The organism is Bradyrhizobium sp. HKCCYLRH3061, assembly GCF_051168015.1.
Lineage (GTDB): Bacteria > Pseudomonadota > Alphaproteobacteria > Rhizobiales > Xanthobacteraceae > Bradyrhizobium.
Genome location: NZ_JBNPUE010000001.1, coordinates 561804 through 674111, shown reverse-complemented (window position 1 = coordinate 674111; position 112308 = coordinate 561804). Strand labels below are relative to the sequence as shown.

106 protein-coding genes (2 of these 106 running past the window's edge) are annotated in these 112308 nt (G+C 66.6%); 43 read left to right on the top strand and 63 right to left on the bottom strand.

All coding sequences use genetic code 11. The features are described from left to right. The 5 genes from ACQR2C_RS03215 to ACQR2C_RS03195 form a co-directional block, all read left to right on the top strand. On the top strand, positions 1 to 2845 hold the 3' portion of the coding sequence (locus tag ACQR2C_RS03215) for an adenylate/guanylate cyclase domain-containing protein (RefSeq protein ID WP_434880412.1). Its footprint begins 377 nt before the window's first position; only the last 2845 of its 3222 coding nucleotides appear in the window; its start codon lies beyond the left edge, outside the window; it ends in the stop codon at positions 2843 to 2845. A 95-nt stretch (positions 2846 to 2940) separates the two neighbouring features. Beyond that, positions 2941 to 3390 carry a hypothetical protein gene (locus tag ACQR2C_RS03210; protein ID WP_315801927.1) on the top strand — a complete coding sequence of 150 codons (450 nt, stop codon included), beginning with the start codon at positions 2941 to 2943 and terminating at the stop codon, positions 3388 to 3390. A 336-nt stretch (positions 3391 to 3726) separates the two neighbouring features. Further along, positions 3727 to 4137 carry a hypothetical protein gene (locus ACQR2C_RS03205; protein WP_315801928.1) on the top strand — a complete coding sequence of 137 codons (411 nt, stop codon included), beginning with the start codon at positions 3727 to 3729 and terminating at the stop codon, positions 4135 to 4137. A 47-nt stretch (positions 4138 to 4184) separates the two neighbouring features. Beyond that, the gene (locus ACQR2C_RS03200; RefSeq protein WP_434880411.1) at positions 4185 to 4850 is read left to right on the top strand and encodes a class I SAM-dependent methyltransferase; all 666 of its coding nucleotides are present in this window, start codon (positions 4185 to 4187) and stop codon (positions 4848 to 4850) included. Further along, on the top strand, positions 4850 to 6163 hold the full coding sequence (locus tag ACQR2C_RS03195) for a cytochrome P450 (RefSeq protein ID WP_434880410.1): 1314 nt from the start codon (positions 4850 to 4852) through the stop codon (positions 6161 to 6163). Before ACQR2C_RS03200 ends, ACQR2C_RS03195 begins: the two co-directional genes overlap by 1 nt. 3 nt (positions 6164 to 6166) lie before the next feature. Here the strand turns inward: ACQR2C_RS03195 and ACQR2C_RS03190 are convergent, their stop codons facing one another. Then, positions 6167 to 6613, bottom strand: a complete 447-nt coding sequence (locus tag ACQR2C_RS03190; RefSeq protein ID WP_434880409.1) for a nucleoside deaminase — start codon at positions 6611 to 6613, stop codon at positions 6167 to 6169. 134 nt (positions 6614 to 6747) lie between these two features. Between ACQR2C_RS03190 and ACQR2C_RS03185 the strand changes: the two genes are divergently transcribed. Both ACQR2C_RS03185 and rsmD read left to right on the top strand, forming a co-directional pair. Next, positions 6748 to 8859, top strand: a complete 2112-nt coding sequence (locus ACQR2C_RS03185) for a pseudouridine synthase (RefSeq protein WP_434880408.1) — start codon at positions 6748 to 6750, stop codon at positions 8857 to 8859. A 9-nt stretch (positions 8860 to 8868) separates the two neighbouring features. Then, positions 8869 to 9423 (top strand): 16S rRNA (guanine(966)-N(2))-methyltransferase RsmD, encoded by a 555-nt coding sequence (gene rsmD, locus ACQR2C_RS03180; RefSeq protein ID WP_434880407.1) that lies wholly within the window; start codon positions 8869 to 8871, stop codon positions 9421 to 9423. Between the two features lie 122 nt (positions 9424 to 9545). On the opposite strand, the gene mutL is transcribed toward rsmD, so the two are convergent. After that, entirely contained in the window at positions 9546 to 11399 is a 1854-nt protein-coding gene (mutL, locus tag ACQR2C_RS03175) for a DNA mismatch repair endonuclease MutL (protein WP_434880406.1), read from the bottom strand. A 198-nt stretch (positions 11400 to 11597) separates the two neighbouring features. Here mutL and ACQR2C_RS03170 point away from each other — a divergent pair, with 198 nt between their 5' ends. Next, positions 11598 to 11912 (top strand): ribbon-helix-helix domain-containing protein, encoded by a 315-nt coding sequence (locus ACQR2C_RS03170; RefSeq protein WP_315802167.1) that lies wholly within the window; start codon positions 11598 to 11600, stop codon positions 11910 to 11912. Positions 11913 to 12133: 221 nt separating this feature from the next. Here the strand turns inward: ACQR2C_RS03170 and ACQR2C_RS03165 are convergent, their stop codons facing one another. The 11 genes from ACQR2C_RS03165 to ACQR2C_RS03115 form a co-directional block, all read right to left on the bottom strand. Next, a complete protein-coding gene (locus ACQR2C_RS03165) occupies positions 12134 to 13702 on the bottom strand; it encodes a GMC family oxidoreductase (RefSeq protein ID WP_316236853.1) in 1569 nt (522 codons plus the stop codon). Positions 13703 to 13738: 36 nt separating this feature from the next. Next, positions 13739 to 14287, bottom strand: a complete 549-nt coding sequence (locus ACQR2C_RS03160; RefSeq protein WP_434848809.1) for a gluconate 2-dehydrogenase subunit 3 family protein — start codon at positions 14285 to 14287, stop codon at positions 13739 to 13741. 48 nt (positions 14288 to 14335) lie between these two features. After that, complete coding sequence (locus ACQR2C_RS03155) at positions 14336 to 14731, bottom strand: VOC family protein (protein WP_316179443.1); 396 nt, start codon at positions 14729 to 14731, stop codon at positions 14336 to 14338. Between the two features lies 1 nt (position 14732). Further along, positions 14733 to 15050 carry a c-type cytochrome gene (locus tag ACQR2C_RS03150; protein ID WP_434848813.1) on the bottom strand — a complete coding sequence of 106 codons (318 nt, stop codon included), beginning with the start codon at positions 15048 to 15050 and terminating at the stop codon, positions 14733 to 14735. A 218-nt stretch (positions 15051 to 15268) separates the two neighbouring features. Further along, positions 15269 to 15688, bottom strand: a complete 420-nt coding sequence (gene arfB, locus ACQR2C_RS03145; protein ID WP_006610408.1) for an alternative ribosome rescue aminoacyl-tRNA hydrolase ArfB — start codon at positions 15686 to 15688, stop codon at positions 15269 to 15271. 1179 nt (positions 15689 to 16867) lie between these two features. Next, positions 16868 to 18247 (bottom strand): M16 family metallopeptidase, encoded by a 1380-nt coding sequence (locus ACQR2C_RS03140; protein ID WP_434880405.1) that lies wholly within the window; start codon positions 18245 to 18247, stop codon positions 16868 to 16870. Further along, the gene (locus ACQR2C_RS03135) at positions 18247 to 19632 is read right to left on the bottom strand and encodes a M16 family metallopeptidase (protein ID WP_316217117.1); all 1386 of its coding nucleotides are present in this window, start codon (positions 19630 to 19632) and stop codon (positions 18247 to 18249) included. The genes ACQR2C_RS03140 and ACQR2C_RS03135 overlap by 1 nt, the downstream gene beginning before the upstream one ends. A gap of 171 nt (positions 19633 to 19803) precedes the next feature. Beyond that, complete coding sequence (locus ACQR2C_RS03130) at positions 19804 to 20499, bottom strand: hypothetical protein (RefSeq protein ID WP_315801940.1); 696 nt, start codon at positions 20497 to 20499, stop codon at positions 19804 to 19806. A 171-nt stretch (positions 20500 to 20670) separates the two neighbouring features. Beyond that, the gene (lspA, locus tag ACQR2C_RS03125) at positions 20671 to 21168 is read right to left on the bottom strand and encodes a signal peptidase II (protein WP_434880404.1); all 498 of its coding nucleotides are present in this window, start codon (positions 21166 to 21168) and stop codon (positions 20671 to 20673) included. A 194-nt stretch (positions 21169 to 21362) separates the two neighbouring features. Continuing rightward, positions 21363 to 24377 (bottom strand): isoleucine--tRNA ligase, encoded by a 3015-nt coding sequence (ileS, locus tag ACQR2C_RS03120; RefSeq protein ID WP_434880403.1) that lies wholly within the window; start codon positions 24375 to 24377, stop codon positions 21363 to 21365. A 209-nt stretch (positions 24378 to 24586) separates the two neighbouring features. Continuing rightward, positions 24587 to 25567, bottom strand: coding sequence for a bifunctional riboflavin kinase/FAD synthetase (locus ACQR2C_RS03115; RefSeq protein WP_434880402.1), 981 nt, complete (start codon positions 25565 to 25567; stop codon positions 24587 to 24589). Positions 25568 to 25834: 267 nt separating this feature from the next. Here ACQR2C_RS03115 and ACQR2C_RS03110 point away from each other — a divergent pair, with 267 nt between their 5' ends. Next, a complete protein-coding gene (locus ACQR2C_RS03110) occupies positions 25835 to 26230 on the top strand; it encodes a response regulator (RefSeq protein ID WP_006613531.1) in 396 nt (131 codons plus the stop codon). Between the two features lie 72 nt (positions 26231 to 26302). On the opposite strand, the gene ACQR2C_RS03105 is transcribed toward ACQR2C_RS03110, so the two are convergent. From ACQR2C_RS03105 to ACQR2C_RS03065, 9 genes are all read right to left on the bottom strand, one after another. Further along, positions 26303 to 27157 (bottom strand): TIGR01459 family HAD-type hydrolase, encoded by an 855-nt coding sequence (locus ACQR2C_RS03105; RefSeq protein WP_315801944.1) that lies wholly within the window; start codon positions 27155 to 27157, stop codon positions 26303 to 26305. A 15-nt stretch (positions 27158 to 27172) separates the two neighbouring features. Further along, complete coding sequence (locus tag ACQR2C_RS03100; RefSeq protein ID WP_434880401.1) at positions 27173 to 28768, bottom strand: EAL domain-containing protein; 1596 nt, start codon at positions 28766 to 28768, stop codon at positions 27173 to 27175. Positions 28769 to 29084: 316 nt separating this feature from the next. Further along, on the bottom strand, positions 29085 to 29645 hold the full coding sequence (locus ACQR2C_RS03095; protein WP_315801946.1) for a phage holin family protein: 561 nt from the start codon (positions 29643 to 29645) through the stop codon (positions 29085 to 29087). 226 nt (positions 29646 to 29871) lie between these two features. Further along, positions 29872 to 31215, bottom strand: a complete 1344-nt coding sequence (locus ACQR2C_RS03090) for an aspartate aminotransferase family protein (RefSeq protein ID WP_315801947.1) — start codon at positions 31213 to 31215, stop codon at positions 29872 to 29874. A gap of 319 nt (positions 31216 to 31534) precedes the next feature. After that, complete coding sequence (gene prmB, locus ACQR2C_RS03085) at positions 31535 to 32500, bottom strand: 50S ribosomal protein L3 N(5)-glutamine methyltransferase (protein ID WP_434880400.1); 966 nt, start codon at positions 32498 to 32500, stop codon at positions 31535 to 31537. Further along, positions 32500 to 32964 carry a molybdenum cofactor biosynthesis protein MoaE gene (locus tag ACQR2C_RS03080; protein WP_434880399.1) on the bottom strand — a complete coding sequence of 155 codons (465 nt, stop codon included), beginning with the start codon at positions 32962 to 32964 and terminating at the stop codon, positions 32500 to 32502. The genes prmB and ACQR2C_RS03080 overlap by 1 nt, the downstream gene beginning before the upstream one ends. A 19-nt stretch (positions 32965 to 32983) precedes the next feature. Next, complete coding sequence (gene moaD / locus ACQR2C_RS03075) at positions 32984 to 33235, bottom strand: molybdopterin converting factor subunit 1 (protein ID WP_434880398.1); 252 nt, start codon at positions 33233 to 33235, stop codon at positions 32984 to 32986. Then, complete coding sequence (pgsA, locus tag ACQR2C_RS03070) at positions 33232 to 33873, bottom strand: CDP-diacylglycerol--glycerol-3-phosphate 3-phosphatidyltransferase (RefSeq protein ID WP_434839406.1); 642 nt, start codon at positions 33871 to 33873, stop codon at positions 33232 to 33234. The genes moaD and pgsA overlap by 4 nt, the downstream gene beginning before the upstream one ends. Positions 33874 to 34127: 254 nt before the next feature. Then, the gene (locus ACQR2C_RS03065) at positions 34128 to 34463 is read right to left on the bottom strand and encodes a GIY-YIG nuclease family protein (RefSeq protein ID WP_434880397.1); all 336 of its coding nucleotides are present in this window, start codon (positions 34461 to 34463) and stop codon (positions 34128 to 34130) included. A 161-nt stretch (positions 34464 to 34624) separates the two neighbouring features. Between ACQR2C_RS03065 and ACQR2C_RS03060 the strand changes: the two genes are divergently transcribed. The 4 genes from ACQR2C_RS03060 to ACQR2C_RS03045 are packed head-to-tail and all read left to right on the top strand — an operon-like array spanning position 34625 to position 35970. Then, positions 34625 to 34969, top strand: coding sequence for an ArsR/SmtB family transcription factor (locus tag ACQR2C_RS03060; protein ID WP_434880396.1), 345 nt, complete (start codon positions 34625 to 34627; stop codon positions 34967 to 34969). After that, positions 34962 to 35225 carry a hypothetical protein gene (locus ACQR2C_RS03055; protein ID WP_315801953.1) on the top strand — a complete coding sequence of 88 codons (264 nt, stop codon included), beginning with the start codon at positions 34962 to 34964 and terminating at the stop codon, positions 35223 to 35225. The genes ACQR2C_RS03060 and ACQR2C_RS03055 overlap by 8 nt, the downstream gene beginning before the upstream one ends. Continuing rightward, positions 35222 to 35554 carry a DUF3817 domain-containing protein gene (locus tag ACQR2C_RS03050; protein ID WP_315801954.1) on the top strand — a complete coding sequence of 111 codons (333 nt, stop codon included), beginning with the start codon at positions 35222 to 35224 and terminating at the stop codon, positions 35552 to 35554. The genes ACQR2C_RS03055 and ACQR2C_RS03050 overlap by 4 nt, the downstream gene beginning before the upstream one ends. After that, complete coding sequence (locus ACQR2C_RS03045; RefSeq protein ID WP_316183206.1) at positions 35551 to 35970, top strand: CopD family protein; 420 nt, start codon at positions 35551 to 35553, stop codon at positions 35968 to 35970. The genes ACQR2C_RS03050 and ACQR2C_RS03045 overlap by 4 nt, the downstream gene beginning before the upstream one ends. A gap of 46 nt (positions 35971 to 36016) precedes the next feature. Here ACQR2C_RS03045 and ACQR2C_RS03040 read toward each other — a convergent pair whose 3' ends face one another. Both ACQR2C_RS03040 and uvrC read right to left on the bottom strand, forming a co-directional pair. Further along, complete coding sequence (locus ACQR2C_RS03040; protein WP_316183205.1) at positions 36017 to 36244, bottom strand: hypothetical protein; 228 nt, start codon at positions 36242 to 36244, stop codon at positions 36017 to 36019. A gap of 44 nt (positions 36245 to 36288) precedes the next feature. Continuing rightward, positions 36289 to 38355 (bottom strand): excinuclease ABC subunit UvrC, encoded by a 2067-nt coding sequence (gene uvrC, locus ACQR2C_RS03035; RefSeq protein WP_434880395.1) that lies wholly within the window; start codon positions 38353 to 38355, stop codon positions 36289 to 36291. A gap of 243 nt (positions 38356 to 38598) precedes the next feature. Between uvrC and ACQR2C_RS03030 the strand changes: the two genes are divergently transcribed. Beyond that, complete coding sequence (locus ACQR2C_RS03030) at positions 38599 to 39234, top strand: outer membrane protein (protein WP_434880394.1); 636 nt, start codon at positions 38599 to 38601, stop codon at positions 39232 to 39234. A gap of 248 nt (positions 39235 to 39482) precedes the next feature. On the opposite strand, the gene ACQR2C_RS03025 is transcribed toward ACQR2C_RS03030, so the two are convergent. The 4 genes from ACQR2C_RS03025 to ACQR2C_RS03010 form a co-directional block, all read right to left on the bottom strand. Then, positions 39483 to 39698 (bottom strand): cold-shock protein, encoded by a 216-nt coding sequence (locus ACQR2C_RS03025; RefSeq protein WP_006612991.1) that lies wholly within the window; start codon positions 39696 to 39698, stop codon positions 39483 to 39485. A 252-nt stretch (positions 39699 to 39950) separates the two neighbouring features. Then, positions 39951 to 40811, bottom strand: coding sequence for a 23S rRNA (adenine(2030)-N(6))-methyltransferase RlmJ (locus tag ACQR2C_RS03020; RefSeq protein ID WP_316183203.1), 861 nt, complete (start codon positions 40809 to 40811; stop codon positions 39951 to 39953). 135 nt (positions 40812 to 40946) lie between these two features. Beyond that, the gene (locus ACQR2C_RS03015; RefSeq protein ID WP_434880393.1) at positions 40947 to 41651 is read right to left on the bottom strand and encodes a ribonuclease T2 family protein; all 705 of its coding nucleotides are present in this window, start codon (positions 41649 to 41651) and stop codon (positions 40947 to 40949) included. A gap of 132 nt (positions 41652 to 41783) precedes the next feature. Then, positions 41784 to 42242: a hypothetical protein gene (locus ACQR2C_RS03010; RefSeq protein ID WP_315801959.1), complete on the bottom strand. Its 459-nt coding sequence runs from the start codon at positions 42240 to 42242 to the stop codon at positions 41784 to 41786. A gap of 168 nt (positions 42243 to 42410) precedes the next feature. Between ACQR2C_RS03010 and ACQR2C_RS03005 the strand changes: the two genes are divergently transcribed. Both ACQR2C_RS03005 and ACQR2C_RS03000 read left to right on the top strand, forming a co-directional pair. Beyond that, positions 42411 to 42716, top strand: a complete 306-nt coding sequence (locus tag ACQR2C_RS03005) for a hypothetical protein (protein ID WP_316236974.1) — start codon at positions 42411 to 42413, stop codon at positions 42714 to 42716. Between the two features lie 84 nt (positions 42717 to 42800). Next, entirely contained in the window at positions 42801 to 43349 is a 549-nt protein-coding gene (locus ACQR2C_RS03000; RefSeq protein ID WP_316183201.1) for a DUF3617 domain-containing protein, read from the top strand. 45 nt (positions 43350 to 43394) lie between these two features. Here ACQR2C_RS03000 and ACQR2C_RS02995 read toward each other — a convergent pair whose 3' ends face one another. The 5 genes from ACQR2C_RS02995 to ACQR2C_RS02975 form a co-directional block, all read right to left on the bottom strand. Then, the gene (locus ACQR2C_RS02995) at positions 43395 to 44387 is read right to left on the bottom strand and encodes an NAD(P)H-quinone oxidoreductase (protein WP_434880392.1); all 993 of its coding nucleotides are present in this window, start codon (positions 44385 to 44387) and stop codon (positions 43395 to 43397) included. An 18-nt stretch (positions 44388 to 44405) separates the two neighbouring features. Then, positions 44406 to 45611: an ABC transporter substrate-binding protein gene (locus tag ACQR2C_RS02990; protein WP_434880391.1), complete on the bottom strand. Its 1206-nt coding sequence runs from the start codon at positions 45609 to 45611 to the stop codon at positions 44406 to 44408. Between the two features lie 82 nt (positions 45612 to 45693). Then, positions 45694 to 46545 carry a fumarylacetoacetate hydrolase family protein gene (locus ACQR2C_RS02985; protein ID WP_316236865.1) on the bottom strand — a complete coding sequence of 284 codons (852 nt, stop codon included), beginning with the start codon at positions 46543 to 46545 and terminating at the stop codon, positions 45694 to 45696. Between the two features lie 31 nt (positions 46546 to 46576). Continuing rightward, entirely contained in the window at positions 46577 to 48100 is a 1524-nt protein-coding gene (locus tag ACQR2C_RS02980; RefSeq protein WP_434880390.1) for a bifunctional 3-(3-hydroxy-phenyl)propionate/3-hydroxycinnamic acid hydroxylase, read from the bottom strand. Between the two features lie 69 nt (positions 48101 to 48169). Beyond that, a complete protein-coding gene (locus ACQR2C_RS02975) occupies positions 48170 to 48961 on the bottom strand; it encodes a DNA-binding transcriptional regulator (protein WP_316183197.1) in 792 nt (263 codons plus the stop codon). A gap of 140 nt (positions 48962 to 49101) precedes the next feature. On the opposite strand from ACQR2C_RS02975, the gene ACQR2C_RS02970 reads away from it, so the two are divergent. Then, positions 49102 to 50085 carry a VOC family protein gene (locus ACQR2C_RS02970; RefSeq protein WP_434880389.1) on the top strand — a complete coding sequence of 328 codons (984 nt, stop codon included), beginning with the start codon at positions 49102 to 49104 and terminating at the stop codon, positions 50083 to 50085. Between the two features lie 14 nt (positions 50086 to 50099). Here the strand turns inward: ACQR2C_RS02970 and ACQR2C_RS02965 are convergent, their stop codons facing one another. The 3 genes from ACQR2C_RS02965 to ACQR2C_RS02955 all read right to left on the bottom strand — a co-directional run bounded on the left by ACQR2C_RS02965 (position 50100) and on the right by ACQR2C_RS02955 (position 53221). Continuing rightward, positions 50100 to 51488 (bottom strand): ATP-binding protein, encoded by a 1389-nt coding sequence (locus ACQR2C_RS02965; RefSeq protein WP_316183195.1) that lies wholly within the window; start codon positions 51486 to 51488, stop codon positions 50100 to 50102. Positions 51489 to 51944: 456 nt separating this feature from the next. Continuing rightward, positions 51945 to 52676, bottom strand: coding sequence for a response regulator transcription factor (locus ACQR2C_RS02960; RefSeq protein ID WP_315801968.1), 732 nt, complete (start codon positions 52674 to 52676; stop codon positions 51945 to 51947). Beyond that, the gene (locus tag ACQR2C_RS02955) at positions 52673 to 53221 is read right to left on the bottom strand and encodes a MarR family winged helix-turn-helix transcriptional regulator (protein WP_315801969.1); all 549 of its coding nucleotides are present in this window, start codon (positions 53219 to 53221) and stop codon (positions 52673 to 52675) included. The genes ACQR2C_RS02960 and ACQR2C_RS02955 overlap by 4 nt, the downstream gene beginning before the upstream one ends. Before the next feature lie 346 nt (positions 53222 to 53567). Between ACQR2C_RS02955 and ACQR2C_RS02950 the strand changes: the two genes are divergently transcribed. From ACQR2C_RS02950 to ACQR2C_RS02935, 4 genes are all read left to right on the top strand, one after another. Then, the gene (locus ACQR2C_RS02950; RefSeq protein WP_434880388.1) at positions 53568 to 54647 is read left to right on the top strand and encodes a branched-chain amino acid aminotransferase; all 1080 of its coding nucleotides are present in this window, start codon (positions 53568 to 53570) and stop codon (positions 54645 to 54647) included. Positions 54648 to 54706: 59 nt separating this feature from the next. Continuing rightward, positions 54707 to 56485 (top strand): histidine--tRNA ligase, encoded by a 1779-nt coding sequence (hisS, locus tag ACQR2C_RS02945; RefSeq protein ID WP_410051431.1) that lies wholly within the window; start codon positions 54707 to 54709, stop codon positions 56483 to 56485. Continuing rightward, positions 56386 to 56823, top strand: coding sequence for a tautomerase family protein (locus ACQR2C_RS02940; protein WP_316183192.1), 438 nt, complete (start codon positions 56386 to 56388; stop codon positions 56821 to 56823). Before hisS ends, ACQR2C_RS02940 begins: the two co-directional genes overlap by 100 nt. Before the next feature lie 196 nt (positions 56824 to 57019). Then, the gene (locus tag ACQR2C_RS02935; protein ID WP_315801972.1) at positions 57020 to 57415 is read left to right on the top strand and encodes a thioesterase family protein; all 396 of its coding nucleotides are present in this window, start codon (positions 57020 to 57022) and stop codon (positions 57413 to 57415) included. A 12-nt stretch (positions 57416 to 57427) separates the two neighbouring features. On the opposite strand, the gene ACQR2C_RS02930 is transcribed toward ACQR2C_RS02935, so the two are convergent. Continuing rightward, on the bottom strand, positions 57428 to 57832 hold the full coding sequence (locus ACQR2C_RS02930) for a DUF4864 domain-containing protein (RefSeq protein WP_434880387.1): 405 nt from the start codon (positions 57830 to 57832) through the stop codon (positions 57428 to 57430). A gap of 240 nt (positions 57833 to 58072) precedes the next feature. Between ACQR2C_RS02930 and kynU the strand changes: the two genes are divergently transcribed. The 4 genes from kynU (at position 58073) to ACQR2C_RS02910 (ending at position 62651) form a co-directional block, all read left to right on the top strand. Further along, entirely contained in the window at positions 58073 to 59266 is a 1194-nt protein-coding gene (kynU, locus tag ACQR2C_RS02925; protein WP_434880386.1) for a kynureninase, read from the top strand. Then, positions 59263 to 60102, top strand: a complete 840-nt coding sequence (gene kynA, locus ACQR2C_RS02920; protein WP_316183188.1) for a tryptophan 2,3-dioxygenase — start codon at positions 59263 to 59265, stop codon at positions 60100 to 60102. The genes kynU and kynA overlap by 4 nt, the downstream gene beginning before the upstream one ends. 33 nt (positions 60103 to 60135) lie before the next feature. After that, positions 60136 to 60963 carry an alpha/beta hydrolase gene (locus ACQR2C_RS02915; RefSeq protein WP_434880385.1) on the top strand — a complete coding sequence of 276 codons (828 nt, stop codon included), beginning with the start codon at positions 60136 to 60138 and terminating at the stop codon, positions 60961 to 60963. 182 nt (positions 60964 to 61145) lie between these two features. Next, entirely contained in the window at positions 61146 to 62651 is a 1506-nt protein-coding gene (locus ACQR2C_RS02910) for an amidase (RefSeq protein ID WP_315801977.1), read from the top strand. A 59-nt stretch (positions 62652 to 62710) separates the two neighbouring features. Here the strand turns inward: ACQR2C_RS02910 and ACQR2C_RS02905 are convergent, their stop codons facing one another. Beyond that, entirely contained in the window at positions 62711 to 63460 is a 750-nt protein-coding gene (locus ACQR2C_RS02905) for a haloacid dehalogenase type II (RefSeq protein ID WP_315801978.1), read from the bottom strand. A gap of 158 nt (positions 63461 to 63618) precedes the next feature. On the opposite strand from ACQR2C_RS02905, the gene ACQR2C_RS02900 reads away from it, so the two are divergent. Continuing rightward, complete coding sequence (locus ACQR2C_RS02900; protein ID WP_316183184.1) at positions 63619 to 64521, top strand: LysR substrate-binding domain-containing protein; 903 nt, start codon at positions 63619 to 63621, stop codon at positions 64519 to 64521. Between the two features lie 294 nt (positions 64522 to 64815). Here the strand turns inward: ACQR2C_RS02900 and ACQR2C_RS02895 are convergent, their stop codons facing one another. Then, a complete protein-coding gene (locus ACQR2C_RS02895) occupies positions 64816 to 65118 on the bottom strand; it encodes an ArsR/SmtB family transcription factor (RefSeq protein WP_434845695.1) in 303 nt (100 codons plus the stop codon). A 61-nt stretch (positions 65119 to 65179) separates the two neighbouring features. Here ACQR2C_RS02895 and ACQR2C_RS02890 point away from each other — a divergent pair, with 61 nt between their 5' ends. Beyond that, positions 65180 to 66136: a threonine/serine dehydratase gene (locus ACQR2C_RS02890; protein WP_315801981.1), complete on the top strand. Its 957-nt coding sequence runs from the start codon at positions 65180 to 65182 to the stop codon at positions 66134 to 66136. Positions 66137 to 66268: 132 nt separating this feature from the next. Here ACQR2C_RS02890 and ACQR2C_RS02885 read toward each other — a convergent pair whose 3' ends face one another. From ACQR2C_RS02885 to ACQR2C_RS02860, 6 genes are all read right to left on the bottom strand, one after another. Continuing rightward, entirely contained in the window at positions 66269 to 67864 is a 1596-nt protein-coding gene (locus tag ACQR2C_RS02885; RefSeq protein WP_315801982.1) for a gamma-glutamyltransferase family protein, read from the bottom strand. 139 nt (positions 67865 to 68003) lie between these two features. After that, positions 68004 to 68387, bottom strand: coding sequence for a RidA family protein (locus tag ACQR2C_RS02880; RefSeq protein WP_315801983.1), 384 nt, complete (start codon positions 68385 to 68387; stop codon positions 68004 to 68006). A 162-nt stretch (positions 68388 to 68549) separates the two neighbouring features. Next, positions 68550 to 70883 carry an acetamidase/formamidase family protein gene (locus ACQR2C_RS02875; protein WP_434880384.1) on the bottom strand — a complete coding sequence of 778 codons (2334 nt, stop codon included), beginning with the start codon at positions 70881 to 70883 and terminating at the stop codon, positions 68550 to 68552. Positions 70884 to 71164: 281 nt separating this feature from the next. Continuing rightward, entirely contained in the window at positions 71165 to 72406 is a 1242-nt protein-coding gene (locus tag ACQR2C_RS02870; protein ID WP_316183181.1) for an acetamidase/formamidase family protein, read from the bottom strand. Positions 72407 to 72644: 238 nt separating this feature from the next. After that, complete coding sequence (locus ACQR2C_RS02865; RefSeq protein WP_434880383.1) at positions 72645 to 74285, bottom strand: amino acid ABC transporter permease/ATP-binding protein; 1641 nt, start codon at positions 74283 to 74285, stop codon at positions 72645 to 72647. A 410-nt stretch (positions 74286 to 74695) separates the two neighbouring features. Next, positions 74696 to 75586 carry an ABC transporter substrate-binding protein gene (locus ACQR2C_RS02860; protein WP_315801986.1) on the bottom strand — a complete coding sequence of 297 codons (891 nt, stop codon included), beginning with the start codon at positions 75584 to 75586 and terminating at the stop codon, positions 74696 to 74698. 441 nt (positions 75587 to 76027) lie between these two features. On the opposite strand from ACQR2C_RS02860, the gene ACQR2C_RS02855 reads away from it, so the two are divergent. From ACQR2C_RS02855 to ACQR2C_RS02830, 6 genes are all read left to right on the top strand, one after another. Then, positions 76028 to 76852: an ABC transporter permease gene (locus tag ACQR2C_RS02855; protein WP_434880382.1), complete on the top strand. Its 825-nt coding sequence runs from the start codon at positions 76028 to 76030 to the stop codon at positions 76850 to 76852. Further along, positions 76852 to 77916, top strand: coding sequence for an ABC transporter ATP-binding protein (locus ACQR2C_RS02850; RefSeq protein WP_434845700.1), 1065 nt, complete (start codon positions 76852 to 76854; stop codon positions 77914 to 77916). Before ACQR2C_RS02855 ends, ACQR2C_RS02850 begins: the two co-directional genes overlap by 1 nt. A gap of 30 nt (positions 77917 to 77946) precedes the next feature. Beyond that, positions 77947 to 78978 carry an ABC transporter substrate-binding protein gene (locus ACQR2C_RS02845; protein ID WP_315801989.1) on the top strand — a complete coding sequence of 344 codons (1032 nt, stop codon included), beginning with the start codon at positions 77947 to 77949 and terminating at the stop codon, positions 78976 to 78978. 82 nt (positions 78979 to 79060) lie between these two features. Beyond that, positions 79061 to 79891 (top strand): ABC transporter permease, encoded by an 831-nt coding sequence (locus tag ACQR2C_RS02840; RefSeq protein ID WP_316217090.1) that lies wholly within the window; start codon positions 79061 to 79063, stop codon positions 79889 to 79891. 230 nt (positions 79892 to 80121) lie between these two features. Further along, the gene (locus ACQR2C_RS02835; protein ID WP_434880381.1) at positions 80122 to 81732 is read left to right on the top strand and encodes an amidohydrolase family protein; all 1611 of its coding nucleotides are present in this window, start codon (positions 80122 to 80124) and stop codon (positions 81730 to 81732) included. Further along, positions 81729 to 82739 carry a CobW family GTP-binding protein gene (locus tag ACQR2C_RS02830; protein ID WP_434880380.1) on the top strand — a complete coding sequence of 337 codons (1011 nt, stop codon included), beginning with the start codon at positions 81729 to 81731 and terminating at the stop codon, positions 82737 to 82739. Before ACQR2C_RS02835 ends, ACQR2C_RS02830 begins: the two co-directional genes overlap by 4 nt. Before the next feature lie 188 nt (positions 82740 to 82927). Here ACQR2C_RS02830 and ACQR2C_RS02825 read toward each other — a convergent pair whose 3' ends face one another. Beyond that, positions 82928 to 83749, bottom strand: a complete 822-nt coding sequence (locus tag ACQR2C_RS02825; protein WP_434873241.1) for an IclR family transcriptional regulator — start codon at positions 83747 to 83749, stop codon at positions 82928 to 82930. 179 nt (positions 83750 to 83928) lie between these two features. On the opposite strand from ACQR2C_RS02825, the gene ACQR2C_RS02820 reads away from it, so the two are divergent. The 7 genes from ACQR2C_RS02820 to ACQR2C_RS02790 are packed head-to-tail and all read left to right on the top strand — an operon-like array spanning position 83929 to position 90519. Further along, complete coding sequence (locus ACQR2C_RS02820) at positions 83929 to 84984, top strand: ABC transporter ATP-binding protein (RefSeq protein ID WP_434880379.1); 1056 nt, start codon at positions 83929 to 83931, stop codon at positions 84982 to 84984. Continuing rightward, positions 84981 to 85835 carry an ABC transporter permease gene (locus ACQR2C_RS02815; protein WP_434880378.1) on the top strand — a complete coding sequence of 285 codons (855 nt, stop codon included), beginning with the start codon at positions 84981 to 84983 and terminating at the stop codon, positions 85833 to 85835. Before ACQR2C_RS02820 ends, ACQR2C_RS02815 begins: the two co-directional genes overlap by 4 nt. A gap of 5 nt (positions 85836 to 85840) precedes the next feature. Beyond that, positions 85841 to 86635 (top strand): ABC transporter permease, encoded by a 795-nt coding sequence (locus ACQR2C_RS02810; protein ID WP_434880377.1) that lies wholly within the window; start codon positions 85841 to 85843, stop codon positions 86633 to 86635. Positions 86636 to 86639: 4 nt separating this feature from the next. Further along, complete coding sequence (locus ACQR2C_RS02805) at positions 86640 to 86933, top strand: (2Fe-2S)-binding protein (protein ID WP_434873237.1); 294 nt, start codon at positions 86640 to 86642, stop codon at positions 86931 to 86933. Then, on the top strand, positions 86926 to 88320 hold the full coding sequence (locus ACQR2C_RS02800) for an FAD-dependent oxidoreductase (protein ID WP_434873236.1): 1395 nt from the start codon (positions 86926 to 86928) through the stop codon (positions 88318 to 88320). The genes ACQR2C_RS02805 and ACQR2C_RS02800 overlap by 8 nt, the downstream gene beginning before the upstream one ends. After that, positions 88304 to 89476: an NAD(P)/FAD-dependent oxidoreductase gene (locus ACQR2C_RS02795; protein WP_434873235.1), complete on the top strand. Its 1173-nt coding sequence runs from the start codon at positions 88304 to 88306 to the stop codon at positions 89474 to 89476. The genes ACQR2C_RS02800 and ACQR2C_RS02795 overlap by 17 nt, the downstream gene beginning before the upstream one ends. After that, positions 89473 to 90519, top strand: coding sequence for an ABC transporter substrate-binding protein (locus ACQR2C_RS02790; RefSeq protein ID WP_434873234.1), 1047 nt, complete (start codon positions 89473 to 89475; stop codon positions 90517 to 90519). The genes ACQR2C_RS02795 and ACQR2C_RS02790 overlap by 4 nt, the downstream gene beginning before the upstream one ends. Positions 90520 to 90849: 330 nt before the next feature. Here the strand turns inward: ACQR2C_RS02790 and ACQR2C_RS02785 are convergent, their stop codons facing one another. Then, the gene (locus ACQR2C_RS02785; RefSeq protein ID WP_434873233.1) at positions 90850 to 91575 is read right to left on the bottom strand and encodes a pyridoxamine 5'-phosphate oxidase family protein; all 726 of its coding nucleotides are present in this window, start codon (positions 91573 to 91575) and stop codon (positions 90850 to 90852) included. Between the two features lie 64 nt (positions 91576 to 91639). Here ACQR2C_RS02785 and ACQR2C_RS02780 point away from each other — a divergent pair, with 64 nt between their 5' ends. Continuing rightward, entirely contained in the window at positions 91640 to 93088 is a 1449-nt protein-coding gene (locus ACQR2C_RS02780; protein ID WP_434873232.1) for a PLP-dependent aminotransferase family protein, read from the top strand. A 737-nt stretch (positions 93089 to 93825) separates the two neighbouring features. On the opposite strand, the gene ACQR2C_RS02775 is transcribed toward ACQR2C_RS02780, so the two are convergent. From ACQR2C_RS02775 to dinB, 16 genes are all read right to left on the bottom strand, one after another. Next, positions 93826 to 94404, bottom strand: a complete 579-nt coding sequence (locus ACQR2C_RS02775) for a hypothetical protein (RefSeq protein ID WP_315802003.1) — start codon at positions 94402 to 94404, stop codon at positions 93826 to 93828. A gap of 323 nt (positions 94405 to 94727) precedes the next feature. Further along, complete coding sequence (locus tag ACQR2C_RS02770) at positions 94728 to 95522, bottom strand: class II aldolase/adducin family protein (RefSeq protein ID WP_316183165.1); 795 nt, start codon at positions 95520 to 95522, stop codon at positions 94728 to 94730. A gap of 180 nt (positions 95523 to 95702) precedes the next feature. Beyond that, positions 95703 to 97241, bottom strand: coding sequence for a galactarate dehydratase (gene garD, locus ACQR2C_RS02765; protein ID WP_434873231.1), 1539 nt, complete (start codon positions 97239 to 97241; stop codon positions 95703 to 95705). Between the two features lie 294 nt (positions 97242 to 97535). Continuing rightward, positions 97536 to 98984: an aldehyde dehydrogenase family protein gene (locus ACQR2C_RS02760; RefSeq protein WP_434873230.1), complete on the bottom strand. Its 1449-nt coding sequence runs from the start codon at positions 98982 to 98984 to the stop codon at positions 97536 to 97538. A 53-nt stretch (positions 98985 to 99037) separates the two neighbouring features. Continuing rightward, complete coding sequence (gene gudD, locus ACQR2C_RS02755; protein WP_434873229.1) at positions 99038 to 100393, bottom strand: glucarate dehydratase; 1356 nt, start codon at positions 100391 to 100393, stop codon at positions 99038 to 99040. A gap of 162 nt (positions 100394 to 100555) precedes the next feature. Further along, positions 100556 to 101497, bottom strand: coding sequence for a 5-dehydro-4-deoxyglucarate dehydratase (gene kdgD / locus ACQR2C_RS02750; protein ID WP_434873228.1), 942 nt, complete (start codon positions 101495 to 101497; stop codon positions 100556 to 100558). A 135-nt stretch (positions 101498 to 101632) separates the two neighbouring features. After that, complete coding sequence (locus ACQR2C_RS02745) at positions 101633 to 102535, bottom strand: LysR substrate-binding domain-containing protein (protein ID WP_316236888.1); 903 nt, start codon at positions 102533 to 102535, stop codon at positions 101633 to 101635. A gap of 284 nt (positions 102536 to 102819) precedes the next feature. After that, positions 102820 to 103458, bottom strand: coding sequence for a DsbA family protein (locus ACQR2C_RS02740; protein WP_315802010.1), 639 nt, complete (start codon positions 103456 to 103458; stop codon positions 102820 to 102822). Further along, positions 103455 to 105569 (bottom strand): protein-disulfide reductase DsbD family protein, encoded by a 2115-nt coding sequence (locus ACQR2C_RS02735; RefSeq protein ID WP_434880376.1) that lies wholly within the window; start codon positions 105567 to 105569, stop codon positions 103455 to 103457. The genes ACQR2C_RS02740 and ACQR2C_RS02735 overlap by 4 nt, the downstream gene beginning before the upstream one ends. A gap of 178 nt (positions 105570 to 105747) precedes the next feature. Beyond that, positions 105748 to 106119, bottom strand: coding sequence for a hypothetical protein (locus ACQR2C_RS02730; RefSeq protein WP_434880375.1), 372 nt, complete (start codon positions 106117 to 106119; stop codon positions 105748 to 105750). Positions 106120 to 106240: 121 nt separating this feature from the next. Beyond that, the gene (locus ACQR2C_RS02725) at positions 106241 to 107143 is read right to left on the bottom strand and encodes an MBL fold metallo-hydrolase (RefSeq protein WP_434845719.1); all 903 of its coding nucleotides are present in this window, start codon (positions 107141 to 107143) and stop codon (positions 106241 to 106243) included. A gap of 69 nt (positions 107144 to 107212) precedes the next feature. Further along, the gene (locus ACQR2C_RS02720; protein ID WP_315802014.1) at positions 107213 to 107416 is read right to left on the bottom strand and encodes a YgaP family membrane protein; all 204 of its coding nucleotides are present in this window, start codon (positions 107414 to 107416) and stop codon (positions 107213 to 107215) included. Between the two features lie 89 nt (positions 107417 to 107505). Further along, positions 107506 to 108174, bottom strand: coding sequence for a Crp/Fnr family transcriptional regulator (locus ACQR2C_RS02715; RefSeq protein WP_434880474.1), 669 nt, complete (start codon positions 108172 to 108174; stop codon positions 107506 to 107508). A 116-nt stretch (positions 108175 to 108290) separates the two neighbouring features. Next, positions 108291 to 109682, bottom strand: a complete 1392-nt coding sequence (gene chrA, locus ACQR2C_RS02710) for a chromate efflux transporter (protein WP_315802015.1) — start codon at positions 109680 to 109682, stop codon at positions 108291 to 108293. Then, entirely contained in the window at positions 109679 to 110500 is an 822-nt protein-coding gene (locus ACQR2C_RS02705; protein ID WP_434880374.1) for a chromate resistance protein ChrB domain-containing protein, read from the bottom strand. Before ACQR2C_RS02705 ends, chrA begins: the two co-directional genes overlap by 4 nt. A 163-nt stretch (positions 110501 to 110663) precedes the next feature. Continuing rightward, positions 110664 to 111770: a DNA polymerase IV gene (gene dinB, locus ACQR2C_RS02700; protein ID WP_434880373.1), complete on the bottom strand. Its 1107-nt coding sequence runs from the start codon at positions 111768 to 111770 to the stop codon at positions 110664 to 110666. Between dinB and ACQR2C_RS02695 the strand changes: the two genes are divergently transcribed. Together ACQR2C_RS02695 and ACQR2C_RS02690 are read left to right on the top strand one after the other, a co-directional pair. Beyond that, positions 111769 to 112005 carry a hypothetical protein gene (locus ACQR2C_RS02695; protein ID WP_434880372.1) on the top strand — a complete coding sequence of 79 codons (237 nt, stop codon included), beginning with the start codon at positions 111769 to 111771 and terminating at the stop codon, positions 112003 to 112005. The genes dinB and ACQR2C_RS02695 overlap by 2 nt on opposite strands. Next, a protein-coding gene (locus ACQR2C_RS02690) for a ribonuclease Z (protein ID WP_434880371.1) crosses the window boundary here: on the top strand, positions 112005 to 112308 show its beginning. It continues 602 nt past the right edge of the window; 304 of the gene's 906 nt are visible here — the first part of the coding sequence; it begins with the start codon at positions 112005 to 112007; its stop codon lies off the right edge, out of view. The genes ACQR2C_RS02695 and ACQR2C_RS02690 overlap by 1 nt, the downstream gene beginning before the upstream one ends.

The following is a 112308-nucleotide window of genomic DNA, read 5'->3' as shown; positions in this document are numbered from 1 at the left end:
GGGTGACGGCGTCATGGCCCTGTTCGGAGCGCCGGTGCCGCATGAGGATCATGCGGTTCGCGGCTGCCTCGGCGCGCTGGCGATGCAGGACTCCATCGCGCGCCTCGCCGACCCGCATTTGCAGGTCCGGGTCGGGCTGCACACCGGCGAGGTGATCGTCCAGGTCGTCGAGAACAGCATGTACCAGACCTACGACGCGGCCGGCGCCAACGTCCATCTCGCCAATCGTCTGGAGCACATGGCCGAGGCCGGCACCATCCTGATCAGCAAGGAGACCTACACCGGCGCCAGGCAGTTCGTCGAAGCCGAGCCGCTCGGCACCCACGCGCTGCGCGGCATCGCCTCGCCGGTGTCGATCTACAAGCTGATCGGCCGCCTCAGTGCGCCGGCGAGCGACGTCTTCCGCAGCGGCCAGCGCCTGTTGCCGCTGATCGGGCGCAATGCCCAGCTTGCGGTGCTCGAGCGCGAGCTCGACGACGTCCTGGCGGCGCGCGGCGCTGTCGTCGGCATTGTGGGTGAGGCCGGCATCGGCAAGAGCCGGCTGTGCTTCGAGTTCGCCGAGCACTGTCGCCGCCAGGGCATTCGCGTCTACGAGGCGCGCGTGCTGGCACATGGCCGCGCCACCCCGTTCCAGCCGGTGCTCGAATTGCTGCGCGACTTCTTCGGTATCCGGCCGAAGGAGCCGGTGGAGGTATCGCGTCAGCGCGTGGTCGACCGGCTCGAAGCCATTGCCATGCCCGACACGGCCCTGGTCCTGCTCCTGGACTTCATGAATCTCGCCGATCCGGCACGGCCGGCGCTCCGGCTCGATCCCGGCGTGTTCAAGACCCGTCTGCTGAACGTGTTCAAGACGCTGTTCCGTGCGGCGCCCGCCGACGGCGCCATGGTGATCATGATCGAGGACCTGCATTGGGTCGACGAGGCCAGCGAGGAATTCGTCGAGGCGCTCGCGGAGGCCACGGTCGGGACCAAGACACTGCTGGTCGTGAACTACAGGCCGGGTTTCGCCGCCTCCTTCATGCAGCAGGCCCCATTTCACGAACTGCACATCGTCCCGCTTGCCTCCGAGGAGGCAAGCGAGCTGCTACGCGGGGTGTTCGGTGACGATCCTTCGCTCGAGGTGCTGGCGCGCGACATCGTCGAGCGCGCGCAGGGCAATCCGTTCTTCCTCGAGGAGCTTGCCAGCGCCGTTTCCGAAAGCGGCGGCTTCGAGGGTGAGCGCGGCGCCTACCGTCTCAAGGGTGGCATCGGACCGATTCCACTGCCGCCGACCGTGCATGCGGTCGTGGCCGCGCGCATCGATCGTCTCGGCGAATCTGCCAAGAACGTGCTGGAAGCAGCGGCCGTGATCGGCCGATCGGTCGCGCTGGCGGTGCTCAAGCCCGTAACCGGCATCGATGACGCAGAGCTGTTCGATGCGCTCGCTCAGCTCAGGCAGGCCGATCTTCTCTACGATCTGCCGCCGTTCGACATGGGCGTGCTCGCCTTTCGCCATCCGCTGATCCAGGAGGTCGCCTATGCGATGCAGCTGCGGTCCCGGCTGAGCACGGTCCACGCTGCCGTGGCCAAGGCGATCGAGGCGCTCGATTGGGGGACGCAGGACGAATTCGCCGCCCTGATCGCCTCGCACTATGAGTTCGCCGGCCAGACCATGCAGGCGGTCGAGCATCTGCAGCGCGCGGCGCGCTGGATCGGCCGCACCAACACGGCGGAGGCGCTGCGGCTGTGGAAGAAGATCCGCTCCCTGCTGCAGGCGCTGCCGCAATCGGAGCGCGTCGACCGCCTGCGTGCGCTGGCCAGCGGCCAGATCCTGAACTTCGGCTGGCGCGAAGGCATCTCGGCCGAAGAGGTCAAGCCTTTTGCTGAAGAAGCGTTGAGATTTGCCCGCTCCTCCGACAAGGCGCATGAGCCGTTGTTGATCGGCGCTTATGGCCGCGTGCTCGCTTCGACGGGAGCGGCCGATGACTACGTCGACCTGGCGCAGAACGCCATCAAGCTGACCTCGGGCGAGGGGGATGTTGGCCGCTACGCGACCGTCAACGCCATGCTGGCGCAGGCATACACACATTCGGGACGGATGAACGAGGCGCTCTCGGCGGCCAATACAGCTATCGCTGCAATGGCAAGCCAGGCCGGCTTCGACAGTCACGTCACGCTTGGTTTGAACCCGAACCAGATTCTCGGCTTTGACGTCAGCTATTGGGTGAGATGCATCAGGGCGCGCGCAATGGCTCATCTCGGCCAGATCGAGGATGCTCGCAGCGAGCTTCTCGAATTGGTGCAGCAGCCCTCATCCGAGGTCGCACCGGTGCTCCAGTTCGTCCCGCACTTCAACCTCGTGGAGCTGGCATGGATGGTCGAAGACCAGAGCCTTGCGCGCGAGCACGCAAGGCGAGTTTCCGATCTCGCTGAAACATCCGGCATTCCCTACATCCGCGTGCTCACCTTGCTCTGCGCAAGCCTCGAACAGGGGTTGACCGGTCGATTCGCCGACGCGACGAATGAGATGGTTGGCGCGATCGAAGCCGCTCGGGCCGCAAGGACGGGGCTCGAGCTCGAGGCGCGCATGGCCGCCATAAATGCCGATCTGCTTTACCGGAGTGACGACTTCGATGCCGCCATCGAGGCCAGCAAACAGGCGATCCTTGTAGCCAAGCGAAAGACGGATCGAGTGGCGGAGTGTTACGCGACGACCGTTCTGGGCCTTGCTCTTGCCGGAGCCGGCAGGAACGAGCAGGCTGCGGGACTTCTTGAGCAGATAGGACATCTCATGAATGTCTCCGGTGCGTTCTGTCTGCGTTCATTAGTTCAGAAACTGCAATTGCATCTTGAAGCAATGCAATGATGCATGCATTGTCGATTCGTTGAATTCCGGCTTTTTCAGATTTGGGGGTTACAATGGGGGTAATGATTAAAGACAGTACTACCCTTGATATTATCGTGCAGCTCAACAAACGGTTCGATGCAGATGCCTTGCCCGAAATGGTCGAGCTGCAACGGGAGTTCGGGGTCTTCTCGCTGAGGCATAGTCTACAGCAGTCCTTTGCTTTGCTCGGAATCGTGCCTGCCGACTGGTCCGAGCGGCGGCGCTGGTACAAGTTTCTCGAGTTTCTGAAGACGTATCCATCGGACATCGCCAGCGTGAACGGCCATGATCGTGTGATCCAGGCGTTCAAGGATGATCTGGAGTGCGAAAAGCCGCTGCCGGTCTCGATCGTCTGTCACTCTGCGGCAGAGGATCCCCGTGTCACCGTGTCGGAAGGACGTCCGATCGTTTTCTCCCTCGACAAGCACGTCATCATCTCGATCCCGACGACGCCCGGTCGTGAGGCACGCAAGCAGGCCGCTGAGACCGCACGGGCGAGGCGGGTCGAAAAACGCAAGAAGTGAGGCGACCACGAGGGTCGTCTTCGGAGACGAGGCTCTTTGCTCGATTCCCCTGTTCTGACGTCGATGTCTATCGCGCCGCGCCGTCTCGAGCGATCACCGACCCGGTTCGGTGCTGGTGTGCGTGCGAAGCTGAGCGCTGCCTTGCGCCGTTCAGCTTCGCTGTCCCCTTTGGCGGCAGATCGTCCTTGATGGTCCGGAGAAAAGAAGGCACCATGACACCGGTGCATTCTGCGCTATCGGGAGGAAGCCGTTATGGGAGCGATGATGAAGGACAGCACGACGCTCGACGTCGTGGTTCAGTTCAACAAGCGGTTCGAGGCTGACGCGGTGCCGGAGATGGCCGAGTTGCAGCGCGAGTTCGGGATCTTTTCTGCCGAGCATGGCCTGCAGCGCTCGTTCACCTTGCTTGGCATCGTGCCTGCCGACTGGAATGAGCGCCGTCGCTGGTACAAATTCCTGGATCATCTCAAGACCTATCCTTCGGACCGCGACGGCGTGAATGGTCACGATCGAGTCGTCGAGGCTTTCAAGGAGGATCTGGAATCGGGCGCGCCGTTGCCGATCTCGCTCGTCTGTCATTCGGCCGCCGATGATCCGCGCGTCACTGTCTCTCGTGGACGGCCTGTCGTCTTCGCGTCCGACGTGCACGTCATCGTGTCGATTCCGACGACGCCCGGCCGCGTCGTGCGACAGCAGATTGCAAAGACGGTGCGGGAGCGGCGCGCTCGAGAGCTCAGCATGCAGTGAGCGCCAGATCTGCCACACGCACGGCGAAGGACGTTCCGAGCCTCGGCTTGATCCAGGCGGACGTCGATGCCTATTACTCTGCCTGCGTTGCGCGTCACGGCGCAACGCCGCGCGGCGTTGACTGGTCGTGCGAGGCGACGCAGGGCCTGCGCTTCGTGCAACTGATGAAGCTGTGCAACGTGTCGGCGCCGTTCAGCCTCAATGACATCGGTTGCGGCTATGGCGCGCTGGTGCCGTTTCTTGAATCGCGTTTTGCGTCCTGTGAGATTGACTATCTCGGCATCGACCTGTCCCGCGCCATGATCAGCCGGGCGCGGCGCCGCTTTGCCGCCCCCTTGCGGCGCTTCGTCGTCGCGTCGGAGAGCCCGCGCATCGCCGACTATTCGGTCGCCTCGGGCATCATGAACGTCAACGTCGGCTATTCGCGCGACGCCTGGGAAGGCTACATCAAAGCCATGTTGCAGCGCATGTTCGCGACCAGCCGGCGCGGCTTTGCCGTCAATTTCATGCGAGCGGCCGCTGATGAGGAGCAGGACGGCGATCCCGCCAAGGCGCGCCTGTATCGCACTACGCCGGACGTTTGGGCTACCCACTGCGAGCAGGAGTTTGCGGCGGCCGTCGAGGTCATCGGCAACTACGGGATGAAGGAGTTCACGCTCCTGGTGCGCCGCCTGACTCATGCCGCCCCGTCGCAAGCAGGGCCCTCGCACTGATGTCGGCTGTTCCGTCGCTATCCTCGCAGACAGATCGCCGCAGCGCCGCCGTCGAGCGTGCTGTGGACGTGCTGATCTCCTCGCGAGGTCACGCCGATCCAACGCGGCTGGAACGCGCCTGTGCGCTGCTGCGCCAGCGCGCGCCGCTGCATTGGGTTGAACGCTCGGGCGTTCGTCCGTTCCGGGCGGTCACGAGCTATGCCGACATTGTCTCGATCGAGACACGGAGCAATGAGTTTGCCGCGGGCCCGCGCACCTATCTCGCTAGCGAGACCTCCGAGGCCGTGCTGCAGCGTGTCACCGGCAAGCCGCAACTCGTGCGCAGCCTGACCGAGATGGATCCGCCGGATCACGGCGTTTATCGCGGCATCATCCAAGGCGCCTTTGCGCCGCCGGTCTTGCGCGAGATGGAGACATGGCTGTCGCAATGGGCCGCCGAGATCATCGACCGGGTTTCCGCGCGCGGCGCCAGTTGCGACTTCGCAGGCGACGTGGCGCTGCCCTTCACCTTCCGGGTGATCGGCCGCATGCTGGGCACGCCGGAGGCCGACGATGCCCGGCTTGCGCGGCTCGCCCAGGCCTTCGTGGGCGCCGAGGATCCGCGGCGCCGTCTCGCCGAGGCGCCGGGCGATACGATGCGGATGGCCATGCTGGCGCTGCGCGATTATTTCGAAGCCGTCGTGGCCGACCGGCGCGCCCGACCGCGCGACGATCTCGCCAGCCTGATTGCGCATGCCGCGCCGCATGGCGCGGCAATGCCGCATTACGAGCTGATCTCCTACTTCATCCTGCTGGTCACGGCGGGCCACGATACGACGGCGCTCGCATTGGCGGGCGGCCTGGCGGCGCTGCTCGCGGCGCCCGAGCAGATGGTGCGGCTGCGGGCCGAGCCCGAGCTGCTCGATCCGGCGATCGAGGAAATGCTGCGCTGGACCTCGCCGGTGCGGCACTTCATGCGCACCGCGGTCTGCGACACCGAGGTCGGGGGGCAACGCATTCGCGAAGGCGATGCGCTGGCCTTGTTCTTCCATTCCGCCAATCGCGACGAGGCCGTGTTCGAGGACGCCGGCGCGTTCCGGATCGATCGCAGTCCGAACCCGCACATCGCCTTCGGCCGTGGTCCGCACATCTGCATGGGACTGCAGCTGGCGCGGATGCAGATGCGGGCGCTATTTGCGGAGTTGCTGCGCCGGACCGAACGGATCGAACTCGCCGGGCGGGTGCGCCGGGTGCGGTCGCCCTTCATGAGCGGCGTCTCCAGCCTCCCGGTTCGCATGAGCTTTCGCGCGCTGCGCAAGGAGGCGGCTGCATAGGCCTCACCGCCGCGCCTTGAAGAACTCCTTCAGCATCTGCGCCGCCTGCTGCTCGCCCACCGCCGAATAGACCTCCGGGGCGTGATGGCAGGTCGGCGCCGTGAAGAAGCGCACACCCGACTCGACCGCACCGCCCTTCGGATCGGCGGCCCCGTAATACAGCCGTCGGATGCGCGCGAAGGAGATGGCGCCAGCGCACATCGTGCACGGCTCGAGCGTGACGTAGAGGTCGCACTCGACCAGCCGCTCGCTGCCGACGACCTGGGCCGCCTGCCGCAGTGCCAGGATCTCGGCATGCGCGGTCGGGTCGCGGTCGGTCAGCGTGCGGTTGGCAGCGGTGGCGATCACTTCGCCGTCCCGCACGACGACGCAGCCGATCGGCACCTCGCCGGAAATTGCGGCCGATTCGGCCGCTTTCAGCGCCAAATCCATGAAAGAAGGGCCGTTCATGGCTCGTCACGCCCGCCCAAGTCTGCTACTGGATCGCCCTTCAGCACAACCGGACCCCGATTTCCTGCGTGACATGCGCTGCTTTTCGAAGCGCGCGGTTCACGCCTCGTCCTGCACCTCGAAGTGAGACCTTCATGCCCCGCACCACCGACAAAGACAACGATTCCCGCGGCCGCCGCGGCGGCGCCCCGCGGGGGCGGTCCGAGGGCGGCAAGGGTCGCTCGGGCGCAGCGCGCGGGCCGGAGAAGAAGTTCGCCAAGCGCGGCTTCGGCGACAAGGAAGCGGGTGGCCGGGGCAAGCGCTCCTTCGACGAGGGCCGCGCCCCGCGCCGCCGCGACGACGGCGATGCGCCGCGCAAATCCTTTGGCGACAAGCCGCGCTTCAACCGCGATGAGCGGCCGCGCGGCGATCGGCCCTATGCCGCTCGCCCGGCGCGGTCGGGCGATGGCGAGAAGCGCGCCTTCAAGCCGCGTGGCGACCGGCCGAAATTCGATCGCGACGAGCGGGGCGGCGAGAAGCGTCCCTATACGCCCCGTGCCGGTCGCGACGAGGCTCGTCCGGCCGGGCGATCGTCCGAGCGCAAGTTCGGCGAGCGCAAGCCCTACGCTCCGCGGGAGCGCGATGGTGAGAAACGTCCCTATACGCCACGCGGCGAGGGCGCGCGCGATCGCGGCGACCGGCCGCGCACCGAGCGCAGCTTCGGCGACCGTCCGCCGCGGACCGGCGATCGCCCTGAGCGCAAGTTTGGCGGAGAGCGCAAGTTCTCTCGCGGCGCTGAAGGCGATCGGGGCGAGCGCAAGTTCGGTGCCGGCGCGCGCGGGCCGCGCAAGGAGTTTGGCGACCGTCCCTCGCGCGGCGAGAGCAAGCCGTGGCAGAAGCGCGGCGCGGATGGCGATCGCCCGGAACGCAGCCCGCGTCCGCCGCGCGAAGGCGGCCGCAGCTTCGATCGCCCGCGCACCCAGCGCAGCAGCGAGGATCGTCCGAAATTCGACAGGCCCAAATTCGACAAGCCGAAGTTCGACCGCCCGCGGGATCGGGGCGAGGAGCGCAGCTTCGAGCGGCCGCGCCGTCCCGAGGGGCGCACCGACTGGCAGGAGCATCCGCGCAGCGAACGCCGTGGCCGCGACGGCTTCTCCGAGCGGCCGCGCCGCGACAATGAAGACGACAGCAAGGTCTTCGCCAAGCGTCCGGCGTTCGGCGGCCGCGGCGCCTATCGCGAGCGCAAGCCCGAGACCGACAAGCGCAGCGCCCGCGTTGCCGCCGAGCCGGCCGCACCGAAGAAGGCCGGCGAGCGCATCGCCAAAGTGCTGGCCCGCGCCGGCCTCGCCTCGCGCCGCGACGCCGAGGAGATGGTCACGCAGGGCCGCGTGACGGTGAACGGCCGCGTCATCAACTCCCCCGCGCTCGATGTCACCGAGAATGACGTGATCCAGGTCGACGGCGCGCCGCTGCCGGAGCGCGAGCGCACGCGGCTGTTTCTGTATCACAAGCCGCGCGGGCTGATGACGACGCACAGCGACCCCGAGGGGCGGCCGACGGTGTTCGACAATCTGCCCGAGGGCCTGCCACGGCTGATCTCGATCGGCCGACTCGACTTCAACACCGAAGGGCTCTTGCTGCTCACCAATGACGGCGGCCTCGCGCGCGTGCTGGAATTGCCGGACACCGGCTGGACGCGGCGCTATCGCGTCCGCGCCCATGGCGAGATCACACAGGCGCAGCTCGATCAGCTCGCCGCGGGCGTCGAGGTTGACGGCGTCAAATACGGCCCGATCGAAGCGACCTTGGAGCGCGATCAGGGCGCCAATGTCTGGCTCGTCGTCGCGATCCGCGAGGGCAAGAACCGCGAGGTGCGCAACGTGCTCGCGCATCTCGGCCTCGAGGTTAATCGCCTGATCCGCGTCTCCTACGGTCCGTTCCAGCTGCTGGAGCTGCCCGAGGGCGAGGTGCAGGAAGTCAAGACGCGGGTGCTGCGCGAGCAGCTCGGCGAGAAGGTGATTGCGCAGTCGGGTGCCGATCTCGGTCCTGCGGGCAAGGGCAATCGCGAGCCGTTGCCGGACCCGAAGCCCAAGCCGAAGCGCGAGGTCGTCGCCGACCGCAAGGGCCGCCGCGTGCTCGTCCAGCGTACCGGCAGCGAGGAAGCGCGCGAGCGCCACGAAGCCGAGGCGCGTTTCCCCGGTCCGCCGCGGCGGCCGAAGCGCGGCTATCACGGCAAGCGCGATATCACGCCGCAGGATGACGAGTAGGGTGTTGCGATGCGTGTCGTCGGTGGACGGCTGAAGGGCCGCAACATCGCTTCGCCTGCGTCGCGTGACATCCGGCCGACGCAGGACCGGCTGCGCGAGGCGCTGTTCAACATCCTCGTCCACGCCTACGAGGATCCGATCGAGGGCGCACGCGTGCTCGATTTGTTTGCCGGCACCGGCGCGCTCGGCATCGAGGCGACCTCGCGCGGCGCGGCGTTCACGCTGTTCGTCGACAACGGCGCCGAGGCAAGGGCGCTGCTGCGCAACAATGTCGAATCGCTCGGGCTCGGCGGCGTCACCAAGGTCTACCGCCGCGACGCCACCGATCTCGGACCGGCGCATCCGGTCGAGCCGTTCTCGCTGGTGTTCCTCGATCCGCCCTATGGCAAGGGCTTGGCCGAGAAGGCGCTGGCCTCGCTGCGCGACGGCGGCTGGCTCGTGCCATCGGCGCTGCTCGTGGTCGAGGAGTCCAAGGCTGCCGCGTTCAAGGCGCCCGAGGGGTTCGAAGAGCTCGAGCGCCGCGCTTACGACGAAACGGAGTTCGTGTTCCTGCGCCGGTCCTGATTCTCGCTCGCGGTCGCCCCTGCGAACGCAGCGGGCCATAGCCACAGGATCGCGTTGGGACGCACGTGGCTTGCAACAACGGGCTGGCAGATCACTATTTGTCGATACGGATCGCGTCGTCGCTACCTCCTTCCAAACAGCTTCTCCACATCCGCGAGCTTCAGCTCGACATAGGTCGGGCGGCCGTGATTGCACTGGCCCGAGTTCGGCGTGTCCTCCATCTCGCGGAGCAGCGCATTCATCTCTTCCGGCTTGAGGCGGCGGCCGGCGCGGACCGAGCCGTGGCAGGCCATGGTGGCTGCGACGTGCATCAGGCGGCGCTCCAGCGGCAGCGCCTCGCCCCATTCCTCCATGTGCTCGGCGAGGTCGCGCAGCAAGCCTGCGGCATTGATCTTGCCGAGCAGCGATGGCGTCTCGCGCACGGCGACGGCGCCGGGGCCGAAGGATTCGATGGCGAGGCCGAACGAGGCCAGCTCATCGGTGCGCGCGAGCAGTGACTCGACGGTGGCTTCGTCGAGCTCGACGATGTCCGGGATCAGCAGGATCTGCCGCTGCACGCCATGCGCCGCCAGCGAGGCCTTGAGCCGCTCATAGACGATGCGCTCATGCGCGGCGTGCTGGTCGACGATGACGAGGCCGTCGCGGGTCTGTGCAACGATGTAGGTGTCATGGATCTGGGTGCGCGCGGCGCCGAGCGGACGGTCGAGCAGGTCAGGCGTCGCCGGCTGCTCGTGCAGCCGAACGTCGGCGCGCGGGCCGCCGACGTCGAACGCCGCTTGAGAGGATTCCGCAAGCCCGAACGACCCGAGATCTGGTGAGGGCGCCGCCGCAGGGAAGGAGCCGCCGAAATGCGGCATCACCGGCGCCGACGGCGAGCGCTGCCAGTCCCAGTTCATCGGACCGACGTTGGGTCGCGGCGGCGCGAACGCCGGGCGGAATGCGGCGATGGTCGCGCCGCCGTCATTGGCTGCGGTGCGGCGGCCTTCGCGGGCGAGACCTTCCTTCAGCGCGTGGATGATCAGCGCGCGCACCAGGCCGGCATTGCGGAAGCGCACCTCGGTCTTGGCCGGATGCACGTTGGCGTCGACCTCGCGCGGATCGAGCGTCACAAACAGCGCCACCAACGGATGCCGGTCACGCGGCAGATAGTCGGCATAGGCGGCGCGCACCGCGCCGAGGATCAGCTTGTCGCGCACCGGGCGGCCATTGACGAACAGATACTGGCCGAGCGCATTGGCGCGCGTCAGCGCCGGCGCCGCGGCGAAGCCTTCGACGACAACGTGATCGCGCTCGCTGCGCACCGCGATCGCATGGCTGCGGAAGTCGGCGCCGAGGATGTCGCCGAGCCGCGTCAATTGGCCCGGCGCGCCGGGCAGCGCGGCGGCCCAGGTCACCGGCGCGCGCTCCTCGCCGGCGAGGGTGAAGGCGATGTCGGGCCGCGCCATCGCCAGCCGCCGCACCACCTCGCGGATCGCCTCGGCCTCGGTGCGGTCGGTTTTGAGGAACTTCAGCCGCGCCGGCGTGGCGTGGAAGAGATCGGCGACCTCGACGCGGGTGCCTTGGTTCAGCGCGGCCGGCACGATCGGGGACTTGTCGCCGCAATCGACTTGAAGCGCCCAGGCGTGCGGCTCGCTTTTGTGTCGCGTCGTGATCGACAGCCGCGCCACCGAGCCGATCGAGGGCAGCGCTTCGCCGCGGAACCCGAGCGTGCGGATCTGCAGCAGGTCCTCGTCGTCGAGCTTGGAGGTCGCGTGGCGCTCGACCGCGAGCGCGAGATCGGCCGCGGTCATGCCGCCACCATCGTCTGATATGGCGATCTTCCGCCGCCCGCCGCCGTCGGTGAAGATGTCGATGCGGCTGGCGCCGGCATCGATGGCGTTCTCGACCAGCTCCTTGACCACGCTCGCCGGCCGCTCGACCACCTCGCCGGCGGCGATGCGGTTGACGATCTGTTCGGGGAGCTGGCGGACGGGCATGGTGCGAACGAACTTGAAAGCTGGCTGGCTTGGATCTTGAAGGCGCGCGGCGCTGCGGCGGCCACGCTGCAAATGTGGGGCGAGAATAGCTTTTTTCATGCGCTGCGGCAGAGAAAAGCAACCTTCTCCAACGGGATTGTGAGGCGGGCGGGGCCAGTATATCGTTTCGCAAAAATAACGATCAGCCGGAGGAAGACCATGTGCCATCTGTTCGCACACCAGCCTCAGCGCGATTATGCGTCGCAGACCCGTAGTTTGCGGATCGGCGGCCATAGCACGTCGATCCGGCTCGAAATGGCGTTCTGGGACACGCTCGAGGAGATCGCCGCCAAGGAAGGCATGAGCCTCGCGAAGTTCGTGACCACGCTGTACGCCGAGGTGCTCGACCACCACGGCGAGGTGAGGAATTTTGCGTCGCTGCTGCGGTGCTCCTGCCTGATCTATCGGGCGAAGGCGACCGCCGCGGTGCCGGATTTTCGCGCGCCGGCGGCGATCATGGACGCGGCGGAGTAGCCACGCGTCTGCTGTCTCGTCTCCCTCCCCCGCCTGCGGGGGAGGGCGGGGGTGGGGGCGCCACACGGGCAGTCTTTCCTGCGCGCGCTTCATGGGCAGTCTTTGTGGAGCGTTCCCCCACCCGCATCGCATCTTCGATGCGATGCGACCTCCCCCGCAAGCGGGGGAGGCGCTGACTGCATTCGCGGCGGGTGAGGTGCGCACCCATCACGCGTTGCTAATCAGATCTCCTTCTTCTGCATCGCTCCGGCGATGTAGTCGGCCTGGCGGATCGCCAGCGCCACGATGGTCAGCGTCGGATTGCACGCCGCGCCGGTGGTGAACTGGCTGCCGTCGGAGACGAACAGGTTCTTGATGTCGTGGGTCTGGCCGAACTTGTTGACGACGCCGTCCTTGGCCTTCTCGCTCATCCGGTTGGTGCCGAGATTGTGCGTCGAGGGATAGGGCGTGGTCGGGTAGGTCACGGTGGCGCCGACCGCTTCGTAGATCGCCGAGCCCTGCTTGTAGGCGTGGGCGCGCATCGCGACGTCGTTGGGGTGGTCGTCGAAATGCACCGAGGCCACGGGCATGCCGAACTTGTCCTTGGCGACCGGATCGAGCGTGATGCGGTTGGTCTCCTGCGGCATGTCCTCGCCGACCAGCCACATGCCGGCCATGCGCGGATAGGTCTCCATCGCCGCGGTGAAGCTGCGGCCCCAGGCGCCGGGGTTGAGGAACGCCGCCATGAACGGCAGGCCGAGCGACAGCGTCTCCATCTCATAGCCGCCGACGAAGCCGCGCTTCGGATTGAACGCCGCCTCGTCGCGCACGATGCCGGCCATCGTGGTGCCGCGATACATGTGCACCGGGTTTTCGAACGTCGCATAGACGCTGCCGGTCATGTGCCGCATGTAGTTGCGCCCGACCTGGCCGGAGGAGTTGGCGAGGCCATCCGGGAACATGTTCGAGGCGCTGTTGAGCAGGAGGCGCGGGCTCTCGATCGAGTTGCCGGCGACCGCGACGATGCGGGCCTTCTGCAGCTGCATCTTGCCCTGGCTGTCGGCATAGACCACGCCGGTCACCTTGCCGGAGGCGTCATGCTCGATCTTGATCGCCATGCTGCCGGATCGCACTTCGAGATTGCCGGTGGCCTCGCCCTTCGGAATCTCCGTGTAGAGCGTCGACCATTTCGCACCGGACTTGCAGCCCTGGAAGCAGAAGCCGATCTGCTGGCACGAGCCGCGGCCGTCGCGCGGCTGCGAATTGATCGCCATGTTGCCGGTGTGCACGGTCTTGTAGCCGAGCTTGCGGGCGCCGGCTTCGAGGACCTTGAAGTTGTTGTTGCCGGGCAGGCCGGGGATGTCGTTGGTGCGGGTGACGCCCATCTTGAACTCGGCCTTGGCGTACCACGGCTCCATCTCGGCGAGCGTCACCGGCCAGTCCATGAGGCTCGAGCCGGGCACGCCGCCATAGGTGGTGCGGGCCTTGAACTCGTGCTCGTCGAAGCGCAGCGAGGCGCCGGCCCAGTGCACGGTGGAGCCGCCGACCGCCTTGACGATCCAGGCCGGCAGGTTGGCGAAGTCCTTCGCCACGCGCCAGGTCCCGGATGTCGTTCGCATGTCGGTCCAGGCGAGCTGGGTGAAGCTCTCCCATTCGTCGTTGATGAAGTCGGGAATCTCGTAGCGATTGCCCGCCTCGAGAATGACGACCTTGATGCCCTTCTGCGCGAGCTCGTTGCCGAGCGTGCCGCCACCGGCTCCCGAGCCGATGATGACGACGACGCTCGAATCGTTCTGGTCGAATTTTGCCATGGTGGTTTCCTCCGTGTTTTCTGTTGTTCGCCGGCGTCAGGCTTTCGGCAGCCAGTCGATGTCGGAGAAGCCACGGTTGATGTAGCCGCCATGCTCGGCGGAGGAGCCCTCGTAGCCGAACTTCGGCCAGAGCTCCTTCTGATTGTAGAGCGACACCACGAGGTCGCCGCGCAGCGTCTTGAAGAAGGTCGTCTGCTCGATGCCCTGGAGCAGCGCGACGCGGTCGGCCTCCCACGGCACCTGGGTGTAAGCCACCTTGTGGCGGTCCCGCGCGTCCTGGTCGAGCCGGGCGACGCCGTCATTGATCATCGCCTTCACGGCGGCATCCTCGGCGGCCTTGCCGTCCCACGGCTTGACCGCGGTGATGTAGTAGCGGTCGGCGAGGAAGTCGTGCGGGTAGATGTCGCGCGCGACCTTCACCAGCGTCTTCAGCGTCGCCGGCGTCAGCGCCTTGGCATCCTCGGCCCAGGCATCGGTGATCCCCAGCCCGGTGGCGGAGGCGACAGCGGCGGCCGGCACGGTCGAGGCCGCGCCCTTGAGAAAAACGCGGCGGTCGTATTTGTTGCGGCGATCGACTTCTCTCATGGGTATCCTCCGTGGGTTTTTTGCTTATGTATTTGCGTCGTTCTGCGGCTAGCCGAAGCGGCCGCCGCGCTGGATGACCTCGATCTTGTAGCCGTCGGGGTCGCTGACGAAGAAGAACCGCGCCAGCGTCGCCCCATTGTGCTTGAAATCGCGCAACGGGCCCGGCGCCAGGTTCTCGCGCTCGAAGCGGGCATGCTCGGCATCGAGATCGTCGACGACGACGGCGAGATGGCCGTAGCCGTCGCCGAGCGTGTACGGCTCCTTGCGATCGTAGTTCACGGTCAGCTCGACCTCGAAGGGCGACGACGGATGGCGCAGATAGATCAGCGCGAAGCCGTCGAAGCGGAGGTTGTCGGCGATCTCCAGGCCGAAGGCGCGCTTGTAGAAGTCGAGCGCTTTCGCTTCGTCGAAGACGCGGATCATGGAGTGTACGGGCTTGGCCATCTCAATTGTCCTTCAAATAGTTGATGATCGTGGCGCGCACGTCGGGCTTGGCCTGGCGATAGGCCATCACGGCGCCGGGGATCAGCCCTTGCGGATTGGTCAGCCAGGCGTCGAGCTTGGCCTCGTCCCAGGTGAAATCGGCCTTGGCGAAGCCGGCCGAATAGCGGAAACCTTCGATCGAGCCGGCGCGGCGGCCGACGATCTTCGACAGCGGCGGCCCCTGCCGCATCGGCTCGGCGCTGCTCAGCGTATGGCAGACGCCGCATTGCTGCTTGAACAGGGTGGCGCCGTCGACGGGCTTCGGCGCGGGCAGCGTCATCTGCGCCGACGCGATCGTGGTGCTCAGCACCGCGCCAATGAATGCCCCGCACAGAAGAAGCGCATCTTGCGCCGCACGCCGTCCCGCCATCGTTCCTCGCTCGCAATTTTTCCGGAGCGTAGGTCGCAGGTGGAGCGCCGTGGTAGTAGCCGGCTGTTTCAGCGGGAACAAAGCGTGCGCAGCAGTCGTGCGCGCCGCAGGAATGTCAGCGTTACGGACTAATCGTCGAAACGGCGCGCCCCGCGCCCCGCCTTGACGTCGCTGCGGAGCTTCTTGCCCTCGAGCCGGCGCTGCTTGGAGCCGAAGGTCGGCTTGGTCGGGCGCCGCACCTTCGGCCGCACCATCGCTTCGCGGAGCAGCGTGACCAGCCGCTCGATCGCATCGGCCTTGTTGCGCTCCTGGGTGCGGAAGCGCTCGGCCTGGATCACGATGACGCCGTTCTTGGTCATGCGCTGGCCGGCGAGCCGCGCCAGCCGTGCCGCGGCATCCTCCGGCAACGTGATGCGGCTGGTGTCGAAGCGCAGTTGCGCCGACGTCGACAGCTTGTTGACGTTCTGGCCGCCAGGGCCGGAGGCGCGGACGAACGAGATCTCGATGTCGTTCTCGTCGATGGCAAGGTCGCGGGAAATCCGCAGCATGGAGCACCAGGGGGAATCGAGGCTTTCGCGTGCACCATAGCGGTTTTAGGGGCGGCGTGCGCGGGTTCGCGTCGACGGCACCGTTGACCCGGGACAGTCATCACAATCTCCGCTGTCATCCCGGCGAACGCCGGGATCCATACCCCAGGGAGCAGTTTGGGGCAGGCGGGTCATTGACATCTCGTCCCCATCATTTCGGCTGCGGCGTATGGGTCCCGGATCTGCGCGCGCCTTGCGCGCTTGTCCGGGACGACAGCGGTTGGTGTGGCGGACTTCACGGTTCAAACAGCGGGGACGATCAGCTAGGACACGGCTTCGCGCTCTCGCGGCATGCCTGCCCGAGGCTTGCATCGTCGTGGCCCTCGCTGAGAATGCAGAGGGCGCGGGGAATGCCGGGCGCTGGCCGCACCCATGGCCCGCCTGCGAAAAAAATGCAGGCGGCAGGTACCACAGGTTCAGCCGAGGCATCCCGGCATTCCCCGCGCGACGGTCTTCACGCTTATACGCGCTCTCCTCGGTGCACCGGGCTTGTTGGCCACCGTCGCCCGCCGGATCATCATCACCGGCGAGCTTGGCATCAGCGTCGGGATGCCAGGACCACGCGACTTCACGTCCGCGACAGATCGTTCGTCCGCGCCTTCGCTCAGAAGACGCTGCGATCTCTCGCGGCCATCGCATCCCCGCCTCGCGTGTCGTGACGATCGCGATGCGCCCCTCTGCGGTGAGGCGGGATAAGGAGAGTTGATCATGAATTCGGAAAAATAGCAAGATAATTATTCGTATGTGACGTCGGTGTGTTGGCCCCGCTGTCGTCCCGGGCAAGCCGTCGGCGCCGCGAAGCGGCGTCGATGGCGCCGACCCGGGACCCATACGCCGCAGCAGATGTGAGGCGCGAGATGCCCAACACCAGCCTGCCCCAAAACACCTCCCTGGGGGTATGGGTCCCGGCTCAAGGCCGGGACGACACCATTTTTGTCGATGCCGCGGTGGGAAGCCACGAGCAGCCGTCATGGCCGGGCTTGTGCAGCCTGCGCGGCTGAAGTCGCTTTGGAGTGGCGAAGGCTCGGCCATCCACCTGCGTCAATTGCCCCAAAACGTGGATGCCCGGGACAAGCCCGGGCATGACGTCGCCATTGATAGTTATTCTGCGTCGTTGCAGGCGAGCGCGCCTTCGCAAGCTCAGTTCGTCTTCGTCACCGGAGCCGTGACTGGGGCTTGCGCCGGTTCGGCGGCCGCCTGCGGCGTGCGGCCGACGACGGCGGTCAGCAGGCCCTGGCTCCAGAGCTGCTTGGCCGCCTTCTTGGCGTCGTCCAGCGTCACCGCGTTGACGATCTCGCTGCGCTTCTCGATGTAGTCGATCGGCATCTTGTCGAGCTGATATTGCAGCATCGCCTGCGCCAGCTTGGAGGAGGTGTCGAGCGCGAGCATCTGCGAGCCGTTGATGTAGGACTTGGCCTCGTCGAGCTCCTGCTGGGTCGGGCCTTCCTCCGCCATGCGGCGGATCTCCTGCTCGACGGCTGCGATGGTCTCGCCGGCGCGGTCGAAGCGGGTGGCGGTGTTGCCGATGAACAGCGCCGAATGATCCATCCACAGCAGCGCGTCATAGACGGAGTAGGCGAGGCCGCGCTTCTCGCGCACCTCCTTGTAAAGCCGCGACGACAGGCCGCCGCCGCCGAGGATGTGGTTGACCACATAGGCCGCCATGAAGTTCGGGTCGTGGCGGCGGATGCCGGGACCGCCGAAGGTAATCACCGTCTGCGGCACGTCGAGCGGCACCAGCGCACGCTGCGGCGGCCTAGTGGCGACGACGTCGGGCACTGGCGTCAAAGTGGCCTTGGCGGGCAGGCTGCCAAACGTCTGGTCGAGCAGCTTGCCGAGCGTGGCCGGGTCGACGTCGCCGACAACCGCGACCTTGAGCGTGTCCTTGGCGAGCACGCGGCCGACATAGGCCTTGAGATCGTCGACGGTGATGGTCGGCACGCTGTCCAGCGTGCCGTTGGCCGGACGGCCGTAGGGGTGGTTGGGGAAGGCAAGCTTGAGGAACTTGCGGCCCGCCAGCGAGCTCGGATTGGTGGTCTCGCGGCGCAGGCCGGAGATCACCTGCGAGCGGATGCGCTCGACGTCGGCGCTGTCGAAATGCGGCGACGTCAGCGCTGTCCGCAGCAGCTCGAACGCCTCGTCCTTGTTGTCGCGCAGCATGCGCAGCGAGCCGCGGAATTGATCGCGCGAGATCTGGAAGGAGAGCTCGATGGCGCGGCGGTCGAGCCGCTCGTGGAAGGTCTTGGAGTCGAGATCGCCGGAGCCTTCGTCGAGCAGGTCGGCCACGAGATTGCCGACGCCGGGCTTGCCGACCGGGTCCTGCGAGGCGCCGCCCTGGAACGCATATTCCATCGCGATCAGCGGCACGGTGGCGTCCTGCACGAACCAGGCTTCGATGCCGCCGGGCGACACCAGGTGCTGGATCTTGGTCGCCGCATGGGCGGCAGGAGCGATCGTGAGCGCGGCGGCGCCGACGGCGAGCGCGCAGGCGAAGCGGCGGGCGAAGGTCATTGTGTTCATCACGACCGCTTCTCCTCGCGCTTGGCCGCATTGTCCTTGATCAGATAGCCGGTGACCGAGCGCTTCTTCTGCAGCCAGGTCTGCGCGGCGGCGCGGACCTGCTCGGCGGTCACGGCCCGGATGCGGTCGGGCCAGCTCCTGATGTCCTCGATGCTGAGACCTGTGGTGAGGCCGCCGCCATACCAGCGCGCCATGGTCGCCTGGTTGTCATTGGCGTAGATCGCCTCGGCGATGAGCTGCGTCTTGACGCGTTCGAGGTCCTCGGCGCGCACCGGGTTCTGTGCGATCTCGGCGATGACGCTGTCGACGACAGCCTCGACCTGGGCGAAATCGACGCCCGGACGCGGCGCGACCGCGATCGAGAACTGGCTCGGATCGAGCGACGTGCCCTGATAGGACGCGCTGGCATTGACCGCGAGCGGCTTGTCGACGACGAGCGCACGGTAGAGATAGGAGTTGCTGCCGCTGCCCATCAGTTGCGCCAGCACGTCCAGTGCGGCCGACTGGCCGGGGGCAGCCGTGGTGGCCGAGGGCACCAGATAGAAGCGGCGCATCGACGGCTGCTCGACATGCGGGTCGGCCAGCGTGACCGTGCGCGGCGCCACCGGCTCGGGCTCCTGCGGCCGCAACCGGCGCGCGGGGATGTCGGGTTGCGCGGGAATCTTGGCGAAGGTCTGCTCCACGAGCGGGCGCACTTCCTTGGCGTCGGTGTCGCCGGCGATCACCAGGATGGCGTTGTTGGGCGCGTAGAAGCGGCGATAGAACGCCAGCGCATCCTCGCGGCCGAGCTTCTCGATCTCCGGCCGCCAGCCGATCACCGGCCGGCCATAGGGGTGGTTGACGTACAGCGCCGCCATGATCTGCTCGTTGAGGCGCGCTTCCGGCGAGTTGGCGACGCGCATGTTGTACTCTTCGAGCACCACGTCGCGCTCGGGCAGCACGTTCTCGTCCTTCAGCACGAGGCCGGTCATGCGGTCGGCCTCGAACTCCATCATCTTCGGCAATTGATCGCGCGGCACGCGCTGGAAGTAGCCGGTGTAGTCGACCGAGGTGAAGGCGTTCTCATTGCCGCCGATCTTCAGGACCGTCTTGGAGAACTCGCCGGCGGGATGCTTCTCGGTGCCCTTGAACATCAGATGTTCGAGGAAGTGCGCCAGGCCCGACTTGCCGGGCGTCTCGTCGGCGGAGCCGACCTTGTACCAGATCATCTGCGTCACGACCGGCGTGCGGTGATCCTGGATGACGACGACCTGCAGGCCGTTGGGGAGGGTGAAGCTGGTGGGGGGCTCGGAGGCGAACGTCGTTTGCGCCGAAGCGCCGGCCGTGAACGCGATGAGGGAGACGAGCGCGGCGGCGACGGATTTGAACCGGTGCGAGGACATCATGATCCTTCTGGAGGCCCGCAGGGAGGGGCGATCGGGTTTGAGCGCAGCATGCTACATCGCGCCGGACGGCGCCCGACGTCACAAAACGGCGACATCGTGCCGCCGCGAGACATTAAATTTCGCTAACGCCAGCGAAGCCGGCATCTCCGGGCGAACGGGGCGGTGCCGCCGTCACCGTTCCTTGCCGGTCATGATGTCCATCTGCTTGCCGCCGATCGGCTCCTGCTTGCCGGTGCCGTAGGCATAGCTCGGCGACGGCGTCTGGTAGCCGGGCGGCGGCTGGGTCAGGCTTTCACGCTGCGGCTCGCTGGTGAACGGCTTGGTCTCGCTGTCGCTGCCCTTGAACATGCCGAACAGGCCGCCTTTGAAGCCCAACTGTGACGGGCTCATCATCGGGTTGTTGGCGACGCCGGGCTGAATCGGCTCAGTCGACTTGGCGGCGGCCGTCCGCCCCATCTTCATCTCGGCCGGGGTCAGCGGGCGGGCCGCATTGACCGGATCCTTGTTTTCCTTCTTGCGCGCGGCGGCCGCGGCACGGCGTTGCTGTTCGTCGGGGTCCTTCGGCCAGTTCGGCGCGGTCGCCTGCGCCGCGGCGGCGGGCGGCGGCAGATCGAGCTTGGGCGGAACCACCAGCGGCGACCGCTCGCGGTATTCGATGGAGGGCGTCTCCATGTTGGTGCCGCCGAGGCCGCGCATCAGATTATCGATGATCTTCTCTTCGAAGGTCTTGTCGTCTTCCTCGTCGTCCTGGGCACGGGCGGCGCCGGCGGCCATGACGAGGCCGATGCCGAGCGCGACGGCGGACAGCCGCAGGGCGCGAATGGCCGCGTGGGTCACGATCCGGCCGCTGACTTCGGTCTTGCGCATGGCTTTTCCCGTCCTCGCTTGTGCAGTGCTCGGGCTCCGACGAACCGGCCGCGAATCCACCGATTTGGACGCTCGCCGCAGGCGGCTGGTCCGGTCACCGCGCCAGTCCCGAAAACGTGAAGAACCTCAGGCTCTTGGCTCCGGGACAGCACCCGCCGGTATCGACCCCGATCAGGGCGCTTTTGCGGCATGAGCCCCGAAGAAGGAGTCATACAGCAGGCCCGCCACCCCGGCAACGATGGCCACGTCGGCCATGTTGAAGATGTACCAGTTGTAGACCGTGCCGCCGATCTGGATGTGGAACAGCGCGAAATCGACCACCGCGCCATAGGCCAGCCGGTCGATGCCGTTGCCGATGGCGCCGCCGATGATCAGGCCGAGCGCCGCCGTCGCCAGCTTGCTTTCCGCACGCGCCATCCAGATGCCGAGGGCGACCACCGCGACGGCCTTCACCGCCATCAGCCCATATTGCGCCAGCGCGCTCTCGCTCTGCAGCCAGCCGAAGCTGATGCCGATGTTCCAGGCGAGGTAGAGGTCGAAGAACGGGGTGATCCTGACGGTGCCGCTGTTGGGCAGGTCGAACACGTACAGCAGCCACAGCTTGGAGGCCTGGTCGATGACCAGGGTGGCGAAGCCGGCGATGAGGCCGAGACGGAGGCGAGGGGTCATTGCAAGCCGGTGAGTTGACCACCAAGCCGGCCGCAAACACAGCTGTCGTCCCGGCGAACGCCGGGACCCATATCGCGGACGGCCGATTGGTGAAAAGGACTCGGAGTCATCAGTCTTTGCCTACCAAGACGGCCGGTGGTTATGGGTCCCCGCGTGCGCGGGGACGACGGCGGAGTGTGACGCGCGATCGCGCCTCACACGCCCACCCCCAGCGCCTTCCATTCGCGCAGCGCCTGCGCGTCGCGCGGGGACACGTCGGGATAGTCCTTGTCGTCGCCGACGCTCTCCAGGATCTTCCAGGAGCGGGCGCACTTCTTGCCCACGGCCTTCTCGACGACCACCGCCACACCCGGCACCGCATCGAGCCGGAACGCATCGGCCGGCGCGTCGCCCTCGCGGACCTCGTAGTTCGAGGTGATGCAGACCTCGGCCAGATCCGTATCGAACAAGGTGCCGAGCAGCGCGCGGTCGGCGACGTAGATGATCGGCGAGGCCTCGAGCGAGGAGCCGATGGTCTTGGCGGCGCGGGCGAGCTCCAGCGCGCCGGTGACGACGCGCCTGACGTTGCGGATGGTCTCCCACTTCGTCGCGAGCGCGTCGTCGCGATAGCCGTCCATCGCCTCCGGGAACAGGGTCAGATGCACCGACGGCTCGGCGTCCGGCCTGTACATCCGCCACGCCTCGTCGGTGGTGAAGGACAGCACCGGCGCCAGCCATTTCAGGATGGCGTCGCAGATCAGGTCGATCGCGGTCAGCGCCGCCTTGCGCGCCACCGACGACGGCGGATCGCAATACAGCGTGTCCTTGCGGATGTCGAAATAGAACGCCGACAGCTCGGTGTTCATGAACGCTGCCAAGCTCGCGATCACGGTCTTGTAGTCGAACGCGGCATAGGCGCGGGTGATGGTCTCGGCCTGCTGCGAGAGCTGATGCAGCATCAGCCGCTCCAGCTCCGGCATATCCGCGAACGCGACCGCATCGCCGCGCTTGTAGTGGTGCAGGGTGCCGAGCATCCAGCGGATGCTGTTGCGCAGCTTGCGGTAGGTCTCGATGGTGTTCTTGAGGATCTCCGGGCCGATGCGCTGGTCGTCGGCATAGTCTGTGGCGCAGACCCAGAGGCGCAGGATGTCGGCGCCGGAGTCCTTGATCACCTTCTGCGGCTCGACGGTGTTGCCGAGCGACTTCGACATCTTGCGGCCGTTCTCGTCGAGCGTGAAGCCGTGCGTCAGCACCACGTCATACGGCGCGCGGCCGCGGGTGCCGCAGCTTTCCAGGAGCGACGAGTGGAACCAGCCGCGATGCTGGTCGGAGCCTTCCAGGTACATCACGGTGTCCCGGCCGCCGTCGACTTTGCGCTTGATGCCGGCGAGGCCGGGGAAGTGCACGGGGTCTTCGAGCACGAAGGCATGGGTCGAGCCGGAGTCGAACCAGACGTCGCAGATGTCGTCGACCTTCTTCCAGTCCTCGTTGGCGCGGGACCCGAGGAAGCGCTCGCGCGCGCCGTCGGCGTACCAGGCATCGGCGCCCTCCTTGGCGAAGGCGTCCGTGATGCGGGTGTTGACGGTCTCGTCCTGTAGGATCTCGGCGGATCCGTCGCCGGTCTCGCGCACGAACACCGCGATCGGCACGCCCCAGGCGCGCTGGCGCGAGATCACCCAGTCCGGGCGGTTGGCGATCATGCCGTTGATGCGGTTCTGGCCGGCGGCCGGCACCCATTGCGTGACCGAGATCGCGCGCAGCGCGCGGGCGCGCAGCGTGTCGCCGGATTTCGCGTGGCCATGGTCCGCGATGTCCTTGTCCATCGCGATGAACCATTGCGGCGTGTTGCGGAAGATCACCGGCTTCTTGGAGCGCCAGGAATGCGGGTACTGATGCTTCAGCCGGCCTCGCGCGAGCAGCATGCCGGCCTCGGTCAGCGCCTTGATGACGGCCTCGTTGGCGTCGCCCTTCTCGCCCTTGTCGTTGATGACGCGTTTTCCCGTGAAGCCCGGCGCATGGTCGGTCAGCGCGCCGTTCTCGTCGACGGTGTAGGGGATGGTGGTCGCAATGCCCCTGCCGTCGAGCTCGCGCCCATGCGCCATCCAGACGTCAAAATCCTCGCGGCCATGGCCGGGCGCAGTGTGCACGAAGCCGGTGCCGGTGTCGTCGGTGACGTGGTCGCCGGGCAGCAGCGGCACGGTGAAGCCGTAGCCGCCGGCGAGGCCCTTCAGCGGATGGGCGCATTCGACGGCATCGAGCGTGTCGCCGGGGACGTCGCGCAGCCTGTTGTAGCTCGTGACGCGCGCCTGCTTGAACACGCCGTCGGCCAGCGCATCCGCCAGGATCAGCTTGTCGCCGGTCTTGGCCCAGTTGTCAGCCGGCGCGTCGGTGACCTCATAGAGGCCGTAGGCGATCTTGGGCGAGAACGAGATGGCGCGGTTGCCGGGCAGGGTCCAGGGCGTGGTGGTCCAGATCACCACGGAAGCGCCGGCGAGCGCGCCATGCGCCGGCGAGGTCACCGGAAACTTCACCCACACCGTGTCGGACTGATAGTCCTCGTACTCGACCTCGGCCTCGGCGAGCGCGGTCTTCTCGACCACGCTCCACATCACGGGCTTGGAGCCGCGATACAGCGTGCCGTTGGCGGCGAACTTCATCAGCTCGCGGGCGATCTGCGCCTCCGCCGGATAGGTCATGGTGGCGTAGGGATGATCCCAGTCGCCGATCACGCCGAGACGCTTGAACTCCTCGCGCTGCACGTTGAGCCAGTGATCGGCGTAGGCGCGGCACTCCCGGCGGAATGCAACCATGGCGGCGGAGTCGCGGAAGTCGGGCTTGGTCTTGCCCTTCTTGCGGTAGTTCTCCTCCTCGATCTTCCACTCGATCGGCAGGCCGTGGCAGTCCCAGCCGGGCACGTAGTTGGAGTCGTGGCCGAGCATCTGCTGGCTCTTGGTCACGACGTCCTTGAGGATCTTGTTCAGCGCGTGCCCGATGTGGATGTTGCCGTTGGCATAGGGCGGGCCGTCGTGCAGGACGAATTTCGGCCTGTTCTTGGCGGTCTCGCGCAGCTTGCCGTAGAGGTCGATGTCGCTCCAATATTTCAGGATCTCCGGCTCGCGCTGCGGCAGGCCGGCGCGCATCGGGAATTCCGTCTGCGGCAGGTACAGGGTCTTGGAATAGTCCTTGGCGTCGGATTTCTGGGCGTCGGGCTTTTGCGGCTTTTCGGACATCGTGATCTGGCTGGCTGAGCTTCAAGAGGGCGCTGAGACGCGATTTCGATCGCGGGCGGCGGAACGAGCAGAGACATCCCGGTCTTGCGCCGAGCTCGAAGCTCAGGCGGAAGCCGGGCCGCTAATGCCGATGATGCGCCGTATCAACATGGGGCTCCCTCATAGCAGGGGGGCTGCGAAATCGCAAAGCGCAGTTCGCGGGGAGGCGGTCAGCCGATCTCGCCGAGCCGGGGGAAGAGGCCGGGGGCGGCCGCCAGCAAGGCGCGGGCCCGGGCGCTGTCGTCGTCCATCTGCCGGACCAGGGCCTCGATCGAGGTGAATTTGGCCTCCTCGCGGATGAAGCCGATGAAGGCGACATCCAGCACCTCGCCGTAGAGGCTGTCCTTGAAATCGAACAGGAAGGTCTCGAGCAGCGGTGCGCCGTTGTCGAAGGTCGGGCGGCGGCCGAAATTGGCGACGCCGTCGATCAGCACCCGGTTCGCGCCGCGGCCGCGGCCGACCCGGACGGCATAGATGCCGTGGCGCAGCCCGCAATCGCGATCGAGCCGCATGTTGGCGGTGGGGTAGCCGAGGTCGCGGCCGCGCTTCTCGCCGTGGATGACCTCGGAGCTCACGAACCAGGGGCCGCCGAGCATCGCGGTCGCCTCGCTGACCTGGCCCTCCGCCAGCGCTTCGCGGATCGCGGTGGAGGACACCGGCCGCTCGTCGATGTCGACATGGGCCTGGATGTCGACCTCGATGCCGAGCTTGGGCGCCTCGTTGGCGAGCAGGCTGGGCGAGCCGACGCGGCCCTTGCCGAAATGAAAGTCGTAGCCGACCGCGATCCCGGCGACTCCGAGCCGCCCGATCAGGTCATGGTGAATGAAGTCCTGCGCCGAGGTCTGGGCGCGGCCCTTGTCGAAGGTCATGACCACGGCGCCGGCAAGCCCGGTTCCGGCCAGCAGCCGCAGCTTGGCGGTCTCGTCTGTCAGGCGGAACTGCGGGGTGTTGGGGCTGAAGAAGCGCCGCGGATGCGGCTCGAAGGTCAGTGCCAGCGCCGGGCGCCCCTTCGCCTTGCCCATCTCGATGGCCGCCTCGATCACGGCCCGGTGACCGAGATGGACGCCGTCGAAATTGCCCATCGCCACCACCGCGCCCTTGAGGATGTCCGATGGCGGGGTGGAATCGCGGATGACCTTGAAATCGGGCATGTGACGGAAATATCTCGCGGATTTCGGTGGGCCGCCGGCGGGCGGGGATTGCCCTGACGGTGGGCGGCCGGCCCCGCGAAGTCAAGCCGAAGGGGTTCCTCCGCTCATGCGGCGCAGCAATAGCGACATGCAGCCGCAGCGCAGTTAACGCGCTGTTTAACGGCTGATGCTACTGCTCAGAGCGGATGGCGGGGTCGGTTACGACCCGTGCCGCAAGAGCGTTTTTGTAACAGTCTGCGCGTTGTGTTCGCGTCTGGGGGAGTCAAGATGGCGGTTGATTTGACGATGCCGGTGCTCGTCGTCGACGATTACAGCACCATGATCCGTATCATCAGGAATCTTCTCAAGCAGATCGGGTTCGAGGACATCGACGATGCCAGCGACGGCTCGATGGCCCTCAACAAGATGCGCGCCAAGAAATACGGCCTCGTGATCTCCGACTGGAACATGGAGCCGATGACCGGCTACGACCTGCTCCGCGAGGTCCGCGCCGATCCGAACCTGGCGACCACGCCGTTCATCATGATCACGGCGGAATCCAAGACCGAGAACGTGATCGCGGCCAAGAAGGCCGGCGTGAACAACTACATCGTCAAGCCGTTCAACGCCGCGACCCTGAAGACCAAGATCGACGCGGTATTCCCGGACATGGCGACGGCCTGAGGCCGGCCTGATCCACATCCCATGCGAAAGACGCCCGGCACCCGGCCGGGCGTTTTTCGTTTCAGGATCCGCTCACCACTTCAATTCGCGCATCAGGGCGCGCGGCGGGTGGCCGAACAGCTCCTTGACCGAGGCCGGGTCGAGCTGCTCGACGCCGGCGAACTCCTCGGAATGGATGCCGCGGGTGACGAACAGGCAGTCGATGCCGAAGCCGTGCGCGCCGGCGAGATCGGTGCGGACGGAATCGCCGATCGCCAGCACCTCCTCGCGCGCGACCTTCCGGCCGGCGTGCTGCTCGGCGAGCATCATGGCGCGCTCGTAGATCGGCCGGTGCGGCTTGCCGTAGAAGATCACCTCGCCGCCGAGCTCGCGGTAGAGCTCGGCGATGGCGCCGGCGCAATAGATCAGCCGGTCGCCGCGCTCGACCACGATGTCCGGATTGGCGCAGATCAGCGGCAGCTTGCGCTCGCGCGCGCGCAGCAGCATCGGCCGGTAGTCCTCGGCGGTCTCGGTCTCGTCGTCGTAGAGGCCGGTGCAGATGATGTAGGACGCTTCTTCGAGCGGCGACAGCGCCAGGTCGAGACCGCGATGAATGGAATTGTCGCGCTCGGGGCCGAGCCAGAACACCTTGCCGCCGGGATGATCGGCCACGTAGTGGCGGGTCAGGTCGCCGGAGGAGACGATGGCGCTGTAGACCTCGTCGGCGACGCCGAGCTTGCGCAACTGGCGCTGGACCGAATCGGCCGGCCGGGGCGCGTTGGTGATCAGGATCACCGTACCGCCCTGGCGGCGAAAGTGGTGCAGCGCGTCGCAGGCGTCGGGGAAGGACTCCAGCCCGTTATGGACCACGCCCCAGATGTCGCTCAGCAGCACCTGCTTGCGGCCGACCAGATCGCGCAGCCGCTCTTCGAAGCGGAGAACGGTCATGGCAGCCGGCTGATTTCAGAGGGTCCCGGCGGCACGGCGGGCGAGGGCGGCATTGCCGCTGCGCGTCGGAGCATTGGTCTGTGACGCGTCCAGAGAGGTGGTGCCGGCGGCATTGGGGTCCTGAATCTTGATATCCTGCCCGCCCGATGGGCCGGCGGCGGCCTCGCCGGTAGCAGATGCGCCCTCGGGTCGCAATGGGCGGGGCGGCGCGAACAGGAAGCCCTGGCCGAAGCGGACGTCGTAGTCGAGCAGGTCGACGACGCTGTTCTCGCCTTCGATCCGCTCGGCGATCAGGTCGATGCCGAAACGGCCCAGCAGATCGGAGAGATCGGTCGGGTGAATGTCGGAGGCCGAGCTCTGCTTGGGGTCGAGCAGCAGCGCGGCCGGGACCTTGATGAAGCGGACACCGCGATCGGCAAGCTCGCGCGGCTCGAACCGGAGGTCGGTGACATGGTCGATCGAGAAGCGGTAGCCGCGCTGGGCCAGGGCCGCGAGATGCTCGGCCCCGGTCGGGCCGAGGCTGCGCAAGGTCGACTGCTTGAATTCGAGCACGAAGGACGGCGCCAGGGCGCGATTCGCTTCGAGGAAATCGAGGCATTGTGAAAAGTTGGCGGGGCTGCTGAGGGTCGCCGCGGAGATGTTGCAGAAGATGCCGACGTCCTTGTTGCGAACCATCAGGCGGCGCAGCACCTGGACGCAGCGAAGCAGAACCATGTGGTCGATGCGCCCGACCAGGCCGGCGGCTTCCGCGATGCCGATGAAGTCCTCGGCCGCGACCACCTGGTCGCGCTCGTCGCGAAGCCTCGTCACCGCCTCGTAGAAGCGCACCTTGCGCTGCGGCAGCGTCACCAGCGGCTGCAGGTAGATGTCGAGGCGGTTGTCCTCGATCGCGCCTTTGACCGCGGCGAGGATCTGCGGCTGGCTGCGCGGCACGGCGGGGGCAACCGGCGTCGACGGAGCCGGCGTCGTGATCTTGGAGGCTGCTGGTACGGCAGTGACCGCCGGGGCCTGCGGTTTGGGCGGCAGGGGGGCGGCACCCGATGCCGCGCTGAACGTCCCGGGGGTCTCGGGCATCCTCTGCTCGATGTCGCTCGGCGGCAGCGCGGTCATCTCGCGCGCGCCGCTGGAGGAAGCGGCCGCCGGGAGCGGATGATCGGCCTCGCGAACCATGCCGGCAGCAGCTCCCGGCGGTGGTGCCGGCGGGATCGCCGCGATCAGGTCTTCATGCTGGGCCACGGTGACGGCGAGCTGCTTCATCAGTCCGCCGAGCTCGTTGATCTCGCCGATCACGCCCTGCAGGCGATCGGCGCTGACCGAACTCGACGACACGATGCGTCCCTCGACCGCCGACAGGCGTCGGCCGAACTCGGCGACCTGGCGCGCGAGGTCGGCGGTGCCGCGCGACAGATCGGCGATCTGGCTGCCGATATCGGTGCGGTCGCGCAGCCGCATCGACACGGCGTTGTAGAGAATCAGGAACGTCAGTGCGGCGAGCGCGACGATCGCGGATTCCGAGCCACTGATGCCGGCCACCGAATACAGGATCAGGCCGAGCGAGGCTGCGACCAGAACCATACAAATGGCAATGAAAATCGTGGAGATACGGATCATGCTGCGCGACGCTCCCAACCGAATGCAACCTTAGCACTTCTGTTGATTCGCGAGGATAGTCGGCGGGATTCAAATACCGGGAGAGGCCGATGATTTCCCGTCTGCGTGTCATTTACGCAAGTTCACCGGGGAAAGCGGAGTGTCATCGTAGTGTCGCCGACCCGTAGAACACCGGGGAAAGCGCCACGCGGACTCCAGACACATTGAGACATGCGCGCGATGCCATGAGCTGATCAACGGGTGTTGCTGATCAACTCAACCGAGCCGGTGATTCTTCGATGTCCGTCGAACCGCGCCTGTCGCTGTCGGGGCAGGCTTACGCGCTGCGGTGACGCCGGCGCAGGGCGGCCACGCCGAGCAGCAGTGCCGCAACGGCGACACCGACGGGCACGTTGACCCGGCCGAGTGCACCCGCAGCTCCGCTCCCGTGATTCGTGGAGGTCGATGACGGTGCCAGGGGGATGGTGTCGGGATCGATCTCGTCCGCGTCGGGTTCCCGGGCCACGGGCGCTGCGATCGCCACGCGCAGCCGGCTGGAGAGTGAAGGATAGTGCGGCGTCGGACTGCGCAACTTCACCGCCGCGATGATCGCGCAGATCACCGCCAGCGCGACCAGGATGCCGCCGACCACAGCGAATGCGGTGAACAGGCCGTAGGTCATTTCCACCCAGCGGAACAGCGCGGTCAATCCGACGATGCAGGCGGCGATCAGGAAGATGCCCGCGGTGGCGAACAGCCCGGCGGCGACGGCGTAGGACGTCACCGTTCCGGTGGCCTGCCGGGCGCGATCGCGCATGTAGGCCTGGGTGGCGCGCCTGACGCGGTTGAGTCTCTGCTCGAGCCCCAATCGCAGCAGCTCTCCTGGCGGTGCAAGCATGCGCGTCCTCCGATGATCCATCGCCGCGCGCGAACCGCCGGCTCGCGACATGAACGTGGAGGATTTGCGAAGGTTCCCTGCGCACGCGCGAGGCTATTGTCGGCCGGCATGCGACATGTGGAAAGCCGCAATGACCGTTCTTGGGGATCGTAGAAACAAAAATGGCGGCCACGCGGGCCGCCAATTCTGCTCCTGGCCGATCATGGCCGATTGGTCGCCGAATGGCTTACGCCACGGCCTTGATGACCTTGCCGACCTTCTCGATGATCTCGCCGACCTGATCCTCGCTGATGATCAGCGGCGGGGTCAGCGCCAGCGTGTCACCGGCGATGCGCAGCATCAGGTCGTTGTTGTGGAAGGCGGTCTCCATCGCGGAGTAGCCGCGCTTGCCAGCCGCGTCGGGTAGCGGCGCGAGGTCGATGCCGGCGGTGAGACCCACGGTGCGGATGTCGAGCACGTTGGGCAGGCCCTTCAGCGACATCACGGCGTCGGCGAATTTCGGCTCTATGGCGCGGGCGTGCTCGAACAGCTTGTCGTCGCGGTAGATGTCGAGCGTGGCGAGGCCGGCGGCGCAGGCGATCGGATGCGCCGAGTAGGTGTAGCCGTGGGTGAACTCCACCATGTGCTCGGGGCCGCTCATGAAGGCGTCGTGGATGGTGTCGCGCACCAGCACGCCGCCCATCGGGGCCGCGCCATTGGTGACGCCCTTGGCGAAGGTCAGAAGGTCAGGCGTCACGCCGTAGCGCTCGGCGGCGAAGGCGTAGCCGAGGCGGCCGAAGCCGGTGATGACCTCGTCGAAGATCAGCAGGATGCCGTGCTTCTGGGTGATCTCGCGCAGCCGCTTGAGGTAGCCCTTCGGTGCCGGGATCACGCCGGTCGAGCCGGCCATCGGCTCGACGATGACGGCGGCGATGGTGTTGGCGCCGTGCAGGTTGACGAGGTTTTCCAGCTCATCGGCGAAGTGCGCGCCGTATTCCGGCTCGCCCTTGGTAAAGGCCTGCTTCTCGCGGTCATAGGTCGCGGGGATGTGGTCGACGCCGGTCAGCAGGGTGCCGAACAGCTTGCGGTTGTTGACGATGCCGCCGACCGAAGTGCCGCCGAAGCCAACGCCGTGATAGCCGCGGACGCGGCCGATCAGGCGGGTGCGGCTGCCCTGGCCGTTGATCTGGTGATAGGCGAGCGCCATCTTCAGCGCGGTGTCGGCCGCCTCCGAGCCGGAGTTGCAGAAGAACACGTGGTCGAGGCCGGCGGGCGCGAGATCGGCGATGCGGTTGGCCAGCTCGAACGCCTGGGGAATGCCGAATTGGAACGGCGGTGCGTAGTCGAGCGCCGCGGCCTGCTGGCCGATCGCCTCGGCGATCTGGCTGCGGCCGTGGCCGGCGTTGCAGCACCACATGCCGGCGGCGGCGTCGATGATCTTGCGGCCATCGACGGTGATGTAGTGCATGTCCTTGGCACCGGCGAGCAGGCGCGGGTTCTTCTTGAAGGCGCGGTTCGCGGTGAACGGCATCCAATGCGCGGCAAGATCATTCGGAACGGTGACGGCGGGGCGGGGGCTCTTGTCCAGCATGGGGACCTCTCGGACGTTCAAGGCAGGTTGTGCGACGGCGGCAGCATGATCCGGAAAGGTGGCGAACCGGTGCCAGGACAGCTTGCCGAAACGGATCGTGCTGATGGGCCTGAATGCGCGCGCCGACGTGGTCAGCCGATGATCCGGGCCGGCGCCAAGCTATCAGTTTCGCGAGCCGACGGAAACGTCAAAGGTCCAGCGTTCCCTGCTGCCCTGGTGAGCGGTTTCTGCACAGCGGCAGCAGATTGTGCCGGATATTGGAAGTCGCTGCGTCAATTCGCGCCAACCGGGCGCTGTGCCCTGGGGCAGCCGCGTCTCATCACACGAGATCGCGCGCGGTGATCCAGAACACCTCGCCCTCGGAGTCCTCGGTGTCGAGCCAGAGCAGCGGCAGGTCGGGATAGGCCGCCTCGATCTGCGGACGGTCGCGCCCGACCTCGCACAACAATCCGCCCTCCGCAGTCAGATGGTCGCGGGCCTGGCTGAGAATGCGATGGATGATGTCGAGCCCGTCGGTGCCGCCGTCGAAGGCCAGCGCCGGCTCGGCGCGGCATTCCCGGGGCAGGCCGGCCATGCCCTCGGCGTCGACATAGGGCGGGTTGGTGATGATCAAATCGTAGCGGCGCTGGCTGAGCGGTGCGAACAGGTCACCGCGGTGCAGCGAGATGCGCTCGCCGAGGTCGTAGTCGGCGACGTTCTTCGTGGCGACCGCGAGCGCGTCCTTGGAGATGTCGACGGCGTCGATCACCGCATTGGGGAAGTGGCGGCTGGCCAGGATCGCCAGACAGCCAGAGCCGGTGCAGAGGTCCAGCACGCTGTCCACGGCCAGCGGATCATCGATCAGCGAGGTGCCATCGGCCTCGGCGCCGCCGAAATGCGTCTCCAGCAGCTCGCCGATGAACGAGCGCGGCACGATGACGCGCTCGTCGACGTAGAACGGCAGGCCGCGCATGTAGACCTTGTTGACCAGATAGGCCGCCGGCTTTCGCGTGGTGATTCGGGCCGTGATCAGGTCGAGGATCATCTTGCCTTCGGCCGCGGTGACCCGGGCCGTGACGAAGCTCTCGAACTGATCGGGGCGCAGATGCAGCGCCTCGCCGATCAGGAAGGCGGCCTCCGACACCGGATCGGTGGTGCCGTGCGCAAACACCAGACCGGCGTCCTGGAAGCAGCTCACCGCGTAGCGCAGATAGTCGAGCAGGCTGACCAGCTCGCCCGCATTGACCTTCGGCAGCTTCGGCGCCGCCGCCTTGCGCGGCGCTGCCGTCTTGACCTTCTTCGCCATCACGACTTCCAGCGCGCCGCGGCGGCATCGTCGTGGCTCTTGGCCTCGACCCAGCTGCCGCCATCATTGGTTTCCTCGCGCTTCCAGAACGGCGCGTTGGTCTTGAGATAATCCATCAGGAACTCAGCCGCCTCGAACGCCGCCTGACGGTGGCTGGAGGCGGTCACCACCAGCACGATGTTCTCGCCCGGCCGTATCCGGCCGAAGCGGTGGATCACGGTCAGGCCCTGCAGCGGCCAGCGCGCCATCGCCTGCTCGGCGTGCCGCATGATCTCGGCCTCCGCCATGCCCGGGTAATGCTCGAGCGTCAGCGCGGTGATCGGCGTGTCATGGTCGTTGCCGCGGCACAGGCCGGAGAAGCTGACGACGGCGCCGATGTCGGTGCGGCCATGGCTGAGGGCTGCGATCTCGGCGGCGGTGTCGAAATCCTCGTGCTGCACGCGGACGGTGACGATCGCGGTCATGGACGGATCTTCCGTTGCGTCAGCCGCCGGTCATCGGCGGGAAGAACGCGATCTCGCGGGCGCCGGCGATGGCCGTATCCGGCTGCACATGGGTCTGGTCGATCGCGGTGCGGATCACCTTCGGCTTCTCGAACGCATAGGCGTAGCCCTCGCCGCGCGTGGTGAGCCAGGCGATCAGCTCGCTGACCGTGCGCACGTCCGCCGGCGGATCGATCGTCTCCTCGGCCTTGCCGACGCGCTCGCGCACCCAGGCGAAATACTTCACCTTCATCGCGAGTCTGCCTCGATGAGGTGGTGGATGCCGGCGCGGAAATAGTCGTAGCCGGTGTAGATGGTGAAGACCGCCGACAAGCCGAGCAGCCAGATTCCGATCCCGCTCACGATCGGACCCACGGACGTCGAGATCTGGGCGACCGCCGCATCGCCGGCCTCGCCTGCAAGCAGGAAGCCGATCGCCACCAGCTGCATCGTGGTCTTCCATTTGGCGACCTTGGTCACCGGCACCGAGACGCGCAGCGCGGCGAGATATTCGCGCAGGCCCGACACCAGGATCTCGCGGCACAGGATCACAATGGCCGCCCACAGCGACCAGTTCTGGATGGTGCTGTCGGCGGCCAGCATCAGCAGGCAGGAGGCGACCAGAAGCTTGTCCGCGATCGGGTCGAGCATACGGCCGAATGCCGATTGCTGGTTCCAGATCCGTGCGAAATGACCGTCGAGATAGTCGGTGATCCCAGCCGCAATGAACACCGCGACGGCGACCCAGCGGAGCCACAAAGGATACATCCAGACCGACTGCGCGTAGATGCAGCCGACCACGACCGGTATCGCGGCGATGCGCGTATAGGTCAGGATGTTCGGCAGGGACGTCGACGTCTTGCTGGGCACGCGTGTGGTCGCAATATTCATCCGGTGTACCAATACTGCCGCCGTTCGGACGTCAACCTCCGAGCCGAGCCGCTTCGGCAGGATGACGCAGATATGACGCTGTTCGCAACGAAGTCTTGCGGAGATAGGAACTCTCCCGCTCCGATACAAAGAGCGGTAACGCTTCCTTAAGCAACCGCACGCGGTCGCGCCAGTGTGGAGATCGGCGTGCCGCGGTGGGCGCGCCGATCGCTCTTATTGCGGTGCAATGACAGCGGCGCGAATGCCGCCGGTGATCAGATCGCCTCGGCCCCATGAACCGCGCACCAATGCGCCTGCCGTTCCGCGAACACGCGATCGCGTACATAGGCCAGCGTTTCGTCGTCGAAGGTCTCGATCACCTCCAGGCTGAACGACCCTTCGCCATGGGCGGCCCAGGCCGCCTGCAGCCCGCCGCGGCGATGGCCGCCCTGGCGCAGGGTGAACCACAGACGGTTCTGGATCTTGTCGAGGTCCGGCGCATAGCCGATCCAGCGCGCGCCGGTGGCGGCGCAGGTGACGGCAAAGATGCCGGCAGGGCTCTTGCGCTCCTTGTAGGCGGCGACCGCCGCCTTGCGCTGATCGGGGGTCATGAGGTGTCGCTCCAAAGTGAGGTGGGCTCAGCTCATGTAGAGCTTATTTTTGTCCGGGTAAATATATGGAAATCGAAATTTTTTCCTGACAGGTGTATCATAAAGTTGACGGGGCGGACCTCACCTGTAATAATATCCTTACAGGTGGAGAGCCGCGACGTATGCCCACTGAAGGCGATCAACTGCTGGACAGGCTGGCAGCGTTGGCCAATCCGCATCGGTTGCGGGTGGTGGCTGCTTTGCAGGCCCGGGGGCGCACCTATGTCAGCCAGTTGGCCCGCGAGCTCGGCATCAGCCGGCCATTGCTGCACCTTCATTTGCGCAAGCTCGAAGAGGCGGGGCTGGTCACCAGCCGGTTGGAGCTCTCCGCCGACGGCAAGGCGCTGAACTACTTCGAGGTTGCTCCCTTCGAGATCGCCCTGACGCCGTCCTCGATCGCCAAAGCAGCGGAGAGGCTGTCCGTCGTTCCATCCTCCATCAAACCGGAAGGAGACCAACATGGCTGACAAAGCCGCCATCTTCCTGCTCGTCACGATCCTCGTCCTTGTCACCATCATCCTGGTGTTTGCGATGAAGTATTTTGCGGCGGTCCGGCAGGCCGGACGGCAGGTCGCGACGGAGGAGGGCTTCCGCGCGCTGACCGAGCGAGCCGTTCGAGCGCAGGAGACGAGTGCAGAGCTGCTCGCCGCCCTCAAGGGCAGTCTGGGGCAGATCGAGCTGCGGCTCACCCAGGTCGAGAAGGTGCTGAAGGAGGTCGAATGATGACCACTCAACATCAGGCCGAGGAGCTGTCGCTGTTGAAGCGGATGCGCGCAGTCTCGCTCGTCGAAGGCAGCACATTGCTGCTGCTGGTGCTGGTGGCGGTGCCGCTGAAGCACTTTGCCGGCTTCGCCGTCGCCACCAGGATCATGGGTCCTGTCCACGGCCTCGCTTTCATGGGCTACATCTGGATGCTCATCCAGCTCGCAGCCGGCGGCGGCTGGTCGAGAACGGAGATCGTCCGGATGACAATGGCTGCGTTCGTGCCGTTCGGCGGCTTCGTCAATGCCCGCGTCCTGGCGCGACGCGAGATGCTGCTGGCGGCGCCATGATGGTCGAGTGGCTCAAGGCGCTGCACGTCGCCGCCGTACTGTGCTGGAGCGGCGGGTTGCTGGCCGCAGCGATCACCATCGCGGCGGCTGCGACCAAGGCAGAAGCGGCTGGTGCCGCCACCATGGTCGAGATCGTCAGCCGCTGGGACCGGCGTGTCACGACGCCGGCCATGCTCGTCGTGTGGGGCGCGGGCCTCGCACTCGCCATGCAGGGCCAATGGTTCGGCTCGCTTTGGCTGACGATCAAGCTCGGCATCGTGGTCGCGCTGTCCGCGCTGCACGGCGTGCTCGCGGGAACGCTGCGACGGCTTGCACGGTCCGAGTCGCCGGCGCCGCGCTGGTTCTCTCATGCGCCGCCGCTGATCGTCGGCAGCGCTGCTGCGATCGCCGTGCTCGTGGTCGTCAAGCCGTTCTGAGCTCCACAGGAACAGCGACGATGTCGTCGGCCCCTGTAGCACGAGGTTAAACCTTGATGGGCGGCTCGATCTGCGCGAGCTCGTCCTTCAGAGGCGGCCAGCTGTGGGCCATCACAACAGTGCTTAGGATGCCGCGCAGCGAGAAGCTGGCCTCGAAGATCTCGCCCGTTTCGGCCTCAAGTTCAAACGTGACCTTGGAGTCATCATCCATCGATGGGCCGCCCCACATGGAGCGGCCCATTACGATCGTAGGCAGCTTCGTTCGCTTCGCCATGAAGCCTCCCCATCTACACAAAGAACGTCTGACGGCGCGATTAACTAGCTCGCGTTGCTGTGAAAATACTCAAAGATCTTCCGTGCGCTTTCCGCCGAAACCCCCGGCACCTTGCCGAGGTCGGCGATCGAGGCGCGCTCGATCTCCTTGAGCGTGCCGAAGTGGTGCAGCAGCGCGCGCTTGCGCGACGGGCCGATGCCCGGGATCTCCTGCAGGCCGGCCTCGCGGATGTCCTTCTTTCGCAGCTTGCGGTGCGAGCCGATGACGAAGCGGTGCGCCTCGTCACGCAGGCGCTGGATGAAGTACAGCACGGGGTCGCGCGGCTCGAGCTTGATCGCCTCGCGCTCCGGGATGAACAGCGTCTCGCGTCCGGCGTCGCGGTCCGGCCCCTTGGCAACCGACATCAGCGCGACATTGGTGACGCCGAGCTCGGTGAAGATCTCGCGGACGGCGTTGAGCTGGCCGCGGCCGCCATCGATGATGACGAGATCGGGCCATTGCGGCACGTCGTCCTCCTTGGCCGCACGGGCGACATCCTTCTCCGACGGTGACACCAGCCGCTTGAAGCGGCGCTGCAGCACCTCCTTCATCATCGCGTAGTCGTCGCCGGGCGTCAGCCCTTCCGACCTGATGTTGAACTTGCGGTACTGGTTCTTCATGAAGCCGTCGGGGCCGGCGACGATCATCGCGCCGACCGCATTGGTGCCCTGGATGTGGCTGTTGTCGTAGACCTCGATGCGCCGGGGCACCTGCGGCAGGCCGAGCGTCGTCGTCATCGCATCCAGCAGCCGGCTCTGCGTCGCGGTGTCGGCGAGCTTGCGGCCCAGCGCCTCGCGCGCATTGGTCAGCGCGTGAGTGACCAGGTCCTTCTTCTCGCCGCGCTTCGGGCAGGACACCTCGACCTTGTGGCCGGCCTTGACGCACAGCGCCTCGGCGAGCAGCTCGGCCTCCTCGATCTCGTGCGACAGCAGAATCAGCTTCGGCGGCGGCTTGTCATCGTAGAACTGCGACAGGAAGGCGGACAGCACCTCCTCTTGTGTGAACGTCTTCTCGGCCCGCGGGAAGTAGGCGCGGTTGCCCCAGTTCTGGCCGGTGCGGAAGAAGAACACCTCGACGCAGGAATAGCCGCCCTCCTGGTGGATGGCGAACACATCGGCTTCCTCGACCGTGCGCGGGTTGATGCCCTGCTGGGAGGAGATCGCCGACAGTGCGGCGAGACGGTCGCGATAGACGGCCGCGGTCTCGAATTCGAGCTCGCTCGACGCCTTCTCCATCTCGCTCGCCAGCAGCGCCTTCACCGCCTGGCTGCGGCCGGACAGGAAGTCGGTCGCCTCGCGCACCAGCTCGGTATAGCCGGGGAAATCGATCTCCTGGGTGCAGGGACCGGCGCAGCGGCGGATCTGGTGCAACAGGCAGGGGCGGGTACGGCTCTCGAAGAACGAATCGGTGCAGGAGCGGATCAGGAAGGCGCGCTGCAGCGCCGTGATGGTGCGGTTGACGGCACCGGCCGAGGCGAACGGACCGAAATAGCGCCCCGGACGCGACTGCGCGCCGCGGTGCTTGAGGATTTGCGGCGCCCAATGGTCGCCGGTGATGAGGATGTAAGGGAACGATTTGTCATCGCGCAGCTGCACGTTGAAGCGCGGCTTGAGCTGCTTGATGAGGTTCGCTTCGAGCAGCAGCGCCTCGGTCTCCGTGGTGGTGGAGACGATCTCGACGGTCACGGTGGCTGCGATCATGCGCAGGATGCGCGCCGGCAGCGGCGCGTTGGCACGCGCATAGGACGACAGGCGCTTTTTGACGTTCTTGGCCTTGCCGACATAGAGCACGTCGTGGGCCGCGTTGAGCATGCGGTAGACGCCGGGCGAGGTCGGCGCCAGCCGCACCGCGTTCTCGATCGCCGCGTGGCCGATCGCGAGCGGGCCCTCGCCGACGGCCTCCAGGCTCTCCTCGGCCAGCTCCGGCAGCCGGCCGTCATCGTCCTCGTCTGCAGCCGAGGCGGCGGGGTCGAGATCGGGCGTGTCGATGGCCTCGGGCGGCAGGTCGGCCGTGGCGCCACGCCGGCTCGGGGGCGTCGGCGCCTTGGGTGGATCGGAGCTGTGGGTGGTCATGTCCGCAAATTAAGCGCTGCCGCGCCGTCTCGCCAGCTTGCGATCGCGCCATGCACAGGGCAGGGCGGTAACGCTCCGTTAAGCACGTTAATGGCCGGGTAACCCGGCTTAACAACGGCTTAACCTAAAACTCTCGATAAATGCTCACGAAAGAAGCGAGAGTTCCGTAACCACGCCGGCCCGCGCAGCACAGTCGCGCGGCGCATGCTCCGGCGGGTGACGGCGAGTGGCGTGGAGTGAGCGATGAACAGGTTCTTGGTCGGTGCTGCCGCCGCGGCGGGCTTGGGCGCGGCGGCTCTCGGATCGGTCTCGGCGCAGGCGGCGGACCTCGGCTACGGGCGCGGCGCGCCCTACACCGTCAACCAGCCCCTCAACGCCTACAGCTGGGCCGGCCCCTATCTCGGCGGCACGCTGGGCTATGAGTGGGGCACCGTCGGCAACAACCCGACCAAGCCGTCCGGTCTCAGCGGCGGCCTGACCGCGGGCTACAATTGGCAGAACGGCCCGTGGGTGTTCGGCGCCGAGGGCGACATCAACCTGACCGGCGCCAACGACACCTTCGCGCCGTGGAAGTTCTCCAACCCGTGGTTCGGCACCTTGCGCGGCCGCGCCGGCTACGCCTTCAACAACATCCTGTTCTACGGCACCGGCGGCCTCGCCTTTGGCGGCCTGCGCGCCGAGACCTTCGGTCTTTCGGAATCGCACACCACGGTGGGCTGGACGCTCGGCGCCGGCACCGAGTTCGGCCTGGCGCAGAACTGGACCGCCAAGATCGAGTATCTCTACGTCGATCTCGACAGCAGCAATTTCGTGATCACGGGGGCGAAGAACGACTATCGGTTTGGAATTGTGCGCGCAGGCATCAACTTCCACTTCTGATGGCAACGAGGGAATAGGAAGAAGAAACGTCCAACGACAACCTCCCGGCCGCTCGCGCGGCCGGGATTTTTTTGTCGGAGCGCTCCGTGCAATCGTGCATCATCGCGCGCGGCCTGCACGTACGAGCCGGCAATGCTGTGCACGCACACAGGCGCTGCCGACAGCTTCCAAACCAACGAAGAGTTGGCGTCGAGGCGCGTCCGGTTGCAATCACGCCGGCGCGTGAACGACCGCCAGGCGGGCTCGTCCTAAGACGATAGCACCAGGTTCACCGCTTTCGGGCCCTTGCCCTTCTTGTCCGGCTCGACCTCGAAGCTGATCCGCTGTCCTTCGGTCAGGTCCTTCAGGCCCGCGCGCTCCACCGCCGTGATGTGCACGAACACGTCGCGTCCACCGTCGTCCGGCTTGATGAAGCCGTAGCCGCGTTCACCGTTGAAGAACTTGACCGTCCCAGTCATGGCCATCGGGAAACTCCTCCCCCGCAATGCTTCCTCCACTGCGCGCCCTGCGCAGCGTCCGACCGGACATCACTTTGATCGGAAAGCGTTGGCCACCTTAACGCCCAGCGCTCGCCGCGCCGGATCGCCGGATCTTGTTAGGCCTTGATCACCCCGCCGCAACCATTCGCGGAAGCGGAACGTAAAGCCAGTCTTACAATCGGACACAATAATACGGTTCCGCGCCGATTGACTACGGCTTTTCGACCAGTAGCCGTTTCAAGCTTTGGGGAATTCGATTCGGAAGCGCGCCGCGCCGCCCTGGCCGAGCGGCTTCTGCAGTTCCTGCAGGATGAGCTTCAGCTCGTCATGCAATGTCCAGGGCGGGTTGACGATCAGCAGTCCGGTCGAGGTCAGCGCCTCGCCTTCGATCTGCGGTGCAACACTGAACTCGACCCGCAGCACCTTGCCGGGTGGCTTGGCCGCGGCCGCGAGCGCCGCGATGCGATCGCTCAGCTCTTCGGTGGCGCGCCGGCTCTTGGCGGGGTACCACAGCACGTAGATACCAGTGGTCCATTTCGCGAAGGCCGCGGCAAAGCGGTCGGCGAGCCGCTCGAACTCATCCTTCGCCTCGAACGCCGGATCGATCAGCACCACGCCCCGGCGCTCGTTCGGCGGCACGAAGGCGGGCAGGGCGACCCAGCCGTCGAGATCGACGACGCGGGCCTGGGTGTCGCGGCGCAACTGATCGATCAGCTGCTTGCGGGGGATCGGCGCCAGCTCGCACAGGGTCATGCGGTCCTGCGGCCGCAGCAGCGCGCGCGCGATCAGCGGCGAGCCGGGATAGGCGACGAGCTCGGCCGTCGGATTGAACGATCGGACGATATCCAGATAGGGCTGGACCAGCGCATAGACCTGATCCGACAGCCGCGCCTGCAGCAGGCGGGCAATGCCGGTGAGGAACTCGCCGCTGCGGGTGGCCTCGTCGCCGGTGAGATCGTACAGGCCAGCGCCGGCATGGGTGTCGATCACCCGGAACGCAGCGGGCTTCTCCTGGAGGTAGACCAGGATGCGCGTCAGCACGATGTGCTTGATGACGTCGGCGAAGCCGCCGGCGTGAAAGGCGTGTCGGTAGTTCATGCCGTCCGGGTTACGCCGTTCCGTGTCAAAAGGGTACCCCGTCGATGCGCCGCATGCCCTTTCGGAGAGCCGCGGATCAGCGCCGCCGCAACAGGGCCGCAGGCCGACGCGCTGCGGTCGCCCGATTCGCCGTCGCTAGCCGCCGCGGACCGGCGGCATGTTGACCTCGTCGCGCCGGCAGGCCTGCCGGTCGATCTCGTCGCAATTGCGAAACTCGAGGTCCTTCGACAGGCAGATCCGGACCTCGCTCAGCCGGGTGCGATTGCAGGTGACGGCAATGCCCGATGTCGTGAGCTTGGGGTTGGCCTTGATGAAGGCTTCCTCAACCGCCGCCGGCGTCACTGTCTTGGCTTCCGCGAGATCGAGAAATTCCGGCGGGATCTTGATGGCGGCCCGCGCCTTGCGGATGGCTTCGAAGTAGGCCTTCGCCGACACGCCGGCGCAGGTGCCGTGCTTGTCCCACTCGTTGTAGATCAGGCCCGGCGCCGGCATCAGGTCGAGCATCGAGGTCATGATGTTGCGCGGCAGGCGCGGCGCCGGCTGCTCGCAATATTCGGGGTAGCCGTTCTCGTATTGCGGCCACAGCCCGTGCACGACGAACGAGTAGGGCCGGCCGGTGCACTGTTGGGACCGGCTGCCGCGGCCGCCGCGCTCCTCCGCCTCGGCACAGTACGAGGGCGACCACGACAGCGAGAGAACGTAGAAGTCGAACGCGCCCGGCGCATTCTGGCGCCGGTCCTGCGCCGCGGCGGAGCCAGCCGCGAGCACACCGAGCAAGAGGGCAAAGCAGGCGATCGTTCTGGACAACAGGACGGCAGGTCGGCGCAGGCAATCGAACATGGCATACTCCCCGGACAATGCCAGGAGCCTACCAGCGCGCGGGAACATTTCAAGAACAAAAATGGCTGCCCCGAGGCAGCCATTGGTCAGCCGGCCGCTCGCGCGAGCGGGCGATGCGCCGGGAAAGGCGAATCAGGGCTTGGCGGCGCGGCAGGCCGGATTGAAGGCCCAGTTGCGATCGAGGCCGACGACGCAGAACTCGACGCCCTGGTCATAGCCGGCGAAGCCGCCATCCTCGATGATCGAGAAGTTGACGGTGCGCGCTTTGCCGTCGCTGATCATCACGCTGCCGGTGCAGAAGCGGCGCGGGATGTTGTCGGACTGCCAGGGCCGGAAGGCGATCTCGTGGACATTGGCGACGCCGGTGATCGTCAGCGAGGAATTCCAGAAGGTGCTCTCCTTGTCCTGGAATCGCGAGACGATGGTCGGAATGGCCGCCTCGCAAGGCGCGACCCGGCCGTCATATTTCGGGCCGGACAGCCAGAAGTTCATCTCGAGCGGGTTGGCCGCCTGGGCCGGCGCGGTCGCGACCGCGAGCAGCGCGCCGCATGCGGCACCGAACGTCTTGAAAGCTGAGCTGAAGTCGCGCATGGGCCGTCCGCAAGGCTGATCCGGGAGCGTGGACCGTGCCGCGGTGGCCACAGGAGGTCAAGTGCAACGCGGCAACACTCCACGATTAGTCCTGTTAACCCGGGGCCGGTGTTCTTTTCTTGACCGCACGGGACCTTTAGAATGGCAGGCCAGATCGAGGAGAATGCAATGCGGACGCTGATGGCCGGATTCGTGAAGACTGCAGGCCTCGTGGCCGCTGGGATGGTTCTGGTTGCCGCGTCCGCCCAGGCCGACGTGGTGCCGCCCTTCAAGGGCAATGACACCGGCGGCATCATCGCCTATCAGCTGGCCCAGACCACGGATGCGCGCCAGCTCGCGGTCGACCACTGCGCCTCCTACGGCAAGGTCGCGAAGTTCGGCGCCGTCGATGCGCGCTACGGCGGCTACGTCTCGTTCTCCTGCCGCTGGGTACCGTACGGCTCGGCGCAGCGGCCGCTGCGGACGCTCTACTGACCTTCCATCAACTGCCGTTCTCCTAATTGCCATCTTTTGGCGGCATTCGCTCTGGCATCGATCAACGAGCCGGAACGGGGGCACATGACCTGCACACGCATCGCAATCGGGCTGTTGGCCTGCTGCCTCCTGGGCGTGACCGCGAGCCATGAGGCTCGGGCCGTCGACCTGCCGGTGCGCAAGGCCGGCCTGTGGGAGCTGAAGATGATCAGATCCGGCGGTCAGCTGCCGGAGGCGACGATTCAGCACTGCACCGACGCGGCCACCGACAAGGAGATGAACAACTTCGCCTCTCCGATGGCGCAGCAGGTCTGCTCCAAGCAGGATATCCAGAAAACCGCGACCGGCTACGTCTCCGATTCGGTCTGCAATTTCGGCGGCATCAATACGACGTCGCATGCCGACATCACGGGCGATTTCAACTCGGCCTATACGGTGAAGACGATGTCGCGAGTCACGGGCGGTGCCGCCGGCACCGGGGTGAAGGACACCGCGATGACGATCGAGGCCAGATGGCTCGGCGCCTGCAAGCCCGACCAGAAGCCCGGGGACATCGTGATGCCCGGCGGCATGAAGATGAACGTCAAGGACATGGCCAAGCTGAAGGCCCTGATCCCGGGCGTGAAGCAGTAGGCGGGCGCTCGTTGCGCGTGATGGGCGCAGCGAGTGGATCGTCGCTCATTCGCGGACGCAAAGCACGATCTTCCCGATATGCCGGCCCGTCTCCATGCGGGCATGCGCATCGGCCGCCTCGGACAGGCGATAGGTGCTGTCGATGTGCGGCCGAATGGCCGTTCCGAGAAGAGGCCAGATCCGCTGCCGCAGTTCGGTCGCGATGCGCCGCTTGAGATCGAGCGACGTCGACCGCAGGAACGCGCCGGTGATGCTGGCCCGGCGCGCCATCAGGCTGCGCAGCGGCACCGCCAGCTCCTTGCCCTGTCCAGCCGAGAGCTGGGCGATCCGTCCACCCATGGCGAGCGCCGCAAGGTCCTGCGCGATGTGGGCGCCGGCGGAGGTGTCGAGGATGCAGTCGACCCCGCGCGTCCCCGTCGCCGCGCGGATCTGCTCGGCGAGATCGGGATCGGCATAGTCGAACACGGCGCTGCAGCCGAGCCCGAGTGCCAGGGCGCGCTTCTCCGCGGTGCCGGCGGTGGCAATGACGGGATGCCCCAGCGCGCGCAGCAGCTGGATCGCGATCGTGCCGACGCCGCTGCTGCCGCCGTGAATCAGGGCGGTCTCGCCGGGCGCCATGCGCATCAGCTCGAAGAAGTTGAACCAGGTCGTGAACAGCGCCTCGGGTAGGGCGGCGCCTTGGATCCAGTCAAGGCTGCTCGGCAGGTCCAGCGCAAGATGCTGATCGGTGGCGACGTATTGCGCGTATGAGCCGCCGTCGGTCAGCGCCATCACCGCTTGACCCAGCCGTTCCGGGGAAACGTCGGCGCCGCAGGCCACGATGCGCCCCGAGGCTTCCAATCCCGGTATGGGATTGGGCTCCCGCGACGGCCCGGCAGCGCGCTGGTTGCAGTCGTGACGGTTGATGCCGGCGGCGGCGACCTCGATCAGGACGTCGTCGGGGCCGAGCCGCGGGACCGGCCAGTCCTGTCGCTCTGACAGGACCTCCGGGCCGCCCGCGGCGGTGATGATGACGGCGCGCTGATCGTCCGGAATCATGTGTGGTCGCTCATGTGCTCACTTGCCGACCAGGCCGCACTTGCTGCGGTCGAGCGGACGAAACGCCTGATCGGGGGCGATCTTCGTCACCAGCTTGACGAAGTCCCAGGGGCCCTTCGATTCGGCGGGAGTCTTGACCTGGACGAGGTACAGGTCGTGCACCATGCGCTGGTCGTCGCGGATCTGACCGTGGTCCGCATAGGCGTCCGAGACCGGTGTGGATTTCATCTTCGCCATCACCGTTGCGCCGTCGTCGCTGTCCGCATCCTTCACCGCCTGCAGAAAGTGCCGCACGGCCGAGTAGACTCCGGCCTGGATCTGTGACGGCATCGCCTTGCGGCGCGCGTAGAACGCGTCGGAGAAGCGGCGCGCGGCGGGGGAGGCGTCCTCGAAGAAGCTGGTGACGATGAGATCGCCCTGCGTCGCCTTGAGGCCGATGGCTTCGATGTCGACGTTCTGGAACGACATCGGCACGATCTTCATCCCCTGGGCCGCAAGCCCGAATTCCTCGGCCTGCTTGATGGCGGTGGCATTGTCGCCGGCGACGTTGAGCGCCAGGATCTTGGCGCCGGAGGCCTGGGCCTGCAACAGGAACGAGCCGTAATCCGGCGTGCCGAGCTGCGCCTTGACGCTGCCGGCGACCGTGCCGCCGAGCTCGGCGATGCGGGCGCGCGCGGTCGCCTCGACCGAATGGCCGAACGCATAGTCGCCGGTGATGAAGAACCACGGCTCCTTGCTGGTCTGCATGATGCCCGAGACGACGGCGGTGGCGGTCGAATAGGCGTCGTGCGTCCATTGCACCGAGGTCGGCGCGCACGCCTCGTCGGTGAGCTGGTTGGCGCCGGCCCCCGAGATCAGGAAGATCCTGCCGTTGCTGCGCACCAGCTCCTGGACGCCGAGCGCCGCGCCGGAGCTGCCGCCGTCCGCGATCGCCTGCACGCCGTCCTGTTCGAACCAGCGCCGGGCGATCGCGACCGCGATATCCGGCTTGTTCTGGTGGTCCGCCTGAAGGATCTCGATCGGCCTGCCGTTGATGTTGCCGCCGAATTCCTCTGCGGCCATCCGTGCCGCTTCCACCGAGCCGGGCCCCATCGCGGTCGCAAAGATGCCGGTCATGTCGGTGAGCACGCCAATCCGGATGGCTTTCCCTTTGATGTCCGCCTGCGCGGATGAGCCTGCAAGCAGCAACAGCGCGGCGATGCCCGCTGTGAGACGTCGCGACATGATGATCCTCCCCGGATTCAACGACTTTGTTTGTTATGTCGTGTTTGATTGGTGCGCCGCGCGGTTCCGCGAGGCGGAGACGTCAGGCCGCCGGTTCGGCGGCCACGGGATTGCGCAGGACGCCGATGCCCGAGATCTCGACCTCGACCGTATCGCCGGGCTTCATGAACAGTGGCGGGGTGCGCTTGAAGCCGACGCCTCCCGGCGTGCCGGTGACGATCACGTCGCCCGGCAGCAAGGTCATGATCTCCGAGCAATAGACGATCAGATCAGGCACGTCGGTGATGAGCAGGTCCGTGGTGGTCCGCTGCACGGTCTCGCCATTGAGGCGGGTCTGCAGCGTCAGCCTGGACGGGTCGGGAATTTCGTCGGCGGTGACGAGCCAGGGGCCGAACGCGCCGGACTGGTCGAAGGTCTTGCCCGACAGGAATTGCGACGTATGGCGCTGCCAGTCGCGGATGCTGCCTTCATTGTAGCAGGAATAGCCGGCGATGTGCGTGAGCGCGTCCTCGCGCCGGACATGCCGGCCGGCTTTCCCGATCACGAGCGCGAGCTCGCCCTCGTAGTCGAAATGATCGGAGACAGCAGGGCGAACGATCGGTTGCAGATGTCCCACCTGGCTGGTCGGAAAGCGCGCGAACAGCGCCGGCTTCTCGGTGACGGTTCGCCCGGTCTCGGCGACGTGGTCGCGATAGTTCAGGCCGACGCAGATGATCTTGCCGGGATCGGGAATGACGGGCGCAAAGGCGATCGCGTCGAGCGGATAGTCGGCCGGTTCGGAGGCGAGCAGCGCGGCGGCGTCGCCGAGCGCATGGGCCTCAAGCAGCGCGCGCAGGCTCTTCGACGACAGCCGCCGGCCGAGGTCGACGACGCCGTCGCCTTTCACTACGCCGTAGCCGGCACGACCGTCGATGACAAAGGAAACCAGCTTCATACGTGAACCCTCTCAAAAGGAACGAAAACGCTCAGGCCGCGTTCGGCAGCGGTGTGAGGAAGGCGAGGCCTGACAACAGCACCGCGGGATCTTCGCCCGTGCGGACAGCGCCCAGGATGTAGCGGTCGGGGCGCATCAGCACGGCGTCGAAGCCGTGCTGATCGAGCCAGCCGTCGAGGCCGCCAGCTTCCTCGCCGCAGATGACGGCGACGTCAGCGGCCGTCAGGCGGGCATGATGCTGCTCGATCACTGCGACACCGAGTCCTGACCGGCACAACAGCGCGAAGCGATAACCGATGCGGTCGTCGCTGCGGCCGAGATCGCGGCTGCGGAATTGCGGCGCCAGCTTTCCGGTCATGCTGCGATCGCCGCAGGCCAAGCCCGGGCCGAGCAGCGGCTTCTGCACGTCGAGCTTGAGCTGGCCGTCGCCCTGTGCCGTGCCGGTCGCGAGCGCCGACTCGACCGCCTTGGTGTTGATGAGTCCGCCCAGCCGGATCGCGAGCTCGATGAACTCGCGTACATGCGGCGCGCGCTCGCTTTGATAGGTGTCGAGAAGATCAGGCGTTGCCTTGCCGGCGATCACATGGGCCAGCTTCCACGCGAGGTTGGCTGCATCGCGAATGCCGGCACACATGCCTTGGCCAAGGAACGGCGGGGTCTGATGCGCGGAATCACCTGCGAGCAGCAACCGTCCGCTACGCCATTGCTGCGCCACCGCTGAGTGGAAGGTGTAGACAGCGGCGCGTTCGATCTCGGCCTCTGCGGGCCGGAGCCAGGGCGAGAGCAGCTCCCACACGCGCGCCGGCCGCGTGATCTCGGCGGCGTCTTCGTCAGGCTGAACCGCAATTTCCCAGCGTCGGCGGTTGCCGGTGCCGCGAATGTAGGTCGCGGGACGCTGCTTGTTGCAGTGCTGGACGCTGAAATCGCCGAGATCGGTCCGCTCTTGCCTGAGCAGCACGTCGCAGACCAGCCAGCGCTCGTGAAAGCCGAGATCGTCCAGCGCCGAGCCGATGAAGCGCCGCACGAGCGAGCGTGCTCCGTCGCAGCCGACCACATAGGCGCAGGAGATATCGACCAGCTGGCCCGTGGCGAGATCCTCATAGCGAACGCGGGCGCCGTCCTGGTTCTGCTCCAGCGCGAACACATCGCAGCGCGTGCGCAGCTCGACATGAGGCCAGCGCTCCAGGCCATTGTTGAGCACGGCTTCGAGATCGGGCTGGTGAAAGCGGTAGCTCAGATTCCAGCCCATCGCTGTCGGCTCGCTGGGGCGCGGCCAGTCCAGCAGCAACCGTCCCTCCGCATCGACGAAGCGCATCCCGGGACTTAAAGTGATGTGGGGCAGGATGGCGTCGGCGAGACCGATGGTCTGGAACACGCGCATGCATTCGTCATCGAAATGCACTGCGCGCGGCAAGTGATAAGCCTTGGCTTCGCGCTCCAGGACCAGGGTGCGGATGCCGCACAGGCCGAGCAGGTTGGCGAGCGTCGAGCCGACGGGCCCGCGACCGACGATGACGACGTCGAAGCTTCCGGAGTGTGCGGCCATGTTGCTCATGGTCGCATCTGTTCCGCAACCGCCTCGCACCTTCAAGGCGCGGTCACGAACTGTCCGCCCAGCGGACGCTCAGGCCTGGACGGGGATCGCGGCTGCGGCGTCGCGCAATGGCGCCGCGTACTGGGCGACAGCCTCCTCCAGGGTCATGGCGGAGCGGATCCAGATGATCGACATGCAGCCGAACACGACGTCGCCCCGCACGATCGGCACCGCGATCGATGACGTCTTCGGATTGAACTCGCCTTCGTTGCGGATTGCATAGCCGCGCTGAGACGTTTCATTCATCATGCGCTGCAGCCGCTCGGGCGCGAGGAAGGAAGCGTCCTCGGCATCCTCGATGCGTCGCAGGTGGTTGATGATGATGTCCCGCTCGGCGGGTGGGCAAGCGGCGAGATAGGCCCGGCCGGCCGAGGTCTGCAGCATCGGCAGGCGCTTGCCGATCATGCTGCGATCGATCGAGAGCGGGCTGCGCGCATGCGTGGTCTCCTGGATGACCATCGCGCCGTTCTCATAAGTCGACAGATCGACCGGCCAGATCAGGCTGCGGCTGAGCTCGGCGAGATAGGGCGCGGCGACCTGGCAGATGAAGATGCCGGGATCATAGCCGTCTCCGAGGCTCAGCGCGTGGCGCGTCACCCGGAAGCGGTCGTCGCTGGCGCTGCGCGCGACATAGCCGAGTTCCTCGAGTGTTTCGAGCAACCGATAGACCGTGGGCCGCGGCAGATCGAGCTGGCGGGCCACGTCGCCGGCGCGAATGCCGCCGGACCGATTGACCGCGCGCAGCACGTCGAGGCCCCGCTTGAAGGCGCGGACACCCTCCGCAGGACGGGCTTGCGGAGATCGCGTCCGTTGCTTGGACACTTGGAAAATCCTCCCTGTTCTTCGTTTCCGTCCGCCGATACCGTCTTGAGAACGCGAGCCGGATGCAGGGGCGGCAGTCTACTGCAGGACCGCGCGGAGCTGATACGAAATTCCGCCCGCGCCTTTCGGGAGACAACAAGATGGAAATAACGGCGCTCGGTTACATCGGCATCAAGTCGTCCCAGGCGGAGCAGTGGGGACGCATGGCGACCGAACTCCTCGGGATGCAGCGCGTGGATCGCGCGGCCAGCGTGCAGGCCTATCGGATGGATGATCGCAAGCAGCGGCTGATCGTCGATGGCAGCGGCGATGGCGGGCTCGCCGTCATGGGCTGGGAGGTCGGCGACGGCGCCGCGCTCGCGCGCCTGGCGGGCCGTCTCGACGACAACGGCGTGAAGGTGGCCCGTGGTTCGCAGGCGCTGGCCGATGAGCGTCATGTCACCGAGCTGATCTGCTTTCAGGATCCCGCCGGCCACACGATCGAGGTGTTCTGGGGGGCGGCCGTCGCCTCGGATCCCTTCAGGCCAGGACGTCCGATCTCCGGTTTTCGCACCGGGCCGCTCGGCATGGGACACGTCGTGCTCAATGTCGAGGACGTCGAGCCGCTGCTGCGGTTCTATCGCGACCTGCTCGGCTTCCAAGTGTCCGACTTCGGCCTGACGCCTTACAAGCTGTATTTCTTCCACGTCAACGGCCGCCACCATAGTTTTGCGATGGTCGGCTCGGGCCGCCGCACGCTGCATCATTTCATGGTGGAGCTCGGCAGTCTCGACGACGTCGGCCAGGGCTACGACCTGGCGCAGCTCGACGATGGGCGCGTGGCCTATACGCTGGGCCGTCATACCAACGACCACATGACCTCGTTCTACGTCAACACGCCCTCCGGCTTCTTCATCGAATATGGCTGGGGCGGCCGGCTGATCGATCCCGCGACCTGGCAGCCGCACGAGACCTTCGACGGTCCGTCATTGTGGGGACACGAGCGCTTGTATTTGCCGGATGAGCAGCGCAAGCGCCTGCGCGACATGCGGCTGTCCGCGGCTGCACGCGGCGTTCGCGTGCCGGATCCGCGCGTTCCGCCGCTGAACTGCGCGTGGCTCGACGCCGTGATCGCGCAGGAATGAGCTAAACCGGCGCGCTACACCGGGATCCGCACGCTCGCGCGCAGGCCGCCCATCGGGCTGTCACCCAGCGTGATATCGCCGCCGTGCGAGCGCGCGATGTCGCGGGCGATGGCGAGGCCGAGGCCGGTGCCGCCCTCGTCCTGGTTGCGTGCGTCGTCGAGGCGCAGGAACGGCTTGAACACCTCCTCGCGCATGTCGGCCGGGATGCCCGGGCCGTCATCGTCGACGGTGATGGTGAGGTAGCGGTGGTCGCGATGGCCGGTGATGGCGATCGCGTCGGCATGGCGGGCGGCGTTGGAGACGAGATTGCCGAGGCAGCGCTTCAGCGCCTGCGGCTTCACGGTGACCACCGGCAGGCCGTGGAACGACACCGTGGCGGAATGGCCGTTGCGCTCGGCGTCGCTGCGCAGCTCCTCGAGCGCGTTGGAGATGTCGGTCGGCTGCGCGATCTCGCCATTGTCGCCGCGCGCGAAGGCGAGATAGTCCTCCAGCATGTGCGACATCTCGTCGACGTCCTTGCGCATGGCGTCGATCTCCGGGCTGTCGCCGAGCAGCGCCAGCTCAAGCTTGAAGCGCGTCAGGATGGTGCGCAGATCGTGGCTGACGCCTGCCAACATCGCCGTGCGCTGCTCGAGGGTGCGCTCGATGCGCGCCTTCATCTCCAGGAAGGCGTGCGCCGCGCGCCGCACCTCGCGCGCGCCGCGCGGGCGGAAGTTCGGCACCTCGCGGCCCTTGCCGAAACTCTCGGCGGCATCCGCGAGCCGCAGGATCGGCTTGATCTGGTTGCGCAGGAACAGCACCGAGACGATCAGCAGGATCGACGACGTGCCGACCATCCAGAACAGGAAGATGTCGGTGTTCGACGCATAGGCCGCGCCACGCTGCGCGAACACGCGCATCACGGCGTCATCGAGCGCGATGCGGATCTCGACCAGGTTTGAGCGGCCGACGGTGTCGATCCAGAACGGGCGGCTGATCTGGCGGCCGATCTGGCTCGACAGCGACTGGTCGAGCAGGTTGAAGAACGGTTTTGGCCCCGGCGGCGGCATGTCGCCGGCCGGCAGGAAGTCGACCACGAGATTGAGCCGCTGCTGCGCGATCCGGCGCAGCATGGTGCGGTCCTTGTCCTGCGGATAGCCCTTGTAGATGTCGATCAGCGCGGCGACGTCCTGCACCACGGCGGCGGACAGGCGTCGCGTCACCGTGTTCCAGTGCCGCTCCATGAACACGCCCGCGACCACCGTCTGCAGGATCACCATCGGCACGATCATGATCAGCAGCGCCCGCGCATACAGGCCGGTCGGCATCCAGCCCTTGAAGGCGTTGCCGACGATGCTGTTGGCGCGCGACACGCGGCGGGAGGCGGTGCGGATCAGGGTGAGGCCGGTGTCGAGCGTGGTCATGCGGATCTGCTCTCACGGGTGACGCTGCCGTCATTGCGAGGAGCGAAGCGACGAAGCAATCCAGGGTCATCGCGGGACTCTGGATTGCTTCGCTTCGCTCGCAATGACGGGGAGAGATTGGGGCGCCTCAACTCTTGCGGCGAGGAAGTGAGAGCCGCAGCCCTGGCGGATGGGTTCGAAGTTCTTGCACCGGCGATGGTCTGCTCCCTCTCCCCGTTCTTACAGGGAGAGGGCTGGGGTGAGGGGCAGCCGCACGGGGAGTGTTTGTGGTGAGACCTGTACTCCCTCACCCGGATTGCATCTGACGATGCAATCCGACCTCTCCCCGCAGGCGGGGAGAGGCTGAGACCGCGCTCGTGGCGAGAGCTCGAATCCAACCGGAGAGAATAAGCGTGCTCACTGGCGCAACGCGCAAGAAGAGCAACGTGGTCGGAGCCGCCGGTCATCAACCCGCTCTCAACCCGTCACCATCAGCCGGTAGCCGATGCCGCGCACGGCCTGCAGGAACAGCGGGTTGGCCGGATCGCTCTCCAGCTTGCGGCGCAGGCGGTTGATCTGGACGTCGACGGCGCGCTCGTTGACGGTGCCGTTGCCGGTCAGCGCGCCGCGCGGCACGGTCTCGCCGCGGGCATTGGCAAGGATGCGCAGCATCTCGCGCTCGCGGTCGGTGAGGTGGACGATCTCCTCGCCCTGCTTCAGCTCGCCGCGCGCCAGATGGTAGACGAACGGGCCGAACCCGATCTGCTCGACGACCTCTTCCGCCGGAGGCGGCGCGGCTCGCTTGAGGATGTTGCCGATGCGCAGCGCGAGCTCTCTCGGCTCGAACGGTTTTGCGACGTAGTCGTCGGCGCCGAGCTGCAGGCCCTCGATGCGGCTCTCCGGCTCGGCCCGCGCGGTCAGCATCACGATCGGCACCGAGGATTGCGTGCGGATGAAGCGGGCGAGGTCGAAGCCGCTTTCGCCGGGCATCATCACGTCGAGGATCAGCAGATCGAAATGCAGCCCCGTCAGCTTGGCGCGGGCGTCGCTCGCGCTCGCCGCCGTGGTGACGCGATAGCCTTCGCCGCGCAGGAAGCGAGACAGCAGATCGCGGATGCGGCGGTCGTCGTCGACGAGCAGGAGATGCGGTGCGTCGTCGGCCGGCGTCTGCTGATGATGCGGTGCGATGGCGGCGATCGTCACGGTCACTCCTTGGCAGCGGCGACAGGCGTCTTGAAGATGGCTTCCAGCACCTTGTCCGGATCGTCGCGATCGATCATCGCGCGCAGGAACTGCCGGACCTTCTCGGCGCCAGCAGGCCCGATCTGCTCCAGCGCGCGGTCGATGCGCCGCGTCTGCAGCCCGGCCAGCTTGGCGACCAGCGCCTCGCCCTTCGGCGTGGCGAAAAGAAGGCGCTGCCGGCGGTCGTTGTTGCCGGTCTTCTGCACGATGTAGCCTTCGTCCAGCAGCTGCTTGAGCACGCGTCCGAGCGACTGCTTGGTGATGCGGAGAACGTCGAGCAGATCGGCGACCTTCAGGCCGGGATAGCGTGTGACGAAATGCATCACGCGGTGATGCGCGCGGCCGAAGCCGAACGCCTCCAGCTCGTGGTCGGCATCGCCGACGAAGTCGCGATAGGCGAAGAACAGGAGCTCGATGATGTCCCAGCGCAGCGGCTCGCCGGCGGCGGCGGAGGGCTCAGCCGCGCGCAGCTCGGGGCTCAACGTCGGGGACGAGAAATTTATGTCAGCCATATTGACGTTTCTGCGGTTCAATGTTACAAAACAATCGTCCGCTACGAAATTTTAGATCGTTTCATCGGCGGGCGATGGTCTCCAGGCGTGTCTGAACGGGCCGTAGGCAACCCCGACGGGCATCCTTGGGCGACGTATCGAACAACCGTGTGATGTCGAGCGGCATTTCGGCAAACCATACTGGACTTCCGCCGGGCGCAAAAGCATGTCCTGTGGTGGCATGCTTGCCCGGGGACCGGCCCAAAGCCGGTCGCGGCAGGTCCGAAATTCAAGAAGCCGACTGGCCCGATCGGACGGGTCGGCCCCAGAACTCGCGAATGGCGATCAGAGCGGGGGAAGCAAGGACATGACTTTGACATTCGACATCAAGCCGACGACGAACCCGACCTCCGACCAGGAGCGCGCTGCCAGGCTCGCCAACCCGGGCTTCGGCCGGGTGTTCACCGACCACATGGCCGTGGTCCAGTACAGCCAGGACAAGGGGTGGCACAGCGCGCGGGTCGAATCCCGCGCCAACTTCCCGCTCGATCCGGCGGCGGCCGTCCTGCACTATGCGCAGGAGATCTTCGAGGGGCTCAAGGCCTACAAGCGCGACGACGGCGGCGTGAACCTGTTCCGCCCCGACGCCAATGCCAAGCGGTTCTGGAATTCGGCCGAGCGCATGGCGATGGCGCAGTTGCCGCCGGAGGTCTTCATCGAGGCGGTCGAGCGGCTGGTTCAAATCGACCGCGCCTGGATCCCGGGCGGCGAGGGCAGCCTCTATCTGCGTCCGTTCATGATCGCCAGCGAGGTGTTCCTCGGCGTGAAGCCGTCGGCGGAGTACATCTTCGCGGTGATCGCCTCGCCGGTCGGCTCCTATTTCAAGGGCGGCCCGGCGCCGGTCTCGATCTGGGTCTCGGAGAACTACACCCGCGCCGCCGTCGGCGGCACCGGCGGCGTGAAGTGCGGCGGCAATTATGCCGCGAGCCTCAAGGCGCAGGCCGAGGCGATCACCCATGGCTGCGACCAGGTCGTGTTCCTGGATGCGATCGAGCGCCGCTATGTCGAGGAGCTCGGCGGCATGAACGTGTTCTTCGTGTTCGACGATGGCTCGCTGTCGACGCCGCCGCTCGGCACCATCCTGCCGGGTATCACCCGCGACTCCCTGATCGCGCTGGCGCGCGATGCCGGCCGCGAGGTGCGCGAGGAGGCATATTCGATCGACCAGTGGCGGGCGGATGCCAAGAGCGGCAAGCTGAAGGAGGCGTTCGCCTGCGGCACCGCCGCGGTGATCTCCCCGATCGGCAAGGTGTGCTCGGCGAGCGGCGATGTCCTGATCAACGGCGGCGAGGCCGGCCCGGTCGCCATGGGCCTGCGCAAGCAGCTGGTCGACATCCAATACGGCCGCAGCCCGGATCCGCATCAGTGGATCAGGGATGTGAAGTAGGGCGGGGCTCCGCTGACGGTGCGCTCCCTCCCCCGCTTGCGGGGGAGGGGGCGCACCGCATGGATGGCGATAGCTTCGCTCTCACTGACATGGATGCGCGGGTGACCGACGCCTCCCGCGGGTTGCCGCACCCTGTCGCGGCTGCTACCACCTCAGGCAACGCATTCCATCCCGCAGGGTGGGCCAAGGACCGCGCAAGCGGGCCGTGCCCACCGCTGCGACGTCATCCAGCCCATGGTGGGCACGCTGCGCTTTGCCCACCCTACGTGTCGAGTCCGATGTCCGACAAACCCAAGAAACCCCAGAAGCTGAAGGCGCGGCTGCCGCGCGGGCTCGAGGATCGCGGCCCGGCGGCGATCGCCGCGACGCGCGAGATGGTCGAGAAGATCCGCGCGGTCTACGAGCGCTACGGCTTCGAGCCGGTGGAGACGCCGGCATTTGAATACACCGACGCGCTCGGCAAGTTCCTGCCCGACCAGGATCGTCCGAACGAGGGCGTGTTCTCGTTCCAGGACGATGACGAGCAGTGGATCTCGCTGCGCTACGACCTGACTGCGCCGCTGGCGCGCTATGTCGCCGAGAATTTCGACGCGCTGCCCAAGCCCTATCGCAGCTATCGCGCCGGCTACGTCTTCCGCAACGAGAAGCCGGGCCCCGGCCGCTTCCGCCAGTTCATGCAGTTCGACGCCGACACCGTCGGCTCCGGCTCGCCGGCGGCCGACGCCGAGATGTGCATGATGGCGGCCGATACGATGGAGGCGCTGGGGATTCCGCGCGGCTCGTATGTCGTGAAAGTCAACAACCGCAAGGTGCTCGACGGCGTGATGGAGGCGATCGGCATCGGCGGTGATGAGCACGCCGGCCGTCGGCTGACGGTGCTCAGGGCAATCGACAAGGCCGACAAGTTTCCGATTTCAGAGATCAAGAAGCTGCTCGGCGAGGGCCGCTGGGACGGCGGCGAAGTCGGCAAGGGTGATTTCACCAAGGGCGCGGGCCTGACTGAAAGTCAGATCGACTCCCTGCTGGCCTTCTTCGAGATGAAGATCGCGGAGCCGCAAATTCAAGGTGAGGAGCAGGATCTGCAGTTCAACGCCCAGGTCTTGGCGAGCGTTGCTCAGCAGAAATTGTTCATGTCCTCGCCGGCCTATGTGGAAGGCGTCAACGAGCTGACCGAGATCGCCAGGCTGTGCAGCGCGGCCGGTTATGGCTATACCCGCGTCCGCGTCGAACCCTCCGTCGTCCGCGGTCTCGAATACTACACCGGCCCGGTCTACGAAGTCGAACTCCTGCTCGAGACCAAGGACGAGAAGGGCCGTCCCGTGCGCTTCGGCTCGGTCGGCGGCGGTGGTCGTTATGACGGGCTGGTCTCGCGTTTCCGCGGCGAGCCGGTGCCGGCGACCGGGTTTTCGATCGGCGTGTCGCGGCTGCAGGCGGCGCTGACCCTGCTCGGCAAGCTCGACACGCGGCCGGCTTTCGGCCCCGTCGTCGTCACGGTCTTCGACCGCGACCGCGTCGCCGACTATCAGAAGATGGTGTCGACCTTGCGCAATCACGGCATCCGCGCCGAGCTCTATCTCGGCAATCCCAAGAACATGGGCAACCAGCTCAAATATGCCGACCGCCGCAACGCACCCTGCGTGATCATCCAGGGCTCGGACGAGAAGGCGCGCGGCGAGGTGCAGATCAAGGACCTGATCGAGGGCGCCAAGGCGGCGGCCGCGATCGCCTCCAACCAGGAATGGCGCGAGAGCCGCCCGGCGCAGTTCTCAGCCAAGGAGGACGAACTCGTCGCCGGCGTCCGCGAGGTGCTCGCGCGCCACGACGTGAGCTGGGGGTAACAGGACTCGTCATGCGCGGGCTTGACCCGCGCATCCATCGCTTCACGACGGCCTTTCATTTCAGAATGATGGATTGCCGGGGCAAGCCCGGCAATGACAGGCTTGGGACAGGACTAACTAACAGGGAGCAACGAATGCCCGAGATCACAGTGAGCATGGCCGCCGGCCGCACCGACGAGCAGAAGGCCAACATGATGCGTGACATCACCAAGGCCCTGGTGACGCATCTCGGCGTCGATCCGGAAGCGGTGGTGATCCAGATCAACGAGGCGCCGCTGACGCACAAGATGAAGGGCGGCAAGACCTTCGTCGAACGTCTGGCCGAGCAGAAGAAGTAGGCGCTGCTGTCGTCCCTGCTCGGCGCGCAATTGCGCGCGGCCCAGGGACCACAGCCCCAGGAAGCGGTTTGAGGCATGCTGGTCGTTGGCCTTTTGCTCATCACGACCGCCGCGGCGTATGGGTCCCGGATCGGCACTACGCCGCACTGACGCGCGTCGCAGCTTGTCCGGGACGACATCTGAACTTGGAGCCATCATGGACGCACGTGAGATCATCAAACCGGGCATGCGCGCCGAGCGCCTGCTGGTGGTGCCGCCGGAGCGCACCGTGGGGCACTTTGTTCCTCATATGCCCATGGTCTATGCGACGCCGATGATGATCCTGGAGATGGAGATGACATCGGGCGACGCCATCAACCCGGTGCTGCCGCCGGGCTGGGTGACGGTCGGCACCGAGGTCAACGTCCGCCATCTCGCGGCGTCGCCGGTCGGCGCCACCATTCGCACGGTTGCCGAGGTGATCGAGGTCGAGCGCCGCGTCATCCGCTTCTCGGTCGAGGCGTATCATGGCGAGGTGAAGATCGGCGACGGCCGCCACGGTCGCGGCCTCATCAATGTCGCGCAGTTCAAGAAGCGGTTCGGCGTGACCTGAACCGGCTTCGCGCTAGACCGACTGGCCCGTCTTCAACAGCGAGCAGCCGGTGATCCTGAGGCTGCCGTCGGGCTGGGTCTGCAGCGTGTACAGCGCCTCCCACGCCTCGCCCTCGGCATCGACGATGTGGACGCGCTGCGCGACGCTGCCGTCCTCGACCTCGGCGGCGCCGAATTCGAAGCTGCGATGGCGATAGACCGGCGGGTAGCCGCTCTTGACCATGCTCATGAAGATCTCGGCGCTCGGAAACAAGGCCTGGATTTCCGGCGCGGCCTGGGCATAGGCGGTCGCGCCGTCGTCGCGCGCCAGGGCCTGCTCCTGGGCGCGGATGACGGTCTGCGCCGCGCCGGCGTCGGCCGCCGCGGCGGGGTGGGCCAACAGTGACAGCAGCAGGACGAGCGGCATCAGAATGCGCATGTCATGTCCTCCATCGGCAGGTCGGGTCGATCCATCATGCGCCATGGACCGCGCGTGACAAGCCTGCCGTCGCGCGTCAATGTCGCGGGCCGGCGGCGATCGGCCGGCTGGATTGTGTCGCCATCGTCACGTCTTCGCGAGCCATGCGGCCCGCGCGGTGCCGGTCGCGATCGGATCGGCTTGATCTGGCCTGATCCGGCGCGAATCATGCATTCAGGCCGTGAACGAAGCAGGAGCCGCATGACCGATTTTTCCACGACTCGATCGCTCTTCACGATCCCTGACGGGGTCATCTATCTCGACGGCAATTCGCTCGGCGCGCTGCCGTCCGCCGTGCCCGCCCGCGTTGCCCGGATGATCGAGGCTGAGTGGGGACGGGAGCTGATCCGCGGCTGGAATAGCGCGGGATGGATGGTGCAGCCGCGCCGCGTCGGCGACCGTATCGCGCGGCTGATTGGGGCCGCGCCCGGCACGGTCGTGATGGGCGATACGCTCTCGATCAAGGTGTATCAGGCGCTGGCCGCGGCGCTGTCGCTCAATCCGGGCCGTCGCGTGATCCTGTCCGACAGCGGCAATTTTCCGTCCGATCTCTACATGGCGCAGGGCCTGGTCCGCATGCTCGGCGACCGCGCCACCTTGAAGGTGGTCGAGCCGGAGCAGGTCGAGGCTGCGATCGACGACAGCGTCGCGGTGCTGATGCTGACAGAGGTCGACTACCGCACCGGCCGCATGCACGACATGAGGGTGCTGACGGCAAAGGCGCACGCGGCCGGCGCGCTCACGGTATGGGACCTCGCGCATTCCGCCGGCGCGGTGCCGGTCGATCTCGCCGGCGCGGAGGCCGACTTTGCGGTCGGCTGCACCTACAAATATCTCAATGGCGGTCCCGGCGCGCCGGCTTTCATCTATGTCGCGCCGCGTTACGCAGACATCGCGCCGCCGGCGTTGTCCGGCTGGATGGGCCACGAGGCGCCGTTCGCCTTCGATCTCGATTATCGCCCCGGCGGCGGCATCGAGCGGATGCGCATCGGCACGCCGCCGATCATCGCATTGGCCGCGCTGGATGCCGCGCTCGACGCCTGGGACGGCGTGTCGATGCAGGACGTGCGCAAAGCCTCCATCGCGCTGTCGGAATTGTTCATCGCCGAGGTCGAGAGGCGCTGTCCGTCGCTGACACTGGCCTCGCCGCGCGATGCGTCGCGCCGCGGCAGCCAGGTGTCGTTCCGCCATCCGGACGGCTATGCGATCATGCGGGCGCTGATCGCGCGCGGCGTGATCGGCGATTTCCGCGCGCCCGACGCGCTGCGCTTCGGCTTCACGCCGCTCTACATCGGCGAGAGCGAGGTGCGCGGCGCCGTCGACATTCTCGAAGAGGTGCTTGCCGACAAGCTGTGGGACAAGCCCGAGTATCGCCAGAAGGAGCTCGTGACGTGAGCAGCGCGCCCTACGATCCCGCCACCGAGGGGGCGCGGATGAACTTCAAGGGACGGATGTCCTATGGCGACTATCTGATGCTGGATCGCCTGCTCGATGCGCAGGCGCCGCTGTCGTCGGCGCATGATGAGCTCCTGTTCATCATCCAGCACCAGACCTCCGAATTGTGGATGAAGCTCGCGATCCACGAGATCAAGGCCGCCATGGCGGCGATCGCCCGGGACGACGTGCAGCCGGCGTTCAAGATGCTGACAAGAGTGTCGCGCATCTTCGAGCAGCTCAACGGCGCCTGGGACGTGCTGCGCACGATGACGCCGAGCGAGTACACGCTGTTCCGCGACAAGCTCGGCGAGTCCTCCGGCTTCCAGTCGTTCCAGTATCGCTCGATCGAATTCCTGCTCGGCAACCGCAATCTGGCGATGCTGCGCCCGCATGCGCATCATCCGGAGCTGACCGCCGAGCTGGAGGCGATCCTGGCGAAGCCCAGCCTGTATGACGAAGCACTGCGGCTCTTGGCACGGCGCGGCTTCTTCATCGGCGTCGACGGGCAGCGCACCGACTGGCGCGGCACCCGCGCCGAGAGCCCGGAGGTCGCGGCCGCCTGGACCAGCGTCTATCGCGATCCGCAGCGGCATTGGGAGCTGTATGAGCTCGCCGAGAAGCTGGTCGACTTCGAGGACTATTTCCGCCGGTGGCGCTTCAATCACGTCACCACGGTGGAGCGCATCATCGGCTTCAAGACCGGCACCGGCGGCACGTCAGGCGTCAACTATCTGCGCAAGATGCTGGAGATCGTGCTGTTCCCCGAACTCTGGAAGCTGCGCACCGGCCTCTGAGCCATCGCGCGCTCATTCGATCAGGAGATTATCATGCTGTATGCCGTCAAGGACTGGGACAACGCCTACGCCAACGGCCCGAACATCGCCGGCGGCGAGCGCTGGCCCGGCCTGTGGGTCGCGCCGGCCGAGGCGTATCGAACGGCGTTGGCCGGGCAGGGCCGCGCCAGGCTCGACATTGCCTTTGGCGCACATGAGCGCCAGCGCCTCGACCTGTTCCTGCCTGAGGGCACGCCAAAGGGGCTCGTCGTGTTCGTGCATGGCGGCTACTGGATGCGCCTCGACAAGAGCTTCTGGTCGCATCTCGCGCAAGGTCCAATCGCGCGCGGCTTTGCCGTGGCGATGCCGTCCTACCGGCTGTGTCCCGAGGTCGGCATCGCCGACATTTCGGGCGATGTCGCGCAGGCGGTCGCGAAGGCGATGGACGAGGTTGCCGGTCCCGTGGCGCTGACCGGCCATTCCGCCGGCGGCCATCTCGTCACCCGCATGATCTGCCGTGGCGCCCCGCTGTCGCCGGAGCGACAGGCGCGCATCACCAGCGTGGTCTCGCTCTCCGGCCTGCACGATCTGCGCCCGCTGCAGCGGACCGTGATGAACGACACGCTACATATCGACGACGCCACGGCGCTGCGCGAGAGCCCGGCGCTGCTCGCGCCGATCGACGGCGTCAAGGTCACCGCCTGGGTCGGCGGCGCCGAGCGCAACGAATTCCGCCGCCAGGCGCAATTGCTCGCCAACATCTGGACCGGTCTGGGAGCGGCGACGGCCTATGTCGAAGCGCCGGACCGGCACCATTTCGACGTGATCGACGATCTGGCTGATGCGGAGAGCGGGCTGGTGAAGGCGCTGGTGGAGATGTAGGCAGCTCCCGCGTGGGTTCGAGGTCGCGGCCACGCTTAATCGTCAAAGCAAATTACGGCTATCGACATAACTCATTTTGGAACACCTCGGCGGCTGGCTACTCTTTCGCGTGTTGAACGTCGACCTCGTCCACCTCGCTCCGTTGCGCGTGGACGTGGTCGCACCGCGATCGAGAGGCCTTGATGCCAGTCCGACGTCCGACTGCTACCGAGCTGCAACAGGCCGCGCGCGAGATCGGCCTCGATCTCGATGATGCCAATGCGCTGTCGTTCCTTGCGCTGATGCAGGGGCAGCTCGACGCGTACGATCTCGTCGACGAGATGGCGGCGCCGCTGCCCGAGGTCAAATATCCGAGGCCCTCAGGAACACGCCCGCTACCGGAGGACAATCCGTTCGGCGCCTGGGCCGTCACCGCGCACATCCAGGGCGCTGCGGACGGCAAGCTCAAGGGCAGGCGCGTCGCCATCAAGGACAATGTCTGCGTCGCCGGCCTTCCCATGATGAATGGTGCGACCATCCTCGAGGGCTACGTTCCGGAGATCGATGCGACGATCGTCACGCGCCTCTTGGACGCCGGCGCGGACATTCTGGGCAAGGCCGTCTGCGAATACTACTGCGCCTCCGGCGGCAGTCACACCTCAGCCAATGGGGTCGTCGAGAATCCGGTCGTGCCCGGCTACAATGCCGGTGGATCGTCTTCAGGATCCACCGCCCTGGTCATGGCCAACATCGTCGACATGGCCACCGGCGGCGACCAGGGGGGCTCGATCCGCATCCCCGCGTCCTATTGTGGTGCCGTCGGCCTGAAGCCGACGCACGGCCTCGTGCCCTATACGGGCATCTTCGCGGTCGAATTGACGGTCGATCACGCCGGCCCGATCACCCGCACCGTGGCCGACAACGCATTGATGCTCGAGGTGATGGCAGGGCCGGACGGGCTCGATCCGCGGCAGCGCGGTGCCTCGTCACAGCCCTATACGCAGGCGCTGCGGCAAGGCGTGGCCGGCTTGCGCATCGGCGTGGTGCCCGAAGGGTTCGGCACGGCCGGCGCCGAGACCGAGGTGGACGACCGCGTGCGCGAGGCGGCCGGTCGTCTCGCAGCCAAGGGGGCCGACGTCCGTGAGGTCGCAGTGCCGCTGCATGCCGCCGGGGCTGCAATCTGGACGCCGATCTTTCTCGAAGGCGCCACCGATCTGATGATGCGCAGCAACGCCTATGGTACCAACATGAAGGGCGTGTTTCTGGAGAGCCTGCTCGATGCCCACGCGCGTTGGCGCGATCGGGCCGGAGAATTGTCCGAGACGCTGAAGCTCGGCATCCTGACCGGCCACTATATGTCGTCGCGCAATCGCGGCCGCTACTACGGCAAGGCACAGAACCTCAACCGCCTGCTCACGGGAGATTATGATCGCGCGCTCGAACAGGCCGATCTGCTTCTGATGCCGACCACGCCGATGGCAGCGACCCGGCTGCCGTCCGCCGGGGCGTCGCGGGAGGAGATCATCGGCCGCGCCTTCGAGATGGTCGGTAATACCGCGCCGACCTGCCTCACCGGGCATCCCGCGATCTCCGTTCCGGTTGGGAAGACGGCGGACGGCCGTCCGATCGGCGCGATGCTGGTCGCGCGTCACCTCGACGAGTCGACGTTGTACCGGGCGGCTTCCGCACTGGAGGCGTGCTACCAGTGAAGGATGACGTCGTCCCGACAGCAGGTGCTCGTCGGATGCGGCGCGGGATCTGAGGGGATCTACGGCCTGGCAATGGGTGGCAGCAGCCCGGGCAGATCGAACAGTCCCCGGACCCGGTGATCGGGCGCGAGCCCGAGCTCGTCCATCTGCATCCGCATCGCCTTGAACATCGTCAGCGGCGCAACGAGCGCGCAGCTTTCACAGGCTGCGGCCATCGCTTCGGGCGTGACCCTCTCGATCCATGCCACGGTCAGCCCGGCAGCCTTGGCACCGATCGCGTCCCACGGATTCGAGGACACGAACAGGACTTCGGCGGGCGCGGCTCCGAGCTCGGACTCGATCAGGGAGTAGGCCTCGGGACTCGGCTTGAACGTCGCTCTGCTGTCGACGCTGATGGTCTTGTCGAGAAACCGATCGAGACCGGTGTTGCGTACCAGCGCGTCCAGCATCGCAGGGGCACCATTCGAAAGGATCGCCAGCTTGCGGTCCTGGAGACGCTCAAGGGTGGACAGCGTGTCCGGGTAGGGATCGAGGTGGACATATTTGTCCATGATCACCTCGAGCAGCGCTTCTTCGTAGCCAAGGCCGAGGATCCGGAGCGTATAGACCAGGGATTGGCGAGTCACCGCCTCGAAATCCTCGTAGCGCCGCATCAGCGAGCGCAGCCAGGTGTATTCGAGCTGCTTCATCCGCCAGATCTGCGTGATCATGTCGCCACGGCCCGGGAAAGCCTGCTCGGTGACCGACGCCACCGATTGAATGTCGTAGAGGGTGCCGTAGGCGTCGAAGACGACGGTGCTGATCGCCACGGGGATGGTCCTTGTGTCGGAGCGGTTTTGTACGCGAAGTGCGGCAAGGGACCGCAATGCAGTCCCGTTGCGTCGCGTCAGGGACTTGACGCGAGTTCCGGCATCCCATGCCGCAACTCTGGTCTTTACGAAGTGTGTTCCGACCGACAAAGTGAATTATGACGATGTTGGTATCGTCTTTTTCGATAGCGGGGACTGTCGTGAACTTCGATATCGACTGCCTCAGATCGTTTCTCGTGATCGCGGACACGATGAGCTTCTCGCGGGCCGCAGAGTCCGTCGGGCGATCGCAGTCGACGATCAGCCAACAGATGTCCAAGCTGGAATTGCAGGTGGGCAAGCCATTGTTGACGCGGCGCAAGGGCCGCGTTCTGGAGCTGACCCCCGAGGGTGACCGCTTCGTCCAATACGCGCGGCGTATTCTCCAGCTCAATGACGAGGCCTATGCCTCGATGTGCGAGGATGTCCTCCTCGGTTTCGTTCGTCTGGGGGTTCCGCTCGACTTTTTTGGCCGCGACTTCACCACGTGGCTCGCGCGGTTCAAGACCAAGAATCCGATGGTGGGCATCGAGGTCGAAGCCAATCAGTCGGAAAGCCTGATGAAGCGGAGCGCCCGCGGCGAATTCGACCTCGCCTTCTTCAAGCAGGAGGCCGGGGCTCGAACCGGCACCTCGGTGCTGACAGAGCAATTGGTCTGGGTCTGCGGGCCGAACTACACGCCCGACGATGCGTCGATCCCTCTCGTCCTCTTCCCGGACGGCTGCACGTATCGGCGTTTCGCCATGTCGTCGCTGAAGCAGAACGACCGGCGTTGGCATCTCAGCTTCGTCAGTCCGAGCTTCGAGTGCCTCAAGGCGGCGACGCTCGAGGGGCTGGGAATCACCGTCCTTGCGCGCGCCCTGGTGCAGCCGCCGTTGCGCATCATCCGGCAGGATCTCGGTCTGCCGCGCTTGCCGACCGTCGAGCTCGCCTATGCGCGCGGCCGCAGCAACTCCCGCACGGTGGGGGAGCTGACCACGTTTCTCGCCGAGAGGCTGACGGGAGCGGGCGTGCAGCCATAGCTCGGATCTGTGCCGAACGGGCTTCGCTTGCGACCCGACGGCTGCGCCGCATAGGGCCAGGGCGCGCGAAGCACTTCTAGGGCCAATCGACGCCTCGACCGGATTGGTGCTGAGTCGAGGTGCAGCGGGTCGATCGCAGCGACAGCGACAAGATCAAGGAGGACGCCGTCGCCGCCTCCCTTTCGCGCATGGCGAGCTTTCCTCGCAGAAATCGCTGCGCCGTCGTCGTGGACAGGATGATGCTTCGGCGCGCTTCGCCGCAATTCCCGTTGCCCGCCAAGGTTCGCATAATTCCTATAGCGCGTCGCTGAGCAGCCGTCGCGCCGCCTTCAATCCCTGCTCGTCGCGCTTGTAGAACGTCCAGCCCTTGGCGCGCTTGCCCTTGACGAGGCCGGCGGCCACCAGCACGCGCATGTGCTCGCTCAGTGTCGGCGCGGAGACGCCGAGCTTTTCGGCAATGAATAGCCCGCAGACCCCGTCCTTGACGAGGTCGCCATCGTTCTGTGGCGGAAAATGCCGCGTCGGATCGCGCAGCCACTCCAGGATCTGCAGCCGCTTGTCGTTGGCCAGTGCACGGAACACGCGGTCGGGCGCCATTTTGGTACTTTGCCAATTAGCTAATTTATGTCAAGACATGCCGATCGGAACGAGGTGCGGCATGTCAGACATATCGACAGCGGTAACCCGGCAGCAGATCGCGGCCACCTATGAGCTGATCCGGCCTTACGTCCGGCGCACGCCGATGATAACGGTCGATGGTGGCGATTTCGGCCTGCCGTCTTCCCCATTGCGACTGAAGCTCGAATTCATGCAGCATGGCGGCTCGTTCAAGGCGCGCGGGGCGTTCGCCAATCTCCTGACCCGCGATGTGCCGGGGGCCGGTGTGGTCGCGGCGTCCGGCGGCAACCATGGTGTCGCGGTGGCGCTGGCGGCGCAACGTCTTGGCCTGAGAGCAGCGATCTTCGTGCCGAGCATCGCCTCGCCGTCGAAGATCGACCTCATCAAGCGCTTCGGCGCGGAGATCCACGTCGGCGGGGATCGCTATGCCGATGCGCTGGCGGCGAGCGAACGACATGTCGCCGAGAGCGGCGCCTTGCCGATTCATGCGTTTGATCAGCCCGAGACCATGCTGGGGCAGGGCTCGGTGGGGCTGGAGGTGGAGCGCGACGCAGATGATATCGACACGCTGCTGGTGGCGGTCGGCGGCGGCGGGCTGATCGGCGGCATCGCCGCGTGGTACGAGGGACGCGTCAAGGTCGTGCCGGTGGAGTCGGACGGCGCGCCGACCCTGCGCGACGCGCTGGCGGCCGGACACCCCGTCGACGCGCCCGCCGGTGGCGTCGCTGCCGACAGTCTTGCGCCGCGCCAGATCGGCGCGCGCGTGTTTCCGATCGTGCAGCGGTTCGCGGCGGCGGAGGTGATCATCGTCAGCGACGACGACATAAGGGCGGCGCAGCGCGCGTTGTGGATGACGTTGCGCGTCGTAACTGAGCCGGGCGGCGCCGCGGCCTTCGCCGCGCTGCTATCCGGTGCCTACCGTGCGGGTCCGTCCGAGCGCGTCGCGGTTCTGGTCTGCGGCGCCAACACCACAGCGGTCAATTTCAAGAGTTGCTAGATGGATGGGCCGTGAATTCTGTGCCCCGTCATGGGATGTCGGAGACCGCTCCTGTGTAGGGTCGCGGTATTCGTCGCGGCCTCGGCAGAACGGAGAGAGCGGACTGCCGTTCAGCCGGTGTCTCGCATTCGATCAGCTCTCCGCGACCGCATCGCCCCAGGCATGGAAGATTTCCGTCGCGCCGCTGTTCGCGTCGCCCTGGCGCAGCACGACGCTGGGGCAGGCGAACTTCATCGGCATGGTCTGCACCGGCGCCGGCACGGTCTCGAACTTCGCCGTCAGCGCGTCCATCACCTCCGCCGGCAGCCGGGTGTCGGCGCCGACCACGTCGCCTTCGCTGGCATCGATGCGCGGCTGGTGGATCGCGGCATCGAGGTCCATGCCGTAGTCCATCACGAAGGACAGCATCTGCGCCACCGCGGGCAGGATGCGGCGGCCGCCGGAGGCGCCCAATGCGAGGCGGCGGCCGTCGGCGGCCTGCGCCACCACCGGCGTGTAGTTGGTGAGGCAGCGCTTGCCGGGGGCCAGCGAATTCGTTGTGCCGGGCGTCGGGTCGAACCACATGATGCCGTTGTTCATCATGATGCCGCTCTGCGGCGCCTGGAATTTCGAGCCGAAGCCGGACAGCAGGGTCTGCGTCACCGCCGCCATGTTGCCGTCGCGATCGACCACCGAATAGTGCGTGGTGCAGGCCGGTGCCAGATATTCGGCGCCGATCGCGCGCTTGCCCGCCGCGTCGCCCATGTCGTTGAGCCGCTCGCGATAGGCGGCCTGCACCGCCTCGGCATAGGCGATGAAGGCGCCGGCATCCGGCGCCTTGCCCGAAGCCGTTACGCTCGCCTGCATCAGCCGCAGCGCGTGAGCCAGCGTCGGGCCGGCGGTGAGCTCCGGCGTCGCGAACACCGCGCCGCCGCGATAGGGAATGCGCAGCGGCTCTCGGACATGCGCCTCGAACGCGGCGAGGTCATCCACCGAAAGCGCGCCACCGGCGGCCTGGATGTCGCGGGTCAGCGAGCGGGCGATGTCGCCGCGGTAGAAGTCGCGCGCGCCGGCGCTGGCAAGATGGGCCAGCGTCGCCTTCAACTGCTCCTGCGGCAGCCGCGTCACCGCCTTGGCGCCCCATTGCGGATTCGGCGGCAGGCCATCCTTCAGATAGGCCGCGGCGCTGCCGGGATAGCGGCGCAGGTCGGCGGCGCAGCTCGAGATCATCACGGTGGTCCACCAGTCCACCAGCAGGCCCTCGGCGGCGAGCTTCACGCTCGGCGTGACCAGATCCGCCCATGGCAGCCGCGCGTAACGGCGATGCGCCGCCTCCATGCCGGCCACGACGCCGGGCACCGCGATCGCGCCGGGGCCGTGCAGATTGCGGTCGTCCTTGACGCGGGGCCATGGGAAGATGTCGGCCGCGACGCTGCCGTCATTGGCCAGCGGATAGTCGGCGACATCGAGGCTGTCGGGCGCGCGCATGCCGTAGTCGATCACTTCGACATGGTTGTCCCTGGCGCGGTACAGCACCATCGCGCCGCCGCCGCCGAGGCCGCTCATCCACGGCTCGAGCACGCCGAGCGCAAAGCCGGTCGCGACCACGGCATCGACGCAGTCGCCGCCCGCGGCCAGCACTTCGGCGCCGATCTCGGCGGCGCGCCGCGACTGTGCCGCGACGATGCCGCCCTTGCTGCTCACCGCCGGCTTGCGGATCTGCTGACGATTGGAAAACTGATACGGCATGGCACTCCCCACGATCCCGCCTGATGGTCCGGCGAATTGACACCGGCCGGCGTCGGCGCGCAATCGGCGACAGCGGGACGCTCCCCAGCCCGGATCGAATGACGGGGCCTCGCGTTGAGGAGATGTTTACCAATGGGTACTATGGTCTTCGGCAGACCAGATCGATCTCGATCAGCGCGTCATAGGCCAAGCCGGTGACGCCGACGCAGGTGCGGGCCGGCAGCCGGTCCGGCGGGAAGAATGAACGGTAGGTTTCATTCATCGCCGCGTAATCCCGCTTGAACTCGGTCAGGTAAATCCGAGACATCACAATATGTTCGAGGCCGAGGTTGAGACCTTGGAGGATGTACTTCAAGTTCTGCATCACCGCCTTCGTCTGATCCACGATCCCCTCCGGCAGCACGCCCGGCGCCTCCGGCGAGTCCGGCATCTGGCCGGTGACGAACACGAAGCCGTCGGTCTCGACGGCGTGGCTGAAGGGGGCCACCGGCCTGGTCGCGCCGGAGATCATGTGGAACTGCATAGCGATGGTCCTTTGTTGTTGGGCTTCGTGGTAGCGACAGCAATGGTCGTCATTGCGAGGAGCGAAGCGACGAAGCAATCCAGGGCAGCACGTGACGCCCTGGATGGCTTCGCTTCGCTCGCAATGACGGAGATCTGGGATGGCGTTGGGGCGCAATGAACGTCAGCGTTCATCCTCGAACAGCCGCTTGCTCAGGATCGCGTGGACGCCCCAATTGCCGTCGACGACCTGGGTCACGCCGAAATCCACCGCGGCGGACATCAGCGCGACCGCCTCGTCCTCGCTCAGGCCTTTGACGTGCATCAGGAAGCGCCGCATCTTGCGGAACGCGTCCTTCATCGCGAGGTCGAGCGAGGAGGTCGCGTAGACCTCGCTCTGGCCCTGCGCACCGAACTCAGCGAGATAGTTCGGATGGCTGAAGCCGGTCAGCACCCAGTCGGTCGCGGTTTCGATCAGCGGGTAGGAGAGATCGGCGAACGGCTGCCCCGCGAGTAGCGCCTTCTTGTGCAGGATCACCTGGAACGTGCCGGTCATCGAGCATTCGATCGCGGTGCCGCCGAGCTCCCCGTCGCCCTGGGTGGCGTGGGGATCGCCGACGGACAGCAGCGCGCCGGGCACCGCGACCGGCAGATACACCGTCGATCCCCTGCCGAGCCGCCAATTGTCGAGATTGCCGCCGAAATAGGAGGGCGGAATCGAATCGACGAAATCGGCCTCGCGCGGCGCCACCGCGATGACGCCGAAATGCGGCCGCAAGGGAATGCGGATGTTGTCGAGCACGCCGTGGCGGCGCTTGATGCTGTCGGGGGCGACCGGCACGCCGGGATAGTCGTAGGTCGTGTGCACGATCCCGCTGGGATCGGTCTGCGGCTCCCAGCGGTAGGAATACAGCGCGCGGGCATGCGGCTCGGGCGCATCGGCGAAGATCTCGTAGATCGTCACCGCCTCGCGCGGCGCCGGCGCGGCGATCAGCTCGTTGTAGTGATAGCCCCACCACGCCGCGACGCTGGAGCCGAACACGCGGCCTGCATGTTTCGGGTTGCGGCTTGGCCGCGGCACGATGTCGAGGATGCGCACCTCCAGCACGTCGCCGGGCTGCGCGTCCTTGATCGCCACCGGGCCGGTGCAGATGTGCACGCCAAAACCTTCGCCGGCGCCGCGGCCGAACACACTGGCGTCCATCGGGCCGGCGCCGCGGCGGTCGACGTTCTTCTTCGCCTTGGTCCAGCCGAACACGCTGAGCGCAGCCGCGTCGCCTGCGATCATCAGCTCGGGATCATCGGAGGCATGCTGGGTCAGCGTCTCCACCGTGATCGTGTCGCCGGATGCGATTTCGATCTGCGGCGGCAGCGAGCGGCTGAAATAGCCCCAATGCACACGCTCGGCCGAGATCGCCAGATGATGGTGATGCCGCTGCGCGTCCTGGTCGTTGGCCGGCGCGGGCAGGGCGACATCGCTCCTGGCCGACGCCGGCCTCTCGCAGGCGCGCTGCTGCGCCAGCGCGTCCTGCGGCCATCCGCGCTGGCCGCGCGGGGCCGCCGCCGTCACCGCCTGCTCGGCCTTCTGCTGCCGGAACTCGCGCGGCGACAGGCCGAAGCGGGCGCGGAAGCTGCGGCTGAAATGCGCTGAATCGGCGAAGCCGTAGCGATAGGCGATCTCCGAGATCGAATGGTTGGCTTCGGCCGGATTGGACAGGTCGGTCCAGGCCCGCTGCAGCCGGCGTTCTTTGACGTAGTGGCTGAAATTGTCGCCGGCGCTCTCGAACAGCTTTTGCAGATAGCGCTCGGAAATGCCTTCGGCCTGGGCCACCCGCGCCGGCGTCAGCTCGGCATCGTCGAGCCGCCGCTCGATGGTCTGGCAGAGCCGGTGCAGGATCGCGGCCTGCGTCGCGCTGCTGCCGGCCTCCGCCGCCGGCGCGGCTTGTTGATGGGCGAGTGTGAGCAGCAGATCGACCATGCTCTGCGCGACCGTGCTCCATTCGGCATCGCTCAGGGTGTCGAGCGCGCGTGCGGTGGCCTCGATGGTGCGGCAGACCACGTCGGCCAGGCCGCTCGGCGCGATCACCTGGGCTTGGGCCAATTTCAGCCTGCCGCTGATGCGGCCATGCAGGGCGTCCGCCGTCACCGACAGCACGATGGCGCGCAGACCGCGCTGGAACGCGATGCTCCAGTCGCCGGCGCGCGGCAACAGCATCAGATGTCCCGCGGGGACGATGCGATGGCCGTCGCTGCAGCGGAGCAGGGCGCCGTCCTCGATCGCGAGCAGGGCGATCGGCAGATCCGCATGGGCCTGCGGAACCGCAGTGATCGCCTGCGCGCCCGCCGACAGCCGCGAAAGAGCGATGCCCGGCGCTTGGCGATGCGAGGCGGTGGCATGGCCATCATAAAATGGTGTCTTCGCTGCGGGCTGTAGCCCGACCGCATTCAGCACGTCGCGCCACGCCTCCGGACGCTCGCCCTCGGCATAGGATTCGCTGGTGAACGGACGAAAACTCATGGCACGCCCCGGGTCGGGGAATTCTAAGCAACCCCCGTGCCAGATGAGCTTCATGACCTGCCGTGTATCGGTGTTGTTCAGTTCGCTATTCCTCCACTCATTTGGATCGGTGCTCGTGCCACAGGCGCGATCGGTTCCCCTCCCCCTTGTGGGGAGGGGTTAGGGGAGGGGGCCCACAACGGCGGTCTCGCCCCGGGGCACCCCTCTCCCCAACCCTCCCCCACAAGGGGGGAGGGAGCGCACCATCCGCGGGGCGGGAGCTGGCTATACGTTTCGCAAAATCACTCACACCGGAACACGTTCTTCCGGATCGTGCCATGCACGCCCCAATTGGCGTCGACCACCTGGGTGACGCCGAAGTCGGCGCCGACCGACATCAGCGAGATCGCCTCGTCCTCGCTGAGGTGGTGCACCGTCATCAGGAAGCGCCGAAGCTTGCGGAAGGCGTCGCGCATGGCGCGGTCGAGACTGGAGTGGTTGGCGATCTCGGTCTGCGCATTGGCGCCGAGCTCGGCGAGATAGTTCGGATAGGTGAAGCCGTAGACCGACCATGCCTGGTCGGTCTCCAGCAGCGGATGCGTCAGGCCCTCGAGCTGCGTGCCGCCGAGGTCGCTCTTCTTGTGCAGGATGAACTCGAAGTCGCCGGTCAGCGAGGTCTCGATCGCGGTGCCGCCGAGTTCGCTGTCGCCCTGCGCGGCATGGGGATCGCCGACCGAGAAATAGGCGCCGGGTACGGCGACCGGATAGTACATCCGCGCGCCCTTGCCGATACGCCAGTCGTCGATGTTGCCGCCGGTGTAGCTCGGGGGGATCGAGGAGACATAGTCGGCCTCCGATGGCGCGAGCCCCATCGTGCCGAAATGCAGCCGTGCCGGCACCTTCACATTGGGCAGGATGTTCTCGCGCTTCTTGATCGTGGCGTGGTCGACCGGCACGCCGGGATAGTCGATGGTCGGGTGCACGATGCCGTCGGGATCGGTCTGCGGCGTCCAGACGTAGTTGTAGACCGCCTTGGCGAACGGCTCGCCCGCGGTGTCCAGCTCGAAGATGGTGATGACCTCGCGCGGCTTCGGCTCCTCGATCAGGTCGTGATAGTGGAAGCCCCAATTGGCGGCGGCGTTGGAGCCGAAGCACTTGCCGGCATGGCAGCCGCATCGGCTCGGCCGCGGCCTTATGTCGAGGATGCGCACCTCGAGCACGTCGCCGGGCTCGGCGCCTTCGATCGCCACCGGTCCGGTCAGCAGATGCACGCCGATGCCTTCACCGGAGCCGCGGATGAACGGGCCCTCGGTCGGACCGGAGCCGCGCCGCGCCACGGCCTTGTGCTCTTTCGTCCACTTGAACACGCTTTCCGCGCCGGGATCGTCCTTGATCATGCGCTCATAGTCGTCATTGGCGTGATGCGTCAGCGTCTCGATCGTGGCGCGCTCGCCGGAGCGCAGGGTGAGCGCGGGTGTCACCACCTTGGAGAAATAGCCCCAATGGACGGTCTTGTTGGACACCGGCAGCAGATGGTGTTTCATGCGAGGGCCTCTTTGCTCAGAGATCGAGATTGTCGTGCGGTGAATTCGAGGGCGGGCCTCATGGTTCTCAAGGCGATGCCGGAGGCATCGTCCGGAGACGGCGCTGCGCGCCTCCTCACCATGAGGGTCGGAAGCGAGGCCACCTCACCCACGGACCTCATCCTGAGGAGTCCGCTGCAGGCGGGCGTCTCGAAGGATGGCCGCACGCAAGCGCTCGCTCCTAACGTGAAGGATGAACTCATGCCACCGCGTCCTTCGGCCGCTCGGCCTCCATCACCGAGAGGAAGCGCGCGGTCAGCGGATGGCGCGGGTTGGTCAGCACCTCGTGTGCGGGGCCTTCCTCGAGGATGACGCCACCATTGAGGAAGGCGACGCGGTCGGCGACCTCGTCGGCGAAGCGGATCTGGTGCGTCGAGATGATCATCGTGAGGCCGTCGTCGATGGCGAGACGGCGGATCACCTCCAGCACCTCGTTGACCAGCTCCGGATCGAGCGCGGAGGTCGGCTCGTCCAGCAGCAGCACGCTCGGATTCGGCGCCAGCGCGCGGGCGATCGCGACGCGCTGCTGCTGGCCGCCGGAGAGATGCCGCGGCAGCGCATCGGCGCGATGCGACAGGCCGACACGGTCGAGCAGTTCAAGGGCGCGACGCTCCGCTTCGAAGCGGCCGAGCCCATGCACCCAGCGCAAGGGACCGGCGACATTCTCCTTGGCCGTGAGATGCGCGAACAGATTGAACTGCTGGAACACCATGCCGACGCCGACATTGGCGCGCTCGTTGGCGATGGCGCGCGGCGTCAGCTTGCGTCCCCGGTCGTCGAAACCGAGCTTGCGGCCGCCGACGCGGATGTTGCCGGCGTCCCAGTTCTCCAGATGATTGATGCAGCGGAGCAGGGTGCTCTTGCCGGAGCCGGACGGCCCGAGCAGCGCGATCACCTCGCCGATGCGCACCGTGAGATCGAGGCCGTCCAGCACCTTGTTGCCGTCATAGGCCTTGCGCAGCTCCGTGACCTCGACGGCGACGTTGTTGCGGGCGATCGTTGCGGCACGCCGGGCCCGGTCTTCGATCGACAAGGCGAGCGGCGGCGTCTCCTTCAGCTCGGCGGGCTCGGGCGGCGCGGCCTCGATGGCCGGGGCTGTCTTCTCCGCGAGCTCCAGCTTCGTCGCGACGTCGGCGCGGCGCCGAGGTAACAATAGCGCAAGGTAGTCCGCCAGCTTGCGCTGCTTCGCCGTGCGGTCGAGATCGAGCAGCCATTCGAGCGCAAGCTGGATGACGCTGATCGCGCCGGTCAGCACGAGATAGATGAGACCCGAGGCGAAGAAGATCGAGAAGAAGTCGAAGGTGGAGGACGCGAGCTGCGTCGAGCGCAGGGTAAGCTCCTGCACGGCGATGACGGACGCGAGCGAGGAGTTCTTCAGCGCGCTCACCGCCTCGTTGCCGAACGCGGGAATCATGGTGCGGATCGCCTGCGGCGCGATGATCCGGCGCATCAGGACGCCGGGTGTCATGCCCAGCGCCTGGCCGGCCAGGAGCTGGCCGCGATCGACGCCGAGCACGCCGGAGCGCAGCATCTCGGCGATGAACGGCGCCTCGTTGCAGGCGAGCGCGAGGCCCGCCGCCAGCACCGCCGGCAACTTGATGCCGATATGCGGCAGCGCGTCGTAGGCGAACACCATCTGCAGGATCAGCGGCGTGCCGCGGAAGATCACGGTGTAGCCGCGCGCGATCGCGGCCAGCAGCCAGAACCGGCTGAGCTGCATCGCCGCGAGCACGAGGCCGAGAATGAGACCGCCGACCAGGCCGAGCGCGGTGACCTGCAGGGTCAGCTCGATGCCCTGCAGCAGATACGGCATGCTGAGATAATGCAGGAAGAGGGACATGAGGGGGGCGGCCTGGCTACGTAGGGTGGGCAAAGGCGCAAAGCACCGTGCCCACCGCGGTGGTTCGAGAGAAGGAAGAAAGGAAGAAAGAAGGTGGGCACGCTGCGCTTTGCCCACCCTACGAAGTCTGCGTGCGTTGTCGCGCGGTATCGGAACTCAGATGGTCAGCAGTCGCGAAGCTCAGCGTTTGATCGAAATTCAGCAGCCGCTTGCTGCTTGAAGCTGTCGCTGTGAGGCAAGGTGTCACCGCTGCGGTGCTGCGCTCCCTCCCCCCTTGTGGGGGAGGGTTGGGGAGGGGGGTACCCAGGAAAGACTGTCCCGTGTCGACCCCCACCCCCGACCCCTCCCCGCAAGGGGGAGGGGAGCGCACCGTCTCCGCGGCAGCAGCTTCACTTTCGAAGCCGCGCCTGTTAGTCCGCCGTCAGGATGTCCGGCTCCTTGAAATTGGCCGGGTCGAGCTGCCACTTCTTCAGGAGCTCCTGGTGGATGCCTTCCTTCTGCACCTCGATCAGGGCGGCGAGCACGGCATCGCGGAACTTCGGCTTGTCCTTGGGCACGGCGATGCCGACCGAATAAGGGATGGTCACCGCGATGGCCTTTTCCAGCTTGTCCGGATAGGCCTTCACCGCCTGGTCGACCGTGTTGACGTCGTTGACATAGGTATCGGCGCGGCCGGCGAGGATGGCCTGGATGCAGTTGGCGTTGTTGTCATAGAGCTGGATCGTCGGCTCGGGCTTGCCGGCTTCCTTGCATTTTGGCGCGAGATCCTGGATCAGCGGCACCTCGACATAGCCGGTGTTCTCGGCCGCGGCCGCGCCGCACATCGACATGTTGATGCCGTTGATGCCCTTCGGATTGCCCTTGGCGACCAGCACGCCGTCGAACACCTTGGAGTAGGTGATGAAGTCGGCGGCCTTGGCGCGCTCCTTGGTGGCGTAGATGTCGGAGATCACGATGTCGGCCTGGCCGCTCGCCAGCGTCGTCAGAAGCGCTGCGAAGGTCACCGGCTTGTAGGTCAGCTTGAAGCCGAGGCAGTCGCCGATGGCCTCGCCCAGATCGATGTCGAAGCCGACATATTTGCTCGGATCCTTCGGGTCGATCGACTCGTAGCCCGGCGTGTGCGGGTTGATGGCATTGACCAGCGTCTTGCCCTTCCAGTCCGGATATTTCTCCTTCAGCGCCGCGCAGCCCGCGGGCGTCGCCGCTTGAGCGTCGATCGGCGCGAGAAGTCCCGCCGCGATGATGGCGCCGAGCGCGGCAAGCCACGCGCGCCGCGCCCCAGTGAATAGCCTCGTCTGCATGTTGCCAGCTCCTTCGAACGATGATGTCGCGCTGGTCCGGCGGTGCATTGGTGCCGTCGCCCCGGTCCAAGCTCGGGGCGAAGCTTAGGTGCGCGCCCGCGCGGATGACTTGTCCGTGGACGCACAAAATATTGGATCGTGCCGGTGCAAGAATTGAGCACGCATTGCCCAAAACCGCGCCGCTGCGACGGACCGTCGCGCAGGCCGTGCCCGCGATCGGAAATCCAGAAATCAGCAAGGCCCCCGCGCCGGCGACGGGACATGCGCGCACGGCGCTAGCGCCAAGATGGAAGCGGCACCGCGTCACGCGTCAGGATCGCAGCATCGTGTCGCCCATGCGTATGTGCATTGCGATAACCCGTGGCACAGGCTTGGCGGCGGCGGAGCCGCCGACTACGATGCGCCGCATAAGTTGCTGATCTGTTTGTTGAGGTGTCTGCAATGCTGTTCCGTTTTACGGGACAACCATCACTCGGCCAATTCGCAGTGCGGACACTGATCGTCGTCGCCTACGCCACCATCTTCGCGCCCGTGATCATGATCGTGGTGACGAGCTTCTTCGCGCAGGAGATCGTGAGCTTTCCGCCACCGGCGCTATCGCTGAAATGGTATGCGAACGCGCTGAGCAAGCCGGAATTCCTGCGCGGCCTCATCACCAGCTTCCAGGTCGCGCTGCTCGCGACCGCGATCGGCGTGCCCTTGGGCACGGCGGCGGCGCTCGCCATCGTGCGCGGCGAGTTCCGCGGCCGCCAGGCGCTGAGCTCATTCCTGCTGGCGCCGCTCGCGGTGCCCGGCGTGGTCGCCGGCTCCGGCCTCTACATGCTCTACGTGCTGGCGGAGGACCTGCTCGACCGCGACATCAAGGCGACCACGGAAGGCCTCGTCGCCGCGCATACGCTGCTGGCGATCCCGTGGACGGTCCGGCTCGTCGTCGCTAGCCTGCAGGGACTCGACCGTGCCGCCGAGGGGGCCGCCGCCAATCTCGGCGCCAGCCCGTTCACGGTGTTCCGCCGCATCACCCTGCCGATGATGCGCTCCGGCATCGTCGCGGCTGCGATGTTCTCCTTCATCCAGAGTTTCGAGAATCTCGATCTGTCGATGCTGCTGGTCGGGCCCGGACGGATCACACTTCCCGTTGCCATGCTGAACTATCTCGAATTCCGCATCGATCCGACGCTCGCTGCCGTCGCCACCGTGCAGATCGCGCTGGTCGGGCTGCTGATGGTGATCACCGACCGCTTCGTCAAATTGTCGCGGGTGGTGTGATGGCGCAGCTCACATTGGAGAAGCTGACCAAGCGCTTCGGCACGTCGATCGGCGTGGAAGGGCTCGATCTTGCCGTCAATGAGGGCGAACTGGTCGCGCTGCTCGGCCCGTCCGGCTGCGGCAAGACCACGACCTTGCGCATGGTCGCCGGCTTCCTGCCGCCGACCAGTGGCCGCGTGCTGTTCGACCGCGAGGACGTCACGCATCTGCCGGCCTACAAGCGCGCCACCGGCATGGTGTTCCAGTCCTATGCGCTGTTTCCGCACATGAGCGCGGCCGACAATGTCGGCTTCGGCCTGGAGATGCGCGGCCTCGGTACGGCCGAACGCAAGACGAAAATTGCGGAGGCGCTGAAGCTGGTGCGGCTGTCGCATCTCGCCGACCGGCTGCCGCGGCAATTGTCCGGCGGACAGCAGCAGCGCGTGGCGCTGGCGCGCGCGCTGGTGATCAATCCGCGCATCTTCCTGCTCGACGAGCCCCTGTCGAATCTCGATGCCAAGCTGCGCGCCGAGGTGCGGCTCGAGATCCGCGCGCTGCAGCAGCGGCTCGGCCTGACGACGCTGATGGTGACGCATGACCGCGAGGAGGCGCTGACCATGGCCGACCGCCTCGTGGTGATGGAGGGCGGCCGCGTGCGCCAGATCGGCACGCCGCAGGAGCTCTACGACTCGCCGAAGGATGCGTTCGTGGCGGACTTCGTCGGCCGCTGCAACATCGTGGCGGGCCGGCGTGCGAATGAGCGCCAGTTCCGCACCAGCGGCGGCCTGCTGCTGCCGGTCGATGTCAGCAGCGGCGAGCGCGACGATGCCGACGCCTTCGCGCTGCGTCCGGAACGGATTGTCATCGCGCCCGGCGAGTCCGGCGAGGTGCGCGGCCGCCTGCAGGCGATCACCTATATGGGCGCGCAGACCGAATATGTGGTGGCACTCGGTGATGAGACGCTGGTCGCGATCAGCCCGACGCCCGACGCCGGCGAGCCGCTGGCGGCGCTCAGGCCCGATGATCCGGTGTCGCTGCAATGGGACCGCAAGGTCCCGCGTCTCGTGCCTCAGACATCTTTGTAACGCATCCCATCCACAGCGAGAGGTTCTGCCATGATTTCGCGACGTCATTTTCTCTCCGCCAGCGCCGGCATGGCCGCGCTGGCCTCCGGCATGCCGACCGCCCGCGCCGAAGGCGGACAGGTCGTGGTCGGCACCTGGGGCGGCGACTACGGCCAGTTGCTCTCTGACATCATCGACAAGCCGATCATGACGCCGAAGGGCTTCGAGATCGTGCAGGACGTCGCCAACGCCGATCCGCGCAAGACCAAGCTGCTGGCCGAGCGGCAGAGCCGGCGCGGCTCGATGGACGTCGCCTGCCTGTCCGACAACGACGCCTACATCGTGTCGCAGTCCGACGTGTTCGAGAAGGTCGATGCCGCCCAGGTGAAGCGGCTCGACAAGGTGTTCCCGGAGCTTCGAAGCGAGATCGCGATTCCGCATATCTATTCGGCGCAGGTGATCCTCTACAACACCAACCAGGTGAAGACGCCGCCGCAATCCTTCGCCGATCTCTGGGATCCGAAGTGGCGCGGCAAGATCGGTCTCGCCGACATCCTCTATCCCAACAACACGCTGGCGGCGGCGCTGGCCGGCGGCGGCGGAGTCAGCAATCTCGATCCGGCCGAGAAGAAGCTGATGGAATGGCGCTCGCTCGACGTAAAGATCTATCCGTCGAACGAGGCGCTGGCGGCGGCGCTGAAGTCGGAGGAGGTATGGCTGACCACGATGTGGCTCGCCCGTGGCTTCATGTGGAAGAAGTCCGGCATTCCGCTCGCCCATGTCGTGCCGAAGGAGGGCACGCCGGCGATCGTGTTCCAGGCCTCGGTGCCGAAGAACGCCAAGAACAAGGCCGGCGGCTTCGCCTATCTCGACGCGATGCTGGATGCCAAGGCGCAGGGCGGCTTCGCGGACAAGATGGGCTACGTCCCGACCGTCACCGACGCGCCGCTGCCGGAGGATCTCGCCAAACAGGTCAGCCTCACCGAGGCCGAGCGCGCGCGGCTGCTGAAGCCGGACTACGCCTATGCCGCCGGGCGCTCGCAGCGCACGCTCGACTTCTGGAACAAGGAGTTCAAGGCGTAGGCCTTGGATGATGCGCTCCCTGCGGCCTCGCCGCAGGAGTCGCGGCTGAACAGCCGACACTTTCGCAATCGGAGCTCGCGCGATGGCGCTGCTGGTCGTTCCTGCCTGTCTGCTGGTCCTGGCGCTGCTGGTCGGGCCGATGATCCTGATGTTCCGGATATCGCTCAACCAGTTCAGCCCGACCCAGTTGATGATGCAAGCGCTGTCGCTGGACAACTACATCAAGGCCGCGACCGATCCATATTATCAGCAGATCATCCTCGCGACGCTCGGCATCGCACTGCTGTGCACTCTGCTCACGCTGATTCTCGCCTTCCCGGCGGCCTATTGGCTCGGCCGCATGGAGAGCCGCTGGAAGAGCCTGGTCGTGATCGCGACCCTGTTCCCGCTGCTGGTCGGCAATGTCGTGCGCTCGGCCGGCTGGATGGCGCTGTTCGCACGCGACGGCCTCGTCAACACCAGCCTGCTGAAGCTCGGCCTGATCTCGACGCCGCTGGAGATCATGTACACGACCAAGGCGGTGATCATCGGCATCATCGCGGTGGTGCTGCCCTACATGATCCTGACGCTGTCGGCGGTGATCGAGAGCATTCCGCGCGATCTCGAATATGCCGCCGCCAATCTCGGCGCCTCCGGCGCGCGGGTGTTCTGGCGGGTCATCCTGCCGCTGTCCGGCCCCGGCGTCGCCGCCGGCTCGATTCTGGTGTTCGTTTTGTGCATGAACACCTATGCAACGGCGGTGCTTCTCGGCGGCCCGCGATTCAAGATGATGGCGCCTGCGGTGTACGACCAGTTCGTGCGCGGCAACAACTGGCCGATGGGCGCCGCACTCGCCTTCATGCTGCTGGCGGTGACCATGGCGTTCACGGTGTTCGGCAGCGTGGCATTCGCGCGGCGGTACAGGACGGGATAGGCGTGGAACGTGTGGCGCGAGAACTTCATCGCGCGCGCGGTGTAACCTCGCCCCGCTTGCGGGGAGAGGTCGGATGGCATCGTCAGATGCCATCCGGGTGAGGGGGTACAGGTCTCACCACAAACACCACCCGTGCGTCTGCCCCTGACCCCAACCCTCTCCCCGTAAGAACGGGGAGAGGGAGCGCACTGTGCGCTTGGTTTACTAATTGGATCAAAGGAATTGTCGCTATGACCGACCAAGCCACGACACTGCCCGGCGATGAGCTCGCCTTCATCAGGAACAAGGGCGCCGCGCCGATCGTGCCGAAGGCAACGAGCCGCGATCGCGGCATCGGGCCGTTCAAGCGGCTGGCGCTGCGCAGCGCCACGGTGATCGACGGCACCGGCGCGCCGCCGATCGGGCCGGTCGACATCATCGTCGAGAACGGCCGGATCGTCAGCATCAAGAAGGTCGTGGGCTACGGCTATGCCGGCAGTATCGGCGAGCCGGCCGATCACGAGATCGACTGCCGCGGCAAATGGGTGACGCCGGGCTTCGTCGACTGCCACGCCCATGCCGGCGTCGCCTATCATTCCGCTAACGGCTGGGTGCCGCCGGTCGACTATGTCTACAAGCTCTGGCTCGCGCATGGCGTCACCACGGTGCGCGAGATGGGCTCGATGAACGGCCTGTCCTGGATGCTCGACCAGAAGCAGCGCGCCGAGAACAACAGCATCGCCTCGCCGCGGCTGCTGGCCTATGCGTACTTTCCGGCCGTCAACGACATGGTCAAGACGATCTATACGCCGGAGCAGGGGCGGAGCTGGCTGCGTGCCGTCAAGGAGCGCGGCGCCGACGGCATCAAGTTCTTCGGCGCGCCGCCCGCGATCATGGAAGCCGCGCTCGACGAGTGCAAAAAGATCGGCCTTCGCACCGGCTGCCACCACGCCCAGATGGCGGTGTCGCGCATGAACGCGCTGACCACGGCCAAATGGGGCCTCACCAGCGCCGAGCATTATTACGGCCTGCCGGAGGCGCTGTTCGAGGATCGCATCATCCAGAACTTCCCGCTCGACTACAACTACACCGACGAATATTTCCGCTTCTCGGTGTCCGGACAGATGTTCCGGCAGGGCGCCGAGCCCGGCTCGGCCAAGTGGAACGAGGTGCTGGAGCAGTTCCTGGAGATCGGCTTCACCTTCGTGCCGACGTTCACGATCTACGACGCCAACCGCGACCTGATGCGGGCGCGCCAGGCGTATTGGCACAAGGAGTATACCTGGAAGTCGATGTGGGACTACTTCACCCCGCAGCGCGGTGGCCACGGCTCCTATTGGTATCGCTGGTCGACCCAGAACGAGATCGAGTGGAAGGAGAACTACCGGCTCTGGATGGCGTTCATCAACGAGTACAAGAACCGCGGCGGCCGCGTCTGCACCGGCTCGGATTCCGGCTTCATCTACCAGATATTCGGCTTCGGCTATGTCCGCGAGCTGGAGCTGCTGCAGGAGGCGGGCTTCCATCCGCTGGAGGTGATCCGCTCGGCGACCTCGCAGGGCGCCGCGCTGTGCGGCCTCGAGGACGAGATCGGCACCATCGACATCGGCATGCGCGCCGACATGCTGGTGCACGACCACAATCCGCTGACCGACTTCAAGCTGCTCTACGGCACCGGTGCGATGCGCTTCAACGATGCGACCAACGCGGTCGAGTGGCATCGCGGCCTCAAATTCACGATCAAGGACGGCATTATCTACGACACCGAAGAGTTGCTCGCCGACGTCCGCGATCTGGTGAAGGCGAGCTGGGAAAGCGACGTGCCGGAGAAGTACGCCACCAAGGACGCCGCGGCGCCATGAGCGCCTCTAGCATCGACTTCTTCGTCCTGACCGGCTTCCTCGGCTCCGGCAAGACGTCGCTGCTGCGCGACGTGCTCACCGCGGAGACGGCGTCGGATACGGCCGTGATCGTCAACGAGGCCGGCGAGGTCGGGCTCGACGGCGTGCTGCTGCGCGAGAGCGGCGACGACGTGCCGATGGCGATGCTGTCGAACGGCTGCGTGTGCTGTCAGGTCGGCAGCGATCTCGCCTTCACCATCGATCGCCTGATCATGGCGCCGCGGCCGGATGGGCTGCCGCCGTTGCGGCGGATCATCCTGGAGACCTCGGGCCTGTCAATGCCCGGCCCGGTGCTGCGCCAGCTCGCGACGCTCGCCGAGCACCGTATGCGCGTCGCCGTCGTCGCGACCTACGATCTCACACGCGGGCTCGGCGTCGCGACATTCGAGGAAGCTGCCGCGCAATGGGCGGCGGCGCATCGCATCGTCGCGACCAAGGCCGATCTCGCGCTTGACGCGCTTGCCGGAGCGCAGGTTGCGATCGCGCAGCTCAATCCCGTGGCCGAGGCGATTGCCAGCGCAAATCGCGTGGCCATCGTGACGGCCGCATTCGCGCCGCTGGCAACATCGCTGCCGCTGCGCGAGGTCGCGCCCGATCTGTCCGCCGCGCATCCGCGTCTCGCGCTCTGCCTCGTCCGCCCGCCGGCTGAGATTGCCTATGCCGACCTCGCCGGCTGGCTCGACAATGTCGCGGGCCGGCTCGGCGAGCGGCTGCTGCGCATCAAGGGCCTCGTGAAGGTTCACGAGGCGCCGCGGCCGCTGCTGGTGGAAAGCGTCGGGACGGTGTTCTCGCCGCCGCGGCAATTGACGGCCGAGAAACCGCCGGCGCCGTTCATCGTCGTGATCGCGCGCGACATCGTCCGAGTTGAGCTCGAACAGGTCGAGCCAATAGGCATGTTCAGCTTCTCTTGGCGCAAGCCCGAGATCAGGGACGCGCCGCGTGGCATTCGCGCCGAGTGGGTGACTTAGGCAGCTGCATCAGTGGCGTGGCGCCAGACACTTGGCTGTCATTCCGAGGCAATCGTCCACACGCAGCCGCGTGTGGACGATCGAACCCGGAATCCCGAGATTACCGAACGACGCAAGACAGCATCGGGATTCCGGGTTCAAGGCCTGCGGCCTTGCCCCGGAATGACGGTGGTTGTGATTGAGGAAGATCAGTTCCCCGCAATCGTACTCAGACTCCGCGACGGATAGCGCAAGGCGACATCGAACGGGTTGAGCTTGCCGGCCAGCGCGCTCGCCTCGCCTTGCAGGATCTTCACGACATGCGGCAGCCGGTCGGCGTTCAGCCGTTCCGCCAGCGTGCCGACACTGAGCGCCGCGACGGCGCGGCCCTGCGCGTCGAGCACGGGCACGCCGACGCCGGCCATGCCGGGAATGAGACCGGTGCTGGTGTTGACCCATCCTTGGGCGCGGGCCTGTGCCAGCGCGCTGCGCAGCGAGGCCTCGTCCAGGAAACCGCGATCGAGCAGGCGCGGGATGTTGAAGCGGATCACCGCCTCCTGCTCGTCCTCGGGCAGGTTGGCGAGAATCGCGAGGCTGCCCTGGCCCAGCCCGAGCGGCACCTTGCCGCCGATGTCGCCGGTGAAGGAGCGGATCGGAAACGGTCCTTCGACGCGGTCGAGGCAGACCGCGTCAAAGCCGTTGCGCACCAGCAGGAAGATCGTGTCGCTCAAGGTTGCCGACAGCCGCAGCAGCGCCGGCCGCGCCGCCTCGCGTAGGCCGCTGGCCTGGCCCGCGCGTGCGGCGAGCACGTAGAAGTCGAGCGCCAGGCGATAGCGCTTGCCGGCCGCCTGTTCGGCGAAACCTTCGGCGGCGAGATCCTGCAGCATGCGATGCGCGGTCGGCTGGCTGCAGCCCGCGGCCTCCGCGATGTCCTTCAGCCGCAACCCGTCGGGGTCGCCCTCGGCGAGGATGCGCAGCAGCTTCAGGGCCCGGCGAAGGCTGGAGGACGAATCGCTGTCGGCTGTCGTCATCTGCAGTGATGAATGTTGGAGGCAAATCTGTCGTATAGATTTCATATATTAGAATTCCAGATAGATAAATTCAGGATATCGGAATTCATGATTGACCGTCTGCATGGCCCACCGGCATGAAAGAGCCCCAGGGCGGCAATCCCTGCTGATGGCAAAGGGAGCTTCCCGCGCGAGGACGCATGGGTTTCCTGACGCTGGACGGTCTCACCAGGCGCTACGGCGATATCGCTGCGGTCAGCGATGTCAGCCTCAGCGTCGCCAAGGGCGAGTTCATCTCGCTGCTCGGCCCCTCCGGCTGCGGCAAGACCACGACGCTCCAGATGATCGCCGGCCTGGTCGAGCCGACCTCGGGCCGGATCACGCTCGACGGTCGCGACATCACCAATGAGAAGCCGGACCGCCGCGGCCTCGGCATCGTGTTCCAGAGCTACGCGCTGTTTCCGCACATGACGGTGGCGCAGAACGTCTCTTTCGGATTGGAGATGCGCAAGGTCGCCAGGGCCGAGCGCGGCGCGCGCGTGAGCCAGGTGCTGGCGCTGGTGCAGCTCGCATCGCTCGCCGACCGCTATCCGCGCCAGCTCTCCGGCGGCCAGCGTCAGCGCGTCGCGGTGGCGCGCGCGCTCGTCATCGATCCGCCGGTGCTGCTGCTCGACGAGCCCTTGTCGAACCTCGACGCCAAGCTGCGCGAGGAGATGCAGTTCGAGCTGCGCGGCATCCAGCAGCGCGTGGGCACCACCACGATCATGGTGACCCATGACCAGGGCGAGGCGCTGTCGATGAGCGATCGCGTCGTGGTGATGGAGCAGGGCCGCATCATGCAGGTCGATGCGCCCTATCGATTGTACGAACATCCCGCGACACCCTTCATCTCCTCGTTCGTCGGCAAGATGAACCGGCTGTCCGGCATCTGGCGCAACGGCGGCGTCGAGATCGGCGGGCGCGTGCTGCCGTGCGAGGCCGCAGGCCTCGCGGACGGCGCAGCCGCCGTGCTGGCGATCCGGCCGGAGAAGATCAATCTCACCGCGCCTGGCGCCGGCGTGCTCGATGGCCGCATCTGGGCGCGCTTCTTCCTTGGCAGCGCCTGGTTCTTCACCGTGGAGACGCTCGCCGGAGTGATCGGCGTCTCCCTGCCCAATGCGGGCGAGGAGCCGGCGCGCGAGGGCGATCAGGTCGGCCTCGCCTGGAGCAGCGCCGGTGCGCGCGCGTCGAAGCCGGACGGAGCGCCACCGGCATGAGCACGCGCGCCCATGCGACACCATGGCTGCTGACGGCGCCGGGCGCGCTGCTGTTCACCGCATTGGTGGTCGTGCCGCTGGCGCTCACACTGGCGCTGTCGTTCCACGTCTATGACGCCGCGACCGGCGTCAAGGACGAGACCACTTTGGCGCACTACCTCGCCATCCTCTCCGACAGCTACTTCATCACCATCTTCTGGCGCACGCTGCGGCTCGCCGCACTCACGACCTTGATCTGCGCGCTGATCGGTGCGCCCGAGGCCTACATCCTGGCGCGCATGCGCGAGCCCTGGCGCTCGGTGTTTCTGCTTGCGATCATCGGCCCGCTGCTGGTCTCGGTCGTGGTGCGCGCCTTCGGCTGGAGCATGCTGCTCGGCCCCACCGGCCTAGTGAACGAGGCGTTCCGCGCGCTCGGGCTCGGCACCGTCAGGATCCTCTATACCGAGACGGCGATCGTCATCGCGCTGGTGCATGTGATGCTGCCGTTCATGGTCATCCCGGTCTGGACCTCGCTGCAGAAGCTCGATCCGATGGTCGAGGCCGCGGCGTGGACGCTGGGTGTCTCGCGCTTCACGGCGCTGCGCCGGGTGGTGCTGCCGCAGGTGACGATGGGGCTGCTGTCCGGCAGCCTGGTCGTGTTCGGCCTGTCGGCATCGGCCTTCGCCATCCCCGCGCTGCTCGGCGGCCGCCGGCTGAAGATGGCGGCGACGCTGGTCTATGACGAATACATGCACGAGCTGAACTGGCCGCTGGGCGCGGCCATCGCGATCCTGGTACTGGTCATCAACCTCGTCATCATGCTGGCCTATCAGCGCGTCGTCGAGACGCGCGCCCGGCGGACATTGGGGTGAGCGGCATGCGCCACAATGGTCCGATCGCGCTGGTTTTTCATACGTTGGTCGTCGGCTTCGTGCTGGCGCCGCTCGCAGTGATCTGCCTTGTCGCGTTCACGCCGGCCAACACACTGACCCTGCCGACGACGCAACTCTCGCTGCGCTGGTTCGCGGCCGTGTTCGCGCATCCGGATTTCGTCGCCTCCTTCCTCAACAGCCTGTGGGTGGCGGCGACAGCCGCAACGATCGCGGTCGTGCTCGCGGTCGCCGCCGGCCTCGCGCTCGACCGCTACGATTTCCGCGGCCGCGCGGCGCTCAACGCGCTGTTCCTGTCGCCGCTGATGATTCCGCATCTCGTGCTCGGCGTCGCGCTGCTGCGGCTGTTCGCGCTGCTCGGCGCCACCGGCAGCCTGGTCTGGCTGACGGCCGGCCACATCGTCGTGGTCACGCCCTATGTGCTCCGGCTGGTGCTGGCGGCGCTGTCCGGGCTCGACCGCAGCGCCGAGCAGGCGGCGGTCACGCTCGGCGCCTCCGGCTGGATCGTGTTCCGCAGGATCACCGTGCCGATGATCCTGCCCGGCATCACCGGCGGCTGGCTGCTCGCCTTCATCAACTCCTTCGACGAGCTCACGATGTCGATCTTCATCACCTCGCCCGCCACCGTCACGCTGCCGGTGCGCATGTACATGTACGCGACCGAATCGATCGATCCGATGATGGCCGCGGTGTCGGCGCTGATGATCGCGGTGACGGCGGCGGCGATGCTGCTGCTCGACCGCATCTTCGGCCTCGACAAGATCCTCGTCGGACAAGGTTGACACCATGCCGCTGCTGCACCGCCTCGTCCGCAACGACAGCACCGTCATCTCCTTCACGATCGACGGCGTGCCCTGCGACGGCCGCGCCGGCGACACCGTGCTGACGGCGGTGCTCTGTCATGTCGAACGGCTGCGCCACAGCGAGTTTTCCGGCGCGCCGCGGGCCGGCTTCTGCCAGATGGGCGCCTGCCAGGATTGCTGGGTGCTGCGCGCAAGCGGTGAGCGGCTGCGCGCCTGTACGACGCCGCTTACCGAAGGCATGGACATCATCACACGACGAGGGCGCGGCCATGGTTGAGCGTGCATCGCCCCTGATCGTCGGCGCCGGTCCGGCCGGCATCCGCGCGGCGATGACATTGGTCGCGGCCGGCCTGCGGCCGGTCGTGGTCGATGAGGGCCACGCCTGCGGCGGCCAGATCTATCGCCAGCCGCTGGCGCCCGACGGCCGTGATGCCCCGGAGCGCTACGGCTCGGAGGCTGCGAAGGCCGTGCGGCTGCATCGCGATTTCGCGGCGCTCGGCCCTGCAATCGACTATTGGCCGAATGCGCTGCTATGGAATCTGCGCGACGGCGCGGCCGACATTCTCCGCGACGGCATCAGCCATCGCATCAACTATGATGGACTCGTCCTCGCGACCGGCGCCACCGATCGCGTGCTGCCGATCCCGGGCTGGACCTTGCCCGGCGTCTTCACGCTCGGCGGCGCGCAGGTCGCGCTGAAGGCGCAGGGCTGCGCGATCGGCCGGCGCGTGGTGTTCGTGGGCTCCGGCCCGCTGCTCTATCTGGTGGCGTGGCAGTACATGAAGGCCGGTGTCGACGTCGCCGCCGTGCTCGACGCGGCGCCGTTGTCGGCGAAGCTCAATCTGCTGCGCGCGCTGCCGCTGGCCCCCGGCATCGTGCTGCGTGGGGTGCGCATGGCCGCGGAATTGACGCTGCGCGGCACGCGCGTGCGGTTCGGCGTGTCCCGGGTGCGGATCGAGGGCGAGGGCAGGGTGGCCCGCATCGCCTATCACGCCGGCGGGCGGGAGCACGCGATCGCCTGCGACGGCGTCGGCTACGGCCTCAATCTGCGCTCGGAAACCCAGGCGGCCGATCTCGCCGGCTGCGCCTTCCGCTTTGATGCGCGCGACCGGGCGCATCTGCCGGTGCGCGACGCCAGTGGCCGCAGCAGCGTCGCGGGCGTGTACCTTGCCGGCGACGGCGCCCGCATCGCCGGCGCTGATGCCGCCGAGGCCGCCGGCGAGCGCGCTGCACTCGCATTGCTGGAGGATCGCGGCCTGCCGCATGATGCCGCGCGGGCTGCCGCGCTCGAGCGCAGGCTTGCGACGATCGATCGCCTGCGCGACGGGCTGGAGGCCGCGTTTCCCTATCCGTCGCATTGGGCGGACGACATCGCCGATGACACGCTGCTGTGCCGCTGCGAGGAGATCGATGCCGGCGAGGCGCGGCGCGCGATCAGCGATTTCTCGCTGACCGAGATCAATCGCCTGAAGGCGGTGACGCGCATCGGCATGGGCCGCTGCCAGGGCCGCATGTGCGGCGCGGCCGCCGCGGAGCTGTTGGCTGCGCAGACGCGCCGCGACATCGGCGCTGTCGGCCGGCTGCGCGCGCAGGCGCCGATCAAGCCGATCCCGCTGGCTGCCGGCCTGTCCGCCGACGAGAGGCAGCATGACCCGGCGCATTGACAGCGATGTCGCGATCATCGGCGGCGGGCTGGTCGGCAGCTCCGCCGCGCTCGCCTTGCGCGGCATGGGCCTCTCCGTCACGCTGCTCGACAAGGGTTTTTGTGGCGCGCAGGCGAGCGGCGTGAACTACGGCGGCGTGCGCCGGCAGGGACGCCCGTCCGAGCAACTGCCGCTGTCGCAGCGATCCCACGCGATCTGGCCGCGGCTCGAGGCGCTGATCGGCATCGACGGCGAGTTCGTGCGCTCCGGCCATCTCAAGCTCGCGCGGAGCGCTGAGGACTTGGCGAGCCTGGAACGCTACGCCGCCGATGTCGCCCCGTTCGGACTCGGTCTCGAACTGGTTGGTCACAACCAGTTGCGCGAGCGCTTCGGCATCAGCGGCGACGTCGTCGGCGGCTCGTTCTGTCCCGGCGACGGCCACGCCAATCCGCGGCTGGTCGCCACCGCCTTCGCCGCAGCGGCGCGTCGCGCCGGTGCCGAGTTGCTGGAGACCACGGAGGTCACGGGCGCCACCAGGACGTTCGAGGGGTTTGCGCTGGAAGCCGGCGACGTCGCCATCAAGGCGCGCACCGTCGTCAACAGCGCCGGCGCATGGGCCGACGGCTTTGCCGCCGCATTCGGCGAGCCCGTGCCGCTGGAGCGCACCTATCCCTCGATGATCGTGACCGAGCCGCTCGATCCGTTTCTCGGCGTCAACATCGGCATCGAGGGCGGCGGCATCTACGCGCGGCAGGTTGCCCGCGGCAACGTCGTCGTCGGCGGCGAGCGCGCTGCGCCGCTCGCCGACCCCGATTTTTCGCGTCCCCGCAGCGACGGCGTGCTCGCCATCATGCAACGGGCGAGCGGGCTGTTCGGTCCACTGCGCCACGCCCAGGCGATCCGGTTCTGGAGCGGCACCGAGGCGACGATGCCCGACCGCAATCCGGTGATCGGGCCGAGCGCGACGACGCCGGGCCTGATCCACGCCTTCGGCTTCTCCGGCGCCGGTTTCCAGATCGCGCCGGGTGTCGGCGAGGTCCTGGCCGAGCTGGTGCGCGACGGCGAGACCTCGACGCCGATCGGCGCCTTCGCGATCACACGTTTCCCACCCGCATCGCAGCCGGGCGATGCATCTCAAGCAGCAATGACGACAGGATCGAAGGAGACCTCGCCATGATTGATGCTCGCGCCGCGCTCGGCCCAGCCCTCGCGCTGATGCTCGCCACATCAGCCGCGTATGCTGAAACCAAGACGCTCTATGTCGGCATGAACGGCGGCAATTTCGAGCGCACCTATACGCAGGCCGTGTTTCCGGACTTCGAGAAGGCGAATGACGTCAAGATCGTCGTCGTGCCCGGCACCTCCTCGGAGATTCTCGCCAAGGCGATTGCGGCCAAGGACAAGCCGCAGATGCATGTGATGTTTCTCGACGACGGCGTGATGATCCGCGCCGCCGGTCTCGGCCTGTGCGAGAAGCTGAGGCCGAGCGAAGGTCTGGCGCAGCTCGAGCCGTTCGCACGGCTCAAGGACGACATCGCCGCCGGCATCGACATCGGCATGACGGGCTTAGCCTACAACAAGAAGCTGTTCGACGAGAAGGGCTGGGCGGCGCCGAGCTCGTGGCTCGATCTCGCCGATCCGAAATTCAAGGACAAGGTCGTGTTCCAGTCGGCCTCGGTCTCGACCTTCGGCCTGCACGCCTTCCTGATGTTCAACCGCATCAACGGCGGCAGCGAGGCCAATGTCGAGCCGGGTTTCAAGGCGTTCGCGGAGTCGATCGGCAAGAACGTGCTCGAATACATTCCGAACTCGGCCAAGATCTCCGAGATGGTGCAGACCGGCGAAGCGGCTATCTTCCCGCTGACGCCGACGGCGGTATCGACCTTGAAGGAGAAGGGCATCGCGGTCGAGTATGCGCAGCCGAAGGAGGGCTCGGTCGTGCTGATGGTCGCCGAATGCGTCATCGCCAACAACTCCGAAGCCGAGCTGGCACAGAAGCTGGCGGCTTATTTGTTGTCACCGGAGGCACAATCCAAGGCGCTGGCGGCCGGCAACATCGTGCCGTCCAACACGACCGCGAAGGCGACCACCCCGGCAGCCGAGCAGAAGCTCGCGACGTTTCATACCTACATGAAGAGCGCGATCACGCTCGACTGGGACGTCATCAACGCCAAGCGCCCCGAATGGAATGCGCGATGGAACAGGATGATCGAGCGGTAAGCCGCGTTGAAGCGTAGTAGTAACGCTTGGCACGCGGTGCTCGTGAATGTGCCCTCTCCCCTTGTGGGAGAGGGCATTTTGGACGGTGCTCCAATCACGGTTGGGTGAGGGGTATTTGTCCACGAGCATCGTTCGTTGAGAGAACCCCTCACCCAAACGCGCATGCGGATAGGCCGCCGATGCCCTCTCCCACAAGGGGAGAGGGCACTTCATTGGGCAGCGTAGCCCTGACTGATCTGATCGGGCCGTAGGGTGGGCACGGCGCGATCGCTAGCCAGCAACAAACGCGGCGCCGGGACGCGCCTTTGCCCGCCCTACACTTCCGTTATCTTAACTACCCGCCGGATAGCTCGCTGCATACGCCTCCGTCAGCGCCTCATCCAGCCGCCGCCCAGAGCTGAAACCTGACAGCGTTGCGGGACGGGTGACGCCCTCTAGCAATCGGCCATCGGGCTCCGGCGAGTCTATCAGGGTGTGGACCGGAATGCGCTCGGCATAGATAGGCAGCGCATAATCTTCCTCGTCATCGATGACGCCGGCGGCGCGGATCTTCGCCGATGCCTTCTCGATTTCCATGGTGATAACCGATGTCGCCTTGAGCTCCTGCTCAGTGGTCTGGCGCAGGCTCTCCGTGCGGCCGGGAAACAGGCGGTCGACCATCATCACCAGCGCGCGCTCCTTCTCCGCCTGATCCTCGATCAGCCGGGCATGGCCGAACGCCATCACCGAGCGGTAGTCGGCGGAATGGTGGAAGGCGCTGCGCGCCAGCACCAGCGCGTCGAGATGGGTGACGGTGAGACAGGCCGGCTGTCCTTCGGACTGGTTGCGCAGCATGCGGCTCGCGCTCGAGCCGTGCCAATACAGCGTCGTGCCCTCGCGCCAGAACAGCGTCGGCGTGCAATAGGGCTGGCCGTCGATGACATAGGACACGTGGCACAGCGTTGCGGAATCGAGCACGGCGTGGACCGTCGCATGATCATAGTGGGCGCGCTGATGCCGCCGCTTGACGCGGTTGGTGTCGTCGACGGGATAGCTCGGCATCTGTTGCTCGGACATCGTCAGTCTCCTGTTTCCGCCGACGTCATGCCATGGCAAAGTGGTTGCCGGGAGTTCCACTTCGATGCGAAAGCAATCAACCACTTCGCGGCGCCGCGACGACGTGCTGGCGCTGCCGATCCGGCTCGACCGCAGCATCCGCAGCCAGTCGCAGCAGGTGCATGGCGCGCTGCGCACCGGCATCGTCGATGGCCTGCTCGCCCCGGGTCTTCGTCTGCCCTCGACGCGCGGGCTCGCCGAGCAGCTCGGCGTCCGCCGCAACGCGATCGTCGCAGCCTATGAAGCGCTGCTGTCGGATGGCCTGGTCGAGGCGCGCCACGGCGCCGGCACCTATGTCGCGGCACGGCTGCCGGCGCCGCAGGTCGCCGCGCCGGTGGCCGAGCTGGACATCCGCATTCCGCCGCGCCGGCCGTTCGCGCTCGGCTGCACGCTGGTCGATCCCGTGCTGTTGCGGCGGCTCGCCGCGGCCAGCCGGCGCCGCATCGCCCACGCCGCGCCGGATGAGCTCGGCTATGGCGATCCGCGCGGCAGCCTGCATCTGCGCACGGAGGTCGCGCACTATCTTGCCGCCAATCGCGGCGTCCGCTGCGACCCGAGCTGCATCCTGATCGTGAGCGGCACCCAGCACGGCCTGCGGCTGTGCATCGACGCGCTGCTGGCACCGGGTGATCCCGTCTGGTTCGAGGACCCCGGCTACGTCGCCTCGCGCCACACGTTGAGCACGACCGGTGCGAAGCTGGTCCCGGTGCCCGTCGATAATGAAGGAATCATCGTGAGCTCGGGGGAGGCGGCGTACATGGCGGCCAAGGCTGCCTACGTGACGCCATCGCATCAGTTTCCGACCGGTGTTGCGATGAGCATGGCGCGGCGCATCGCGCTGCTCGACTGGGCGCGCAGGGCGGACGCCTACATCTTCGAGGACGACTACGACAGCGAGTACCGCTTTGCAGGTCCGCCGCTGACGGCGTTGGCCGGCATCGGCGGCGAGCGCGTGATCTATCTCGGCACCTTCGGCAAGACGCTGTTCGCGGGACTGCGGCTCGGCTATCTCGTGGTGCCGCCGGCGCTGGTCGCGCGGGTGGTCGCGGCGCGCGCGGCGCAGGACCGGTTTCCCCCGGCCTTCATGCAAGACGCGCTGGCCGACCTGATGGCCGACGGCGTGCTCGCGGCGCACATGCGGCGGATGCGCCCGCGCTACCGCCAGGCGCGCGATGTCGTCGCCGAAGCGCTCGCCAGGCACGGCAAGGGCAGCCTGCAACTGGCCGCGCCGTCGCAAGGGTTGCATCTGCTGGCGACCTTGCCGCCCGCAGCGCCGAAGGGCACGGCGAAATTGATCCGCGACCGCGCCGGCATCGAGTGCCGGCTGTTGTCCGATGCGCGGATCGTGCAGCGCGGACCTGACGGTTTCATCCTGGGCTATTCGGGCTTTGCGGCGAAGGATCTCGCCGATGCCGCCAGGCGGCTCGGGCGCGCCGCACAGGATCTCCTGGGCGCGGTTGCGCGCCCGCGCTGAGCGTCGCTTGTCGATGTTACGGGTGTGGCCGAGCCGGCACGTCGGGCAAATCAGCCCCGCTCTGAACGTCTGCGCGCCTGTGCAGAGGCCGCCGCCAGCGGTTGCGCGCAACAAGCCGTCGTAATTTTGTTCAATCCGTTCAACGGCCTCTCGATGCCTGGTCGCGCGCTCGCATTTTCCACTTTCGTTTTTTCGAAAATCATGCTTTGGTTGCGCATCCCGCCTCACCGCAGAGGGGCGTTGCGCGCGATCGTCACGACACGCGAGGCGGGGATGCGATGGCCGCGATCAAGCCGCAACGTGTCTTTGGATGCGTGGACGAACGGCGAGGCTGCGGACGTGAAGTCGCAGGGTCCTGACACCCCGACGCTGGTGTCCAGCGCAATGCGCGCAAGCGCATTGCGCCATGGTGGCCAACAAGCCCGGCGCACCAGGGAGACTGCGTATAAGCGTGAAGACCGTCGCGCAGGGAATGCCGGAGTGTACGGCTTTGCCTGTGGTACCTGCCGCCTGCATTTTTTTCGCAGGCGGGCCATGGGTGGGGCCTTCACCCGGCATTCCCTGCGCCCTTTGCACTTCGAAGGGGCGAGATGGATCGTAAGCCTCGGGCATCATCTGCCGCGAGAACGCGCCCTCATGTTAACGCGCCCTCATGTTCATGGCTGTTCGAGATGCGGATTGGAGCAGATGCGCGTCAGGCGACGCGGATGCGCGCGGTCGCCGCAATCGCTACGCGCTTATTCATAGGGATTGTGCTCGGCGTTCGTCATCGTCTGGCGCACCCGGCGCAAGGTGATGGGCGTGCCGTCGGAGACGAACACCAGCTCATAGGCGCGGCCGCTGTCGTCCTTGGCGGAGCAGGTCACGCTGGTGACCTTGAGCATCGCGAAATTGCCGACCTGACGGCACACGCCGGCCGAGCTCTTCGTGGCCGGCACCGGAATGCCATCGACCTTCGGACGATGCTTGGAGTTCAGCAGCATGCGGTCGATCGGCAATTCGTAGACGTTCTGAATCGACCTGCGGCCATTGACGCCGGAGAACGCGATGATGTGATTCTCGTCAGCGGGATCGTCGAGCGCGACGGTGAAATGAGCGCGTCCCTTCTCGCTGTGAAAGAACGCCACCGTCTTGCACGAATATTCGCGGCCATCGACCTTCGCGGTGCGGCAGGTGCCGGACATCAGCGCATAGAGATCGATGTCGGGCCGGTCCTCCGGCGCGCCCGCCACCGGCATCGGCTGCTGAGCCAGACATGGCGTCCCCAGGGAGAGCGCGAGCGCAAGGACGGCGAGGCGAGGAAAATGCAGGGGCATCCGCGGGGAGAGCCTCGAGGAATCGGGACGGCGCGAGAGGTCAAGCGATGTGTCAGCTTTGCGGCAAAAAGAGGTCGGAAGCAGCGCTGTGCACCTCCGATCGCACCCGTGCAGAGCCCGACGCTGAACCGCGCCGGTGGTCGTTCGATACCGCAAAAGCAATGGAAAGTTCCGGGACGCAAGCCCCATGGGATCGATACGGCCGGAACAACGGCCCAACACGACAACGACAGGGAGAAACCGATGACATTGTCACGTCGTGGCCCAACGCGTCACAGGATTCCGGGGCACCGCTGCGGTGAAATGATCTTCAACCTCCAGGACTACTTCGCCGACTGCACCTTCTGCTTCCAAAGCGCCCAGGCACGATCCATGATCACCATGTTGACGCCATCGGCCTTGGCAGCCTCCTCGGCGCTGAGATACGTCACCTCGGAGCCGAGCCCGAGTGCCTGCGCCTGCAGCTTCGCATTCACGTCGGTGTAATAGGCGCGGAACACGGCGGCCTTGACCGCAGGACCGACGGTGACGTCACCATGGCCGCGCATCAGCACCACGGACTTGTCGCCGAGCGCGGATGCGAGCGATTTGCCGATCGCATTATTGCGCACCAGCATGTCGGTGGCGCCGAACTCCTTGCCGATGTCCCACACCGGCGCGCCGTCGCCGAGGAAGGCGGCGTTGTGATACAGCGGCTTCAAGGGTGTATGGCTGACGCTGAACGGCACGACGCCCGGCGAATGGGTGTGCACGACGGCGTTGACGTCCGGACGGGCCTTGTAGATCTCGGCATGGATGAAGCGTTCGAGGAACACCGCACGGTTCTTCGCATCGACCGGCTCGCCATTCTCGTCGAACTCCATGATGTCGTTGGCCGTCACCTGCGCCGGCGCGATCGAGCGTGCCATCAGGAAGTGGTGCGGATTGGCGGGACTGCGCGCGCTGACATGGCCGAAGGCATCGACGACGCCGAGATCGGCGAGGATGCGGCTGCCGGTCGCGATGTCCTCGAGCAGCTCGCGCGGCACGCCGGGGATGGAGTCGTCGGCGCGGGAGGGGGTGGCGGAGAGAAGGAGGGCGGTGACCGCAAGGACGGCAAAGCGGCTGAAGCTCGACATCTGATTTTCCTTCCCGGCCTGCGTGATCCAGGCTCGTCGCTTCAACATACGCGTCATTGCGAGCGAAGCGAAGCAATCCAAAATAGTAGGCGGGACTCTGGATTGCTTCGCTCTGCTCGCAATGACGGGGACAGGTCTGAGCGAAATCATCGCCATATCAGGATGAGCGATGTTGCTCCCTCAGGTCACCGGAGCCGGATTGAACAGCGTCAGATCGTTGTGGATGCCCCAGCGGTCCGACCATGGCTTGGTGCGGCCGGAGGCGACGTCGAGGATCAGCTTGAACAGCTCCCAGCCGGTCTCCTCGATGGTCATCTCGCCGGTGGCGATGCGGCCGGCATCGAAGTCGATGAGGTCTTTCCAGCGCCGCGCGAGCTCGCTGCGGGTCGCGACCTTGATGACTGGGGCGGCGGCAAGGCCGTAAGGCGTGCCGCGGCCGGTGGTGAAGACCTGGAGGGTCATGCCGGAGGCGAGCTGCAAGGTGCCGCAGATGAAGTCGCTCGCCGGCGTCGCCGCGAACAGCATGCCCTTCTGCTTGGCCTTCTCGCCCGGCGCCAGCACGCCATGGATCGGACCGGAGCCCGACTTCACGATCGAGCCCAGCGACTTCTCGACGATGTTGGCGAGGCCGCCCTTCTTGTTGCCGGGCGTGGTGTTGGCGCTGCGATCGGCGCCACCGCGGGCGAGATAGGAGTCGTACCAGTCCATCTCGCGGATCAGCGCGCGGCCGACCTCCTCGTTGATGGCGCGGCGGGTGAGCAGCTGGATGGCATCGCGGACTTCCGTGACTTCCGAGAACATCACGGTCGCGCCGGCGCGCACCAGCAGGTCGGCGGCGAAGCCGACGGCGGGATTGGCGGTCACGCCGGAGAACGCGTCGCTGCCGCCGCATTGCAGGCCGATCACGAGATCGGACGCCGGGCAGGTCTCGCGCTTGCGCTTGTTGAGCTCGGCGAGGCGACGGTCGGCCTGGGTCATGATGGCGTCCACGATGGCGCCGAAGCCGTCGAAGGCTTCGTCCTGCATGCGCACGATGGAGTCTTCCGTGCCCTCCGGCAGCAGCCGCTCCGGCGCGAGCTTCTCGCAGCCGAGGCCGACGACCAGGATCTCGCCGCCAAAATTCGGGTTCAGTGCGAGGTTCTGCAGGGTTCGGATCGGCACCACGGCATCTGGCGCCGTGATCGCGACGCCGCAGCCATAGGCGTGGGTGAGCGCGACGACGTCATCGACATTTGGGTACTTCGGCAGCAGCTCGCTCTTGATGCGCTTGATCGCGAATTCGAGCGTACCCTTGACGCATTGGACCGAGGTCGAGATGCCGAGCACGTTGCGGGTGCCGACCGAGCCGTCGGCGTTGCGATAGCCCTCGAAGGTGTAGCCCTCGAGCGGTGGCAGCGGCGCCGGCACGGCGGTGGAGATTTCGAGCTGATCGAGCGCGGGAGCCTCGGGCATGTCGATGCGGGCTTCGTCGACCCATTCTCCGGCCGTGATCGGCGACTTGGCAGTGCCGATGATCTCGCCGTAACGCACGATGGGCGCGCCTTGCGCGATGTCGACCAGCGCGGTCTTGTGGCCCTGCGGGACGAAGGTCTTCAGCGTCAGGCCGTCGGGCAGCTTGGTGCCGGCAGGCAGGCCGAAATCGTTCACCACGATCGCGACATTGTCGCGCGCGTTGAGCTTGATGGTGCGGGGCTCCTGGGTCACGACCTGCTGGTTCATGCTGGCTCCGTTCTGATCTGTAGGGTGGGCAAAGCGAAGCGCGCCCACCGTCTTTCGTCTTGGTCGACTGTTGGTGGGCACGGCGCTGTCGCGCCTTTGCCTACCCTACAGCTCTCTCTTCACCTCTCCCGCAGGGAGAGGTCGGATTGCATCGGAGAAGCAATCCGGGTGAGGGGGGCTCGCCGCGGAGACTGTCCGTGCGGCTGCCCCTCACCCCAGCCCTCTCCCCGTAAGAACGGGGAGAGGGAGCAGACCGCCTCTGCCGCGATCTCATTCGCTCGCAATGATGAGGGCTCACACCGGGAAGGTGTAGGCCGTCTTCACCGTCGTGTAGAACTCGCGCGCGTAGGAGCCCTGCTCGCGGGCGCCGTAGCTCGAGCCCTTGCGGCCGCCGAACGGGACGTGGTAGTCGACGCCGGCGGTCGGCAGGTTGACCATCACCATGCCGGCCTCGCTGTTGCGCTTGAAATGCGAGGCGTATTTCAGGCTGGTGGTGCAGACACCCGCGGCGAGGCCGAACTCGGTGTCGTTCGAGATCGCCAGCGCCTCGTCGTAGTTCTTGGCGCGGATGACGCAGGCGACCGGTCCGAATATCTCCTCGCGGGCAATGCGCATGGTGTTGGTGGCCTCGGTGAACAGCGCCGGCTGCATGTAGAAGCCGGGGGTCTCGCGGTTCAGAAGCTCGCCGCCCCAGGTCAGCTTGGCGCCTTCGTCCTGGCCGATCTTGAGATAGCGCTGGTCCTGCTCGAGCTGATTGCCGTCGACCACCGGGCCGATATGGGTACCCTGCTTGACGGCGTCGTCGACGACGAGGCCCTTCAGACGTTCCGTCAGCGCTTCAACGAACTTGTCGTGAATGCCTTCGGTGACGATCAGGCGCGAGGAGGCCGTGCAGCGCTGACCGGTGGAGAAATAGGCGCCGTTGGCGGCGGCTTCGACCGCGACCTTGACGTCGGCATCGTCGAGCACGACGAGCGGATTCTTGCCACCCATTTCGAGCTGGAACTTCTTCATCGGGTTCGACAGCACGCAGGCCTGCGCGATCTTGCGCCCCGTCCCGACCGAGCCGGTGAAGGAGATGGCGGCGACGTCCGGGTGTTCGAGCAAGGTCTGGCCGACCACCGAGCCGGAGCCGACGACGAGATTGAACACGCCGGCGGGAAGGCCGGAGCGGGCGATGATCTCGGACAGCGCATGCGCGGAGCCGGGCACCAGCTCGGCCGGCTTGAACACCACCGTGTTGCCGTAGCAGAGCGCGGGCGCGATCTTCCAGGCGGGGATCGCGATCGGGAAATTCCAGGGCGTGATCATGCCGACGACGCCGACGGCCTCGCGGGTGATCTCGACGTCGAGACCCGGACGGACCGAGGCGCCCTTCTCGCCGGTCAGGCGCAGCGCCTCGCCGGCAAAGAACGCAAAGATCTGGCCGGCGCGGGCGACCTCGCCGATGCCCTCCGGCAGTGTCTTGCCTTCCTCGCGGGCGAGCAGGCGGCCGAGCTCTTCCTTGCGCGACAGGATCTCCGCCGAGATCTTGTTCAGCGCGTCGTAGCGTTCCTGCGGCGTCGAGCGCGACCAGGCGGGGAAGGCGGCCTTGGCGGCGGCGACCGCCTTTTCGGTCTGCGCCTTGTCGGCCTTGGCGTATTCGCCGACGACGTCGTTGGTGTTCGAGGGGTTGATGTTGCGGGTCACCCCGCTGCCGTCGACCCATTCGCCGGCGATGAAATTCTTGAGGATCGCGTTCATGTTGTTCTCCAGACTTTGCGCGATTGCTCGGACAATCTAACCGATCGCCGCCGTCATCGCACGAGACAGGGGCGCTTGTCGTCGAAGGTCCAGCCGGGGATCAGATACTGCATTGCGACGGCGTCGTCGCGTGCGCCGAGCCCGTGGCTCTTGTACAGCGCATGAGCCTTTTCGATGGCGTCGCGGTCAACCTCGATGCCGAGCCCGGGTTGCTCCGGCACCGCGATCTTGCCGGCCTTGATCTGCAGCGGCTGCCTGGTCAGCGCCTGGCCGTCCTGCCAGATCCAGTGGGTGTCGATCGCCGTGACCTTGCCCGGTGCGGCGGCCGCGACATGGGTGAACATCGCCAGCGAAATGTCGAAATGGTTGTTGGAGTGTGAACCCCAGGTCAGGCCATTGTCGCGGCAGGTCTGGGCGACGCGCACCGAGCCCTGCATGGTCCAGAAATGGGGATCGGCCAGGGGAATGTCGACCGCGCCGAGGCGCAGCGCATGACTGAGCTGCCGCCAGTCCGTGGCGATCATGTTGGTGGCGGTCGGCAGGCCGGTGGCGCGGCGGAATTCGGCCATGATCTCGCGGCCGGAGAAGCCGGCCTCGGCGCCGCAGGGATCCTCGGCATAGGCCAGGATGCCGTGCATGTGTTTGCACAGCCGGATCGCCTCATCCAGCGACCAGGCGCCGTTCGGGTCGAGCGTCACCCGCGCCTGCGGGAAGCGTTTGGCGATCGCGGTCACCGCCTCGATCTCGGCCTCGCCCTTGAGCACGCCGCCCTTCAGTTTGAAATCGACGAAGCCGTAGGCCTCGTGCGTCGCCTCGGCGAGCCGCACCACCGCTTCGGGCGTCATCGCCTCCTGGTGTCGCAGCGTATACCAGCCGTCCTTCTCGCCCTCGCCGGTGGCATAGGGCAGGTCGGTCTTCCTGCGGTCGCCGATGAAGAAGAGATAGCCGAGCGCCTCGACGGAAGCGCGCTGCTGGCCCTCGCCGAGCAGCGCCGCGACCGGGAGGCCGAGATGCTGGCCGAGCAGGTCGAGCAGTGCGGACTCGACTGCCGTGACCGCGTGGATCATCACGCGCAGATCGAACGTCTGCTTGCCGCGACCGCCGGCGTCGCGGTCCGCGAAAGTCGTGCGCATCGCGGCGAGGATCGTGTTGCAGGCGCCGATGCTCTGGCCCACGATCAGGCTCTTCGCATCCTCCAGCGTCCGCCGGATCTTCTCGCCGCCGGGCACCTCGCCGACGCCGGTGCGGCCGGAATTGTCGGCGAGGATGACGATGTTGCGGGTGAAGAACGGCCCGTGCGCGCCGCTGAGATTGAGGAGCATGCTGTCACGGCCGGCGACCGGAATGACCTCCATGCCGGTGACGACCGGCGCGCCGGAGATCCCGGTGCGGGTGGCGTCGTGACTCATGTGCTCCTCCTTTGTCGTCTCTCGTTCTTGGCGCCGCTTCCCCTCATGGTGAGGAGGCGCAGAGCGCCGTCTCCAACCATGAGGCCCCAGCCGTGGCCTCATCCTTCGAGACGCCTGCTGCGCAGGCTCCTCAAGATGAGGAGAAGCGTCGCAGCTTCGTCTTTACTCCGCCGCCTGGCTCACCGCCGTCGTCGGCAGCGCCTTCACCAGCGCGGTCAGCTCGGCCATCTCGGCTTCGGTCAGGTCGGTCAGCGGCAGGCGGACCGGGCCGGAATCGCGACCGATGATCTTCATGCCGGCCTTGATGATCGAGACCGCGTAGCCCTTCTTGCGGTTGCGTATCGCGATCAGCGGCAAAATGAAATCCTTCAATCCGGCAAGGATGGTGGCGTGGTCGCGCTTGCGCACTGCGGCATAGAAGTTCGTGGCGAATTCCGGCACGAAGTTGAACACCGCCGAGGAGTAGGTGGTCACGCCCATGTCGAGATAGGGCAGAGCGAAGGTCTCGGCCGTCGGCAGGCCGCCGATATAGGTCAGGCGGTCGCCCATCTTGCTGTAGACCCGGGTCATCAGTTCGATGTCGCCGATGCCGTCCTTGTAGCCGACCAGGTTCGGGCAGCGCTCGCACAGCCGCGCCAGCGTATCCGGCTGCAGGATGGCGTTGTCGCGGTTGTAGACGATGACGCCGATCTTGACCGACTTGCAGATCGCCTCGACATGGGCGGCGAGGCCGTCCTGCTCGGCATGCATCAGATAGGGCGGCAGCAGCAGGAGGCCGTCGGCGCCGGCCTTCTCGGCACCGATGGCGATCTCGCGGGCGATCGCGGTGCCATAGCCGGTGCCGGCGAGCACGGGCACGCGGCCCTTGGTCTCCTCGACCGCGACCCGCACGACTTCAGGCACCTCGGCAGATGTCAGCGAGAAGAACTCGCCGGTGCCGCCGGCGGCGAACAGGCCTGCGACCTCATAGCCGCACAGCCAGTCCATGTTGGCGCGATAGGTGGCCTCGTCGAACGAATAGTCGGCCTTGAACGGCGTCACGGGGAACGAGAGCAGGCCGCTGCCGATCTTCGCAGCCATTTCCGTCGGGGTCATCTTGCTCATCGCGCGGGTCCTTCACGAATGTCCTTGGGAACGGGGCGCGGCAGGCGCCGGCGCGCATTCCCCCGAGCGATGTCGTAGGACCAAGTTCGATGCCGGTCCAAGCCAATGACGGTATTGATTGATGTGGATCGGGTATCAATCCTCGACTGGCTTGACGGCGAGATTGCCGGCTAGATCGACCAGTGCCGGCAGCAGCGGATTGTCGTGCTCGCGCCGCCAGACCAGGAACAGCTCGGCCGGCGTCGGGTTGCGCAGCTTCAGCGGCCGCAGCCGGACATCGGCGATCTTCAGGCTGGAGGCCGCTTCGGGCACGATCGCAAGCCCGAGGCCGGCGCGCACCATCGCCAGGATGGAATGGATCTGGCTCAGATGCTGCACGTAGCGCGGCAGCACCTCGGCGCGCATGAACTGCGACACCAGGAGATCGTGGAAATAGCGCGCCTCGGTCTGCGAATACATGATGAAGTTCTGGCCGTCGAAATCACGGATCGACACGCTCTCGGCGGAGGCGAGACGATGGCGGCGCGGCAGCGCGGCGCAGAGCGGCTCGGCGACGACGCGGCGGGTGGCGAATTCGGGGCGCGCGATCGGCGGCCGCAGCAGGCCGGCGTCGATCTGGCCGGAGGCGAGCGCCTCGATCTGGTCGCCGGAGACCATCTCCTTCAGCGACAGATCGGCTTCTGGAAGCTCGCTGCGGCAGGCGGCGACCAGATCGGGCAGGAAGCTGTAGGCCGCGGCCGCGGTGAAGCCGATCTTGAGCGAGCCGCTCTTGCCGCTGGCAATGCGCTGCGCCACCTGGGCGGCGCTCTCGGCCATCTTCAGGATGCGCCGTGCCTCCGGCAGGAAGCTGCGGCCCGCCGGCGTCAGCTTCACCGAGCGGCTGGTGCGCTCGAGCAGCACCGCATCGATGATGTGCTCCAGCACCTGGATCTGCCGCGACAGCGGCGGCTGCGTCATGTTGAGCCGGATCGCGGCGCGGCCGAAATGCAGCTCCTCGGCCACGGTGACGAAGCAGCGCAGCTGGTTGAGGTCGAACATCGATGCATCCTCGGCATGGATCGGGCAGGCGATCTGGGCTTGGTAGCATCGATTTGGGGCAGTGGGAATGTCGGCGGGATCGGCGGCCGCGGCGACCGCCTCACTGATACCGAGATCGGCCTGACCGCGGTGGCCGACCGCATCAGGACCTCGCTCCATCGCGGAAAGCATCAGGGAGCCCCGCTGTCCCAGACGTCTGGAACGAGATCACCCTAACCCTTGCACCCTCCACTGAGCCGCACCTTGGGGGCGCGGCGTGTCCGTGGCGAGCGCCAGGGGCCCGCTCACTTGGCGGATGCAGCCGCGCGGGCATCCGCAATGGCCTGCTTGAAAGCCTGGGCATTGGGGACGCCGGGGATGCGGAAATGGCCGATGATGAAGGCCGGCGTGCCGCGGAAGCCGAGGCCCGTGGCCTGCTCGTGATTGCGCGCGAGCACGGCGTCGATGTCGGCGTGCTTGGCCGCGAGGTCGGCCTTGGCGCGGGCCAGATCGATTCCGGCGCCGCTGAGCGCCGCATCGACCTTGGCTTCCGACAGCTTATCGTGCAGCGAAATCAGCGCCTCGTGCGCCTCGGCGAACTTGTCCTGATATCTCGCCGCCAGGGTGAGGCGGGCCGCGTAGATCGAGGCGCCGCCGAAGATTGGCCAATCCTTGAAGACGAGCCGGACGTGACCGTCGTCGCGAACCACCTTGGCGAGCTCCGGGCTGATCTTGCGGCAATACGGGCACTGATAGTCGAAATACTCGACGATCGTGATGTCGCCCTCGGCGTTTCCGACAGCGGGGATGGCGGGATCGTGCAGGATGCGCGCTTCGCTCAGAATGTCGGTGTCGTCGTCCTCGGCGCGGGCCTGGATCGGCAGGATCGCCGTGGCGAGCAGCAGCAGCGTCGCGATCGATGCGGCGAAGGTCTTCGTGGTCATGTCTTGTCGTTCTCCTGATGAGGGGTGGTTGAGGCGGTGTCGATCGCGTCGAGCACGATCTGTGGAGTCAGTAGTTCGGGCAGCACGATGCCGGCGGGAGCGCCCGGGCCGAACACGGCGTTGAACGGCAGGCCGTAGCGGCCGAAGGATCGCAGATAGGTCGCGATCGCATCGCTGGGGGAGGTCCAGTCGCCCCTGACGGCAACGACACCCGACGCAAGGCGACCGCGCACGGCCGTGCTGTCGAGCACGAGCTTCTCGTTCACCTTGCAGGTGACGCACCAGCTGGCGCCGACATCGACGAAGACCGTGCGACCGGCGCGCACCTGTGCCGCGATCTCGGCGGGCACCAGCGGCTGCCAGGCGATTCCGGCCGGTCGGCTTCCGCCATCCGGCTGCTTAATGGAGGTGGCGGCGATCAGCGTTAGTCCGATCATGCCGGCGAGGCCGGTTCCAGCGATCGTTCGCCGCAACGGGAAACGGAGCGCCGCCATGATCAGCGTGGGGACCAGCAGCGCAGCGGCGAGGACGGCCGCAGTCGCCGGGCCACTGATGTCGGCGAGCACGGTCAGCAGCCATAGCGCGGTCGCCGCCATCGCGGCCGCTGCGACGGCGCGCAGCTTCAGCATCCAGCGACCGGGCCGCGGGAAGAGAGCGGCGAGGCCGGGCGCTGCGGCCAGACACAGATAGGGCGCTGCCATGCCGAGCCCGAGCGTGGTGAACACCAGCAGGATCTGCGGCGCGGCCTGCGACAGCGCAAAGGCGACGGCGGTGCCGACGAACGGCGCCGAGCACGGCGTGGCCAGCAGCGTCATGACGAAGCCGTTGATGGCATGACCTGCCATCGTCCTGTGGCTCGCGGCGTTGCCAAGGCGGCCGGCGATCCACCACGGCAGGCCGATCTCGAACAGGCCGAGCAGGTTGGCACCGAATGCGGCGAGCACGATGATCATCGCGATGAGGAAAGCTGGCTGCTGAAACTGCAGGCCCCAGCCGACTTCGGCGCCCGCGGCCTTGAGCGCGGAGAGGACGGTGGCAAGGGTCACGAATGAGGCGACGATGCCGGCCGCCGTCGCCAGGAATGCCCGGCGCGGCGAGGGCGCGCGTGCGGGATCGTGATCGACCAGCGAAACGAGCTTCAACGATAACACCGGAAACACGCATGGCATGAAGTTGAGGATGAAGCCGCCGAGCAGGGCCACGCCGAGCATGGCCCAGATCGATGCCGCCGAAGGACGCGGTGCCGCTGTGGCTGCTTTGGCCGCAGAAGCGCGAGCAGCTTGATCGGCATCAACCGGAAGCATGGCTTCGATCGATCGATCGCCATCGACCAGGGTGACCCGCAGACGTTGCACCGGACCGGCCTGATCGAGGCCTTGCACCGGTACGGTGATCCGGACGCCGCCGTCCGACATCGGGCTCACCTGGGGACGGCCGGCGGACACGGCGTCGTTCCCATCAAGGAAGACGTCGGGCGCGTGCAGTGGCGGCGTCGCATGCGCCTCGAGCTGCAGGTGCGGCTTTGGTTGCCGATCGATGCGCAACGCTGTGATGGAAAGCCCGGGCGCGCTCGCGCGCGGGACGCTCTGCCGCCATTCGTCGATCAGCGCCTGATCGTTCGGCCGGCGCGACACGGCGGGGATGTCGGCCTCGAGATGGGCCTCCTGCTGGGTGCAGATGACCGAGCAGACGAACAGCACGGTTTTCAGCGTGAGATGCGCGGGCGCCGCGCCATCCTCGAGCCGCACGCGCAACGGAAACAGCACGTGCTCGGCATAGCCGAACGTGTCGATATCCTGCTCGCTGAAGCGGCTCGGTGCCGGCCATTCGACGGTGACATCGGCGACGTTGCGCGAGCCGGTCCAGTCGAATTCGGGCGGCGCGCCGGCGTCGCCGGGCGAGCGCCAATAAGTGTGCCAGCCTGCATCCAGCCTGACATCCAGCCCGGCCCATGCCGCGGCCGGGCCGCCGTCTGCTCGCGTGACGTCGCCGACCAGCAGGCGCGTGTCGACGTTCGCCTGCGGTCGCAATTCGCCCGCGACTGCGGTCGTCGCCGCAAGATGGAGCAGGCCGAGCAGCCATGCGAGCCGGCCAAGATGACGGATGGACATGATGATCTCCCGCGCGCTGATCGTGCGTTGCGGTGGCAGTTGCGCTGCGCGACCCGGCGCAAGGCGCGCCTGGCAATGGGCACCTTAAGCCGACCTGCACGACGCACGATCGATGGTGGATATTCGTCCGCTCAAGTCACGACGTTACGCGGCCCGCGAGCCGACGACGACGGAAGGATCAGGCGTGGCGACAGGGGGGACGGTAGGGCGAGGACGCGTCGCATTGCGTCGTCAGCGCCTCGTCATAGGGGCGCCAGGACAGCGTCCGGGACGCGGCAACCGGCTGTGCCGCCCCACTGTCGCTCGCGGGGACGGCAGTCAGACCCGCCGCGGCAAACGGACACGTGTTGATCATGCCCGGCATGACGGCCTTCCTGCATGGCTTGGGCGCGCTGGTGGTCGTTCGGGACCATTGGTGCACACCGGCGCCGGCGTCGGCCGTTGCCACCTCGAAGGTTCCGAGCAGAGGCGCCAGACTCAAAACGAGCGCAATCAGCGCCGCCATCAGGCGGCGTGTCATCGCGGGCATCTCGAGCTCAGCACGTCTCATCGTGGATCATCTTCTCCAGTCTGGACTGGTCGCGCAGACCGACCGCTGTTGGCAACTGACATCTTCGTGACGCCGCGAACTTGCGGACAAACCCGCATCGGGTGAGCAAAGCGAGTGGTTCTCAAAGTACGTTGATCGGTACCTTCAGGAATGTCTTTCCCGTCGCGTCCGCCGGAGGCAGATGTCCGGCGCGGATATTGACCTGCAGCGATGGAATGATCAGGCGCGGCATGCCGAGCGTCTTGTCGCGGGCCTCGCGGAGCGCGACGAACTCGCTCTCGGTCATTCCGTCTCTGGCGTGGATGTTGTGGAGCCGCTCCTCGCCGACGGTCGTTTCCCAGCGCACCGCGCGGTCGTTGGGGGCATAGTCGTGACACATGAACAGCCGGGTCTCGCGCGGCAGCGTCTCAAGGATCTTCCGGATCGAGCGGTACAGCGTGCGCGCATTGCCGCCTGGAAAGTCGGCCCGCGCCGTTCCCCCGTCCGGCATGAACAAGGTGTCGCCGACGAAAGCGGCATCGCCCATCACATGTGTGGCACAGGCCGGCGTATGGCCGGGCGTGTGCATCACGAAGGCCGTCATCTGTCCCACCTGATAGGTGTCGCCATCCTTGAACAGCCGGTCGAACTGGCTGCCGTCGCGACGAAACTCCGTGCCCTCGTTGAAGACCTTGCCGAAGGTCTCCTGCACGGTCAGGATATGCTCGCCGATGCCGATCTTGCCGCCGAGCTTGTCCTGGATGTAGGGCGCAGCAGAGAGATGGTCGGCATGCGCATGCGTTTCGATCAGCCACTCCGGCCTGAGGCCGTTGATCTTCACGTAGTCGATCAGCATGTCGGCGGAGCGGGTGCTGATGCGGCCGGCCGCGTAGTCGATGTCGAGGACGGGATCGACGATCGCGCAGGACGGCGATGACGGATCCTTCACCACGTAGCTGATCGTGCTGGTGTCAGGATCGAAAAATCCGGCCACCTTCGGCTGCATGCGGAGATCGATTGGATAGGAATCGATTCGATAGGACATGGCTGCTGCTCCACGATTTGGCTCCGGGGCGGCATCGCCGCCCACGGCGCGTTTGTCGTCCTGCGCGGTCTAAGACATCGAATTGGATTTCGTTCCGCATGTATTGATGCCGAGCATCGCGTAGGGCGGGCACCAGCCGATCAGTGCGGTGCCGAGCGGGATCAGGCCCAGAAGGCCCCACAGGGTGTGCGGTCCTACGACCGTCAGACTGAGGATCGCCAGTCCGACGATGATCCTGAGCAGCCGGTCGATCTTGCCAATGTTCTGTGTCATGTCGCGCTCCCCTTTGGCTTGCGATGATGCAGACGATAGAGCGGGACACAGCGCGGGTATGTAACTAAGTCACCAAGAGACGCCGGTTCCTAGCCATGCTGGGCCAGGTGGACAAGCGCCGGTCTGTCGGTGATCTCGACGATTCCGCGAGCCATTCGCAACCAGCCGCGCCGCGCGAATTCATTGAGCTGCCGGCTGATGACCTCGCGTGCGCTGCCGAGCTCGTTGGCGAGCTCCTGATGCGTTGCAGCGATCTGCTGCTTTGTCCCCGCGAGATCCAGAAGCTTCTGCGCGAGCCGCACATCGATCCGCTCGAACGCGACTTCCTCGATGATGCGGAAGAGATTGGTGACGCGGCGGCTGAACGCGGTGAAGACGAACTGTCGGAATTCGCGCGAGCTGGCGATCAGCCGGTCGAACAGCGCGCGCGGGATCGCCACGGCACGGATCCGGGTCTCCGCGATCCCCTCGGCCTGGTATTCCTCGTAACCCATCAGGCAGGCCGTGGTCAGCGCGCAGCTTTCGCCTGCCTGGACGCGGTAGAGCACGATCTCGCGGCCGGACTCGGACGTCTGCTGCACGCGGATGGTCCCGTCCAGCAGCAGCAGAAAGGAATCCGGCGCCTGACCGGGGCCGAAAATCCGGCTGCCTTCCGGAAGCTCGACGATAAGGCTGGCCTCGCGCAACTGCGCGAAGATCTCCTCCGGCAGTTGTCGCAACGGCGGGAAAGCGAGCGTCCAGTCCTGCTTCGACGACATTACCACATCCGGCTGCGCCCCATCGGCATCGCCCAAATTTGCCACAGGACCGCGAGCGGGTCGAGCGATGGGACACGCCGGATCGGCGCTAGCGCGTCCAGCGGCCGTCACAGCGCTCAGATGGCGCCTGCAACGCGCATCAGCATGCCCGCGATGCACGAGGCGGCGAGGACGACGAGCATTCCCATGTTGAAGCGGAAGATGGCGGTCGCCGCCGCGATCGACAGGACGACGGCCGGCAGATCGATGCTCGCCGGCAGCGGCGCGTCGAATGACAGGCCGAATCCATGGATCGGAAAGGTTTCGCGAAACAGGGTGTGCAGCGCGAACCAGATCGAGAGATTGAGGATCACGCCGACGACGGCGGCCGTGATCGCCGAGAGCGCGCCGGCGAGCGCCTTGTTTCCCCGCAGCGCCTCGATGTAGGGGGCGCCGACGAAGATCCAGAGAAAGCAGGGCGCGAACGTCACCCACGTCGCCAGCAGTCCGCCCAGTGTGCCGGCGAGCATGGGAGACAGCCCGCTCGCCCCGCGGAACGCGGCCATGAAGCCCACGAACTGGACGACCATGATCAGGGGACCGGGAGTCGTCTCCGCCATGCCGAGGCCGTCGAGCATCTCGCGCGGAGCAACCCAGTGATAGTACTCCGCGGCCTGTTGCGCGACGTAGGCGAGCACGGCGTAGGCGCCGCCGAACGTCACCATCGCCATCTTGCTGAAGAAGATCGCGATCTGACCGAAGACGTCGTTCGGCCCGAGCAGGGTCAGCAGGGCGAAGACGGGGACGAGCCAGATCGCGAGCCAGACGGCCGCCACCCGCAGCGCGCGCGACGCGTTCGGACGGACGTGATCCGGCACGGCTTCGCCGAGCATGCTGTCGATGGCGCCGGCGTTCTTGCCGCCGTGCTCGAGGGCTGCGAACTCCGGCCGGCCGAGGCGGGCAGCGACGAAGCCGATGACTCCGGCGGCAATGATGATGGTCGGAAACGGCGCCCCGAAGAAGAAGATCGCGACGAACGCCGCCGCCGCCAGTCCGATCATGATCCGATTGCGTAGCGCGCGCTTGCCGACGCGGACCACGGCCTGGATCACGATCGCCAGCACCGCCGCCTTGAGGCCGAAGAACAAGGCGTCGACGACGCCGACATGGCCATAGGCCGCATAGATGTAGCTGAGGCCCATGATGGCGAAAATGCCCGGCAGGATGAAGAGCGTGCCCGCAACGATGCCGCCGGTGGTCCGATGCAGCAGCCAGCCAATATAGGTCGCAAGCTGCTGCGCCTCGGGTCCCGGCAGCAGCATGCAGTAGTTCAGCGCATGCAGGAAGCGGCTCTCCGAAATCCAGTTCTTCTCCTCGACGAGGATGCGATGCATGACCGCGATCTGGCCGGCGGGGCCGCCGAAACTCAGACAGGCCACCCGGATCCACACCAGAAGCGCGTCATTGAAGGAGATGCCATGGGTGTGCTCGGCCGCAACCGGTTTTCGCGATGCTGCGATGTCCGTCATGACTTCACCTTGCTGTTCGGCCAGTTGTGCGCCTCCTTGGTGGCGTCGCGGCACCAGCGGTAGAAGGCGTCGTAGAGCAGAAGCCCTGCGCTCAACTGCTCCAGATCGTCGTCGTACATTCGCGACAGCCCGAGTGAAGCCGCGAGCAGTCCGGGAGCCTCGGGAGACAGATCGAGCCGCGCCGTATCCGCGGCGCGCACGATCGTGGCGAGTCGCTCCAATGCCGGCGTCCGCAGGCCAAACTCTTCGACCATGACGTCGAAGGTGCAAAGTTCGCCGCGATGGCTCCAGAAGACGTTCTCGACGTCGAAGGCCGTGGCCTGGAAGCGCTCGGCGACCGCTTCCACCTCGGCCGGTGTCACGAACAGGAAGACCGCGGCGGGGTCGACGAAGCGGCGGATCAGCCATGGACAGGCGATGCGGTCGATCTTCGGACGTGATCGCGTGACCCAGACCGTGCGGCCGCGGCTGTCCCTCGCGGGAATCCTGTTCGCGGGCACAGTCGGGAGCTGCGCCTCCCTCCAGCTGACGTGTCCGCCGTCGAGGACCTCGGCCGCGATGTTGCTGCACCGGAGCCAGGCTGCGGTGCCTTCGCTGAGCTTCTTGCCTTTCTGACAGACCACGATGACGGATTGGCCGGTGAAGCTCGGCGCCCATTGCTGGACATCGAGATGCGAACGCCTGACGGCGCCGGGGATGAGGCGCGGGTCGGCGGCGAAATCCTCGTCGATACGCACGTCGACGAGCGCCGGCGCGGCCGCCGTGCCGATCAGTCGAGACAATTTTTCGGGTGAGATCGAAGTGTATGATGATGACATGCTGCGCCCTTGGTGACCAGGACGCGATTCTTGGGCATGTCGCCTCGCGGGGAGATCGCACATCCCCGTGCGGCAGAATAAAGCGCTCGGTTGTTCGGCTGTCAACCCGTCCCATTGCTGGAACGATCGGGGGCCGTCGCGATCGCTGTCGGGCCGACCCGCCTCAGATCAGCAGGGGAAGCTGGGCGTCCACGCCGGTGTCGTGCTGCTGCAAGGATGATAGCGAGACGCCGAGAAGGCGCACCGGCTTGGCCAGGGGCATCTCGTTCTGAAGGAGAGCGGCGGACAAGCGTGCCAGGTCCTCCCGGCTCGCGACCAGGTTGGCGACGGACCTGCTGCGCGTCATGATTTCGAAGTCCGCGAACTTGACCTTCAAGGTGACCGTCCGGCCTCGGTTGCCGCTGGCTTCGCAATGCTGCCAGACCTTGTCAATCAGCGGCTGCAGCTCCGCCAGCATCGGCTCGAAGTCGGTCAGGTCGGTCGAGAAGGTGTTTTCGGCGCCGACTGATTTGCGGATGCGATTGGCGCGGACCGGGCGATTGTCGATGCCGCGCGAGATCCAATAGTAGTGGTGGCCGGCCTTGCCGAAGTGCTGCTGGAGGAAGGGCAGGGTCTGATTGCGGATGTCGAGCCCGGTATGAATTCCGAGCGCGTTGAATTTCGCGGCGGTCGCCGGGCCGATGCCGTGAAACCTGCCGACCGGCAGCCCCTCCACGAAGGCCGGACCCATCTCCGGCGAGATGACGTATTGGCCATTGGGCTTGCGATGGTCCGAGGCCAGCTTGGCGAGGAACTTGTTGTAGGAGATTCCCGCGGAGGCATTGAGTCCGGTCTCGGCCTTGATCTTGGCCCGGATCTGCAAGGCGATGTCGCGTGCCAGCGGAATGCCTTGCAGATTTTCGGTGACGTCCAGATAGGCCTCGTCCAGCGACAAAGGCTCGATGACCGGCGTGTACTGGGCGAAGATGGCGCGGATCTGCTGGCTGATGGCCTTGTAGACCTCGAAGCGAGGCTTGACGAATATCAGGTCGTGACACTGGCGTTTTGCCGTCACCGACGGCATTGCCGAGCGCACGCCGTACGCCCGAGCCTCGTAGCTTGCGGCTGCCACGACACCGCGTTCGCGCGAGCCTCCCACGGCCACGGGCTTGCCGCGCAGCTCGGGATTGTCCCGCTGCTCGACCGACGCGTAGAATGCATCCATGTCGATGTGGATGATCTTGCGGGTTGCCGGCGGTGCGGCATCCTGTTCCGGACCGGAGCTTGGCATGGTCAAGCTCTATCAGAGCGAGGCGATGAAGTCTGCACAGCCGAGTGCTGGCTACCAGCAACGTCCCTTACAAGGACGGTGCAATGTCTATCGCCCTCGGCCTTTCATCGGCGACGACGGAAACACGCTCATGAGAAAAGGGATCGCCGACCGTGATCGAGACGAAGCAGCGCAGCCGGGACCTGTCGTCAAAGCCGCTCACGACGCTGCGACCATGGGCCTGAAGCGGCTGTGATGTTCGAGCTCACTTTCCTGGGGACCTCGGCGAGCGTTCCGTCGGCGGACCGCAACCATCCAGCCCTTCTCGTTCGAGCAGGCCGGCATCGTATTCTCGTCGATTGCGGCGAGGGGACCCAGCGTCAGCTGCTCCGCAGTGGGGCAGGCTTTCGCCGGCTCGATCGGATCCTGCTCACCCACGGCCATTTCGACCATGTCCTCGGCATTCCCGGACTGTTTTCCACCCTGCGGCTGCGCAGGAGCGCTGACACTATGCGCATACACGGCGGCCCCGACACGCTCGATGTGGTGGTCCGAATGC

Coding starts and splice junctions, on each gene's coding strand:
- ACQR2C_RS03160 (WP_434848809.1), bottom strand. CDS start 14,287: ATGAGAGAAGTCGATCGCCGCAACAAATACGACCGCCGCGTTTTTCTC.
- ACQR2C_RS03090 (WP_315801947.1), bottom strand. CDS start 31,215: ATGCTGGACAAGAGCCCCCGCCCCGCCGTCACCGTTCCGAATGATCTT.
- ACQR2C_RS02855 (WP_434880382.1), top strand. CDS start 76,028: ATGCTGTTCCGTTTTACGGGACAACCATCACTCGGCCAATTCGCAGTG.
- ACQR2C_RS03020 (WP_316183203.1), bottom strand. CDS start 40,811: ATGAACTACCGACACGCCTTTCACGCCGGCGGCTTCGCCGACGTCATC.
- ACQR2C_RS02995 (WP_434880392.1), bottom strand. CDS start 44,387: ATGATTCCGGACGATCAGCGCGCCGTCATCATCACCGCCGCGGGCGGC.
- ACQR2C_RS02790 (WP_434873234.1), top strand. CDS start 89,473: ATGATTGATGCTCGCGCCGCGCTCGGCCCAGCCCTCGCGCTGATGCTC.
- ACQR2C_RS02760 (WP_434873230.1), bottom strand. CDS start 98,984: ATGAACGCGATCCTCAAGAATTTCATCGCCGGCGAATGGGTCGACGGC.
- ACQR2C_RS02820 (WP_434880379.1), top strand. CDS start 83,929: ATGGGTTTCCTGACGCTGGACGGTCTCACCAGGCGCTACGGCGATATC.
- ACQR2C_RS02785 (WP_434873233.1), bottom strand. CDS start 91,575: ATGTCCGAGCAACAGATGCCGAGCTATCCCGTCGACGACACCAACCGC.
- ACQR2C_RS02910 (WP_315801977.1), top strand. CDS start 61,146: ATGCCAGTCCGACGTCCGACTGCTACCGAGCTGCAACAGGCCGCGCGC.
- ACQR2C_RS02865 (WP_434880383.1), bottom strand. CDS start 74,285: ATGTCCCTCTTCCTGCATTATCTCAGCATGCCGTATCTGCTGCAGGGC.
- mutL (WP_434880406.1), bottom strand. CDS start 11,399: ATGCCCGTCCGCCAGCTCCCCGAACAGATCGTCAACCGCATCGCCGCC.
- ACQR2C_RS02885 (WP_315801982.1), bottom strand. CDS start 67,864: ATGCCGTATCAGTTTTCCAATCGTCAGCAGATCCGCAAGCCGGCGGTG.
- ACQR2C_RS03150 (WP_434848813.1), bottom strand. CDS start 15,050: ATGACGCTGCCCGCGCCGAAGCCCGTCGACGGCGCCACCCTGTTCAAG.
- ACQR2C_RS02990 (WP_434880391.1), bottom strand. CDS start 45,611: ATGTCGCGACGTCTCACAGCGGGCATCGCCGCGCTGTTGCTGCTTGCA.
- ACQR2C_RS03080 (WP_434880399.1), bottom strand. CDS start 32,964: ATGACCGCGATCGTCACCGTCCGCGTGCAGCACGAGGATTTCGACACC.
- rsmD (WP_434880407.1), top strand. CDS start 8,869: ATGCGTGTCGTCGGTGGACGGCTGAAGGGCCGCAACATCGCTTCGCCT.
- ACQR2C_RS02890 (WP_315801981.1), top strand. CDS start 65,180: ATGTCAGACATATCGACAGCGGTAACCCGGCAGCAGATCGCGGCCACC.
- garD (WP_434873231.1), bottom strand. CDS start 97,241: ATGAACCAGCAGGTCGTGACCCAGGAGCCCCGCACCATCAAGCTCAAC.
- ACQR2C_RS02955 (WP_315801969.1), bottom strand. CDS start 53,221: ATGGCTGACATAAATTTCTCGTCCCCGACGTTGAGCCCCGAGCTGCGC.
- ACQR2C_RS03105 (WP_315801944.1), bottom strand. CDS start 27,157: ATGACCGTTCTCCGCTTCGAAGAGCGGCTGCGCGATCTGGTCGGCCGC.
- ACQR2C_RS02930 (WP_434880387.1), bottom strand. CDS start 57,832: ATGCGCATTCTGATGCCGCTCGTCCTGCTGCTGTCACTGTTGGCCCAC.
- ACQR2C_RS03030 (WP_434880394.1), top strand. CDS start 38,599: ATGAACAGGTTCTTGGTCGGTGCTGCCGCCGCGGCGGGCTTGGGCGCG.
- ACQR2C_RS02725 (WP_434845719.1), bottom strand. CDS start 107,143: ATGTCCTATCGAATCGATTCCTATCCAATCGATCTCCGCATGCAGCCG.
- ACQR2C_RS03190 (WP_434880409.1), bottom strand. CDS start 6,613: ATGAACGGCCCTTCTTTCATGGATTTGGCGCTGAAAGCGGCCGAATCG.
- ACQR2C_RS02880 (WP_315801983.1), bottom strand. CDS start 68,387: ATGCAGTTCCACATGATCTCCGGCGCGACCAGGCCGGTGGCCCCCTTC.
- ACQR2C_RS02735 (WP_434880376.1), bottom strand. CDS start 105,569: ATGTCCATCCGTCATCTTGGCCGGCTCGCATGGCTGCTCGGCCTGCTC.
- kdgD (WP_434873228.1), bottom strand. CDS start 101,497: ATGAGCAAGATGACCCCGACGGAAATGGCTGCGAAGATCGGCAGCGGC.
- ACQR2C_RS02965 (WP_316183195.1), bottom strand. CDS start 51,488: ATGACCACGCTCGACACCGGCCTCACCCTGATCCGCACCGCCTCCCGC.
- ACQR2C_RS03115 (WP_434880402.1), bottom strand. CDS start 25,567: ATGCCCGATTTCAAGGTCATCCGCGATTCCACCCCGCCATCGGACATC.
- ACQR2C_RS03010 (WP_315801959.1), bottom strand. CDS start 42,242: ATGCGCGACTTCAGCTCAGCTTTCAAGACGTTCGGTGCCGCATGCGGC.
- ACQR2C_RS02825 (WP_434873241.1), bottom strand. CDS start 83,749: ATGACGACAGCCGACAGCGATTCGTCCTCCAGCCTTCGCCGGGCCCTG.
- ACQR2C_RS02935 (WP_315801972.1), top strand. CDS start 57,020: ATGGACGCACGTGAGATCATCAAACCGGGCATGCGCGCCGAGCGCCTG.
- ileS (WP_434880403.1), bottom strand. CDS start 24,377: ATGTCCGAAAAGCCGCAAAAGCCCGACGCCCAGAAATCCGACGCCAAG.
- prmB (WP_434880400.1), bottom strand. CDS start 32,500: ATGGCGAAGAAGGTCAAGACGGCAGCGCCGCGCAAGGCGGCGGCGCCG.
- ACQR2C_RS03095 (WP_315801946.1), bottom strand. CDS start 29,645: ATGCTTGCACCGCCAGGAGAGCTGCTGCGATTGGGGCTCGAGCAGAGA.
- ACQR2C_RS02720 (WP_315802014.1), bottom strand. CDS start 107,416: ATGACACAGAACATTGGCAAGATCGACCGGCTGCTCAGGATCATCGTC.
- ACQR2C_RS03205 (WP_315801928.1), top strand. CDS start 3,727: ATGGCCGAGTTGCAGCGCGAGTTCGGGATCTTTTCTGCCGAGCATGGC.
- ACQR2C_RS03065 (WP_434880397.1), bottom strand. CDS start 34,463: ATGACCCCCGATCAGCGCAAGGCGGCGGTCGCCGCCTACAAGGAGCGC.
- chrA (WP_315802015.1), bottom strand. CDS start 109,682: ATGACGGACATCGCAGCATCGCGAAAACCGGTTGCGGCCGAGCACACC.
- kynU (WP_434880386.1), top strand. CDS start 58,073: ATGACCGATTTTTCCACGACTCGATCGCTCTTCACGATCCCTGACGGG.
- ACQR2C_RS03040 (WP_316183205.1), bottom strand. CDS start 36,244: ATGGCGAAGCGAACGAAGCTGCCTACGATCGTAATGGGCCGCTCCATG.
- ACQR2C_RS02895 (WP_434845695.1), bottom strand. CDS start 65,118: ATGGCGCCCGACCGCGTGTTCCGTGCACTGGCCAACGACAAGCGGCTG.
- ACQR2C_RS02780 (WP_434873232.1), top strand. CDS start 91,640: ATGCGAAAGCAATCAACCACTTCGCGGCGCCGCGACGACGTGCTGGCG.
- ACQR2C_RS02845 (WP_315801989.1), top strand. CDS start 77,947: ATGATTTCGCGACGTCATTTTCTCTCCGCCAGCGCCGGCATGGCCGCG.
- ACQR2C_RS02875 (WP_434880384.1), bottom strand. CDS start 70,883: ATGAGTTTTCGTCCGTTCACCAGCGAATCCTATGCCGAGGGCGAGCGT.
- ACQR2C_RS03015 (WP_434880393.1), bottom strand. CDS start 41,651: ATGTTCGATTGCCTGCGCCGACCTGCCGTCCTGTTGTCCAGAACGATC.
- ACQR2C_RS02705 (WP_434880374.1), bottom strand. CDS start 110,500: ATGTCATCATCATACACTTCGATCTCACCCGAAAAATTGTCTCGACTG.
- ACQR2C_RS03155 (WP_316179443.1), bottom strand. CDS start 14,731: ATGGCCAAGCCCGTACACTCCATGATCCGCGTCTTCGACGAAGCGAAA.
- ACQR2C_RS03005 (WP_316236974.1), top strand. CDS start 42,411: ATGCGGACGCTGATGGCCGGATTCGTGAAGACTGCAGGCCTCGTGGCC.
- ACQR2C_RS02870 (WP_316183181.1), bottom strand. CDS start 72,406: ATGAAACACCATCTGCTGCCGGTGTCCAACAAGACCGTCCATTGGGGC.
- ACQR2C_RS02775 (WP_315802003.1), bottom strand. CDS start 94,404: ATGCCCCTGCATTTTCCTCGCCTCGCCGTCCTTGCGCTCGCGCTCTCC.
- ACQR2C_RS02740 (WP_315802010.1), bottom strand. CDS start 103,458: ATGACCACGAAGACCTTCGCCGCATCGATCGCGACGCTGCTGCTGCTC.
- ACQR2C_RS03170 (WP_315802167.1), top strand. CDS start 11,598: ATGTGCCATCTGTTCGCACACCAGCCTCAGCGCGATTATGCGTCGCAG.
- ACQR2C_RS02745 (WP_316236888.1), bottom strand. CDS start 102,535: ATGTTCGACCTCAACCAGCTGCGCTGCTTCGTCACCGTGGCCGAGGAG.
- ACQR2C_RS02830 (WP_434880380.1), top strand. CDS start 81,729: ATGAGCGCCTCTAGCATCGACTTCTTCGTCCTGACCGGCTTCCTCGGC.
- ACQR2C_RS02900 (WP_316183184.1), top strand. CDS start 63,619: ATGACGATGTTGGTATCGTCTTTTTCGATAGCGGGGACTGTCGTGAAC.
- ACQR2C_RS02950 (WP_434880388.1), top strand. CDS start 53,568: ATGACTTTGACATTCGACATCAAGCCGACGACGAACCCGACCTCCGAC.
- pgsA (WP_434839406.1), bottom strand. CDS start 33,873: ATGAATATTGCGACCACACGCGTGCCCAGCAAGACGTCGACGTCCCTG.
- ACQR2C_RS03045 (WP_316183206.1), top strand. CDS start 35,551: ATGATGGTCGAGTGGCTCAAGGCGCTGCACGTCGCCGCCGTACTGTGC.
- ACQR2C_RS03055 (WP_315801953.1), top strand. CDS start 34,962: ATGGCTGACAAAGCCGCCATCTTCCTGCTCGTCACGATCCTCGTCCTT.
- moaD (WP_434880398.1), bottom strand. CDS start 33,235: ATGAAGGTGAAGTATTTCGCCTGGGTGCGCGAGCGCGTCGGCAAGGCC.
- dinB (WP_434880373.1), bottom strand. CDS start 111,770: ATGCCAAGCTCCGGTCCGGAACAGGATGCCGCACCGCCGGCAACCCGC.
- ACQR2C_RS02795 (WP_434873235.1), top strand. CDS start 88,304: ATGACCCGGCGCATTGACAGCGATGTCGCGATCATCGGCGGCGGGCTG.
- ACQR2C_RS02815 (WP_434880378.1), top strand. CDS start 84,981: ATGAGCACGCGCGCCCATGCGACACCATGGCTGCTGACGGCGCCGGGC.
- ACQR2C_RS03110 (WP_006613531.1), top strand. CDS start 25,835: ATGGCGGTTGATTTGACGATGCCGGTGCTCGTCGTCGACGATTACAGC.
- ACQR2C_RS03165 (WP_316236853.1), bottom strand. CDS start 13,702: ATGGCAAAATTCGACCAGAACGATTCGAGCGTCGTCGTCATCATCGGC.
- ACQR2C_RS03135 (WP_316217117.1), bottom strand. CDS start 19,632: ATGATGTCCTCGCACCGGTTCAAATCCGTCGCCGCCGCGCTCGTCTCC.
- ACQR2C_RS02915 (WP_434880385.1), top strand. CDS start 60,136: ATGCTGTATGCCGTCAAGGACTGGGACAACGCCTACGCCAACGGCCCG.
- ACQR2C_RS02800 (WP_434873236.1), top strand. CDS start 86,926: ATGGTTGAGCGTGCATCGCCCCTGATCGTCGGCGCCGGTCCGGCCGGC.
- ACQR2C_RS02835 (WP_434880381.1), top strand. CDS start 80,122: ATGACCGACCAAGCCACGACACTGCCCGGCGATGAGCTCGCCTTCATC.
- uvrC (WP_434880395.1), bottom strand. CDS start 38,355: ATGACCACCCACAGCTCCGATCCACCCAAGGCGCCGACGCCCCCGAGC.
- ACQR2C_RS02970 (WP_434880389.1), top strand. CDS start 49,102: ATGGAAATAACGGCGCTCGGTTACATCGGCATCAAGTCGTCCCAGGCG.
- ACQR2C_RS02730 (WP_434880375.1), bottom strand. CDS start 106,119: ATGAGACGTGCTGAGCTCGAGATGCCCGCGATGACACGCCGCCTGATG.
- lspA (WP_434880404.1), bottom strand. CDS start 21,168: ATGACCCCTCGCCTCCGTCTCGGCCTCATCGCCGGCTTCGCCACCCTG.
- ACQR2C_RS02980 (WP_434880390.1), bottom strand. CDS start 48,100: ATGAGCAACATGGCCGCACACTCCGGAAGCTTCGACGTCGTCATCGTC.
- ACQR2C_RS03100 (WP_434880401.1), bottom strand. CDS start 28,768: ATGATCCGTATCTCCACGATTTTCATTGCCATTTGTATGGTTCTGGTC.
- ACQR2C_RS02840 (WP_316217090.1), top strand. CDS start 79,061: ATGGCGCTGCTGGTCGTTCCTGCCTGTCTGCTGGTCCTGGCGCTGCTG.
- ACQR2C_RS02985 (WP_316236865.1), bottom strand. CDS start 46,545: ATGAAGCTGGTTTCCTTTGTCATCGACGGTCGTGCCGGCTACGGCGTA.
- gudD (WP_434873229.1), bottom strand. CDS start 100,393: ATGAGTCACGACGCCACCCGCACCGGGATCTCCGGCGCGCCGGTCGTC.
- ACQR2C_RS02715 (WP_434880474.1), bottom strand. CDS start 108,174: ATGTCGTCGAAGCAGGACTGGACGCTCGCTTTCCCGCCGTTGCGACAA.
- ACQR2C_RS03000 (WP_316183201.1), top strand. CDS start 42,801: ATGACCTGCACACGCATCGCAATCGGGCTGTTGGCCTGCTGCCTCCTG.
- ACQR2C_RS02805 (WP_434873237.1), top strand. CDS start 86,640: ATGCCGCTGCTGCACCGCCTCGTCCGCAACGACAGCACCGTCATCTCC.
- ACQR2C_RS03185 (WP_434880408.1), top strand. CDS start 6,748: ATGCCCCGCACCACCGACAAAGACAACGATTCCCGCGGCCGCCGCGGC.
- ACQR2C_RS03140 (WP_434880405.1), bottom strand. CDS start 18,247: ATGAACACAATGACCTTCGCCCGCCGCTTCGCCTGCGCGCTCGCCGTC.
- ACQR2C_RS02770 (WP_316183165.1), bottom strand. CDS start 95,522: ATGTCGAGCTTCAGCCGCTTTGCCGTCCTTGCGGTCACCGCCCTCCTT.
- ACQR2C_RS03025 (WP_006612991.1), bottom strand. CDS start 39,698: ATGGCCATGACTGGGACGGTCAAGTTCTTCAACGGTGAACGCGGCTAC.
- ACQR2C_RS02695 (WP_434880372.1), top strand. CDS start 111,769: ATGGTCAAGCTCTATCAGAGCGAGGCGATGAAGTCTGCACAGCCGAGT.
- ACQR2C_RS03130 (WP_315801940.1), bottom strand. CDS start 20,499: ATGCGCAAGACCGAAGTCAGCGGCCGGATCGTGACCCACGCGGCCATT.
- arfB (WP_006610408.1), bottom strand. CDS start 15,688: ATGCTGCGGATTTCCCGCGACCTTGCCATCGACGAGAACGACATCGAG.
- ACQR2C_RS02850 (WP_434845700.1), top strand. CDS start 76,852: ATGGCGCAGCTCACATTGGAGAAGCTGACCAAGCGCTTCGGCACGTCG.
- hisS (WP_410051431.1), top strand. CDS start 54,707: ATGGATGGCGATAGCTTCGCTCTCACTGACATGGATGCGCGGGTGACC.
- ACQR2C_RS03050 (WP_315801954.1), top strand. CDS start 35,222: ATGATGACCACTCAACATCAGGCCGAGGAGCTGTCGCTGTTGAAGCGG.
- ACQR2C_RS02860 (WP_315801986.1), bottom strand. CDS start 75,586: ATGCAGACGAGGCTATTCACTGGGGCGCGGCGCGCGTGGCTTGCCGCG.
- ACQR2C_RS02940 (WP_316183192.1), top strand. CDS start 56,386: ATGGCGCGAGAGCCGCCCGGCGCAGTTCTCAGCCAAGGAGGACGAACT.
- ACQR2C_RS03195 (WP_434880410.1), top strand. CDS start 4,850: ATGTCGGCTGTTCCGTCGCTATCCTCGCAGACAGATCGCCGCAGCGCC.
- ACQR2C_RS03060 (WP_434880396.1), top strand. CDS start 34,625: ATGCCCACTGAAGGCGATCAACTGCTGGACAGGCTGGCAGCGTTGGCC.
- ACQR2C_RS02810 (WP_434880377.1), top strand. CDS start 85,841: ATGCGCCACAATGGTCCGATCGCGCTGGTTTTTCATACGTTGGTCGTC.